This is a genomic window from Butyricimonas sp., assembly GCF_019423355.1.
GTDB classification, from domain to species: Bacteria; Bacteroidota; Bacteroidia; order Bacteroidales; family Marinifilaceae; genus Butyricimonas; species Butyricimonas faecihominis.
This window is the reverse complement of the sequence record NZ_JAHZBP010000001.1, coordinates 1-115,343: the sequence shown is the minus strand read 5'-3', so window position 1 is coordinate 115,343 and position 115,343 is coordinate 1. Positions and strand designations below refer to the sequence as shown.

General features: G+C 42.9%; 97 protein-coding genes, 1 tRNA gene and 1 pseudogene (1 of these 99 running past the window's edge). 43 read left to right on the top strand and 56 right to left on the bottom strand.

The genetic code is table 11. The annotated features are described in order from the left end of the window. The 11 genes from QVC79_RS00495 to QVC79_RS00445 form a co-directional block, all read right to left on the bottom strand. Positions 1–102, bottom strand: the start of a protein-coding gene (locus QVC79_RS00495; RefSeq protein WP_270595636.1) for a DNA/RNA non-specific endonuclease. Its footprint begins 801 nt before the window's first position; 102 of the gene's 903 nt are visible here — the first part of the coding sequence; it begins with the start codon at positions 100–102; its stop codon lies off the left edge, out of view. 3 nt (positions 103–105) lie between these two features. Further along, a complete protein-coding gene (locus QVC79_RS00490) occupies positions 106–1,704 on the bottom strand; it encodes a S41 family peptidase (RefSeq protein ID WP_270595637.1) in 1,599 nt (532 codons plus the stop codon). Between the two features lie 11 nt (positions 1,705–1,715). Continuing rightward, positions 1,716–2,162 carry a dCMP deaminase family protein gene (locus tag QVC79_RS00485; protein ID WP_087419151.1) on the bottom strand — a complete coding sequence of 149 codons (447 nt, stop codon included), beginning with the start codon at positions 2,160–2,162 and terminating at the stop codon, positions 1,716–1,718. 13 nt (positions 2,163–2,175) lie between these two features. Further along, positions 2,176–3,150, bottom strand: coding sequence for a polyprenyl synthetase family protein (locus QVC79_RS00480; RefSeq protein WP_270595638.1), 975 nt, complete (start codon positions 3,148–3,150; stop codon positions 2,176–2,178). Positions 3,151–3,690: 540 nt separating this feature from the next. Continuing rightward, positions 3,691–4,797, bottom strand: coding sequence for a thioredoxin family protein (locus tag QVC79_RS00475; protein WP_124316780.1), 1,107 nt, complete (start codon positions 4,795–4,797; stop codon positions 3,691–3,693). A 30-nt stretch (positions 4,798–4,827) separates the two neighbouring features. Beyond that, complete coding sequence (locus QVC79_RS00470; RefSeq protein ID WP_270595639.1) at positions 4,828–6,351, bottom strand: PKD-like family lipoprotein; 1,524 nt, start codon at positions 6,349–6,351, stop codon at positions 4,828–4,830. Positions 6,352–6,369: 18 nt separating this feature from the next. After that, positions 6,370–7,182 (bottom strand): DUF4843 domain-containing protein, encoded by an 813-nt coding sequence (locus QVC79_RS00465; protein WP_164719630.1) that lies wholly within the window; start codon positions 7,180–7,182, stop codon positions 6,370–6,372. A gap of 6 nt (positions 7,183–7,188) precedes the next feature. Then, a complete protein-coding gene (locus QVC79_RS00460; protein ID WP_270595641.1) occupies positions 7,189–8,685 on the bottom strand; it encodes a RagB/SusD family nutrient uptake outer membrane protein in 1,497 nt (498 codons plus the stop codon). A 22-nt stretch (positions 8,686–8,707) separates the two neighbouring features. After that, a complete protein-coding gene (locus tag QVC79_RS00455) occupies positions 8,708–12,070 on the bottom strand; it encodes a SusC/RagA family TonB-linked outer membrane protein (protein ID WP_270595642.1) in 3,363 nt (1,120 codons plus the stop codon). Between the two features lie 102 nt (positions 12,071–12,172). Then, complete coding sequence (locus QVC79_RS00450) at positions 12,173–13,300, bottom strand: FecR family protein (protein WP_164719526.1); 1,128 nt, start codon at positions 13,298–13,300, stop codon at positions 12,173–12,175. Positions 13,301–13,347: 47 nt separating this feature from the next. Further along, positions 13,348–13,881 carry an RNA polymerase sigma factor gene (locus QVC79_RS00445; RefSeq protein WP_124315533.1) on the bottom strand — a complete coding sequence of 178 codons (534 nt, stop codon included), beginning with the start codon at positions 13,879–13,881 and terminating at the stop codon, positions 13,348–13,350. A 143-nt stretch (positions 13,882–14,024) separates the two neighbouring features. On the opposite strand from QVC79_RS00445, the gene QVC79_RS00440 reads away from it, so the two are divergent. The 3 genes from QVC79_RS00440 (at position 14,025) to QVC79_RS00430 (ending at position 16,132) form a co-directional block, all read left to right on the top strand. Further along, positions 14,025–14,609, top strand: a complete 585-nt coding sequence (locus tag QVC79_RS00440) for an ORF6N domain-containing protein (RefSeq protein WP_270595643.1) — start codon at positions 14,025–14,027, stop codon at positions 14,607–14,609. Between the two features lie 181 nt (positions 14,610–14,790). Then, the gene (locus tag QVC79_RS00435) at positions 14,791–15,375 is read left to right on the top strand and encodes an ORF6N domain-containing protein (RefSeq protein WP_270595644.1); all 585 of its coding nucleotides are present in this window, start codon (positions 14,791–14,793) and stop codon (positions 15,373–15,375) included. A 184-nt stretch (positions 15,376–15,559) separates the two neighbouring features. Further along, a complete protein-coding gene (locus tag QVC79_RS00430; protein WP_270595648.1) occupies positions 15,560–16,132 on the top strand; it encodes an ORF6N domain-containing protein in 573 nt (190 codons plus the stop codon). Positions 16,133–16,181: 49 nt separating this feature from the next. Here QVC79_RS00430 and QVC79_RS00425 read toward each other — a convergent pair. The 8 genes from QVC79_RS00425 to QVC79_RS00390 form a co-directional block, all read right to left on the bottom strand. Next, positions 16,182–16,253 (bottom strand) — tRNA-Arg (locus QVC79_RS00425). A 98-nt stretch (positions 16,254–16,351) separates the two neighbouring features. Beyond that, positions 16,352–17,632, bottom strand: coding sequence for a thioredoxin family protein (locus tag QVC79_RS00420; protein ID WP_270595645.1), 1,281 nt, complete (start codon positions 17,630–17,632; stop codon positions 16,352–16,354). Positions 17,633–17,650: 18 nt separating this feature from the next. Continuing rightward, the gene (locus tag QVC79_RS00415; protein WP_270595646.1) at positions 17,651–18,082 is read right to left on the bottom strand and encodes a hypothetical protein; all 432 of its coding nucleotides are present in this window, start codon (positions 18,080–18,082) and stop codon (positions 17,651–17,653) included. Positions 18,083–18,098: 16 nt separating this feature from the next. Beyond that, entirely contained in the window at positions 18,099–18,731 is a 633-nt protein-coding gene (locus QVC79_RS00410; RefSeq protein ID WP_124315537.1) for a hypothetical protein, read from the bottom strand. A gap of 5 nt (positions 18,732–18,736) precedes the next feature. Continuing rightward, positions 18,737–20,323 carry a RagB/SusD family nutrient uptake outer membrane protein gene (locus QVC79_RS00405; protein WP_124315538.1) on the bottom strand — a complete coding sequence of 529 codons (1,587 nt, stop codon included), beginning with the start codon at positions 20,321–20,323 and terminating at the stop codon, positions 18,737–18,739. A gap of 3 nt (positions 20,324–20,326) precedes the next feature. Continuing rightward, positions 20,327–23,749 carry a SusC/RagA family TonB-linked outer membrane protein gene (locus QVC79_RS00400; RefSeq protein WP_229782937.1) on the bottom strand — a complete coding sequence of 1,141 codons (3,423 nt, stop codon included), beginning with the start codon at positions 23,747–23,749 and terminating at the stop codon, positions 20,327–20,329. A gap of 176 nt (positions 23,750–23,925) precedes the next feature. Next, complete coding sequence (locus QVC79_RS00395; protein WP_124315539.1) at positions 23,926–25,095, bottom strand: FecR family protein; 1,170 nt, start codon at positions 25,093–25,095, stop codon at positions 23,926–23,928. Positions 25,096–25,469: 374 nt separating this feature from the next. Beyond that, positions 25,470–26,054: an RNA polymerase sigma-70 factor gene (locus tag QVC79_RS00390; RefSeq protein ID WP_164719527.1), complete on the bottom strand. Its 585-nt coding sequence runs from the start codon at positions 26,052–26,054 to the stop codon at positions 25,470–25,472. Between the two features lie 300 nt (positions 26,055–26,354). Here QVC79_RS00390 and QVC79_RS00385 point away from each other — a divergent pair, with 300 nt between their 5' ends. The 7 genes from QVC79_RS00385 to QVC79_RS00355 all read left to right on the top strand — a co-directional run bounded on the left by QVC79_RS00385 (position 26,355) and on the right by QVC79_RS00355 (position 31,466). Beyond that, positions 26,355–27,578: an aminotransferase-like domain-containing protein gene (locus QVC79_RS00385; protein WP_124315541.1), complete on the top strand. Its 1,224-nt coding sequence runs from the start codon at positions 26,355–26,357 to the stop codon at positions 27,576–27,578. A gap of 91 nt (positions 27,579–27,669) precedes the next feature. Next, the gene (gene dtd / locus QVC79_RS00380; protein ID WP_124315542.1) at positions 27,670–28,122 is read left to right on the top strand and encodes a D-aminoacyl-tRNA deacylase; all 453 of its coding nucleotides are present in this window, start codon (positions 27,670–27,672) and stop codon (positions 28,120–28,122) included. A 239-nt stretch (positions 28,123–28,361) separates the two neighbouring features. Then, the gene (locus tag QVC79_RS00375; protein ID WP_124315543.1) at positions 28,362–29,183 is read left to right on the top strand and encodes an agmatine deiminase family protein; all 822 of its coding nucleotides are present in this window, start codon (positions 28,362–28,364) and stop codon (positions 29,181–29,183) included. 14 nt (positions 29,184–29,197) lie between these two features. Further along, positions 29,198–29,749, top strand: coding sequence for a hypothetical protein (locus QVC79_RS00370; protein WP_124315544.1), 552 nt, complete (start codon positions 29,198–29,200; stop codon positions 29,747–29,749). Positions 29,750–29,806: 57 nt separating this feature from the next. Then, positions 29,807–30,460: a hypothetical protein gene (locus QVC79_RS00365; protein ID WP_124315545.1), complete on the top strand. Its 654-nt coding sequence runs from the start codon at positions 29,807–29,809 to the stop codon at positions 30,458–30,460. Next, complete coding sequence (locus QVC79_RS00360) at positions 30,448–30,618, top strand: hypothetical protein (protein ID WP_164719528.1); 171 nt, start codon at positions 30,448–30,450, stop codon at positions 30,616–30,618. The genes QVC79_RS00365 and QVC79_RS00360 overlap by 13 nt, the downstream gene beginning before the upstream one ends. A 263-nt stretch (positions 30,619–30,881) precedes the next feature. Then, positions 30,882–31,466 carry a hypothetical protein gene (locus tag QVC79_RS00355; RefSeq protein WP_124315546.1) on the top strand — a complete coding sequence of 195 codons (585 nt, stop codon included), beginning with the start codon at positions 30,882–30,884 and terminating at the stop codon, positions 31,464–31,466. On the opposite strand, the gene QVC79_RS00350 is transcribed toward QVC79_RS00355, so the two are convergent. Both QVC79_RS00350 and QVC79_RS00345 read right to left on the bottom strand, forming a co-directional pair. Beyond that, positions 31,446–32,348: an AraC family transcriptional regulator gene (locus QVC79_RS00350; protein WP_124315547.1), complete on the bottom strand. Its 903-nt coding sequence runs from the start codon at positions 32,346–32,348 to the stop codon at positions 31,446–31,448. The genes QVC79_RS00355 and QVC79_RS00350 overlap by 21 nt on opposite strands. 87 nt (positions 32,349–32,435) lie before the next feature. Continuing rightward, the gene (locus tag QVC79_RS00345) at positions 32,436–33,284 is read right to left on the bottom strand and encodes a hypothetical protein (RefSeq protein WP_124315548.1); all 849 of its coding nucleotides are present in this window, start codon (positions 33,282–33,284) and stop codon (positions 32,436–32,438) included. Between the two features lie 272 nt (positions 33,285–33,556). Between QVC79_RS00345 and QVC79_RS00340 the strand changes: the two genes are divergently transcribed. The 5 genes from QVC79_RS00340 to QVC79_RS00320 all read left to right on the top strand — a co-directional run bounded on the left by QVC79_RS00340 (position 33,557) and on the right by QVC79_RS00320 (position 39,300). Then, positions 33,557–33,886, top strand: a complete 330-nt coding sequence (locus QVC79_RS00340) for a nucleotide pyrophosphohydrolase (protein ID WP_087419165.1) — start codon at positions 33,557–33,559, stop codon at positions 33,884–33,886. Between the two features lie 48 nt (positions 33,887–33,934). After that, positions 33,935–36,289 (top strand): efflux RND transporter permease subunit, encoded by a 2,355-nt coding sequence (locus tag QVC79_RS00335; protein WP_124315549.1) that lies wholly within the window; start codon positions 33,935–33,937, stop codon positions 36,287–36,289. A gap of 232 nt (positions 36,290–36,521) precedes the next feature. Beyond that, on the top strand, positions 36,522–38,270 hold the full coding sequence (locus tag QVC79_RS00330) for a hypothetical protein (RefSeq protein WP_270595647.1): 1,749 nt from the start codon (positions 36,522–36,524) through the stop codon (positions 38,268–38,270). 19 nt (positions 38,271–38,289) lie between these two features. Further along, positions 38,290–38,781 (top strand): hypothetical protein, encoded by a 492-nt coding sequence (locus tag QVC79_RS00325; protein WP_287642416.1) that lies wholly within the window; start codon positions 38,290–38,292, stop codon positions 38,779–38,781. A gap of 27 nt (positions 38,782–38,808) precedes the next feature. Continuing rightward, complete coding sequence (locus QVC79_RS00320; protein ID WP_270594744.1) at positions 38,809–39,300, top strand: hypothetical protein; 492 nt, start codon at positions 38,809–38,811, stop codon at positions 39,298–39,300. A 56-nt stretch (positions 39,301–39,356) separates the two neighbouring features. Here QVC79_RS00320 and QVC79_RS00315 read toward each other — a convergent pair whose 3' ends face one another. The 6 genes from QVC79_RS00315 to QVC79_RS00290 are packed head-to-tail and all read right to left on the bottom strand — an operon-like array spanning position 39,357 to position 45,360. Continuing rightward, positions 39,357–40,688, bottom strand: a complete 1,332-nt coding sequence (locus tag QVC79_RS00315; RefSeq protein ID WP_270594742.1) for a DUF58 domain-containing protein — start codon at positions 40,686–40,688, stop codon at positions 39,357–39,359. Beyond that, complete coding sequence (locus QVC79_RS00310; RefSeq protein ID WP_270594741.1) at positions 40,688–41,665, bottom strand: AAA family ATPase; 978 nt, start codon at positions 41,663–41,665, stop codon at positions 40,688–40,690. The genes QVC79_RS00315 and QVC79_RS00310 overlap by 1 nt, the downstream gene beginning before the upstream one ends. A gap of 7 nt (positions 41,666–41,672) precedes the next feature. Beyond that, the gene (locus QVC79_RS00305) at positions 41,673–42,833 is read right to left on the bottom strand and encodes a DUF4350 domain-containing protein (RefSeq protein ID WP_270594739.1); all 1,161 of its coding nucleotides are present in this window, start codon (positions 42,831–42,833) and stop codon (positions 41,673–41,675) included. Beyond that, positions 42,830–43,555 (bottom strand): DUF4129 domain-containing protein, encoded by a 726-nt coding sequence (locus QVC79_RS00300; protein ID WP_270594738.1) that lies wholly within the window; start codon positions 43,553–43,555, stop codon positions 42,830–42,832. The genes QVC79_RS00305 and QVC79_RS00300 overlap by 4 nt, the downstream gene beginning before the upstream one ends. After that, positions 43,539–44,417 carry a hypothetical protein gene (locus QVC79_RS00295; RefSeq protein ID WP_270594736.1) on the bottom strand — a complete coding sequence of 293 codons (879 nt, stop codon included), beginning with the start codon at positions 44,415–44,417 and terminating at the stop codon, positions 43,539–43,541. The genes QVC79_RS00300 and QVC79_RS00295 overlap by 17 nt, the downstream gene beginning before the upstream one ends. Continuing rightward, positions 44,404–45,360, bottom strand: a complete 957-nt coding sequence (locus QVC79_RS00290) for a stage II sporulation protein M (protein ID WP_270594735.1) — start codon at positions 45,358–45,360, stop codon at positions 44,404–44,406. The genes QVC79_RS00295 and QVC79_RS00290 overlap by 14 nt, the downstream gene beginning before the upstream one ends. 64 nt (positions 45,361–45,424) lie before the next feature. Between QVC79_RS00290 and QVC79_RS00285 the strand changes: the two genes are divergently transcribed. Continuing rightward, a complete protein-coding gene (locus tag QVC79_RS00285) occupies positions 45,425–46,153 on the top strand; it encodes an RDD family protein (protein WP_229782936.1) in 729 nt (242 codons plus the stop codon). 16 nt (positions 46,154–46,169) lie between these two features. Here the strand turns inward: QVC79_RS00285 and deoC are convergent, their stop codons facing one another. After that, positions 46,170–47,045 (bottom strand): deoxyribose-phosphate aldolase, encoded by an 876-nt coding sequence (deoC, locus tag QVC79_RS00280; RefSeq protein ID WP_270594733.1) that lies wholly within the window; start codon positions 47,043–47,045, stop codon positions 46,170–46,172. A 232-nt stretch (positions 47,046–47,277) separates the two neighbouring features. Between deoC and mutS the strand changes: the two genes are divergently transcribed. Further along, positions 47,278–49,893, top strand: coding sequence for a DNA mismatch repair protein MutS (gene mutS, locus QVC79_RS00275; protein WP_270594731.1), 2,616 nt, complete (start codon positions 47,278–47,280; stop codon positions 49,891–49,893). Positions 49,894–50,196: 303 nt separating this feature from the next. On the opposite strand, the gene QVC79_RS00270 is transcribed toward mutS, so the two are convergent. After that, positions 50,197–50,994 (bottom strand): peptidylprolyl isomerase, encoded by a 798-nt coding sequence (locus QVC79_RS00270; protein ID WP_270594730.1) that lies wholly within the window; start codon positions 50,992–50,994, stop codon positions 50,197–50,199. 115 nt (positions 50,995–51,109) lie between these two features. On the opposite strand from QVC79_RS00270, the gene QVC79_RS00265 reads away from it, so the two are divergent. After that, entirely contained in the window at positions 51,110–51,535 is a 426-nt protein-coding gene (locus QVC79_RS00265) for an SPOR domain-containing protein (protein WP_124315559.1), read from the top strand. An 11-nt stretch (positions 51,536–51,546) separates the two neighbouring features. Further along, positions 51,547–52,047 carry an SPOR domain-containing protein gene (locus QVC79_RS00260; protein ID WP_270594729.1) on the top strand — a complete coding sequence of 167 codons (501 nt, stop codon included), beginning with the start codon at positions 51,547–51,549 and terminating at the stop codon, positions 52,045–52,047. Here the strand turns inward: QVC79_RS00260 and QVC79_RS00255 are convergent. The 4 genes from QVC79_RS00255 to hemW form a co-directional block, all read right to left on the bottom strand. Beyond that, positions 52,044–52,643, bottom strand: coding sequence for a PAP2 family protein (locus tag QVC79_RS00255; protein WP_124315561.1), 600 nt, complete (start codon positions 52,641–52,643; stop codon positions 52,044–52,046). The genes QVC79_RS00260 and QVC79_RS00255 overlap by 4 nt on opposite strands. An 18-nt stretch (positions 52,644–52,661) precedes the next feature. Beyond that, the gene (gene rpoN / locus QVC79_RS00250) at positions 52,662–54,152 is read right to left on the bottom strand and encodes an RNA polymerase factor sigma-54 (protein ID WP_124315562.1); all 1,491 of its coding nucleotides are present in this window, start codon (positions 54,150–54,152) and stop codon (positions 52,662–52,664) included. Positions 54,153–54,176: 24 nt separating this feature from the next. Continuing rightward, positions 54,177–55,622, bottom strand: coding sequence for an asparagine--tRNA ligase (gene asnS / locus QVC79_RS00245; RefSeq protein WP_270594728.1), 1,446 nt, complete (start codon positions 55,620–55,622; stop codon positions 54,177–54,179). A gap of 61 nt (positions 55,623–55,683) precedes the next feature. Continuing rightward, on the bottom strand, positions 55,684–56,805 hold the full coding sequence (hemW, locus tag QVC79_RS00240) for a radical SAM family heme chaperone HemW (RefSeq protein ID WP_270594727.1): 1,122 nt from the start codon (positions 56,803–56,805) through the stop codon (positions 55,684–55,686). A gap of 114 nt (positions 56,806–56,919) precedes the next feature. Here hemW and QVC79_RS00235 point away from each other — a divergent pair, with 114 nt between their 5' ends. The 9 genes from QVC79_RS00235 to QVC79_RS00195 all read left to right on the top strand — a co-directional run bounded on the left by QVC79_RS00235 (position 56,920) and on the right by QVC79_RS00195 (position 65,743). Further along, complete coding sequence (locus QVC79_RS00235; protein WP_270594726.1) at positions 56,920–59,157, top strand: TonB-dependent receptor; 2,238 nt, start codon at positions 56,920–56,922, stop codon at positions 59,155–59,157. 4 nt (positions 59,158–59,161) lie between these two features. Then, a complete protein-coding gene (locus tag QVC79_RS00230; protein ID WP_270594724.1) occupies positions 59,162–59,968 on the top strand; it encodes a DUF4249 family protein in 807 nt (268 codons plus the stop codon). A 607-nt stretch (positions 59,969–60,575) separates the two neighbouring features. Then, entirely contained in the window at positions 60,576–61,031 is a 456-nt protein-coding gene (gene rplM / locus QVC79_RS00225) for a 50S ribosomal protein L13 (RefSeq protein WP_027200744.1), read from the top strand. A 6-nt stretch (positions 61,032–61,037) separates the two neighbouring features. Then, entirely contained in the window at positions 61,038–61,424 is a 387-nt protein-coding gene (gene rpsI / locus QVC79_RS00220) for a 30S ribosomal protein S9 (RefSeq protein ID WP_027200745.1), read from the top strand. Between the two features lie 93 nt (positions 61,425–61,517). Beyond that, a complete protein-coding gene (gene rpsB / locus QVC79_RS00215; protein ID WP_270594722.1) occupies positions 61,518–62,300 on the top strand; it encodes a 30S ribosomal protein S2 in 783 nt (260 codons plus the stop codon). A gap of 103 nt (positions 62,301–62,403) precedes the next feature. Next, positions 62,404–63,222: a translation elongation factor Ts gene (gene tsf, locus QVC79_RS00210; protein ID WP_124315566.1), complete on the top strand. Its 819-nt coding sequence runs from the start codon at positions 62,404–62,406 to the stop codon at positions 63,220–63,222. Between the two features lie 76 nt (positions 63,223–63,298). Next, positions 63,299–63,976 (top strand): HAD family hydrolase, encoded by a 678-nt coding sequence (locus QVC79_RS00205; RefSeq protein WP_270594720.1) that lies wholly within the window; start codon positions 63,299–63,301, stop codon positions 63,974–63,976. A gap of 62 nt (positions 63,977–64,038) precedes the next feature. Then, a complete protein-coding gene (locus QVC79_RS00200; RefSeq protein ID WP_087419189.1) occupies positions 64,039–64,617 on the top strand; it encodes a hypothetical protein in 579 nt (192 codons plus the stop codon). Then, positions 64,607–65,743: a serine/threonine protein kinase gene (locus QVC79_RS00195; protein ID WP_270594719.1), complete on the top strand. Its 1,137-nt coding sequence runs from the start codon at positions 64,607–64,609 to the stop codon at positions 65,741–65,743. The genes QVC79_RS00200 and QVC79_RS00195 overlap by 11 nt, the downstream gene beginning before the upstream one ends. Before the next feature lie 5 nt (positions 65,744–65,748). Here the strand turns inward: QVC79_RS00195 and QVC79_RS00190 are convergent, their stop codons facing one another. From QVC79_RS00190 to QVC79_RS00155, 8 genes are all read right to left on the bottom strand, one after another. Next, positions 65,749–67,359 carry a leucine-rich repeat protein gene (locus QVC79_RS00190; protein ID WP_270594717.1) on the bottom strand — a complete coding sequence of 537 codons (1,611 nt, stop codon included), beginning with the start codon at positions 67,357–67,359 and terminating at the stop codon, positions 65,749–65,751. 4 nt (positions 67,360–67,363) lie between these two features. After that, on the bottom strand, positions 67,364–68,311 hold the full coding sequence (locus tag QVC79_RS00185; RefSeq protein ID WP_270594716.1) for a hypothetical protein: 948 nt from the start codon (positions 68,309–68,311) through the stop codon (positions 67,364–67,366). Beyond that, entirely contained in the window at positions 68,311–70,080 is a 1,770-nt protein-coding gene (locus tag QVC79_RS00180) for a WG repeat-containing protein (protein WP_270594715.1), read from the bottom strand. Before QVC79_RS00180 ends, QVC79_RS00185 begins: the two co-directional genes overlap by 1 nt. 12 nt (positions 70,081–70,092) lie before the next feature. Then, positions 70,093–71,493: an RNA-binding domain-containing protein gene (locus QVC79_RS00175; RefSeq protein WP_287642415.1), complete on the bottom strand. Its 1,401-nt coding sequence runs from the start codon at positions 71,491–71,493 to the stop codon at positions 70,093–70,095. Between the two features lie 47 nt (positions 71,494–71,540). Then, complete coding sequence (locus QVC79_RS00170; protein ID WP_270594713.1) at positions 71,541–72,428, bottom strand: fimbrillin family protein; 888 nt, start codon at positions 72,426–72,428, stop codon at positions 71,541–71,543. 24 nt (positions 72,429–72,452) lie between these two features. Beyond that, a complete protein-coding gene (locus QVC79_RS00165; RefSeq protein WP_270594712.1) occupies positions 72,453–75,905 on the bottom strand; it encodes a leucine-rich repeat protein in 3,453 nt (1,150 codons plus the stop codon). 15 nt (positions 75,906–75,920) lie between these two features. Next, on the bottom strand, positions 75,921–76,826 hold the full coding sequence (locus QVC79_RS00160) for a fimbrillin family protein (protein WP_270594711.1): 906 nt from the start codon (positions 76,824–76,826) through the stop codon (positions 75,921–75,923). A 272-nt stretch (positions 76,827–77,098) separates the two neighbouring features. Next, positions 77,099–78,736: an ArnT family glycosyltransferase gene (locus QVC79_RS00155; protein WP_270594709.1), complete on the bottom strand. Its 1,638-nt coding sequence runs from the start codon at positions 78,734–78,736 to the stop codon at positions 77,099–77,101. A gap of 178 nt (positions 78,737–78,914) precedes the next feature. On the opposite strand from QVC79_RS00155, the gene QVC79_RS00150 reads away from it, so the two are divergent. Beyond that, positions 78,915–80,462, top strand: a complete 1,548-nt coding sequence (locus QVC79_RS00150) for an ArnT family glycosyltransferase (protein WP_270594708.1) — start codon at positions 78,915–78,917, stop codon at positions 80,460–80,462. Here the strand turns inward: QVC79_RS00150 and QVC79_RS00145 are convergent. Then, complete coding sequence (locus tag QVC79_RS00145) at positions 80,459–81,070, bottom strand: lipid-A-disaccharide synthase N-terminal domain-containing protein (protein ID WP_124315886.1); 612 nt, start codon at positions 81,068–81,070, stop codon at positions 80,459–80,461. The genes QVC79_RS00150 and QVC79_RS00145 overlap by 4 nt on opposite strands. A gap of 50 nt (positions 81,071–81,120) precedes the next feature. Then, positions 81,121–81,855, bottom strand: a complete 735-nt coding sequence (locus QVC79_RS00140) for a glycosyltransferase (RefSeq protein ID WP_270594706.1) — start codon at positions 81,853–81,855, stop codon at positions 81,121–81,123. A gap of 133 nt (positions 81,856–81,988) precedes the next feature. Here QVC79_RS00140 and pyrH point away from each other — a divergent pair, with 133 nt between their 5' ends. The 9 genes from pyrH (at position 81,989) to zupT (ending at position 90,889) form a co-directional block, all read left to right on the top strand. Beyond that, the gene (gene pyrH, locus QVC79_RS00135) at positions 81,989–82,693 is read left to right on the top strand and encodes a UMP kinase (protein WP_087419207.1); all 705 of its coding nucleotides are present in this window, start codon (positions 81,989–81,991) and stop codon (positions 82,691–82,693) included. Between the two features lie 54 nt (positions 82,694–82,747). After that, on the top strand, positions 82,748–84,634 hold the full coding sequence (gene dxs / locus QVC79_RS00130) for a 1-deoxy-D-xylulose-5-phosphate synthase (protein WP_270594705.1): 1,887 nt from the start codon (positions 82,748–82,750) through the stop codon (positions 84,632–84,634). An 18-nt stretch (positions 84,635–84,652) separates the two neighbouring features. Then, positions 84,653–85,351: a Crp/Fnr family transcriptional regulator gene (locus tag QVC79_RS00125; RefSeq protein WP_270594764.1), complete on the top strand. Its 699-nt coding sequence runs from the start codon at positions 84,653–84,655 to the stop codon at positions 85,349–85,351. Positions 85,352–85,409: 58 nt separating this feature from the next. Beyond that, complete coding sequence (locus QVC79_RS00120; protein ID WP_270594704.1) at positions 85,410–86,606, top strand: pyridoxal phosphate-dependent aminotransferase; 1,197 nt, start codon at positions 85,410–85,412, stop codon at positions 86,604–86,606. A gap of 202 nt (positions 86,607–86,808) precedes the next feature. Continuing rightward, positions 86,809–87,963, top strand: coding sequence for a 1-acyl-sn-glycerol-3-phosphate acyltransferase (locus QVC79_RS00115; protein WP_087419211.1), 1,155 nt, complete (start codon positions 86,809–86,811; stop codon positions 87,961–87,963). Beyond that, positions 87,954–88,133, top strand: a complete 180-nt coding sequence (locus tag QVC79_RS00110; RefSeq protein WP_027200763.1) for a hypothetical protein — start codon at positions 87,954–87,956, stop codon at positions 88,131–88,133. The genes QVC79_RS00115 and QVC79_RS00110 overlap by 10 nt, the downstream gene beginning before the upstream one ends. After that, positions 88,133–88,453, top strand: a complete 321-nt coding sequence (locus tag QVC79_RS00105) for a hypothetical protein (protein ID WP_087419212.1) — start codon at positions 88,133–88,135, stop codon at positions 88,451–88,453. Before QVC79_RS00110 ends, QVC79_RS00105 begins: the two co-directional genes overlap by 1 nt. Before the next feature lie 19 nt (positions 88,454–88,472). Then, the gene (gene gltX, locus QVC79_RS00100) at positions 88,473–89,996 is read left to right on the top strand and encodes a glutamate--tRNA ligase (protein WP_270594703.1); all 1,524 of its coding nucleotides are present in this window, start codon (positions 88,473–88,475) and stop codon (positions 89,994–89,996) included. A gap of 77 nt (positions 89,997–90,073) precedes the next feature. After that, the gene (gene zupT, locus QVC79_RS00095) at positions 90,074–90,889 is read left to right on the top strand and encodes a zinc transporter ZupT (RefSeq protein WP_270594702.1); all 816 of its coding nucleotides are present in this window, start codon (positions 90,074–90,076) and stop codon (positions 90,887–90,889) included. Positions 90,890–91,082: 193 nt separating this feature from the next. On the opposite strand, the gene QVC79_RS00090 is transcribed toward zupT, so the two are convergent. After that, positions 91,083–91,694, bottom strand: a complete 612-nt coding sequence (locus tag QVC79_RS00090; RefSeq protein WP_124315878.1) for a nitroreductase family protein — start codon at positions 91,692–91,694, stop codon at positions 91,083–91,085. A 240-nt stretch (positions 91,695–91,934) separates the two neighbouring features. Between QVC79_RS00090 and glpK the strand changes: the two genes are divergently transcribed. Continuing rightward, positions 91,935–93,443: a glycerol kinase GlpK gene (glpK, locus tag QVC79_RS00085; RefSeq protein WP_270594700.1), complete on the top strand. Its 1,509-nt coding sequence runs from the start codon at positions 91,935–91,937 to the stop codon at positions 93,441–93,443. A gap of 36 nt (positions 93,444–93,479) precedes the next feature. Beyond that, entirely contained in the window at positions 93,480–94,214 is a 735-nt protein-coding gene (locus QVC79_RS00080) for an MIP/aquaporin family protein (protein WP_087419217.1), read from the top strand. 227 nt (positions 94,215–94,441) lie between these two features. Here the strand turns inward: QVC79_RS00080 and dusB are convergent, their stop codons facing one another. Beyond that, entirely contained in the window at positions 94,442–95,458 is a 1,017-nt protein-coding gene (dusB, locus tag QVC79_RS00075) for a tRNA dihydrouridine synthase DusB (protein WP_270594762.1), read from the bottom strand. 71 nt (positions 95,459–95,529) lie between these two features. Between dusB and QVC79_RS00070 the strand changes: the two genes are divergently transcribed. Both QVC79_RS00070 and QVC79_RS00065 read left to right on the top strand, forming a co-directional pair. Further along, positions 95,530–96,054 (top strand): hypothetical protein, encoded by a 525-nt coding sequence (locus QVC79_RS00070; protein ID WP_124315876.1) that lies wholly within the window; start codon positions 95,530–95,532, stop codon positions 96,052–96,054. A gap of 20 nt (positions 96,055–96,074) precedes the next feature. After that, the gene (locus tag QVC79_RS00065; protein ID WP_124315875.1) at positions 96,075–96,890 is read left to right on the top strand and encodes an outer membrane beta-barrel protein; all 816 of its coding nucleotides are present in this window, start codon (positions 96,075–96,077) and stop codon (positions 96,888–96,890) included. Between the two features lie 352 nt (positions 96,891–97,242). Here the strand turns inward: QVC79_RS00065 and QVC79_RS00060 are convergent, their stop codons facing one another. The 7 genes from QVC79_RS00060 to QVC79_RS00030 form a co-directional block, all read right to left on the bottom strand. Then, the gene (locus tag QVC79_RS00060) at positions 97,243–98,334 is read right to left on the bottom strand and encodes a TlpA disulfide reductase family protein (RefSeq protein ID WP_124315874.1); all 1,092 of its coding nucleotides are present in this window, start codon (positions 98,332–98,334) and stop codon (positions 97,243–97,245) included. A gap of 157 nt (positions 98,335–98,491) precedes the next feature. Then, complete coding sequence (locus QVC79_RS00055; RefSeq protein WP_151412105.1) at positions 98,492–100,018, bottom strand: DUF4998 domain-containing protein; 1,527 nt, start codon at positions 100,016–100,018, stop codon at positions 98,492–98,494. A 2-nt stretch (positions 100,019–100,020) separates the two neighbouring features. Then, positions 100,021–101,295, bottom strand: coding sequence for a DUF4959 domain-containing protein (locus tag QVC79_RS00050; RefSeq protein WP_183312867.1), 1,275 nt, complete (start codon positions 101,293–101,295; stop codon positions 100,021–100,023). A 112-nt stretch (positions 101,296–101,407) separates the two neighbouring features. Continuing rightward, positions 101,408–103,339, bottom strand: coding sequence for a RagB/SusD family nutrient uptake outer membrane protein (locus tag QVC79_RS00045; protein WP_124317018.1), 1,932 nt, complete (start codon positions 103,337–103,339; stop codon positions 101,408–101,410). A gap of 18 nt (positions 103,340–103,357) precedes the next feature. After that, complete coding sequence (locus tag QVC79_RS00040) at positions 103,358–106,828, bottom strand: TonB-dependent receptor (RefSeq protein ID WP_287642414.1); 3,471 nt, start codon at positions 106,826–106,828, stop codon at positions 103,358–103,360. Positions 106,829–106,901: 73 nt separating this feature from the next. Further along, positions 106,902–108,074 carry a FecR family protein gene (locus QVC79_RS00035; RefSeq protein WP_124317014.1) on the bottom strand — a complete coding sequence of 391 codons (1,173 nt, stop codon included), beginning with the start codon at positions 108,072–108,074 and terminating at the stop codon, positions 106,902–106,904. Positions 108,075–108,150: 76 nt separating this feature from the next. Beyond that, on the bottom strand, positions 108,151–108,663 hold the full coding sequence (locus tag QVC79_RS00030; protein ID WP_229782934.1) for a sigma-70 family RNA polymerase sigma factor: 513 nt from the start codon (positions 108,661–108,663) through the stop codon (positions 108,151–108,153). Between the two features lie 171 nt (positions 108,664–108,834). Here QVC79_RS00030 and QVC79_RS00025 point away from each other — a divergent pair, with 171 nt between their 5' ends. Continuing rightward, entirely contained in the window at positions 108,835–110,466 is a 1,632-nt protein-coding gene (locus tag QVC79_RS00025; RefSeq protein ID WP_124317013.1) for a DUF8614 domain-containing protein, read from the top strand. A 61-nt stretch (positions 110,467–110,527) separates the two neighbouring features. Here QVC79_RS00025 and QVC79_RS00020 read toward each other — a convergent pair whose 3' ends face one another. From QVC79_RS00020 to QVC79_RS00005, 4 genes and pseudogenes are all read right to left on the bottom strand, one after another. Continuing rightward, positions 110,528–111,499, bottom strand: coding sequence for an alpha/beta hydrolase (locus tag QVC79_RS00020; protein ID WP_270594760.1), 972 nt, complete (start codon positions 111,497–111,499; stop codon positions 110,528–110,530). Between the two features lie 242 nt (positions 111,500–111,741). Then, positions 111,742–113,367 carry a hypothetical protein gene (locus QVC79_RS00015; protein ID WP_124318261.1) on the bottom strand — a complete coding sequence of 542 codons (1,626 nt, stop codon included), beginning with the start codon at positions 113,365–113,367 and terminating at the stop codon, positions 111,742–111,744. After that, the gene (locus tag QVC79_RS00010; protein WP_270544958.1) at positions 113,364–114,164 is read right to left on the bottom strand and encodes an ABC transporter ATP-binding protein; all 801 of its coding nucleotides are present in this window, start codon (positions 114,162–114,164) and stop codon (positions 113,364–113,366) included. Before QVC79_RS00010 ends, QVC79_RS00015 begins: the two co-directional genes overlap by 4 nt. A 247-nt stretch (positions 114,165–114,411) precedes the next feature. Beyond that, a pseudogene (locus QVC79_RS00005) lies at positions 114,412–115,218 on the bottom strand (KilA-N domain-containing protein). Between the last annotated feature and the right edge of the window lie 125 nt (positions 115,219–115,343).

Here is a 115,343-nt window from a genome sequence, read left to right as displayed (position 1 = left end):
GTCATCATAAACCGGAATATAGCGCCCGTCGGCAAAACTACCTAAGGCAAGAAACAGAAACAGGAGGCCAAAAATCAGCCTCCCGTGTAATATACTCTTCATCAATTATTGTTTAATCGCTTCTTGCAACGTGTTATCAATCTGACCAAGAATCGGGTAGAATCCCTCGTCATCTATCGTGTGACGGGCAATATACGCCTCGATCCGGGTACGCAAAACTTGGTAGGACTCCTTGATTCCTTTCTCGTCCCGTTTCAAACCGCGACGGGCAGCATAATTCGCCATCTCGTTCACCAGATCAAATGATTTCAAGTAATTCTGAATCTGTTTGTAATCCTTCAGATTCACCATTTCCGGACGATGCCGGTCCATGAAATCAAACGTGTACTCGTACAAGAACTGGGTTCTCGTCACGTCGCTCAAATAACGGGAAACCCCGGTCGTGTCCGCCGGCACGAAAACATCCGGCATGATACCGCCACCACCATACACGGTACGCCCGCCCACGGTCTGGTATTTCAAATTCTCGTCAAAAACAATACTGTCTTTCTGTGAGAACTCCCCGTGAACCAAACGATTGTAAAGGTCATTATAATACTTCTCTTTCCCCTCGTTATACGGTTTCTGGATGGAGCGTCCCGAAGGCGTGTAATAACGGGCCACCGTCAAACGCAAGGCCGAACCGTCAGGCAACATCCGCTGTTCCTGAACCAATCCCTTACCAAACGAACGACGCCCGATAATCAACCCACGGTCATTATCCTGTATCGCCCCGGCAAAAATCTCGCTGGCTGACGCGCTAAACTCGCTGATCAGCACATCCACGCGCAAATCCTTAAATTGCCCTTTGCCGTTAGACTTATAATCTGCACGAGGTTGCGCCTGTCCCTGCGTGTAAAGAATCAAACGGTCGGCATCCAAGAACTCGTTAATCATCTGTATCGCTATCGGCAACACGCCACCTTCATTCTCCCGCAAATCGATAATAATTTTCCTCATCCCCTCTGCCTTCAACTTCACCAACGCTTGCATGAACTCGGCATACGTGTGCATACCGAAAGTATTCGTTTTCAAATAACCCGTCGTGTCATTCAGCATATACGCCACGTCCACGCTCTTCACCGGAATACTTCCGCGAACCACCTCTTTCGTGATTAACTTCGGCTCCCCTCTTCTAGCGATCGTCAACTCCACTTTCGTTCCCAGTTCCCCCCTCATCAACTCCTGAATCTTATCCTGCCCCATCTTTACCCCAGCAACCAAAGAATCGTTCACCCGTACAATCCGGTCCCCGTCCTTTATCCCGGCTTTCTCCGAAGGTCCACCCGGGACCACCTTCACGACGGTCACCGTATCTAGGTACTTGTAAAACTGGATTCCAACACCCCCGAAGTTTCCCACGATCCCCTCATTTGCCCGTTGCATATCCTTCGCGGGAATATATACCGTGTGTGGGTCCAGATCCTTCAATAAGACCGGAATTGTATTCTCCACGATCTGCCTCGTGTCCACGGTATCCACGTACGAATTTTGTATCATACTGATAATCAAATCCAGCTTACTTCCCGTCACGGGCAAAAACATTTCCGAGGACGCTGACACCTGTGTACGGTCCGGCAAGAACCGGTTCAACATCATCCCGAACACGATGGCCAAAGCCAGCACGATCGGAGTCAACAAAGCCCTCAAATTACTCTTATTCATTCTCTTCCAATTTAATCTTTATTTTCCTGATTCTCGTTCAACTCGATAAATGCCACGTCAATTCCAGCTTTCTGCAACAACTCGATCCCGTCGACACTCCGGTAATTCTCGGAATATACCACCCGCCGGATTCCGGCCTGAATGATTAACTTGGCACACTCGATGCAAGGGGAGGCTGTCACGTACAACGTTGCCCCCAAACTGCTGTTATTTGACTTCGCGACCTTCGTGATCGCGTTCGCCTCGGCATGCAGCACGTAAGGTTTCGTCTTATTATTCTCGTCCTCACAGATATTTTCGAACCCGGAAGGCGTCCCGTTATACCCGTCGGATATAATGGCATCCCCCCGCACAATCAACGCACCAACCTGCCGACGTTCGCAATACGAATTCTCCGCCCATATCCGAGCCATTCTCAAATAACGTTCATCCAGTAACTGTTGCTTCGATTTACTCATCTATCCTTTTATTTTATTTTTTACGATTCCCGATAGCATCTAGCGTTTCGTAGAAATCAATTTTTCTTTCTCTCGGGACATCAATCTTATCCAAAATATCCCGGCTCATCTTCAAATATTTATCAATCGCCGCGAAAGCAAGTTCTTTAATCCCCAAACGATCGTAGATTCGAGTCACCGCCTTGATCTTCTCTTCGTGGTCAAACTCTTTTCGTTCGATCCATCCCCACAACTCTTCTTTCGTTTCCGGATCAGCCAATTCCAACGCCTTGATCAACATATAAGTCTTTTTATTGGCAACAATATCACCTCCGATATTCTTCCCGAATTCCGCCACGTCACCATACACGTCCAAGTAATCATCCTGCAACTGGAATGCCAGCCCTAAGTATCCCCCGAATTCATACAAAGCGTTATACTCATGCTCCGGGGCATCAGCCAGCAAGGCTCCATGCCGCAAACTTCCGGCAAGTAACACCGAAGTCTTCAGATAAATCATCTTAATATATTCTTCCTCCGAAACATCATTCCGGGTCTCGAACAACATATCGTACTGCTGTCCCCGACACACGTCCATCGCCACTTGGTTAAAAAAATCTATCGCCCGACGCAAGTACTTGTCCTCGCAATGCTCGATGCACTGGTAGGCCGTGATCGCTGCCGCATCGCCACTCAGGATGGCCACGTTACTATTCCACTTCTTATGAACGGTCAACCGACCTCTCCGCAACTCCGCATCATCCATCACGTCATCATGTAAAAGCGTGTAATTGTGGAAGATCTCAATCCCGATAGCGGATTTCAGCACCCTCTCAATATCCTCCCGGTAAAGATTATATGCCATCAACGTTAAAAGAGGCCGCAAGCGTTTCCCCCCGTCTTCCAGAATATACAGAATCGGTTCGAACAAGGAATACGGCTCCTGTATATACTCTTTCTTATCTAACTCTTCTTTTATAATCGCTCTAAGTTCATCTATAGTATACATATCCGTCACATTTTCAAATTAGTTCGGCTAAAGTATAAAAAAAGCGCCAACAACCCATCATCTATGCAAAGAAATATCTTTTTCCCAAACAGCCCCCTTTTTTCTCCCACCGCAAAAAATAAAACGATTTTCGAACCTCCGGCCAAGCACGGGGAAACATTCCTAATTTCAAACTATTGATTCTTAATGCCGTAACCGTCTGGATGAGTTCCTGCATAACACTCTTAATTGATAAACAATAGCTGAATAGTTCCGGATGACTTTCGTGTAAAGCGCTATTAAAACGCTATTAAATACCTATTAAAACGCTATATATAATAGCGTTCTATTAATATTTTAATTGCTTATTAAAATAACTTTATCCGTGAGTGATCATGACTTGATCACAAAATAAAGATAAAATATCGGATAACAAAGAGACGACAACGAGCTTTCCTCTTACAGACCTCCCTTAGTCATAAAAATATCCCGGCCTCTATTTCAGAGAACCGGGATACTCAACGATTCGATTTCGAAAGCCTCTTTTAATATTCTCGGCCATTAATGACCTTTACCTTCCAATTGCATCAATTGTTGGGCTACAAACACAATCATCGTCGCATCCATATTCAGAAATGAATGACGTATAAATTTTGCCGCACGTTTTTTCACCGCCTCGTCTGCATTCACGAACAAATTAGCAAAATTATACATGAGAAAAGACTGAAAATCCTCATTCAACTTATCATACTCCTTCTCGCATAGCGTCATAAAAGCGTCTAAATCACCTTTACTATAAGACTCAATAAAACGAAATGCTGTCGTATAACGACCGTCTTTATTCAATCCCAAATCCGTGATTCCCTTCTTCATGATATCGTATTGCTCTTGATCAAAAGGAACTTGCGCGGATAGATAATTCAAAACGTCCATCCTGTACAATTCTCTTATTCGATCAGAAATATCACTCTTAATTGCAGGAACAAATCTATCTCGGTTCGCAATCATATATTGTGCAATAGCATCCGTGGTATTCCCCGTGTAAGTCGTGTAGATAAACAGGTTTTCTTCTGCCAGACGCTCCTTATCTTGTAAACCGTTAAAATAATCTTGCACTATCTTGAAAGCCTCATCCTTTTTGGCCATGTCCGGTTGACGATTTTTATAAACTTCTTCCATTTTCATCCCGGCATAGGCGGAAATCAAGGCGGCAGTACGCTCCCCGCTTTCATAGCGTTGGCGCATACGTTCTGGTGTTTTGTTAGGATCGATCAAACGGTCGATACTACCGATAAAAGCATTTCCGTCCATCGTCCCGCCCACCTTGGTCATTAAAATCTTTTCATCGGGAGTTATCGCGATAAAAGTCGGATAAGCTTTTACCTGATAGCGTTTTGCCAGTTCTGGCCCTTCGCCCTTCTCAGCATCAATTTTTATACAAACGAATTTGGCATTCAAGTAATCTCCCACGTTTTTCATCGGGAAAACGTTGTTCATCATCATCTTGCAGGGACCACACCAAGAGGTGTAGAAATCAATGAATACTAGCTTTTTCTCGGTTTTAGCGGCAGCAAGCGCTTCCTTGTAAGCGAGATTCCGAAAATTCGTCTGGGCCATTAACGAAAAAGTAAACAAGGAAACGGACAAGAATAGAATAATTTTTTTCATCGTATTAAATTTTTAGTAAAGTATCATTTATCAATAAGGGAAACATGGACCATATCCATACATCGGTCCAAGCATGGCGGTCTGATCCACGACTAGCTGGCAAACATAACGGACGCTTTTCAATTTTCCTTCCCCGGAGAATTTATCAACGGGATCTCCATATGGCTGTCCTCCGCGGATGTTATACAAGTACACGGTATAGGTGTTTTCTTTCTGCGTCCCAATCACGATATTGTCAAAGTTCAAGGAGGTGTCCCCAAATGGACCCATATTCCAATACAGATTAAAAATATAGGAAATCGTTTCTCCTGCCGGAAGGCCCGTGACAGGGATCTCGATTTCCGTTTCCGCATCAAAATTATAGGCATACAGTTTATTGTTGTGTACGCTGTAAATAAATGTCCCGGTCATCCCATTCCCGGCTATAATGTCTCCTTGCGCCAAATGCAAAGCCGAACTCAACGGCCGGATTTCCACGATCTTACCACCGGAAAGCAAGTACAGGTAACGGGTACCGGAAACTTTATCCTGACACAGGAAATAGATGGTTTCGACACCACCCACGTAGTTAAGGCCGCTCGATAGGCATTCTAGGTTATCTTGATTGATCTCCGTGTTGTACTCGACTTCAGATGCCGCAATACAACTGTAATCCACGGTCATAACGCGATGTTTCGTGTTATTCCAATACACATGCCCCCCGAATCCCCCGTTTACAAGCTGAACGTGTTTACTTCCCCCGTTATCCAGCGGGAATCCCATTTTTCCACTATTTTCACTGGTTGAAGAAGAGCGGATTCCCTTGTTCGAGAAATAGAATATACTGGCAAGACTACGAACCAGACAATAGGGTTCCTCGTCCGCCTCCATTTCCTCGAAAAGTAGATTCGAATTATCAAACGCTTTCAGCATGTCCACGGTGCGAAGGCAAATAAGTTTATTCTGTTCCGTGGTGATACAGACGGTATTGGCGTTCACCATTTTGTTCTCCTCGGTGTCGATAAAGGCTTGGCTGTAACCCACGGAGAGATTACGAGGAGAACCGGATAAGGCTTCCCCTTGGGTCGAGGCTAAAAGATCGGAGACTAGCCCGTTCTGCGTGTACACGTCCAGTTCCGTGTTCCCGTCTGCCGTCTCTTTCAAGATATAGAATCCCTGCGAAAACGTGGTGGAAACGGCAAGTTTCATCTCTGCCGTCGCAGCGTAGCCATTCGCGGTTGCCGTGGCTTCAAAAATAATCGTGTAACTTCCTGCCGGCAAATTTACCTCGTACGACAGGTTCTTGACCGAATCGATTTTATTCGTCCGGAATCCTTTGTCTTGATCTTCCTTGTAAATGTACCACGCATAGGTTAATTGATCGTCCGGGTAAGTCGTCTCGATTTCCGGCTCACGAATTAATTTATTCCCACTATAAGAAATAATCGACGCATCTTCCAAGGTTCCGATCGTTATGTCCCCGATGTTCTTGGTTCCCAAGCTACTATCATCATCATAACAGGATACCAATCCGAACAACGTGAATAACACGGATAATATGATATATTTTTTCATATCTTCTTACTTTTAAAATTAACTCCAACTTTTAGGCTCAAAACTAACTGGCGTTCCATCTTCTTCCTTGTAGGGTTCCTCTCCGGCCTCTTCCCGTTTCGCGTTCTCTTCTTCCAACTTCCGGGCAAACCAACCGGCCAAGTAGTTAACATAGGCCGAATCCCCGTCCATCAATTCCTTGATATACTCGTCATCCCACTTTTCTCCAGTCCACTCGATCATCAAGCGATGTTTTTCCGGCCCGTAAAGACCAAACGTATAGTCACAATAGGATTCCTCCCATACCGATGGTTTTGTTAACTTCGAAGAAATAGATAACGTGCGGGTTGTCAACCCGTCATATCCCGGTTTGAAATAACCGTTATCCTTGAAAGTAAACTGCAGAATCACGTCTCCACTGTTCAATGAAGGATCTTTCTTCACAACAATGGGAATTTTAGTTCCCGTTTTACGGGCGGGAATCATGTAATATTTCGCCTTCAGTTCTTCATTGGTAAAAGCGACATAATGCACATCGGCCTTCGCGTCATTTTTCCCGGTCTGAATTTGTTCCAGTTCTAACGGCCGGTCCTCATCCGACACGAATCCCATAGTTGAAATTTCAAACCAAACCGTGTCGATCTCCACTTCGTCCCCGGCATACACGAACGAATAGGAAGCATATCGTATCTCGTCGGTAACTTTTTCCGTCTCCAGTATGGAACCGTCATAATTGTAGTACACGAAATTCAACCAACAATCCGGGGTTTCGTACACTGGCAAATCTTTCTCGCAAGAACTCATTCCGAAAAGGAACAGGCACCCGATCAGTATATTTATTAACTGTTTCATAACCATTTACTTTATTTGAGAGTTAGGATTATATTCGGTTTCCGGGAGAGGAACGATGTACACGTTCTCGTCAGCATTCCCGTTCCCCCAAAGTATTGTCGTCGCCCCGGTTCTTTTATACGTGTAGAACATTTGTCCCTCACCGTAAAACTCTCGACGGTACTCGTTAACTATCTCCCCGGGGACCTCTCTCAAGGCGGAGAATCCCGCTTCGTTCAACACAACGGAGTGAGCCAGCATATAATCGTGGTACCATTCGTTTATTTCGTCCAGATCGGAAGAGGTTTCCATCGCGATCAAATAAATCTCGGACATCCGTAACAACGGGATAATCTGGTAATATAACATCTGGTTTTCAGCGTCATCTGCAAAATAATATTTTGTAAGGGCTCCATACAGGTTAGCCGACGCATCTTTCACGTTCCGGTTCCAACAATTCAGATACCTGTTGTGCGAACCCGTGTTTTGTCCCGCGTAGAGGTCACTCAGCATGGAGCTGGAAATCACGAGGTGCCCGGCTCCAGCTTGTTGGTCTACCTTGTTGCCGATCAGGAAAACGGACGAGTATGTTTTCACGTCATATTTACTGAGATAGAGCAAACATTCCGACGGGCAAGCTTTATATCCCTTGGCAATATCAGTTTCGCCGCTCATAGTCATTACCAGTTCCCCGTCAGCACCTTTGGCTTCTATAATTTCTTTGGCCAGCATGTACGCCTTGTCTTTCTTTCCCAAGTAAAGGTACATACGGGCTTGGATGGCTTTCACCGCCCAATAATTCATCCGGGACTGACGATAGTACATGTAGCTATCGCTTAATTCATTCCTGTTCGCTGAATTCAACTCGGAAAAAGTATATTGGAACAAGGGATCATTGTCTTTCAACAAAGATTCCGCTTTCGACAAGTCGCTTTCCAATTTCACGACGTAATCATCAAAACTATAATAAGCGGGCATCTCGTCAATCGAGGTCGTTTCGGAATAAGGTAATTCCACTTGCCGGGAGGCACCTTGCGGCATTTGCCCGAACAAACGCAGCACGTCCAACTGGCAAAAAGCACGAATAGCGTATGCCTCTCCCGTGATAACGGCACGAGCCGCGGGATCCTCGATAACCTCCCCGTTCTTCTCGGCATATTTAATAATCATGTTCGCTTGGGCGATCACGTTGAACAATCCCGCGTAAATGGTCTTCACGGCTGTCTTGGAGTAGTCGCCCGTGTAGTCATGGTTCATGAGGTCGTTGTCCTCGTAACGTGTCGAATTACGGAACTGGTACCAGAGATTGGCTAAAGATTCAATATTCGACATCGTTAATCTTTCACCGTAAATGTCCTGACTGGCTAAACTCATGTAACAACCGGTGAGGGCATCTTGGAATCCTTTGTACGTGGTAAACAAATCTTTGTCTTTCTGTTCCGTGTCCGGCCGGACATCCAGCCAGTCATTACAGGAAACGGACAACAAAGCCACGAGTACCGTTATGATATATAATCTTTTCATAAATACAGTTTTTAGTTACGTGTTAGAATAAGAACTTGATATATCCCTGTATGTTACGAGCATACGGGTAGCTGGTTCCCCGTTCCATTTTAATGGATGATAAATGCAGGATGTCAGACATATTCACACCGAACGTGATCGACGTGGCACGAGTATATTTCTGAATCCAAGGGGAATCCCATCGATATTGCACGCCGATAGACGAGATCTCGAACACGTTGTCATCCATCACGAAACGAGAGGTTGCACGGGTCTGGGTGTTACTCAATTGCTTGAAAAACGTCACGTCACCCGCTTGAAACCAACGGGATTTCAGCACACGGGCATCCACGTTTTGGCTGGATAAGGTATTCTTTGTTACCTCTACCTTGTTCAACAAGGTTTCGTTGTACACCTTACCTCCCCAGTAATAGGAACAGGCCACGTTGACCGTCAGTCCTTTCCACATGAACATAATGCTGCCATTTCCCCTGTATTTTTGATCTTTTGGTCCTAAATATACTTTATCAGATGGTTTCCAAGTATCGGTGATTTTCCCGTTTTTATCCAGAAAAATCTCGTTTCCCGTACTCGGGTCAATACCTAAAGAGCGTACGGCATAAATGGCATTCTGCGGACGTCCCTCGTAGAACAGATTGCTCACATCTACATCCTCCTGCAAGTACAATTCATTCTGGGCCTTGATCGCATCGGAAAGTTTGGTGATTTTATTCTTGTTGTAAACCAATTGCCCGCTAAACATCAAGTTCATCCTACGTTCCGAGTTCCGAATGGCATAACCGCTAAAAGAGGCTTCCCAACCTTTATTCTCGACTTCCCCTACGTTCGCAATATAGGAAGAAAATCCCATTGACAGGGGTAGGTCCATGTTGGAAAGAAGGTTTGCCGTCTTTTTCGTGTACACGTTGATTTCTCCTTTTACACGTCCTGTCCACAAACCGAACTCCATCCCGACATTAAACTCGTCTGTTTTCTGCCAAGTCAACTTGGGGTTTCCCCATCCTTGCAGGATCGTCCCGTTCCAGTTCATGTATTTGTTATCCGTGGAATACTTGTAGGTAGTCGATGCCCCGGTAGAGGAACCCTGTTGTGAACCGGTTTCCCCGTAAGAGGCTTTCAACCGTAAGGTCGTAAGCACGGGATGGCCTTGCAGGAATTGCTCGTTATGCAAGTTCCAACCGATACCGGTACTCCAGAAAGGGGCGTATTTTTTGTCACTCCCAAACGTGGAGCTACCATCAACACGGTAAGCCAAGTCCACGTAGTAACGCCCGTCATAGATGTAGTTCACGTTCCCGGTTAAACCAAAGCGACGGGTGCTTGTCTTCGTCCCGGTGGGAATCCCATCCTTCATGTACTGACGGGCATTTCCTAAAAAATTCATATCCTCGCTCGAAAATCCTTCCAACTCGAAACTATATGAACGGGATTTTGTTTCGGCCAATGACCAGTCAACACCCACGGATAAAAGATGTTTCTCGGCAAAAGTTTTATTATAGGTCACCGTAACATTCCCGCTGTAACTATATTCTTTCCCGGTTCCGTAACGATACAAGCCACGACGGAAGAATCCCTCGTCCGTGGCATATTCCGCTTTTTTATCCCCGGAGGTAAAATAAGAATGTTCTGCCGGCAAGAAATAATCACTGCTGTTGTCCGTGCTGGAGATTCCCAGCTGTCCTCTTAATTTCAATCCTTCGATAATATCCCATTCAATCGAAAAGTTGTTGGTCAACGATTGGTATCCCGATTTATCGAAAGAGTTTAGTGAAGCATCATATAACGGATTCTGCTTATCAGGATTGTTATACTGGAAACCGTCGAAATAACGCACGAGATTACCCTTCTCGTCATACGGGGCATCATAAGGTTGTTGCTGCGCATACGTGCTAAATTCCCCATACCGACTTTCACGTCCCCGGTTCATCCCGTAAGAGGTGTAATTCTTGAATGTCAACTTATCCATCATGTACATCAAAACGATGGAACCGTTAAAATTGCGCCGGGAAGAACCTTTCATGGCTCCAACCACGTTTTTATAAGCCAAAGCACCACTCCAACGAAATTGCTCACTTCCTCCTTCTAAACGCAAATTATAATGGGTACCGACACCCGTGTGCAAAGGTTTACTCAACCAATCCGTGTCCACCCCGGAGAGTACGGCTTTCAAACGTTTATTATATCTTTCGGAATATTTCACGTCATTCCCCGGCAGATCGGAATCATATAGCCCGGCCATCTTTTCCAATTGCAGTTTTTCTGCCGCATTCAGCAAATCATAGGAACTCAAGTCCGGAGCCTCAATATCCATTCCTATTTCGGCATTAACCCTCAACTTGCCCGCTTCCGGTTGTCTCGTGACGACCACGATCACACCATTGGACCCGCGAGAACCGTAAATGGCCGTGGCTGCCGCATCTTTCAATATATTGATGGACTCGATCTCGTCGTCATTGTAGTCCATTAACTTTTCCAACGTGATTTCGAAACCATCCATGATGATCAAAGGAGAGTTCACATCATTTTTGATACTTTCGTTATATTCCTGCACGCTCATGGGTAAAGAAGAATTACCTCGAATGTTTATTTGAGGTACATTATTCGGGTTACTACCCATGGCATTGTTTACCATGAAATTCAAGGACGCATCAATGTTTTTCAAGGTTTGCAGAACATTCTGTCCCTTGTACATTTTTAATTGTTCGGAAGAGATGCTGGAAACAGCCCCCGTGTAACTTTCCTTGGCCTTTTTGAAAATACCGGTAACCACCACGTCTTCCAACACGGTATTATCTTCTTCCATCACAACACGGACTTCGGTTTTGTCTTTGATGGATACCAGTTGTGTCTTCATCCCGACAAAACCGACTTCAAGTGTCATCACGTCTTCCGGAACACGCAAAGTGAAATTACCGTCAACGTCCGTGACCGTCCCGATCGTGGCATTCACCACCCGAACAGTGGCCCCGATAACCGTTTCCCCTTTACTATCCACGACTTTTCCCTTGATCTCTTTCGTGGTATCGGATTTTTTCTTGGGTTGATATACAACCGAGATATACTTCCCGCTAGCCACATCCGAGAAAACAAAAGGCTTCCCATCAAGCACTTTTTGCAAGGCCTCGGTGATCGTCGCATCCTTCAAAGAGGCCGTGACTTTGTAGGACTGCACGTCGTCATAAGTAAAGAGAATCTTGTAGGTAGAAAGTTTTTCCAGTTGTTTTAACACGTTGGATAAGGGTGTATCCTTGAATTCCGCCGTGATTTTCTTCTCTTGCGCCTGTGTCAAACCCGCCGATAACAGGCAACACATCAAGAACACAACCCGGAGTAACCCGGCCAGTCGAAAACTGCCCGAATTGAATTGGAGTTTCTGGTGTTTCATAAATTTGTTCATTTAATTTATTTTTACATGACTCAAATACGTATTCTTTATTCTGATTTCGTTTTGAGATGTAAATCGGGTACCAGAAACGATAAAAATTTTTTATTTTACCGAAATTTTATTGTTTTCGTAAGTCGCTTGTACTTTACCAAGCATGTTCAATAATTGTAGTACTTCTTCTATTTTCTGATCGCGTTCGGCAAGGAAATGCAAGCGGTAATTCATCGCTCGCAGGTTCTCGAATTCGACCCGTATATTATACCACCGCCCTAATTCACGCATGATCTCAACCACGGATTCATTATCAAAATAGAAATATCCTTCCGTCCATAAATAGTAATTGTCCGTGTCAACTTCCCGCACGTCAAAAGTCCCGTCTCCTTGTAAATGAGCGTCTTCCCCGGGTTGTATTACCACTTCCGAGGATGAATCCGTGTTCTTCACTTTCACGCTTCCTTTTAACAAGGTCACGTGTGAATCATCGGGGACGTAAGTCCTGACATTAAACTCGGTTCCCAAAACTTCCGTCGTGATATTGCCGGATTTCACGATAAAAGGTCTCTGGGAATCGGGCGTTACCTTGAAATAACCTTCTCCCTCTAGCTCGACTACCCGCTGTTCCCCGGTAAAACGACTGGGATATTTCAGGCGGCTCTCGGCATTTAACCATACTTGAGTACCATCTGCCAAGCGAAGTTGATAGGCTCCGCATCTAGGGGTTGTCAAGGTATGTATCTCTGTTTCCCGGATCGTTTGCTGGTAATCCAACTCCTCTTCTCCCCGGGTGATTCCCGTCTCTCGCAATAGGCTGTCGGCCTGAGGTGCGGACAGTGATACCATACGCCCGTCACCCGTGGACAATAGGACTTCTTGAGATTGCGAGCTGGCGGTAAAAGCCACGATCGGTTGGTTAACCGGGACAGGGGCTGTCCGATCGAACATCTGCCAACTGAAAAATAAAAGCACAGAGGCTGCCACACCTATCGAGATACCGATCCACAATTGTTTTCCTTTATTTTTACCGGAGATTCTACTCTGCCGGAAGTTATTCCATTCTTTATTCACATCAGGTTTCAAGGACGCATGACAACGTACAAACGCCTGCCTATAATCCCCTAGCAAGCGAGCATCTTCCAGTTCTTTCGGATCATCCAGAATTGCATCAAGCTCCTCCTGACTCAACGAGCCGGGATCATCCAAAGCATCCAGCAAATCCTTTTTATTTTTCATATCCTGATCATCCATGTTTATTAACGACCTAATTTATATTAATACGTTTAGACCTCATTTTCGGGCACCCCCTCCGAGCCATTATTTATATGAAATTCTTCCCGCAATAAACGCAAGGCTTTCATAACGTGCTTTTTTACCGCACTAGGACTGATGTTTAGCATCTCCGCAACCTCTGCATATTTTTTCCGGTTAAAATAACATTCTTCCATGATATGCCTTGTCTGCGGGGTTAAACTATCTAATACTTTATATATCCGTTCAATCTTCTCGTTTTCCTCATCCAGCCCCGCATCCTCTTCCGAAAGCATACGGGAATACAATGCCACGTAATTCTCTTCCACCTTATTGTGACGGAACGTGTCTATACTTTTATTCCGCACGCTCTGGAAAAGAATCGCCACCACATTCATCTTCCGAAAGTTCTCGTAGTTTTTCCACACGTACTCGAACGCATCATTCACCACATCCCGACTGACCTCCGCATCATTCAAAAACTGATAAGCGTAGTAGTACAGACGGGAATAGTTTCCCGTATACAGTTCTTCGAACTCTTTTCCATACCTCAAGCTTTTCAGCATATTCAATCCTGTTTATCCGCCTGCTAAGTTAATAGAAATTCATGGAACACGTACTCTTGATTTGCATATTCTTTAATTTTGTGGCTATATAGTGATGATTCATATCTATTTTTACTACATTTGTCCTACTAAATAATATAACCGTGATGGACCTGCAAATCATTCAAGATAAAATTTATGAAATCCGAGGGCAAAGGGTCATGCTTGACCGGGATCTTGCAGAAATGTATGGGGTCCTCACGAAAGCATTAAACCAAGCTGTCAAACGAAATATTGATCGTTTCCCTTCAGATTTCATGTTTCAGTTGACAAATGAAGAAACACAAAATTGGAAGTCACAAATTGTGACCTCCAATTCTATAAAAATGGGAATGAGGCGTAATCCATACGCTTTCACCGAGTTAGGTGTAGCTATGCTTAGTAGCGTACTTAACTCAAAGACAGCTATACAAATAAACATGGGTATTATGCGAGCTTTCGTGTCTGTCCGGCAAATGCTATCTAATCCGATAGAACGTCGATTCGAGACAATCGAAACACAAGTAAAGGAACTAAAGCAATACATGGAAGAAGTCTTGGTTGATCAAAATGACATAAACGAGGACACGATGGTTCAGCTCGAACTGATAAATCAAACCTTAGCAGAACTACAAGTAAAAGATCAGGGATTTAAGGGAAGAAAAAGAATCGGGTATGAGTTACCGGGATGTGAAGATGAAAAATTATAAAGCTCAAACTCTTTTCCATACCTCAAGCTTTTCAGCACATTTAATCCTATTTATCCATCCGCTAAGTTAATAAAATTTCATGGAATGCGTACTTTTGATTTGCATATTCTTTTATTTTATAGCTATATAGCAAGGTTTTATATTTACTTTTACTACATTTGTCCTACTAAATAATATAACCGTGACGGACCTGCAAATCATTCAAGATAAAATTTACGAAATCCGAGGGCAAAAGGTGATGCTTGACTTCGATCTAGCTGAAATGTATCAAGTTGAAACCCGGGTATTGAACCAAGCAGTAAAACGTAACGCAGAACGTTTCCCCGAAGATTTCATGTTTCAACTCTCAATTACAGAATGGGAAAACATGTCATCACAATTTGTGATGACATCTCGAAATAAACGCCCAAAGTCAGCTCTACCACTTGCGTTCACCGAGCATGGTGTGGTAATGCTATCCAGTGTACTACGAAGTGGCATCGCTATACAAACAAGTGTTCTAATAACACGTGCTTTCGTGGCGATGCGACAACTATTGCTAAATCATCCTATGGATAGAGTTTCACTCCTCCAGCAGGAAATGAAAGAACTCAAAGAGTACCTTGAAGAAGTTTTTACCGACTATAATGATATTAACGATGATACCCGGATGCAACTCGAATTAATAAACCAAACCCTAGCAGAGTTACAAGCAAAAGACCGGGGCTTTAAGGAAAGAAGAAGAATCGGGTATGAGTTACCGGGATGTGAAAATGAAAAATTATAAAGCTCAAACTCTTTTCTATACCTCAAGCTTTTCAGCATATTTAATCCTGTTTATCCGCCTGCGAAGTTAATAGAATTTCATGGAACACGTACTCCTGATTTGCATATTCTTTAACTTTGTGGCTATATAGTGATGATTTATATCTATTTTTACTACATTTATCCTACTAAATAATATAACCGTGATGGACCTGCAAATCATTCAAGATAAAATTTATGAAATCCGAGGACAAAGGGTCATGCTTGATTTTGATCTGGCTGAATTATATGGAACAGAAACAAAATATTTGAAACGTTCCGTGAAGAATAATTTAAAACGATTCCCGTCGGATTTCATGTTCGAGTTGACAAAAGAAGAGTACGATAGTTTGAGGTGCAGAAATTGCACCTCAAACCAAAGAGGTGGTAATAGATATATGCCTTTTGCTTTCACGGAATTAGGTGTCGCCATGCTAAGTAGCGTCCTTAATTCAGAAATCGCTATCGAGGTAAACATGGGCATCATGCGAGCTTTTGTTGCCGTTCGACAGTTAATAGCCAACTCTCCAACAGATAAAATAGGGGAAATTAAAAACGAATTGAAAGAACTGAAAGAGTATATCAAGGAAATGTTTGCCGACCAAAACGATATAAACGAGGACACCCGAATGCAACTCGAACTAATCAACCAAACACTTGCCGAATTACAAGTAAAAAATCGAGGGACTAACGAACGAAAACGAATCGGCTATCAATTACTGGGATGCAATAATAAATAAAAGCTAAAAGTAAGTTCTCCCTGCTTAACTTTTAGCTTTTAACTTTCTGTACCCTCGGGCAGAATCGAACTGCCATTTAAAGTTTAGGAAACTTCCGTTCTATCCGTTGAACTACAAGGGCCCTTATTTGGACTGCAAAACTAATCGAAAAAAACGTTTATTCCAAATCAATCTTATCAACTAATCATGAATATCACGCAAATATCTATCCACAATCGATTATTCCTCATCAGAAAGGGCCGCAACCTTCTGTTGGAAATACGCCTGCAACTGCGGGTCTTGTGATTGCAAAGACATCATAAATGCCTGATTGAAACACTCTTTAGCTTTCTGTTTATTCTCCAAAGTCAGATAACAATCCCCCATGGATGCGACAAATACGGCCTTTTCACTTACCTCCATGGGAAAAGAAATCAGTTTATCCAACCAAAGTAAAGCTTGGGTGGCCGACTCACGTGTTAATTTATTTTGCATTTTCACCAATAAGTTCATCGCTGCATTTTGGTAATCCTCTTTCCCGGCCAAGTCCCCCATTTTCTCCAAATAATCACGTTGAAGTTGGATGTATTTCTCCTGATCTTTTTCACGAAACAAGGTGTACAAGGCATCCGCCTTGGCGGTCATCAGATATTCCACCGGTAAACTTTTTGTCTGCACGACATCGAAAATCGGTTTCAAATCCCCCTGCAAACGAGCCAATACTTGTTTGTATTCCAAGTCTCCAGCCATAGCTAAATTATTGACCAAAGTGTTCACGTATGAAGCCAAATAAGAAATCAACATCTGAGCCGGAATAATTTTCGCATACTCTTCGTAGTGCTTGATCACGAATTCCACTGGGTCGTTTTTCTCCTCCCACTTTTGACAGTAAAGCACGATGATGCCAAAGTCTTTCTCGTTGATCATCTCCTCTCGAGGTTTCGCGTTCCAATAGGTTTGAAATAACTTTTCCACGCGATCTTGCCACTTTTCCGCATCCGCTCGAGAGGTTAATCCCAAGGAATAAATCGGCATCTCCCGCAATATTTGCCCCATGAGCGCAAGATTGTCTTTATCCTGTCGATATTGCTCCCACAGCATATCAACGGAAGGTTTCTCACCTGTCAGGACTTGCGCCCAATAGATAATGTGCTCGGGGGTTACGCCACCTAACAACCGCTTGATCTCTTTTCCCCGGGAATCAAGGAAAAGCAAGGTTGGTAATCCTTGGATTTGGTATTGTCGAGCAACCTGCTGATCTTTGGAAATATCCACTAACACACTAACAAAACGAGATTCGAAATATTGGGCCAATTCCTGAGATTCACCGATTTGCCGTGCAAATTGAACGCTTGGCGCAAGTCCTTCTGCCACGAAATTGACGAAAACAAGTTTATTTTCGGATTTCGCTTTCTCAACTGCCTTTTTTAGGTTCGTTTCCCACGAGACAGAGGTCTGTCCCCGGGAAACAAAATAGAAACTACACAAAATGATCGCAATCACGCATTTTATTCTGTTCATAAAAACCTCCGTTTCTTTCTATTCCAAAATGAACGTGAACGCTTCTTCCACGACTTGGCTGTATCCAGGATTAGTCAATCTCACGGAAACCACGTACCTGCCCGGTCCCGCTTTATGTTCCAATGGATACTCCAAAGCTCCTCCACCTCCACGAATCTGCAATTCGTCTTTAAATTTTTGCGCTTCAACCTCCCCTGCAGTTGAGGTCACGGATTCCACGCTAAACATGATTTGCTCCGTACCTTGATATCCTTGCATGGCGTATGACACCCACGGGGACTGGTTTTTGATGCGAATGGCATCCTTCACGGGATCCAATTCCCGGGGTACGACTAATGTGTCCGGTTCGTAACTGGCATTCTCCGAAATCAAATATCCAACTGTTTTTTCATGACAAGCATTCAGGCAACAAACAAATATTACTGCCCCGATAAATATAATTTTCCTCATAAACCTTTCCTTTAATTTATAAATCTCTATTCAACGTAAAATTATACCCCAAGGAGTGTACCACACAATGATTGGGTTCGATGTTACTGGAAGCAATATCAATATCCACATTCGTCCCCTTCACCACGCAATAGATCCGAACGGCTCCGGCTTCCTGCACGGTACCGTAACTTCCACGCATCGTGAAGAGGTAGATCCCTTTTCCTCCTAATGACAGGCATTCCATACCCCCCTCGATAATACCTCCGGCTTTCTTGCCCCTCGGAATGTCATCCCGATAAAGTTTTCTGTCCAACACGTGACGCAGCAACACTTCCTCGCACCAAAGCGGATCCATGTCTGCCACCCGTTCTATGTTATTCTCCAACATGTAACGACGAATCGAATGATTGGTCGGTCCTAAAAAGGTGATCTCCGGGTGATCCGGGTCCTGCCCCTCAAACAAACGTACCATTTTTTCACCCGCATGACGTACCATTAATGCCGTTGAATCCCAGTCATAAGAATGTCCCGGCGCTTCCATGTATTCTAACAGGCTCCCGTCGAAACGCCCGTTACTTAAACCGCTCTTGATAAATTGGTCTTTCGTACACCCACCTGCCACAAAAACAAATAGGGCTAACAATCCAAATAAATATCTTGTTTTCATACTCTTTATTTTTGTAAGAATTTATTCCAATACACATTATGACGCATTAAATCGTTATTTGTCATCGCTTTAAGGGCTATATCCATATATAGAGCTCCATCCTTAATATCTTGATCTGTCAGTTTCCCGAAAGCTTCCGGTAGCTCTCTCCGCACGTAGTCAATGCCGTTACGCCGAATATCATAAAAACGGTGATCTTCAAATAACAACTCTTTTTCCCTTTCTCTGAAGATAGCCAATTGTAAATCGCCTTCCGCAGCCGTATACTTGTGTTCATCGTTCCCATACGCCCTTTTCCGAATCTCGTTCAAATCGATTACCGCATCCGGGTTATTCTGACGAGCGCGACACTCTGCCCGAAGCAACATGATATCTGCCAATCGCCAAATGACTTTATTCATATCCATCCCGAGATAACGCTGTGTTCCCCAATACGGATCGGTCTCGATGATACCATAACGGAATTTATTTATGTACGTTTCTTTACGTTCTTTTATTCTAAATTTCCCTACCACGTGATCATTCGTACCATACGATAACACGCATTTCAATATCTTATCGGCAGTCTGTACCGTGAATAAAGAATCCGCTTCAACTCCCCAAAAATAAGCCTCTCGACGTCGGTCTTCCGGATCGAACATTTCCCGTACATGACTTTTGAAAAGCATCAAGTTGTAGTATTGATTGATATTGGTATAATAGGTAGGAATGCCCACGTAAACTTCCGAGGCATACGCGGAAGAATAAGAGTCAATCGCATCATCCTCCAATGTTCTGTGAACTTCCCAGATCGATTCGCGACTGCCACGTTTCATGACTTCTGTGCAAACGGCTTCCGGTGAAGCTGCCAAGGCATAATTCCCCGCTTGATTCTCAATGATCATCGTGCAGTATCTTTCGGCTTCAACCAAATATTCCGGTTGTTCCTCGATCGTGGCCCGCCATGCGTAAAGATGAGCCAACAAGGCCGCAGCCGCTCCTTTACTTCCATATTGTTTGGTTGTCCGGCTCTTCCCCTCATCATCTACCAACTCCTCATAAACAGGCAATTCCAAGGCTTTTAACGCCCATTTAGTCGCTTCTTCTAATACATCATGCACGGAACTTCTCGCAAGTTTACCAAAATAGGTCGTACCTTTCGTGATAGGAACCTCACCCCAACGTTGTGCTAAAAGGAAGTAAGCCACACCTTTAGCAAAACAAGCCTGTAATTCCCAAGGTTTCAACTCCTCTTCGGTCAAGGGGAAACGATGCAGGTTGTCCAAAATCAAATCAGCCGAATTGATCACCCTGTAAAATTTCTCCCATGATTTATTCACGTAATACGTGTAATCCAATGTACGAGGCCCGCTAATGTACCTACTCACGGCTGAATCGATCATCTCTCCTGCAAATAAATGCGGGTTTTGTTCTCCTGTCTCGCACATCATGCTTCGTATATCCAACTGCAGGGAAGTCAACAAAGCCTCCGCATCTTTCGTTGTCTTAAAATAATTGGTAAAGGTTGTATCGTTCTCCGGTTCCACGTTGATCACATCCGCACACCCGAATAACAAAACCATGCTTAATATACAAATATATATGCTCCTCATCACTTAGAAATTTAAAGTTAAACCAACCGTCATCTTACGAGGTAACGGGTACTCGATACCAAAGTCCACTCCCTTGTACACGTCAATCACTTCCGGATTCGCCCCCGAATAATTACTCAAATAGAACAAGTTTTCTACCGTAAAGAACATACGAGCTCCTTTCAGACTGATTTTTTTAGCCCATTTGGCAGGCAAATCACATCCCAAAGTAATCTGCTTCAAACTGATCGCATGCACGTTCTCGATATTACTATCCATCATCACGTCTGTTGCCGTACCCATACGAGCCAATTTTGCATGATCACCCGGCTTTTCCCAATAAGACAAATTGGCAATATCCACGAACTTAGGACCGGTAGATATGGTATACTCCCGGGCATTGATCATCTTACGCCCCAACTCGTAGTTGAACAACATACTCAAATCGAAGTTTTTCCAACGGATCTCGTTAACCCATCCCCCATGCGCTTTCGGTTGCGGTGTTCCGGCATAGTACATATCACTACCATTAATCATGTTGTCACCATTCAAATCTTTAATCTTGTAGGTTCCAACCTTACCACTCATCGGTGAAGCACAAGAGACGCCTCCAAAATATTTCTTATTCCCCCAAATATCATAATAGACCGGCACTTCATCTTCTGAGTTGTAGAATCCTTCAGCATCGTACACGTATATCCCGAATAAAGGACGCCCGATGACCATACCGCCTTCATCTCTTTTGCTGTATGATTTTTCAAAGCGATTCCAGTTTCGTGAAGCATTGAATTTCATTCGCCAGCTTATAGGGCCTTCTCGCAAAATATCTGCTTCTAATTCTAACTCTATTCCCTCGTTCGATACTTCCATTGCATTTTCCGTACGCTTGTTCACCAACAAAATAGTTTCCGGAAGTGGAACGCTGTAAATCAAGGACGAGGTCAATTTATAGTAATAGTCCAACTTGACTTTCAAACGATAATTCAACATATCCAAATCCAACCCGATATTGTATTGCTCCGATTTTTCCCAAGTTAAATCCGGACTAATGGCCGAACCTGCCGTAATTCCACTTTCGCCTTGGAAAGGTCCCTTAACAACACGCATCAAACCATGAGCCATGTAAGGATCGTTAAACACTTGTCCTGAAGTCCCGTAACTGGCACGTAGTTTTCCCCAATCCAAGAAGTTAGCCCATTTCATAAAGCTTTCTTGCGAGAATGCCCAACCTAATCCAAGCGAAGGGAAGTTCGCCCACTTGTTAGCCTCCCCGAAAGTAGACGACCCGTCACGACGGAAGGTGAATTCCATCAAATAGCGTTGTTTCCAGTTGTAACTGAAACGACCGAAATAGCTGACCATCGCCTTTTCCGTGAAAGAAGAACTATACGAACGAGTGGCTCGCCAGTCCTCTACCAACATACCATAATCTCTCACATCCACACTCAAATCCGGATTGTAGTAATACACGTAGTCACTGGCTCCTCCTTTACCCCAACCACCAATCGTGTAAGTTTGGTTTCTTTCCACGTTGAATCCCAACAACAACTCGAAATTGTGTTGTTCATTTAAAGTCAATTTGTAGCGTAACAACTCTTCATTTGACATAGCGATAGAACGCATGATATTGCCTTCTGATTTATTCTCGTGGTTAATCTTATCCAAATCGCTTGGAGTAAACGTGTTCCTATTTCCCTGTGAATAATCGACACTTCCTTTAGCCGAAAAGGTCAATCCTTTGAATAATTTGTATTCCAAGTAAATGCTTCCCATCCCACGCAAGTCATCACTCTTGTCAACAGTCTTGTTCATATCATCCAACCAAGCATCTACTCCCTCTCGCGAGGCTGGATAAAGTGTACTCTGTTTGGTTGGCTGCACGGTCATGTGTTCGAAACGATTGTGATTTAGCGCATGACGGGTATTCCTACTACGATCCACGTACGCACCATACAACTGCATATCCATACGTAGCTTTTCACTCGGTGTCGCAGACAAGTTAGCCATCACGTTGATACGTTGATATGAACTTGAGTTCATAATCCCCGTTTCCGCAAACCAACCGGCACCCATCATGTAGGTAAAACGTTTTGAACCACCACTTGCCTGAAGATTAGCATTGGTAATCTCTCCTTTTCGAAAAGCGTAATCCCACCAATTCGTTTGGTTATTAAAGAAGGGGTTCAAGCTATCCTGCAAATAATCAATCACGTTGACTTTTCCATGTCCGTTACCCCAGAATTTATCATACTCCCCGAATTTTTTATACGCCTCGGAATGTGACATGGGATAAACTAAGCCGGGAATCGTATTATCATTGCCCGGAGCCGAATAGTGACGCATATTTTGAATTTCCCACCACCTCTCTAAGCGCCCTCCTGTTTGCAGGGGAGAAGCCATTAATCGAGAAGCAGTATAAGAGACGTTCGCCGAGAATTTAGTTTCTCCCACACGTCCCTTTTTCGTGGTAATTAAGATTACCCCGTTACCCGCACGGGAACCGTAAATGGATGCGGCAGAGGCATCTTTCAGCACTTCAACCGATTCGATCATCGACGGGTCTATGTCAGCCATCGTGTTCGTTCCCGTCACCGGGGATACAAAAGAATGCATGGGCACACCATCAACCACGTACAAAGGGGAACCGTCACTCGCCCCATCCGTTAACAAGGAGTTGAATCCCCGAATCGCTACAACCGAAGCACTTCCCGGCGCTCCCGACTGGTTAATGATATTTAATCCCGCAACACGCCCTTGCAACATGTTCATCAAGTTAGCTGTTGGAAGTTCCTTCATGTCCTCGGCCTTGATTGAAGATATGGCACTCACGACTTCTTTCCGATTTTGAGTACCATAGGCCCGTACAACGACTTCATCGACACCCACGACTTCCTCTTGCAGGGTAACCCGAATCGTGTCCTTTGCCGTTTTCTCCGTGAATTCAACAATTTGTTTTTTGTAACCCACGAAAGAAAATTCTAATTTTCCTTTCAACATAGGAATTTTCACGGCAAATTTACCATGCGCATCCGTAGCCGTTCCGACAGCCGTTCCTGCCAATTGGATTGTCACACCCGGCATGGGTTGATTTTTCTCATCCTGCACGAACCCTCGCAACGTGATAGATTTTACTTGTACCGAATCTCTCGCAAATACCGGTTTAATGATCACCATACCCTCAAGAAGCTCGAATTGATATTCCCGACCAAGAAGTCGCGACAACACTTCCATTAAATCCGTTTTTTGAACTTGTATGGTCACCTTGCTGTTCATATCCAATTCTCGATTGCTAAAAAAGAAATCCAAATCAGTTTGCCTTTTTAACTCGTCAAAAACATGCCTTAACGTCATATCTTTCACGTCCAAGTTTACAACTTTTACTTGGCCTATTGCAGAAGCATGTACTTCCAACAATCCTATGACTAAAAAGAAAAATGTTAATTTCATAACTAAAAATAATTTTGACCGGGGAGCTAAAAATAGCCCACGATACATCTCTCGATTTTTTTTCATACTTTTGTAATTAGAGATTAAACTTTATTCTAACAAGCTACTGTAATAGCTGGTTAGAAAATTTGATTTTAACTATTCCGGTATTTGCTGTAACAAATACCGGTTTTTCTTTATTTATGATTTACTGTTACACATTTACCTCGAACATTGAACTTCACCCGTGTTGTTTTTTCTATGATTTCGAATATCTGTCCTGCCGTAAAATCACGCCGAATCACTCCCGTGAAGGGGTAAGATTTCAACTCCTCATCGACAAAAAATACTTCTATATCATACCACCGCTGTAACTGTGACATGATATTTTCCAACGTCATATCATTAAAATAAAATTTACCATCAATCCATGACACGAATCTCGTAATATCCACCTCTTGCACGCTACTAATTTTCCCATGCCGAAAATCGACCTGTTGATTCGGGCTCATCACAACTAGACTTTTCCCCGACATATCTTGAATATCGACTTTCCCAGATACCAATGTTGTCAGAATATTACCTCGATCTTTATAGGCATTAATATTAAAAGAAGTTCCTAGCACCTTGACTATCATATCATCCACGACCACTCGAAAAGGTTTTTCCGGATTCTTACTTACCTCAAAATAACCTTCACCTTTCAACCAAACGTCACGCTGACTTCCAGCAAATTTTACAGGATAACGTAGTTCCGAATCCGAGTTTAACCACACAAGCGTCCCATCAGCTAACTCCAACTTATATTCTCCCCCTCTAGGAACAACAATGGTGTTATACACAATTTCTTGCTTTAGTATGCTACCCGAATCACCCGGAATATAAGAAATTTTTCCTGAAGAACCTACTCGAACCTGCATACCTTTCTCCATAATCATCGTGTCATGTTCTGTTGTAGTTAAGTCCATACGCTGTCCACTAGAAAACAAGATATAAGCTTTCGGAGTTCCCGGTGAAAGCATGGAAGTTTCCGATAATTCGACAGAAATAATCTCTTCAGGATTCTCCTTCACCATCCACCATGTCCCCCCGGCTAAAACGAACGCAACAATAATAGCTGCATATTTTAAATATCGTTTCACTCGATAACGAGAATTCTTATTCATCCGAGATTGCACCTGTTTCCACATTTTTGCTTTATCAGCCTCAAGGACTGTCAATCGTCGTACACGCTCGAATTCTTCCCGCAAATCTTCATTATCAGGGGAACGCATCATTTCACAAAAAGCCTCGTAATCGAAATCTTCCTCCCGATCAACAAATGCTTTCAGCCATTGTTCCTGATTATTTTGCTTCTCTTTTTCCATTATTTATCCCTATTACATCTTAAAAGCAGGATGAAATGAAAAAAGGGTGAAACAGAAATTAAAAAAATCACCTTTTTAACATTAAAACCTACTTCATTCAAATTCCACGAGCTTATTGTTGCTACCACTTCATTATTACCTCGTCATAGGCCGCGTATACCTATACAGTCAAACACGTATACCTTTCCAGTTAGCCAATATACAACACGACATACCCGAACTGCAAGTATATGCCTATCAAAAATCAATTTAATCGAAGGTGAATGCAGGATGTATGCATGTTGAATGCTCCGTGGTCTAAATGAACTATCAGGAAACAATCAAGGGAATCACAAGTGAACATAGCCTAACACCAAGAGAAGCCCGGCCTTTTTCTAAAGTAACAACAAGATGATAAATATCGATAATTCTTCCCCGGAAATATTTATATCCTCCCGCAATTTCTTGTATGCCAATTTTATTTGTGTTTTCACCGTATTCTCGGAAATATCCATTCGTGACGCGATCTCCCGGTATTTCAAACCATCAACGCAACTCATCATGAAAATCTGTCGGCATTTTTCCGGCAAACGGTCAATCGCGTCCAATAGTTTCTGTCGCATTTCCTTGACGGATTCCACCTCTTGCCAATCGAATGCCTCTTCTTCGGTATGGAGGATCTCCTGTTCATAACGATGCTCGACCTTCTCATGCTCCCGGTAGTTAATACAAGCATTCCGGACAGACGTTTGCAAATAAGCATACACGGATCCCGTGTACCGAATCCGCTCCCGATTATTCCAAAAATAGACAAATGTATCTTGAATAATATCTTCCGCAGGTTCCCGTTCTTTCACGAAACCCAAGGCATAAGCATACAACAAGTCGGTATACTCCTTGAAAAAATATTCAAAGGAACGTATGTCTCCTTGTTGCAACCGCTTAAAATACTCCTCTTCTTTTTGTCTATCTAAACTCACCACAAATAAGTTTTACCACAAACTTACGCAAAAACTCCGAAATATGAACAGAATGAATTAAAATTTCATTCCTATCCGGTTCATAAAGCGACTTTTAACATTCATCAGACGGTCACACGCTACCCGTGCCGGGCCTCAAACATCAAATTATTACTAAAAAAGCTCGAAAACATACAAAATGAAAGTACCGCAATCGATTTTAATAAAAAACTGATATGAAAAATTTTATTTCAAAAACTTATTATTAACTTCGCAACACAAATACTTAACAGCGTATATTCACTTTAAATAAGAATAAACATGGTTAGCGACTACAAAGAAATTCTATCAGACAGCGCCAAAGGGATGAAGCGCTCTGCTATCAGAGAGTTGTTGAAATTAACTCAAAAGCCGGAAATTATTTCTTTCGCCGGGGGTCTTCCTGCTAAAGAATCTTTCCCGTTAGAACAATTACAAGAAATTTGCGCGGAAGTAATCGCCACGGATGGAGCTGCTGCTTGCCAGTACGGTTCAACCGAGGGAGTTCCTGAATTATTGGAAATCCTTGCTCAACGCTACCGGGATCAAGGCTTGAGCTATGTTACAAAAGAAAATATCACGATCATCACTTCTTCTCAACAAGGTTTGGACACTGTGGGTAAGATTTTCTTGAACCGTGGAGACAAATATATTTGCGAGTTACCTTCTTATCTTGGAGCCCTCGGTGCGTTCAACTCTTACGGTGGTGTAGGTGTTGGTATTCCACAGGACGAACAAGGTATGAGTGCCGTGGAATTGGAAAAGACTTTGGCTGAAATGAAGGCTAAAGGGGAAAAACCGAAATTCATCTATTTAATTCCGGACTTCCAAAACCCCGCAGGTATGACCATGCCGGAAGCCAGAAGAATCGAAATTCTGAATATTGCCAAGAAATACGAGATCATGGTTGTTGAGGATAGCCCTTACCGTGAACTACGTTTCTCCGGAAAGCCGCAACGTATGTTGTACGACTTGGATAATGGAGAAGGTAACGTGATCACGTTAGGAACTTTCTCTAAAATCTTCATGCCGGGATTCCGCATGGGCTGGGTTCTTGCTCATCCGATGGTGATCGACAACTTCGTGAAAGCAAAACAAAGTACAGACCTTTGTACCTCTGCGTTCTTACAGAAAATCACGGTTAAATTCTTCCAGAAAAACTATTTCGATGCCAACGTGAAGAAAATCGTTGATATGTATCGTAGTAAACTGGAAGCCATGTTAGGCGCTTTCGAGAAATACATGCCGGAAGGTGTTACTTGGACTCGCCCGGAAGGTGGTTTGTTCTTGTTCTTGACACTACCGGAAGGATATGATGCAGAGGAATTATTCCAAATCGCTATCGAAAAGAACGTGGCATTCGTACTCGGAACCGTGTTCTTCGTTAACGGTGGAGGTAAAAACACCATGCGTATCAATTTCTCTTACATGAGCGAGGAAATGAACATCGAAGGCGTTAAGAGATTGGCCGACGCAATCAAAGAACTATACGCTAGAAAAAAATAATCTAGAATGTAGATTTAAAATTTAGAGTTTGGAGTGGAGTATATGAATAAAATTCATATATTTCACTCTAAATTTTAAGACTAAGTTCAAAATGAAAGTAGTTATTCAACGAGTTACACGTGCCAGTGTTACCATCGAGCAACAATTGTTTTCTTCAATAAGTAAAGGGATGCTCGTATTAGTAGGAATCCAAGCCGATGACACGGATGAAGACATCAACTGGCTAGCCTCCAAAATTGTTAATCTCCGTATATTCGATGACGAGAATGGAGTTATGAACAAATCAATCTTGGAATCAGGTGGTGAAATTCTCGCTGTCAGTCAATTTACCCTCATGGCTCGAACCAAAAAAGGCAACCGTCCCTCATATATTGATGCCGCCCCTCCCGCCATCTCTATCCCGCTATATGAAAAATTTGTCGCAACCCTAAGCCAAGAACTTCACAAAGAAGTTCAAACCGGACAATTCGGGGCAAATATGCAAGTGGAGTTGCTGAATGATGGGCCAGTTACCATTATAATTGACTCGAAGAATAAATTGTGATGGTTGTAGATAAAAGTTGGTAATCATAGCATTATTTCGTATTTCCAAACCTGACAAACAACAAGTTACAAAACGAATATCCATGATGATTAAAACTATATTATCGATATTTTTGCATTATTGACGAGCTTAGAAATAGTTGTAAAAGCTTTTTATTTTAAGAATTTGCACTTTTGAGTACCCTGAAATTGGGATTAGGAACCTACTTTTGTCACATCAAACGTTAGAGGAAAAACGATATGGTGACAGATCAAGAAACAAACAAGGTGTATTTCTCCACCTGGCTGACCAAATTGAAATGTTGGCAAGATATCCGGATGACATTGGAACAAGCAAGAGTTCCCTATGGATTGTTGGAGGGGACACAAGACTATTGGGTGAGGGATTTTATGCCGATACAAGTAACACGCAACTCTTATGTACAGTACGTTTACAATCCCGACTATCTGCACACTTCTCCTGACTATCGGACAGACGGAGTTGCTTGTCTTGAGAGATTGTGCTTTCCGGACAGCAAAGTCGTCAAGACGGATATTGTCTTGGACGGAGGCAATGTCATCAAATGTGACGATTCAGTTATCATGACGAACAAGGTGTTCCTTGAAAACCGGCAATGGAGCAAAGCAAAGGTAATGGATGAATTGGAGCGGGTTTTCGGAGCAGAAGTAATCATCATTCCATGGGACCACCACGAGCGTTACGGACATGTGGACGGAATGGTGCGTTATCTTGGTGACGGGCGGGTCCTATTGACAAATTATGGTGATTTTGCTCCTGAATTTGCAAAAGAGTTGGTGAAAACATTATCGCACAAATATGATGTGACAGAATTGAGTTATCCTTTGCAAAAGCCTTCCTCGTACAACTGGGCATATATCAATTATTTGCAGGTAGGCAAAGTCGTTCTGATGCCCAAATTGGACGATCCAGAAAATGACATGGCGTATGAGCAGTTACACAACCTTTTCCCAGATGCTTCCATTTGCCGGGTGGGAGGAATAAAACCATTACTCCGCCGGGGAGGAGGCTTGAATTGTGTGTCTTGGAATGTGTGTAACTGATTAAAAATAAAGCTATGGTTATTGATCCTCAAAGAGTAAAACGAGCGGTGTATAACCGCATTGATTTTGAGCTTCCGGAAGAGACCTGGAAAGAAATCAATGATGCTTTCTGTACTTGCTGGAACGAGGTCATCGGTTTTGGTAATGAGGTTGATTCGATTGAGGTGAAAAATTATATTGCCGATTGGTTGCGGAAACGGCAGATTTTACTCTTAGAAAATCGCCTTGTCCACATCTTGGATATTATGTTTGACTATATCAAAATGGTAGGAGGTTTTTTGAATGAATCGAGACCTTTCTTGCCTAAACGAATGACGCACCAAAAAGGAGAAAATAAAAGAGAAAATCAATACTTAAACACGCAAAAAACTATACTCACAGAAAAACAATTAGAGGTGATAAGGAAGATTGAATCACAACCTTGCCAAACATTGTCGCAAAAGAAATTGTCATTGAAAGAAATGAGAAAACAGTTTCAAGAAAACAATCCTAAAGGATTCAGAGGGTTTAATCAGGCTGAACCTGAGAATATAAAAGGACAGGAAACCAAACAGTCCAAGCCCTAATCCTCTTGGAAGGCATGAAATTTTTCTCTTACTTTATTGTATTAAAAATTAAAAGATATGGAAAAAATAAAAGAATTACAAGAATTGCTCCAAATGGAGAATGTGAAAGATGCAAAAGAACGTTTTAAAGAAATTGCAAAAATGCTGTTTCAAGATTTCCATATTGAAAAGGGTGGGGTGTGTTATGATTTTCTGGAGATAGAATTCTATTTTTTCAGTGACAATCATCCGGATACTACAACTTATCCACGAAATACAGAAGCCGGAGAGTGGTTTTTCCACCTAAGCGGGCTTGATATTGCATTTAAGAGCAAGAAGAAACACGAAAAGGGTAAGGATGTCAATGTTTTCGGTGGTGGGATTTTAATTCGCAGCATTTTAAAGCGAGAAGAAGGGAAGGAAGCAGAAGTTATAGCCGGACCGTTGAGATGCTTGTGTGAATTGTGTAAAGGAATAATGAATATAATAGGGCAACCTATTTCCCTACAATTAGTAGCAAATGAAAATCAAGAAAAGGATGTTGATATTAAGGATATTAAATGGACAATAAGACAGGGAATAGCCGTAGATAAAAACGGAGAAATTAAAGAAGAAGCGTGTTATTGTGCTTATGTTAGAAATCGTTACAATTGCGATTCAGAGTGGAAAAATGGGGGGAAAACCTATAGTGCGAAACCATGGGAGAGAGTGTCGAAGGAATGCAAGAAGTAGAGGATATGTTACAACATCCTTTATCGGAAGAAGAATTAAAAAAGGCAATAGAGAAACATCTAGGTTTTGAAATGCCTGATAAAAATTGGGATGAAATCAAGGGTGCTTTTTATAATTGTTCGTTGGAGAGGGTAGTACATAAATATTTTGTTGATTAAGAAAAAATCGTAGATTCTATTATAGCCTCTTTGAAAGATCAAGGCATTATGTTAGATTCTAAAAAGATTTACAGCCTTGCAAATATATCGAGAGGACTATAGATTATCTGAATAGCTTCCGGACACAAGCTCATTGCTAGACCGACTATTTGATGACAGGCACCATTTCTGTTGTATCCCAGATCCCCAAACAGCACACAAGAGCTTTTTAAAATCATTACTTGAGCTAGACGATATAAAACGGATGGAAGGTCTGGTAAATTATGGAGCACTTAGATGTCTCTTTTGAAAATCTCGCAAAAATGCTGTTTCAAGATTTTCATATTGAAAAGGATGGGGTACGTTATGATTTTCTTGAAGTAAAATTTTATTTCTTTAAAATAGATGATATAGAAGAAGCTGGTAAATGTTTTTTCCACATGAATGGGCTTTATATTTCTTTTGGAAGCAAATTTGTATACTGGGGGAAAGGTAAATTCATAGCTTATAGTGGTAGAATCTGGATACGTAGTATATTGAAGAAAGAAAAGGAAAAAGAAGCAAAAGTAATAACCGGATCTCATAAATGTGCAGATGAATTATTAGGAGGTTTTTATGCAGTTAGTGAAGAATACCAACATAACTTTCCCATGTTACATGTTCATGATCATGAGAATATCAAAATTGAATCATGTGTTCATCGCTTGCCTTTTTGTAACAAAAAGTCCGATGCAATAAAGGAGAAACGGGAAATACAAAATCCAGTGGACCTATATGAATATAAGAACAAGATATGGGAAGAATGCATATTACGTAGATATCACTATTACAGACCTAACTATGTAAAACTACCGGGTAACAATCGGTAGCCACACCTCCGTTAACAATTCCTCTTCAGGAGCAACCGCCGGACTATTCAGATAACGTTCAAGAATAAAACCTTCCCCTAATAAATATTCTTGGGGAAGGTTTTTAAGTATGGCATCATAGAATGTGTCCAACAGGGTATAGCTCCCTTTATGACAGAATACAGCATAAAGCTGTCGGGGAAGAATCATGCTCTTTATGCGGCTTTTCAACCGGGATTCAACAGGCGTATTGACAGTCATACAAGCATAAAAACGACATTTATCAGGCTGGGTGATACCGGTGTCATCATAACAAATTCCCCAATACTCTTCCTCTTCCGGCAACAGATTATGGCAATTGGCATATTCATACAAAGCATCCCATGTTGTAGTCTCAAAAGCGGAGGTGTTGGTAAATTTGTAATCTCCGATATGAGAAAGAAATAAAAGCGGTTTTTCATGAATTTCCCTAATAGAATAGGCAAGATTGAACGCATGCATCAAGACAGCAGGTGTTGCACCAAAAGCCAATGTTCCCCTCTTGGCTCGGGCAGGAGTCACTCCGAAATACTTCTTGAAAGCATTATAGAACGCCGTCACGTTAGCAAAACCGATATATCCCGCTATCCGCTCATTAGTATAATAACCGGATTGGAGCATCCCGACCGCACGCTCCAAACGGAGACGATTAATATATTGATGCAAGTGTTCCCCGGTATATGCCTTGAAAACAATATGGAGATTACGCACAGACATGGCAGAGAGCCTGGCAAGTTCATTTACACTGACTTGTCGGTTAAACACATCAGGCGACTCAAAACTCCAGTCTTGTTCCACTATCAAATTAATACGATGCAGGACGGCATCAATTTGCGGACGGTATGGTTCATTCTTGGCAGCCATATTAATGTTTATTTGCCTTTCTTGCAAATTTTGTTAGAGTTTTCTGCTCTACAAAAAGGTTGTACCGTTATAACCTTTTTCAAACTATTACATTTTAATATCATACTGAAACTCTTGCAGCATTTGCAATAATGCGTCATATTCTTTTTTATATCTTTCCACTCTTTTCAAGTCTTTCTCTGTAGGATAGGGAAGACGAGAAATATCCATATTATTGCGTAAATCGTTGAGTTTTACATTAATTGCCAATTGATGTCCTCTAAAACGCTCAATATAGACTTCTCGGCTAGCAGCTGTATGAGAGTTTATCAGATTCAATGCTTCTTCTATTTCATCCCATTCTGCTTTAGTCAACTTGTGATGCTTATCATTAGGAAAAGAGATTATAATATCTGTGAAATCATAAATCCAGTCATCATTATAATCGTTCTTCCAATTGACCATAACTTTTTTAAGCATGCGGATTATTTCCTTGACAGAGTAATCCGTGTCTTCGGCTGCATCATGAAGGAACCCCACCGTTTTTTCTTTCCATGAAAATCCGTGACCTCCTACATAGGAAAGATGTCCTTCAAAATAGTCTTTCCCAGCCTTATCTACTTGACCTTTGTGTAATTCTTTGGCTAAACGAGCAGCGGCATAAGCAATATGTACTTTGTAGTCCAACGAGTCCTCATAATCATCTTTTCTTCTTTGGGCGGCGATAGGGTCAAATGTTTCAAGGTATTTTATAAATTTAAGATAGATGCACTCTCCCTTACCGGATAATCCAAGCATCGTGTCGAACAACCTATCAGCGATGTAATCCAAAGTCTCGATGTCTTGGATATTATTTTTTATGGCATCATCCAATTCCTTTGCGGTCTGCTTGTAAATTCCCTGTTCTAAAGCAGTACAATTGCTGCATAATGTGATTAACTCAGAATTTGTTTTCATTTTGCTATAAAGTGGCTATTAAATTCATGAGGATGGGTTTATAAAGCGATTACAATTACAAAAGTATCACAATTACACGAAAGTACAATATTTTCTAGAATTGTTTTCTCTCTTTGATACACGGCTTTTTCATTCAAAAACTCTGAAAAATATAAGAAAACGCTTGTTTTATAGCGAAAATCCATAATTTTGCGCACAGCGACACCGAAGCATCACCTATGGTGTTTCTTTTTCATAGTTATAGTATTCTTTTAACTTTTAACTTGGTAACAATGGATATCGCAGAATTACAAACCGCAGTAGATGCATGGATCAAGACCCATGGGGTAAGATATTTTAACGAATTGACGAACATGACCATCCTCGTGGAAGAGGTCGGAGAACTAGCCCGGGTGATGGCTCGAAAATATGGCGAACAGTCGTACAAGGAAGGAGAGAAGGATAATTTGGCAGAAGAGTTGAGTGATGTTCTTTGGGTATTAGTATGCTTGGCAAACCAAACAGGAGTTGATTTGAACGAGGCAGTAAACAATAATTTTGCCAAAAAAACGGCAAGAGATGCTAATCGCCATAAAAAAAATCCGAAACTCTTAAAAGATTAAGCACTTTTATCCTACTTTTGCCAACAAATGCGCAAATAAAAAAATATCATGTGGATTAAGATTGCAGGGATTCTTCTTCGTAACCGGGTGGCCTTTATTATTGGGGTCTTGCTTATTACCGTTTTCATGGGATTTCAAATCCCTAAAGTGGAAATGTCATACGAATATTCGAACCTGTTACCAGCCACGGATAGCGCATACCTTGACTACCTCGATTTTCACGAGAAATTCGGGCAGGAAGGAAACGTGATGGTCTTTGCCATACAGGACAAAGACTTTTACCAGCTCGACAAAATGAATGACTGGATCAGCATGTGCGATAGCCTGAAAGCTCTTCATGGCATCGTGGCTCTCGTGGATATTACCCATTCATTCAATCTTCACAAGGACACGCTGAATAAAAAATTTGACATCCAACCCATCTTTCCCAATCATATCAAGGATCAACGGGAACTGGATAGCTTGGTGAACATCATTGAGAATCTTCCATTCTACGACGGAACGCTGTTCAACAAAAAGAAAGACATCTATGGAATGATGGTTTCCGTCTCAGCTGATGTGATGAACTCTCCTGCACGGGTAGGATTAGTAAAAGATATTTTAGAGATTACCGAACATTTCTCGGAAAAACATAACCTCCAGATGCACTATTCGGGACTTCCCTACATCCGGGTGGTCAACGCGGAAAACATCAAGGGAGAGATGTACATGTTCATCATCCTGTCATTATTGATCACGACATTCATCCTCTACCTGTTTTTCCGTTCCTTCCGCATCATCGGTTTTTGTTTGTTGATCGTGCTGATTTGTGTCAGTTGGACAGTCGGTGTTATGGCCATGCTAGGCATTAAAATCACGCTACTCACCGCCATGCTACCACCCCTGTTGATCGTGATATGTATTCCGAACTTGGTATTCATGATCAACAAATTTCACGCGGAATACGATCGTCACGGGAATAAAATCAAGGCCTTGCAACGCATGATTCAAAAGATCGGAAACGCCTCATTCCTAAGCAACTTGACCACGGCTGCCGGTTTTGCAACTTTCATCGTGACCTCTAGTCAAATCCTCGTGGAATTTGGAATAACCGCTTCCATCGGTATCACATTCGTGTACCTTGTGTGTTTGGTCATGATTCCTTGCGGATTCAGTTTCATGCCGGAGCCGGATAGCAAACAAATTAAACACTTGCACAATAAAACGGTGACCGGAACGCTGGAGCGTGTCATTCAACTTATCTTAAATCGTCGGAATGTCGTGTACGGAGTTGCCATTTCCGTCGTCATCCTTGGAATTATCGGACTTACCCTCATGAAATCCACAGGTTACATGGTAGATGACTTGAAAGAAACAGACCCGATTCGACAAGACCTGAGTTTCTTTGAAGAGAACTTTGATGGGTTAATGCCCCTAGAGGTAACCGTTGACTTCGGAAAACCCAAGCAAGTGCTGAACTTACCCAACCTCCAAAAACTGGATAAACTTTCTGAAGAATTATCAAAAGACGAAGATATTTCCAAACCTATTTCCCTTATCGAAGTCATTAAATTTGCCAATCAGGCGTTCTATAACGGGAAACCCTCTTATTACAAGCTCCCGACAAACATGACGAAAAATTTCATCTTGAAATATGCCTCCCAATCCACGGGAGAGATTGGCGGACAAGCAAACTCTTTCGTTGACTCCACCCTCCAACGGGTGCGCCTCAGTTTCCGAGTAAAAGACATCGGGACCAAGAAAATGCAGGAAAAGGAAGACAAGTTATACAATATCGTTGAACAATACTTTCCGAATGACCGCTACACGGTGAAAGTTACCGGTTCAAGTATTATTTTCTTTAAAGGGACTCAATATCTTGTATTTAATCTCTTTACCTCACTCGCATTAGCTATTGTTCTCATCGCTTTCTTTATGGCTTGGATGTTCAAGAGTAAGCGCATGGTACTAGTTGCCTTAATTCCCAATATCATACCACAGATCATCACGGCTGCCATCATGGGATACTTCGGTATCCCGATCAAAGCATCCACGATTCTGGTATTCAGCATCGCCTTCGGTATTTCCGTTGATGGAACGATCCATTATCTCGCTAAATACCGTCAAGAGTTACAGGGAACAAACTGGAGCATACGATCTTCTGCCGTACTGGCCCTACAAGAAACAGGACAAAGTATGATCTACAATGCTATCATCCTGTTCTTCGGATTCGGTATCTTTGCCCTTTCCGATTTCGGTGGTACGGTTGCATTGGGTATTTTGGTCTCCATCACGTTATTGGCAGCCATGCTATCTAACCTGATACTTCTACCGTCATTGTTACTAACGCTGGACAAGCACACGACAAACAAGACGTTCCAGAATCCCAAAATCCTTAGTGAAGAAGAAAATAAAAAAGACTGATATTATTTTTCAGCATACTATATAATTTTTTACCTGCTTTATTCAAACAAATAAAAATAGATCCTTACCGTAAAATTTCAATACAAATCTTGATTATTGAATGATCAACACGTATCTATTAAAAACATTTCTAAGTAAATTAAAATAAAATTTATTATTTATATTAACAATTTGAAAATACAAAAATACTTCTTATCTTTAGGAAGGTGTATTATTTCTTAAAATAGATACCATGAAAGCCATAAAGATTTTAAGAGTATTCGTGATTTTCCTAATACTTCATTCTTGTATTGAAAATAATGATGACATATCAGTAGACTCGGATAAAAACAATCTTACCCCAACAGGCAAAGCATTCATTGAATTTATCCACTCAAATCCAGAATGGGAAAAAACATGGAATGCAGCGCAAAAAACAGGAACTCCAGCACCAAACGAATCCATGGGTGTCTTTTCTCCAAAGTATGGAAATTTCATCGTTCTCCCCATCATCAATCAGAACGAAATCACACATGTAGCATTTTTTCCTGTAGACACCGCCGAATCACGTGCCGGGAATGCGTCCATGATTATCACAAAAGACCAAGAGCAACGTCCTGAATTCGTAAGGTCATTTTTTGCCACTCGCTGTCATTCCTTTTGGGAAAATAAGAAAATGGTAGTAAATCAAGAATTAAAAGCGTTTCGTAATAATCATATCGATTACTCGAAGGCAAATTCACGGGCATCATCCTCTTGTGGACCCACCGTTTTTCCTGCAGATGCATGGGTGACTTACCAATATATGCTCAATGGATCCATACTTGAATCTGCACAATATCGAAGATCAGAACTCTTAACAACTCTACATAAGGGACTTTGGCAAGCCACTATAAATCATCCAGATGTTACTTATAACTACCCGGGTAATAATGCTTCAATTGACGCTTTCGTCAAAAATAATGCAGATGCTATAGCCCGGGAAATTACTGCTATCCGATTTTATGATGATGTTATGGACGAGTTTTCTAAATTAGATTTTGTATATGAAGTAGAGGTTTTATACCTGTGGGAACCCCAAGCAGAGGGACTTTCTCCCGAGGAGTATCGAGGAGCACATGGACATTGGCCAACAGAGGAAAAAAAAGAAGAAAATTACTGCCCAAAATGCAACAAACCATTATCCCAATGTATATGCCCGGAGGTAGAACTACAAGTAACTATCGACAAACAAGAATACGAATTACTCGAACCGTACACGATTACCGTGCATATATCAGGAGAAAAACGTAATGAAGTAGACGCGATCGTTATTCAAATGACAAAAGTAAACGATGCTGATAATTGGAGATATTTTCAAGAAGGCATGGTTACCAGTGGACATTGCATTATTACAAGGACATCATTCAATCCCGGAGAGTGGTTAATTCGGGCAATTTGCCAACTACCCGGTCAAGTATATTATTACTCCACACCCATCTCTGTAACCGAATTATGGCCTAGTATTGATAATTTTAAAAACGAACCGGTTGTATTGAATAAATTGAAAGAATTGTGGGACAAAGGAGTAAGCTTTGCAAAAGAAAATCAAGCCACTCACGCTGTTAGGGAATATGGTGCATTCATATTATTAAATCCGGACGGGACGTACAGTTGCAAAGAAGTGGCTCCGGGAGCGGAAGTTTACCTAATCGAAGCAGGTGTGGCCGGCAGCATGACCATATATGAACGTGATTACGTGGACCTTTCCGACTGGAATAACCCCAATCGCTCCATTCCTCTCGCAGTAGGGCTGATGCACACGCATTATCCATTAACATGGGCTAAAGCGGGATTTCGTACAGACGTTGGCCCTTCTTCCACGGACAAATCTCCCAATCAGGAACTCCCCGGACTAGTATATGATTATACCAACAATATAAAATCCGGTGACCCAGAGAATGATCCGAACAATCCCTTGAAGGTGTGGGAATACGGTCCTCAAAGACGAACGACAAAATAACCCATTTAAATATACCACTATGAAGACAATATTACATGTCATTTTAATACTGATGATTTCCGACATCGCATCTTACGCACAAAAGGTAAGAAATTTAGATGAAATGAATGAAAAAAAGCGAAACGAGTACTTGATCAAAAAAACAAAAAAAGTTGTCATGCGGTTTGGACCGGGGTATTACCGAGACAAAAAAACACCCGTCATCAAAAGAGTGATTGTAGGTCAAAACGATTCCATTTCAGCGGCATGGATGTTACGGGAACACAAAGGAAGAGTATTTTATGCCGTTTATTTGCGCCATGACCCCGAATTTGAATACATGCATAGAGGATATGCCGCATGCGTTTTCTTTTGGGCAGACACGGGTGTCGCTTTCTCTGTTTCGTTCGGAAACGGTTTTGGTTTTGTAAATATTGACAAACCGAGAATGTATAACGATAAAACAAGGGTCATGCCATATAAATGGCAACCACCTAGTGATCAATTACCATATTTCCCAATAGTCGAATAAAACAAGCCCGAAACACAAGCCCCTATTATGAAGACGCCATTATATGTCATTTTAATACTGATGATTTCCAACATCGCATCTTACGCACAAAAGGTAAGAAATTTAGATGAAATGAATGAAAAAAAGCGAAACGAGTACTTGATCAAAAAAACAAAAAAAGTTGTCATGCGGTTTGGACCGGGGTATTACCGAGACAAAAAAACACCCGTCATCAAAAGAGTGATTGTAGGTCAAAACGATTCCATTTCAGCGGCATGGATGTTACGGGAACACAAAGGAAGAGTATTTTATGCCGTTTATTTGCGCCATGACCCCGAATTTGAATACATGCATAGAGGATATGCCGCATGCGTTTTCTTTTGGGCAGACACGGGTGTCGCTTTCTCTGTTTCGTTCGGAAACGGTTTTGGTTTTGTAAATATTGACAAACCGAGAATGTATAACGATAAAACAAGGGTCATGCCATATAAATGGCAACCACCTAGTGATCAATTACCATATTTCCCAATAGTCGAATAAAACAAGCCCGAAACACAAGCATAACGAAAAGAAGTTACTCAAAAGAGCGAATGTTTTTAAATCAACTTTCGCTCTTTCAAGTTTAAATAACTATTGATACTATTCACCGTCAGAGATTCCGGCTTGGAAAGAATCACCCGGATTCCCAATTGACTTAATTCCCGAACCATCTGTCGTTTCTCCGTGGCAAATCCCGCCGCAATGGTTTCGAAATATGCATCCTTTAGATTGTGTACGGGACGCTCCAAAGCCTTGTTTAATTCGGAGTTCTCGAATAAAATGACCAACACGAGATGCCGTGCCGCCAAGCGCTGTAATGCAGGCAAATGACGTCGTAATCCAGATACAGTATCAAAATTGGTAAACAAAATCAGTAAACTCCGGGTCGGGATTTGTCGATTCACCGACACGTATAATTTCTCGAAATCAGTCTCTTGATAATGTGTTTCCAAACGATACAAAGCCTCACTTATCCGATTTAACTGGCCCACCCGGCTATCGGCCTTCACGCAATTCCGAGAATTATTCGAGAACGTGATCAACCCGGCCCGATCCCCTTTTTTCAATATAATATTCGACAAAGTTAAGACCGTATTTATCGCATGATCCAGCATCGTCATATTATTAAAAGGCGATTGCATCGTGCGTCCCTTATCCACCAGACAATAAATCTGTTGAGACCGCTCTTCTGTGTAGGTATTCACCATCAAATGATTATATTTCGCCGTGGCCTTCCAGTTTACAGTGCGGGGATCATCGCCCGTCACGTAAGGCTTAATCTGTTCGAAGGCCATGTTTCCCCCGAGAGCCCGAGTACGGATGCCTCCATTCTCCGGATGGTAATTCCCGTAAGCCATCAACTCGTAACGGTGCATCATCATAAACGAGGGATAAACAGCCACATCCTGATCCGCACGAAAAGAATAACGCCTTTCGACCAACCCAAAACGCACGGACACGAATACCAGAATCTTCCCGAAATTATAAGAACCTCGTTTTGTAGGACGTAACGTGTAATGGATCTCCCGCTGTTCTCCGGCATTCACCTTCAACCGGAACAAGACATTCCGGTTCTGGAATTCCACCGGGATCTCGTCAATCACGCGAAGACAAGTACTCACCGGATAACGATTTCTTAGTACTAGGCAAACCGGATTTTCTTCCCCGTTAGACAATTTATCCGCCACCACCCGTAAGGCATCAATCCCATCCACTCGCTTGTACAATTCGAATAACTCCACGAATAACAGCAACAGTACAGTCAGCAAAGTCCCCGCAACCCAGATAAAAAGTAACGGGAAAACGTAAGCCATCACGAAAGCGAATATTCCCAACATCAATATCAGGAAAAAACGGCGGGATAAATATGTATCTTTAAGTATTCGCACTATCTTGGAACTTCTATTTTAGACACTATCTGTTGCACTACCTGATCAACAGTCACGCCTTCCAACTCCTTCTCGGAAGAAAGCTGCACCCGGTGTCGCAATACCGGATTTACCAAATACAAAACATCGTCCGGAACGACAAAATCCCGTCCTTGAATAGCCGCGAAAGCCTTAGCCCCGTTCATTAAAGCGATCGACGCACGGGGAGACGCACCCAAGTAAAGCCAACCGCTTTTACGAGTAGCATCCACGATATTCACGATAAAAGATTTTATTTTCGGGTCCACACGTACTTGAGCAACCTGCGCCCTCAACTTCTTCAACGCCTCCACGCTCAACACGGGTTCCAGCTCCTGCCAGCGAGCGATAGCCCCGTGATCATGCAACTCAAGCACCTCGATCTCTTCCGCCACGGAAGGATAAGTCACGTTAATCTTAAATAGGAAACGGTCCAGCTGAGCCTCGGGCAAACGATAAGTACCTTCATGTTCTATCGGGTTCTGCGTCCCCACCACCACGAAAGGATAATCCATCCGGTATTCCACCCCGTCATTCGTGATTTGCCTTTCCTCCATCACTTCAAACAAAGCCGCCTGTGTCTTTGCCGGAGCCCGGTTGATCTCGTCCACCAACACGATATTCGAGAAAATAGGTCCTTTCCGATATTCAAAACGTCCAGCTGCCGGAAGAAAAACAGAGGTCCCCAAAATATCACTCGGCATCAAGTCCGGCGTAAACTGAATCCGGTTAAAAGTAACATCCAGCATCCGGGCCATAACCTTTGCCATCAACGTCTTGGCAATCCCCGGAACACCCTCGATCAAGATATGTCCATCAGCCAGCATCGCCGTCAGCAACAAATCGGCCACTTCCTTTTGACCGATAATCACCTTACCCATCCGTTCCCGTATCCGGGTGATCTTCTCGTTTAAATCCGTGAAATCTATTCTGGACTCAAAATTTATCTGATCTTCCATAATCTATTTAGCTTTTAGTTTTAAACAGTTCTATATATCTCACCAGCTCACGTAACTGGTCTTCATCCACATGCTCGGTCTTCCGAATCCGGATAATCAGAAAAATCAAGCCTTCCACGCTAGCCCGTGCAACTCCCGATCGCTCCGACAACAAATCTATAAAAGAACTATCCAGTTCCTCCGTGCGCAATTTATAATTATAACGTACCTCTTCCAGAAAACTATTGATCCGTTTATTCGCGATAGCAACATGATCCCGCTGTTTGTAATACAGAGAACTCACAACCGACACGAATTCCAATGTCCGGTTTTCCAAAGGACGAATTTCTGGAATCGGACGCTGTTCCCGTTTTGTCCGGAACAAAACGTATAGTATCGCCCCCAATATCAACAAAATATACGCCCACTTCAATGCGGGATACCTGAATATCACCCGGAAAAGAGTTTGTTGCCCCTCTGCCCCGGATTTTAGGTATTCATCCCACACCACGTTCGCATCCGGGGGAAGAAACGAGAGAGCCTTCTGGTAATAATCCCCATTCACCGAATCCAACAAGAAGAAATTCGTGAATGCCATCGGGTTCGAATGCAGATAGATAACCCCCTCCCCGTAATTCATCCGGATAAAATTGGGATTCTTGATCGTGTCAACATATCCTAAAACCTCCCCGTCAAAAGATTCCTTCAATTCAAAATAACGGTGAGTTGCCCTGAAAGGATAACCTTTATCTTCAAAGCCTCGCAAATAATCCTTCCCGTTCTGAATCCTTTTCATTCCTGAAACACCCACGTAAGAATACAATGTATCGGGAATAAATTCTGCCGACACGAAAAGCGCACCTCCGCCTTCCACCTCTTCCAACACGGCCTCCAGATCTCCCGGAACAATTTTGAAAAAGGGACTCACGAAAAAATAGGTCTTCAAGAAAGGCGTTCTACCCACACGCAATTGTTCCCGTACAGACATCCGGGCAAAAGACACCTCCCCTTCCGGAAATAGATAAGGCAAAGCATCTTTAATAATATACGTCCCGTAAGGACTCTTTTTGCTGATAGAAAAATTAGGACTCCAATCTATCGGTTGCGGTTTATTGGCCTCATATCCCGTGTAAACAGCCATAATGGCGATCACGAAAAGAATAATCAATACATTTTGGCGCCGTTTCATCCTTCCACCTCCTTCCTGAACTCCGTGAAATATCGTTTGATATTCCGATAAACGGTTTCATCCACGGGAAACTCGCCATAACAAACACAATCAAATATACGGCTTATCTCCTCAAAATGACGACTCCACATTTCATTCTTTATCTCGTAAATATAATGCTGATTCGTTTTAGAAACATCCCAACGAATCACCTCTTTTTTATCCAACATTTGCAACAAGGCAGAATAACTCACCCGTATTGCCAGCACGTAATCATTCTCCTGCTCCGCTTTCGCCAGTAACCGCACGAAAGAATCCGCTTCCTGTTCCCCGGTGTACTCCACGGAATCCTCCGGGAAAAAATCGGTCTCCCGCCTGCGGAAAAGAAATTTATCCCTATTCCTCACGAGCAGGTAAACGATACCCAAGGCAAAAAGACCTAATACAATTTTTAAAATAATATCCATCGTCTGCATTGACCCCTCCGAAACCTTGATCCGAAACAAACGCTCCAGAATCCAACGTTTTATCCAGTCCCAAATACTAGGCGAATCTTCAATATTCGTCGTATAATCAAAAGCCGCATCTTTCCTGTATTTCTCCAAGAAATCAGCTTTCGGACCCCGCAAAACATAAGAAGAATCCGGAAAGAGCGAAGACTCCCGCTCCCCTTCTTCCGCCCATGTCACGTTCCCGACACAAACAAACACGAATAGAATAATATATTTAATTAGCCTCTTCATCCGCCTTTTTCTCGGGTTGAACCCCCAACTGGTCAATCTGGCTTAATAAAGTCGTGTGTTCCATCTCTTCCGAACGGGAAAAGAAAAGCATCCCGACCCCGACAAACAAAACCGTGTATAACGTGTATTGTCCCAAGTAAGAGAGTAGCAGCGAGAAAGTAATCTCGTAAATATTGGGAATCGCCCCCGTGAAAGCCGACGACATCATCACGAACATATAAGGAATACCAAACAGATAAGCTACAACACCTACCAATAGGTACATCACGAGAATAAACCCGAAAGTCTTCCACCAATTTCCCTTCACCATAGCCATTGATTCCGAGATAATTTTTCCGAGTCCGTTATCCCTTAATATCAGCAAATATGATCCGAAAGTAAACGAAATTCCGATATATATTCCGGGAACAAACAAGAACAAGAAACCGATAAAAACAACCAAACCACAGAAAACAGACCACACAAGATACACCCCGAATTTCCTCAACATAACTCTAAAAACCTCGATAATCGTGATCCGTTCCTCAATCCCCGCTTGATAATGATCCCAGTAAACCCGCAAATAAGAAATAGCAAACAATTGCACCCACAGCATCATCAGCACCCCAAACAGTGACGTGAACAAGGTTCGCAACATCGTATCTCCAAAATTATTCACGTCGTAATAAGCCTCCGGGTGCAGCGACATATCAAAAACCCCCATCAACAGATCCTTCATGAAAAAAAGCATCAGCAAAATCATGGGAAACCCGATCACGGCAAAAGCCCGGATAAAAGGAACAAACTCCTGTTTCATGAAATTAATCGTCACGGTAATCAAATCCGAAAAAGAACGCTGCACGCTCAAATTAATCTTTTCCATTAGTCTCTGTTTTATGTAAATAATAAGGATAAACAACAAAATACCCGATAACGCCTCCCAGCGAAAGGATGATTGCCACGGCCCCTACCACCGGGTAAGTATCGGCATAACGCGTGATGAAACTTTCAATCCACCCCGCGATAATAAAAAACGGAATCAGCCCGGTAACAATCTTTATGCCCCGCAAGGCCCCATTCCGAAACGAGTACGAGCGCTTGTACGTCCCCGGAAACAAGAAACTATTTCCCATCACCAGCCCCGCTCCCCCAGCTATAATAATAGACGTTATCTCGAAAGTCCCATGCGCCCACACGGACATCACCGAATGCAACAAAAGCCCGTGCTGGAAAAAGAAGTATTGGAAAGCCCCCAGCATAACCCCGTTCGAGAAAAGAATCCATAACGTTCCCGCAGAAAAAAAGATACCGAAAACAAACGCCACGAAAGCCACTTTAATATTGTTCGCGGTAATCATAAAAAACATATCCACCTCGTTCGAGGACGAATAAATCCCCATAGGTGTCCCGTTTTCAATGTTTTCCAAGGTCTTGTCCACGTAAGCATCACCCAGAATCAAGCGCACGAAAGTATCGTCTTTCGCCGTGGAGAAGACCCCGATCAATGCCGCAAACAGAAGAAAAAGAAAAGCAAACAACAACGTCCGCCTCTCTCGATAGAGCAACAGCGGAAACTCCCGCACCCAAAAGGAAAGAATCCCCTTTCTCTCCGATCTCTCCTGCCCGTAAATATTGATCTGGTAAACAGAAATCAACTGATTCAAATACTTCACCACATCACTGCCCGGGTAAAACGTTTTAGCATAGGAGAGATCATCGGAAAGAATCACGTAATTAGAGGCAAGAGTATCTGTATCCAGATGGCTTACATTTTCCATTTTTCCCCATTTCTCCTTGTTCTGACTTACAAATCTAGCCTCTTTCATTCTAAATACCACACTTTTTTCCTGTGATAAAAATAATGCATTTATTCAAAAAAAATGTATGTTTGTGGAAATATTTATACTTATCATGAACATTTCTATCAGTACAGCTCACAACGTTGACATTGATTATATTCCTGCGGGCGTTCTAGACCGCATCTTGGCAACCTTGATTGATGGCGCCTTTCAGTTCGGACTACTCATGTTGGGTCTCATGTTTATCGGCCTTTTCAGCATGGTAGCCTCCCCGACTTGGTTTTTCGTCATTCTTGCGGTGATCATCGCTTCCTATCATCTATTCTGCGAGGCCGTCTTTAATGGCCGTAGCCTTGGCAAATACACCATGCGTATCCAAGTCGTGAAACTAAACGGCAAAAAACTCACCTTCTGGGATTGTATGCTCCGCTGGGTCTTCCGTTTGATAGATATTTCCATCTCAAGCGGTGCCGTCGCCGTCATCTCGATCATCGCCTCCAAACGAATGCAAAGACTCGGCGACATGGCGGCAGGAACCACGGTAATAAAACTCGAAAAAGCAGTCACGTTAAAACAAATCAGTGAATTCGAGGCCCCGGAAGAATATCAAGTCGTCTTTCAGCAAGCCGCTCTTTTGTCCGACAAAGACATCAAGATCATCAAGGATGTGCTACGGGAAGTACACAAAAACAACAATTACGCCCTACTGGCCCCTCTCACGAAAAAGATTAAAGAAGTAACAGGAATTGAGACATCCATGATTCCGTTGGAATTCGTGGAAACCATCTTAAAAGATCACTCACACTTGGCAAATAATTAGCTGAAAGCTTTCACTTTCAGCCATTAATTTTTACCGTTTTCATCTCTTTCAGAACATCTTCCAGTAATTGGGAAGTTCCTATTCTGAAATAAGCAGGCGTAAGCCATTGCTCGCCTAAAATATGTTTCACGATTGTCAAGTAACGAATCGCATTCTGAATCTTGGTAATACCACCGGCCACCTTAATCCCGACCATCTTCCCGGTCTGTGCATGGAACTGACGCAAGGCCTCACAAATCACGTAAACCGTCTCCGGTGTAGCATTTACCGGAACCTTCCCGGTAGATGTCTTAATAAAATCAGCTCCCGCGTAAGCCCCGATCAATGAAGCATTGAACACGCTCTCGATCGTCTTCAGCTCGCCCGTTTCCAAGATCACCTTCAAAATAACCCCAGCACAAGCCTCGCGAATAGCAACCAACTCTTTATACACCTTCTCGTAATTACGCTCCAAGACATCACCCACGGAAATCACGACATCCACCTCATCCGCACCCGCTACGATAGCAGCCTTGCATTCAGCCAACTTCACGTCCAAAAACGTCTGTGCAGCCGGGAAACAAGCTCCCACGACCGTCGTTTTAATCGGTGTCCCAACCAGATTCTCCTTCACAAGAGAAGTAAACCGGGGAAACACACATACTGATGCCACATCCGGCAACGTGTTTTTTTTCAATTTCTTCAATAATTCAGAAACGAAAGTCACGATTGATTTCTCCGTATCCGTCACCTTCAACGAAGTATAATCCATACATGAAACACACAATTCAAAATTCTCATTGCAATAAGCCGGAGCAATTTCCTTCTCAATCACCCCATCCAGCTCAAATTCGATCCGATCCTCTAAATTTGAATACCCGTAAATTGCCAATGCATCCAATATATTTTCCATATACATTATTTTATTAATCGGCTATCCCCATACCCGTCTCCATATTCAATACGGAAAAAATACACGACAGGTTATTCTTCTACACTCATTAAATTTCGTCATTCCCCCTTTTAGCCTAGGCAAAATTACACAATGTTTGCGAAGTTTTAAAACAAATCTCGATCAAAATATTTACTTTTGGGAGGCGAAAACACGTAATTAAAATTTAATAACAGATAATAAATACAACATAATGGCAACAAAGTCAGAAGAACAGACTCCGCTTATGCAACAATATTATTCGGCAAAAGCTAAATACCCCGATGCAATTTTATTATATCGAATGGGAGACTTTTACGAAACCTTCGGCGAAGATGCCATCTTAACTTCCAAAATATTAGGGATCACGCTTACCAAGCGCTCCCATGGCTCTCCCGGGGACGTGGAACTTGCCGGCTTCCCCCATCATGCCATCGACACGTATCTGCCCAAACTGGTGCGAGCCGGACAACGAGTTGCCATCTGTGAACAACTGGAAGACCCGAAGAAGACTAAGAAACTGGTAAAAAGAGGGGTTATCGAACTTGTTACCCCCGGTGTTTCCTATAACGAAAACACCATCGACAACAAAAACAATGTCTTTCTGGCTGCCGTGTATTTCACGAAAACCAAAGCCGGATTATCCCTGTTGGACCTATCCACGGGAGAATTCCTGACGACAGAAGGAAGTCCCGCCACCATGGATAAGATATTAAATAGTTTTCAACCCAAGGAAGTTCTATACCCTAAAGGTTCAGAGGCCCGGTTTAACGAACTCTTCGGGACAAAATACTACACTTACCCGATCGAAGAATGGTTCTTTGAAACAGAGTCCGCGGCAGATCGCCTTAAAAAGCATTTCGAAGTATCGTCATTAAAAGGATTCGGAATTGAAAAAATGGACTGCGGCATTTCCGCCGCGGGAGCCGTTTTGTACTACCTCGACATGACAAAACACGAGCTTGTAGGACACATCACCTCGATCTCCCGTATCGATGAATCAACCTGTGTCCTACTGGATCGCTTCACTCTACGTAACCTTGAAATCTTGGATACCCTTCACGAAGGAGGACGTTCCTTGGCAGACATCATCGATCGCACCATCACCCCGATGGGCGCACGCGCTTTGCGTCGTTGGCTATGTATGCCCCTGAAGAAACCGGCAGACATAAACGAACGCTTGGACATCGTGGAATGTTTCGTGCATCACGAAACGGAACGTTTGGAACTGGAACAAATTCTCCGCACCATTGGAGACCTAGAACGCCTTGCCTCCAAGATCGCCGTCGGCCGCATCTCCCCGAGAGAAATGATTCAACTAAAAATTGCGTTACAAGCCATCAAACCGTTGAAAGAACAATGCTTATCTACCGGTAACGAAGTCCTTACCAAATGGACGCAACAACTGGATGATTGCGAAACATTAAGCCAAAGAATAGACCACGAGATCAGGGAAGATGCCCCCTCGATGCTTAACAAAGGGAATGTCATCGCCCCCGGAGTTAACACAGAACTGGATGAATTACGGGAAATCTCTTCTCACGGGAAAGAACTTCTACTAAAGATGCAACAACGTGAAATAGAGAATACAGGAATACCTACATTGAAGATCAGCTTTAATAATGTTTTCGGCTATTACATCGAAGTGACCAAAACTCACGTGAGCAAGGTTCCCGACACTTGGATTCGCAAACAAACCCTTGTCAACGCGGAACGTTACATCACCCCAGAACTAAAAGAATACGAGGAAAAGATTCTCGGTGCCGAAGACCGGATTCAAGAATTGGAAAGCGATATATACAATACCTTGCTGGCAGCAGCAGCCTCCTATATCAAACCGATACAGCTGGATGCCCGCGTCATCTCCTACATCGACACGTTAATCTCGTTTGCCAACATAGCAATCACGAATAATTACCATCGACCGGAGATCAACGAATCCTTCGTGATCGACATAAAAGGGGGACGTCACCCGGTTATTGAACGCCAATTACCTCCGGGAGAAAACTACATCGACAATGACCTCTACCTCGATAACGACAAGCAACAAATCATCATTATCACGGGACCCAACATGGCAGGTAAATCAGCACTTTTACGCCAAACCGCACTCATCGTGATCATGGCACAGGCCGGATGTTTTGTTCCCGCCATATCGGCAAAGATTGGGTATGTTGACAAGGTCTTCACCCGTGTCGGGGCATCCGACAACATCTCTTTGGGGGAATCCACCTTCATGGTCGAGATGAACGAGGCTGCCAACATCCTGAACAACATCTCCGATCGCAGCCTTGTACTATTCGACGAACTTGGACGAGGCACCTCCACATATGACGGTATTTCCATCGCTTGGGCCATCGTCGAGTTTTTACACGAAAATCCGAAAAGCAGGGCAAAAACCCTTTTCGCTACCCACTACCACGAACTGAACGAAATGGAACGCTCTTACACGAAAATCAAGAACTTCAACGTATCGGTAAAAGAGGTGAACAACAAGGTCGTGTTCCTCCGGAAACTGGTAAAAGGAGGTTCCAACCACTCGTTTGGTATACAGGTCGGTAAAATGGCAGGCTTGCCACAATCCGTCATCAAACGTTCGTCCGAGATACTGAAACAACTCGAAAACGACCGTAATTCAAGCGGTGCGATACAAAAGAACGTCGCTAAAATAGGAAACGAAAGAGAAGGCATTCAACTCAGTTTCTTCCAACTGGAAGACCCCGTGTTATTACAGATCCGAGACGAGATTGCCGGGCTGGACATCAACAGCCTTACCCCCCTTGAAGCCTTGAACAAACTGAATGAGATAAAAAAGATAACGGGAATATAACCTATAAAAAAATTCCTTTTATTTAACTACCTCCCCTAACCCCTCCTTACACAGGAGGGGAAACCACTTGGTAATCAACTGGGGTTGCTCCAAAAGTCATTTTTCGAACTCCCTCCCGGCTTCGCCGTACTCCCTCTATAAACAGAGGGAGAGTTGAAATACTCCCTTTCTTCGGGAAGAATCACCAGCTCCTCCTCTGTTTATAGAGGAGGTGGCACGAAGTGACGGAGGAGTTTTTGGAAATAAAATGACTTTTGGGACAGTCCCTTGGAGGGGGTATCCTAAGCAAATTCAAATAATTATTTATCTTCTAATTTTTTCAATCACAACATCTTTCACCGGCCTATCGAAAGAATTTGTTTTAACCGCAGCAATCTTATCCAGCACGTCCAACCCTTCAATCACCTCCCCGAACACCGTGTACTGCCCGTCCAAATGGGGCGTCCCGCCAACCGTGGTATAAGCCTGTTTTTGCGCCTCCGTCAGCACGAACTCTTCATTCACGAACAAACTATCACACTCCCGGGTCAATTTCTCCGACAACTCATCCAAAGCCTCCGGATCATTCGCCTCCTGCAAACGAGTAAATTCATCCTTGTACTGATTCTTCAATCGCCCATATAACGCCATCTTACGCCTTTCATTGATGCTCTTCACGGTAGCCTCCAACTGTTCCGGAGAATACACCTTCCCCTGAACGATATAGAACTGCGCCCCGCTAGACTTACGCTCCGGATTAGTATCATCCCCCTCCCGCGCGGCGGCAATCACTCCTTTCTTGTGGAAATACTCCGGCACGAACTCCGCATCTATCCGGTAATCCACGTCTCCCTCACCCAACATCACGTCCGGCCCTGCGTTCTTCGACGTCGGGTCACCACCCTGTATCATAAAATGATTAATCACCCGGTGAAACAACAAACCGTCATAAAACTTTTCATCCACCAACTTCAAAAAATTATCCCGATGCTTGGGTGTTTTGTCATACAAACGAATCTTTATATCCCCGAACTCCGTGGTAATTTTCACGATAGATTCCGTTTCATTCTTACACGAAGCGGCAAGAACCAAAATCAACAATACTCCGATAAATTTATTCATAATAACTCTTTTACTGGTTACAATTCGACACTTTCACCACAAAAATAGAAGAAAATACTTTACTAACAATAAATTTGTTTGTATCTTGGCATGATTAACCAAAACGTTGTCAAACATGAAAACGATTCTACTATTTACACTTGTCATCCTAGCGGTTGCAATCTCCGGATGTCAGGACAAAAAGAAGGTAAGAAACACGAATACGCAAAAAGAAGCGGTTAAAGTAGAGACCAAGGCTGTTCTTATAAAAGACACCATCCAAGTAACGGAAACAAAAACGGTAACCGAGACCACCGTGGTAAAAGAAGCCCCGGAATATCTCCTTGTCGGCGGTTGTTTCCGCATCAAAGACAATGCCGACCGCATGTACGAGAAGTTGCACAAAGAAGGCTATGCAAACGCCATGATCATGCCTTATAGCAGAGATCTTTACCTCGTGGCTTACGAAGGGTACAAGACCGAGAAAGAGGCTATCGCTGCCGTGAGAAAAATTCACAAAATCCCCGGTAAAGAAGAGACTTGGATCTATCAAATAAAATAAACACAAGCAACATGAAACTCGTATTGTTCCTGTCATTCGTCCTGATGTTGCCGTTCGCTGGCTGTCAACGGGATAAAATGAATTCCAAGAACCTGACCACTGTCAACGTGAAAAGAAGCCTTCCGGCCTCTCTTTCGGGAAACACCGTCTCCCTTGACACCATCAGGCAAAACCCCTCGCAAGATAACAATAACACAACGATTGCATCAAACGTGAAGATTTCCCCATCCCGGCAGGAAACAGGAAAGCAACAAGGAACGGAACAAAACATCAAGAAAACAAATACAAGAAGTTATCATATCATCGTGGCCAGCCATCCCCGGGAAAATCTAGCAGAAAAAGACGTGACACAACTAAAAGCCAAAGGTTTCCAAAACGCACAGATCATTACCAAAGACCAGCGTTATCGTGTCAGTATTGCGAATTACACGGATAAACAGGAAGCCACGAAACAGAGGGATCTACTCGCCACCCAACTGGGACAAAGCGATATATGGATCATGCTTTATTAATACATGATAGCCACCACGGCCGCGGCGCCATAAATATACCCGACATACACTTGGGCAGGGGTATGCTGTTTTAAATACAAGCGGGCAGAGGCCACAAGGCCAGAAACCAGAATCAGCAAAGGCAACAAGTTAATCACGTCACCCAAGTACTTCATTCCCAAAATAAAAACAAAGCCACACAAAGCCCCAATAGCCGTCATATGCATACTGATTTTCCAGCGAATCGTCACGATCATAAAGCCGGAGAGCATGATTACCATAATCAGGTAAAACTGTCTCACGATATTTGAATAAGGCAAATTACGGGAAAAATAAAACACGATAAAAGCCCCCACGATCGTCACCAGCACCGGGAACACCCGATCTTGCTTCTGCACCAGACGATACCCCTCAATCAACCCCAACCACTTCAACAACGGCAAGCAAAGCAATGGTATTAACGTCACCCCTAGCAGGGTCAACAAATAAGACATATTCTGCGTGTATGCCGGAATATAAGTAAAAACGGTTCCCGTATTAAATGTGATAAACAACACGTACAAAGGCAACAACAAAGGATGAAACAGCATGGATACTGCAAAAGCAAGTACTTTCATATTTTAAAATTATGGCTTTTAAACTTCCCTACGAAGTCGGGCCACCGGAATATCCAGCAACTGACGATACTTTGCAATCGTCCGGCGGGCAATCTGGTAACCTTTTTTATTCATTAATTCCACCAACTCATCATCCGTGTAAGGTTTGCGTTTATCCTCGCCGTCCACGATCTCCTTCAACACATTCTTCAACTCACCCGTGCTAACTTCCTCTCCACTACTTGTCGGCATACTTCCCGAAAAGAATTGTTTTAAAGAGTAAATACCGAACCAAGTCTGTATATACTTAGAATTAGAAACCCTCGAAATAGTAGAAACATCCAATCCCGTAATATCAGCAATATCCCGGAGAATCATCGGTTTCAACTTGCTCTCGTCCCCCGTCTGGAAAAATGGTTTCTGGAACTGCACGATAGCCGTCATCGTCAGCATCAGCGTGTTATTCCGCTGTTGCACGGCATCAATAAACGAACGGGCAGAACTCAACTTATATTTTACGAAAGACACCACATCCTTCTTCTCACGGGAATTCGAATTCTTCTGGTAATCCTCCAACATATTGACGTACGATTTGTTCAACCTCAACTCGGGAATATCCCCCGTGTTCAAGCTCAACTGCAACTCCCCATCTACAATATCCAAGTTAAAGTCAGGAATAATCTTCTCGGCTCCCGGAACCGAAGAATCGGAAATTTGTCCGCCCGGCTTGGGATTCAATTTCAGAATTTCGTCCACCGCCTCTTTCAACTCCTCCTCTGAAATCCTCATCCGCTTGGAAATCTTCTCGTAATGTTTCTTCGAGAACTCCTCGAAATAACACTCCAATATGATCCGGGCATTTATCAAAGCCGGCGTGGAAGTCTCCGCCAAGCGTCGTTTCACCTGCAGCAACAGGCATTCCCTCAAATCTCTCGCTCCCACTCCTGCCGGATCGAAACGCTGCACGACACGCAACAAGGATTCAATCTTCTCATCGTCCACCTCGATCCCCGCCCCAAAAGCGAGATCATCCACGATATTCTCCACGTCCCGACGCAGATAACCATCATCATCTATATTACCAATGATATACTCGCAGATCTTACGATCCATCTCTCCCAAGTGCTGCGTCCCCAACTGTTCCACCAGATTCTCCCGGAAAGAAATCCCCCCGGAAAGCACGAACTCCCGTGCATCATCATCCTTCGAGGCATTCGATGCTGTCAACTTATAGTCCGGAATATCATCCTCATCACTGATATAATCATCTAAAGAAAACTCATCCTCCGAAGACTCGTAATTATCTTCCTCCTGTGAATTTTCATCATAATCCACCTCATCCCCGTCCTCCTTGATATCAACTTCCGGCTCCGGCCTCTCCTCTCCCTCTTCCAAAAGCGGGTTTGACTCCAGTTCCTCCTTAATCCTCTGTTCAAGTTGATAGGTAGGAAGCTCAAGCAGCTTGATCAGCTGTATCTGCAACGGATTGATTTTTAACCCTAATTTCTGTTGTAAATTTTGCTTGAGCATCCTTCTATTTATTTCAAATTATTCTTAAAACTCCGCATTTTTCGGTGTCCGCGGGAACGGGATCACGTCACGGATATTCCCCATTCCGGTCACGAACAACAACAAACGTTCAAACCCAAGTCCGAATCCGCTATGCTCCGCGGAACCGAACCTTCTCGTGTCCAGATACCAAGACATCGAGGAAACCGGAATCCCAACTTCTTGCATACGAGTCACCAGCTTGTTGTAGTCTTCCTCGCGCTGTGATCCCCCGATAATCTCTCCGATTTGCGGGAAAAGCACGTCCATCGCGGCAACCGTCTTTCCGTCCGGGTTCTGTTTCATGTAGAAAGCCTTGATTTCCTTCGGGTAACCCGTCAAAATCACCGGTTTCTTGAAATGTTTCTCTACCAAGTAACGCTCGTGTTCACTCTGTAAATCCACACCCCAACCTGTCACCGGATACTGGAACTTACCGTTCTTATTTTGCTTGCTGTTTTTCAATATATCAATAGCCTCCGTGTAAGTAACCCGTTCGAATTCATGGTTCAACACGAATTGTAACTTCTCGATCAACTCCATGGAACGTTCCTCGGCTTTCTTATCCTTCTCCTCTTCCTGCAAGCGCTTGCTCAAGAACAACAAATCGTCCATGCAATGCTCCAAAGCATAACGGATCAGGTATTTCAAAAAGTCCTCCGCCAAATCCATGTTATCTTCCAAATCATTGAAAGCAACTTCCGGCTCGATCATCCAAAACTCCGACAAATGGCGCGTGGTATTTGAATTCTCCGCCCGGAAAGTAGGCCCGAACGTGTAAATCTTACCCAGCGACATGGCACCCAGCTCACCTTCCAACTGACCACTCACCGTCAAGTTGGTTGATTTTCCGAAAAAGTCCTGTCTGAAATCAACACTTCCGTCCTCCAACAAGGGTGGATTCTTCGGATCAAGCGTCGTCACCCGGAACATCTCTCCTGCCCCCTCGCAATCCGAGGCCGTGATCAACGGGGTATGCAAATAATAGAAACCATGATCGTTAAAATATTGATGAATGGCAAAAGCCATCGCGTGACGAATACGGAAAACAGCCCCGAAAATATTCGTGCGGAATCTCAAATGAGCCACCTCACGCAAAAATTCCAAGCTATGCTTCTTCGGTTGAATCGGGAACTTTTCCGGATCAGCCTCTCCCATCACGATCACCTCGTTCGCTTGAATCTCGTGAGCCTGTCCGCTCCCGGCACTCTCCACGAGCAAACCTTTCACGTGAATAGCCGCCCCGGTCGTTACTTTCTTCATCACCTCCTCGGCCACCTTCTCCATATCAACCACCACCTGTATATTATTAATCGTAGAGCCGTCATTCAACGCGATAAAATTCACCTGTTTATTACCGCGTTTGGTTCTTACCCAACCTTTAACCTCAACCTCTTTACCGCAATCTCCTGATTGCAACAGTTCTTTGACTGACATTCTACTCGTTTTCATCTGAAAAACATTTAAATATTAAACTTACAACCGCAAAAATAGTATTTTTTCATGTAAAAAACTAGACCACGAATAAATCACTCAAAATCGCGTCTGAAATTACCCACCCGGTCTCACTGATTTTCCACCTTCCACCTTCCTCCACCAAATCCCCGGAACGCTCGTATTTCCGGACTTGTTCCTGCACCTGTTCCCAAAACATGGCGTAATCTCCCTCCAATTTTTGTTTCTCCATGCCCCACATTGTCCGCAAGCTCGTCATCACGTATTCATTATACAAATCAACAGGTTTTAATTCCTCTTTCTCAAATGAAAGCGCTCCTTCATTTAAATGATCTATATAAGTTTTCAAATTCGCCGTGTTCCATTGTCTGGAATGCAGGTCATAAGAATGAGCCGAAGGGCCGAAACCGATATATGGCTTTTGTTGCCAGTAAGATGTATTGTGTCGGGAGTACTTCCCGTTCCGGGCAAAATTGGAAATTTCATAATGTTCAAAGTCCAACTCTTTCAACCGTTCACACACCCTCTGATAACGCCCGGCCATCACCTCTTCATCCTCCAACCGGAACTCACCTCGTTTCACCATGTGTTCAAATACCGTATTTGAATCAATACTTAACATATACACGGATAAATGAACTATTGGTAAATAACTTGCCTTCTCCACATCTTCCAACAACTCCTCCTCCGTCTGCCCCGGCAAACCAATAATCAGATCCATGCTTATATTATCAAATCCCATGCCAGCAGCAAGTGCGATTCCATCCATCGCCTGACGGGCCGAATGCGTCCGATTGATTCGTTTCAATTGTTCATCCGAAAAAGATTGCACCCCGATACTTAACCGGTTAAACCCCAAATCCTTTATTCCCTGCAATTTTTCCGGCACCAGATCTTCGGGATTCAACTCGATGGTTCGCTCCATCCCGGTAGCAAACAAATAATTTTCCTCCAACTTCCGAATAATTCGTTCCAGACCCCCGTGTTCCAAGTAAGAAGGCGTGCCTCCCCCGAAATACAAGGTCTTCATTTCCTGCCGCGGCAAATACCCCCTCCTTAAAACGATTTCCCGTTCGACAGCCTCCAGATATGCCTCCTTCAAGGTCAACGAAGCTACCGAATAAAACCCGCAATAAAAACATTTGCTCCGGCAAAAAGGTACATGCACGTATATTCCCATGATCAAATTTTAATAGATACCCTGCAAAATAACAACAATTATTCACATGAACCATAAGGCATAAAGGGATTTGTTTACTACATTTGTAAAATTTCGAACTCACAACGCGTGTATATGGGTAAATTGGTTGCAATCTTATTTATGTTCATCTCCATATCACTTGACGCCCAAACGGTCATCGTGGGGAAAGTTATTGCCCATTCCGGCGAACCAGTCAGCGGGGTACACATCTACTGCATCGAGAGCGAAAAAGGCACTACTACCGACTCTCTAGGTCTTTTCCGGTTAGAATGCACCATTCCCTGCACGCTGGAATTTTCACACGTCAACTATAAAAAAGAAAATTACAAACTCAACAAAAGCGACGCACCCTTCGTCATTACCTTGCGCAACAAACAGAACAACCTGAAAGAAGTCGTCGTCACCGCCCTCCCGGCTAGCGGGCGAATCCTCTCCTCCATCAAGGGAATCGAACGGATTCCGGCCATTCTCGGCGAACAGGACGTGCTGAAATACCTCGCCACCATGCCCGGCATCGTGACCACGAACGCGCTCAATTCCGGCATCTACGTCCGAGGCGGGAACAGCAACGAAAACGGATTTCTCATCAACAATATGCCCATCGCCTACCCGGACCACCTCACGGGAATCCTCTCCACGTTCGACCCCTACATACTGAACAACTCCACCCTTTTCAAAAGCGGTTTCCCCGCCCGGTACAACAGTTTTTTATCCTCCTACATCAATATGCGCCCCGAACCGGGAAACAAGCACGAACACGAGGGAGAGCTGACTCTCGGACTTGTCTCTTCCGCCCTAAAAGCCAAAGGCCCGATCATCAAAAATCACACGTCCTTTGCCGCCTCCGCCCGGACCTCTTATTTACAACATATCTCCCGGTTATACAACCGATCCATGGACGACAAGACGAATCCTAACTACATGCCGGAGTACTCCTTCAGTGATATTACCGCGACCATTGATTCACGTCTTTCCGACAAATGGAGAATGACCGCCTTCGGACTGTTCTCCCTCGACCACATGAAAATGAAGATCAGCGAACACGTACAATACATTTTCGACTGGCACACCTTTTCCGGCAACGTGAATGTCTCCTACACGCCCAATGCCAACGAGCAATGGGATTTCCAATTCGGTGGGAAAAACACGTACAGCGAGGGTGACGCCTTCGGCAGTGTTCCCATGGGAGGCGGGAATCGTAACTACGCCCTTCTCGGACAAGCGACCTATTCCCGTAGACTTTCGGATAAGTTGAACCTGAACAGCGGGGCAAAATTTGAATACTCCCGGTTCGAAACAGCCAACAAAAGCGACGACAGCCAAAATCTTCTGATCAAAAGCTCGGACAAAGACTTCAATCTATATGAATTATACCTAGATATAAACTACCAATTGAATCAAAACTTCTCCTTAAACGTGGGAGGAAATTATCAATTTTATGCGGGAGAAACCCGGGAACATACCTTCTCGCCCCGGGCAAAAATCAGTTACTCGGTCAACAAATTCACCATCTGGGCCGATTACGCCAAGACAGTTCAATATTTAAGTCTCTACCCCTATTTCACGGTTAAAACCCCGATCGACATTTGGTATCCCTTGGCAAAAGGAACCCAACCTGCCACCTGTCACCAGTATTCCATCGGGATTAATCAAGAGATCGGACAATTATTATCCTTTTACGCGGGCATTTTTTACAAGGATATGCGTAACGTGAAAGATTTCGCCTCGGACATTCAAACCGAATATTCCGCCCTAAGCAATCGCCAAATTCAAGGAAAAGGCCATGCCAAAGGTCTCGAATTTGACCTCACGCTCAACCATCACGCCCTCTACATGCGGGCCAACTACACGCTCTCCGAATCCAAACGCAAATTCGCGGAAATCAATAACGGGAAAGCCTTTAATCCCCCGTATGACGTGAAACACAATGTTGTGATCAACTTTTCCTACCAGATTTCGCCCCGGCTCCTGTTGAACACCCTTTGGACCTTTTCGTCCGGGGTTTACACGACCTTCCCCAAGGGGATGGTTATCGCCCAGAACATCACGGAATTCAACGATGACAGACCCATTCTTATCCCCGTGTACACGGATCGCTATAACTACAAATTACCCAACAACCACCGGCTGGATGCCAGCCTCGACTATAAATTCGGCGACAAGAACCTCTTGTTCAAACTCAGCGTCGGAGCCTACAACGTATATAACCAATCGAACCCTTCGTTCGTTTATTTTCAAGCAGAAAGCGCGGACAACCTGACCAAGATTATCCCGAAATCCAAGGTCATGCTCCCCTTTATCCCGTATGTTTCACTTCGAATAAACTGGTAATCACATGAAAAATGGAATTTTAACCCTCCTGTTTCTCTCGCTCCTCTCCTGCATGCCAGAAGAGGAACTTCCCATGAAAGACATGGGTGAGATCTCCGGTTACTTCATCGAATGTTACTGCAAACCGGGTGAATTTTACACGTTGAACGCGGCCAAAGTCTCCCCAATCCACGAGATCATCGACCTGAGCGACCCTATCAATCTGGATGTTTCCATAAAGGCTGACTCCATCATCAAACTTATCCCCACGTTCAGCCCCTCATTCCTCGGAAATTTCAGGCACGACACCAAGTTCAATCAATTCGGTCTAGACTCGCTTTACCTGAGCATCTACACGCCTGAAAAAGAACACATCACGGCCAAAACCGCCATACCGGACCCCATCGCCATCTCTTCCTATTCCGTTTCCAAGGTGACAAACTCGGTCACGATCAGCTTCCCAACCTCCCTCAATCCCATGCAAAATTACTATATATATAGCGTGCAGGCAAGAAAAGAAGGAGCCGGGGATGACAACCTACTGAAAAAAGAAACCAGTTATCTTGACTTATCCCATCATACCGGGGGTGTCACGATTGAACGCACCATCAAATGCCAAGAAATCGAAGAGGCAGAAGCCGTGGTCATTCTTCTTTTACGTATCACCGAAGAGTGTTACAACTATCAAGTTTCTCTCTACGAGGCTAACAGCGCCAACCAAGGCAGCATCACCTCTCCCGTCCCGCTTATCGGGAACATACAGGGTGCGCTAGGGATATTCACCTGTTACACGGAAGATTACAAATTCGTATCCCGCGAAAATTTTCAATAACATATCCCACCTTACAAGACTCTTTAAACCCGATAAGTCCGGATGTGAAGCCGATTTAAGTAATCATTTGATTATCAAACCATGATCACTTCAAGAGAAAATGCGGAAAAATTATTTAAAATGTATTTTAAAAATCCTTATAAAACGCTATTCTTAGTATAGCGCTTTAATAGAGCTTTAATAGCGTTCTAATAGCGCTTTATACGAAAGTGATCCGGAACAAATCAGCTAGAATTAATTGATTATCCGACTATTACCTTAGCACGTCGGCATAAATAGGGTACGTCCCCCCATACGAACAAAAAATACCCCCCGACCATTTACCCCCAAATAAATAATTCCGAAGTCAATCAAAACGCTCTGGAACAAATCTTTTCGCGGAATGTTTTGGAATTCACGTATTAATGTGTAATTTTGCCCCTCATTTTGGAGTGGAGTACTCGCTAAATTGTAAGGGATACCTTAGCCATGCTCTTTACAATGCACCTGTCTCCGTTGAAAATTATATCAGTTTGCCCGATAAACCTCGTTATTTTCAACCGGATAGAATGCCCAGAGTCCCCACGAAGAAATACAAACAGAAGTTTAATTTTTAATTAAAAAAAAAGTGGATCAGATTAGTTACAAAACAACTTATGTCAACAAAGCCACTGCACAGAAAGAATGGGTTTTGATTGACGCAGAGAATCAAGTTGTGGGACGTCTTGCCGCTAAAGTTGCGAAACTATTGAGAGGCAAGTACAAACCCAGTTACACTCCCCACGTGGATTGTGGAGACAATGTAATCATTATCAACGTAGAAAAAGTTATCTTCACAGGTAACAAATTAACAGACAAACAGTATCGTAGACACACCCAGTACCCCGGTGGTCAACGGATTTCTACCCCGGCAGAAGAAATGAAAAGATTCCCGGAAAGAATTCTGGAACATGCTGTTAGAGGTATGCTTCCTAAAAATCGCCTTGGAAGAGCTGTATTCAAGAACATGCACCTGTTCGTAGGACCGGAGCATAACCACGAATCACAACAGCCTAAAGTAATTGATATAAACGCACTTAAATAACAAGGTATGGAAGTAGTAAATGCAGTAGGTAGAAGAAAAACAGCGGTAGCCCGCGTTTATCTTAACGAAGGAAAAGGCAATATTACGATCAACAAGAAAAGCCTAGAAGAATATTTCACATTGCCTACCCTCCAATATATTGTAAAACAACCGCTTGAACTATTAGGTGTGTTGGGACAATATGACATCAAGGTAAACCTTGTAGGTGGAGGTTTCAACGGACAAGCTGAAGCTTTACGTTTGGGAATTGCCAGAGCATTGGTGAAAGTAAACGCAGAGGATAAATCAAAACTAAGAGCAGCAGGATTCATGACCAGAGATCCGCGTGAAGTGGAACGTAAGAAACCGGGACGTCCTGGCGCTCGTAAGAGATTCCAATTCTCTAAACGTTAATAGGAGTTTAGTATCTAAATTGGCGGGACTTCTGTGGAGAACTACCCGACAATTGATTAAATTTAAGAAAGTAAACTTTAAAGGAGACACAAAATGTCAAATACAAATTTCGACGAATTATTAAATGCAGGTTGTCACTTTGGACACCTTACCCGTAAATGGAATCCTAAAATGGCTCCGTATATTTTCATGGAGCGTAATGATATCCACATTATTGACCTGAACAAAACAGCCATCATGTTGGACAAGGCAAGTGCAGCTTTGAAACAGATCGCTAAATCAGGTAGAAGAATTCTGTTTGTTGCAACAAAGAAACAGGCTAAGGACATTGTTGCTGAAAAAATTTCTAATATCAACATGCCGTTCGTGACTGAAAGATGGCCGGGTGGTATGTTGACCAACTTCCCGACAATTCGTAAAGCCGTGAAGAAAATGACCACCATCGACAAGATGGAAAAGGACGGGACTTTCTCTCACCTTTCAAAACGGGAAAAACTTCAGATCTCTCGTCAAAGAGCAAAATTGGAAAAGAACTTGGGTAGCATCGCTGACCTGACTCGTCTTCCGGCAGCTCTTTTCGTGGTTGACGTGATGAAGGAGTACATCGCTGTAAAAGAAGCTAACACGTTGGGAATTCCAGTATTCGCTATCGTGGACACGAACTCAAACCCGGAAGGAATTGACTTCGTAATCCCGGCTAACGACGACGCATCAACTTCTATTTCTTTAATTATCGACAAGGTAGCCGGAGCCATCAAAGAGGGGCTGACGGAAAGAAAAGCCGAAAGAGAGAAAGAAGGAGACAAGAAAGGTGCCGAGAAAGCTGAGGCTCAGGATGAAGTAGCTGAAGTAAGCGAAACCGCTTCTGAAGAATAGATTAATTTTAGATTTTAAATTTTAGATTTTAAATTTTAAATTGAATTCCAATTTAGATTTTATAATCTGAAATCTTCAACGAACAATTTGAAATTTAAAGAATATGGAAATAAAAGCAGCAGACGTGATGAAGTTGCGTAAAGCAACAAACGCCGGAATGATGGACTGCAAACATGCATTACAAGAAGCTGAGGGAGATTTCGACAAAGCCGTTGATATCATCCGCAAGAAAGGTCTTGTTGTTGCAAGCAAACGTGCAGACAGAGAAGCAAAAGAAGGATGCGTTCTGGCCAAAACCGATGGAAAGAATGCAGTTATGGTTTCCCTAAACTGCGAAACTGACTTCGTGGCTAAAAACGAGGGATTCATTGCTTTCACGACCAAAATTCTTGACGCCGCTTTAGCTAATATGCCTGCAACTACCGAAGATTTGTTGGCTATCCAACTGGACGGTAGAAGTATCGCTGACCAGATTTCAGAACAAACCGGTGTTATCGGTGAGAAACTGGAATTAAGCTATTACGGCTCTGTAAAAGCAGAAGATTGCGTGATCTACATTCACCCGGGAAACATGTTGGCAACCGTTGTTGGTTTCAACAAAGCAGCTGACCCCCAAGTGAAGAAAAATATCGCCATGCAAGTGGCAGCCATGGCTCCTGTTGCCGTGGATAAAGACGGTATTCCTCAAAACGTTATCGATCACGAATTCGAGATCGGTCGCGAAAAAGCTCGTGAAGAAGGTAAACCGGAAAATATGCTGGATAAAATTGCTCAAGGTCGCTTGAACAAATTCTTCCAAGAGTCTACCTTGTTAAACCAAGTTTTCGAGCAAGACGGTAAAATGTCTGTAAAAGAGTACTTGAAAAGCGTAGATAAAGATTTAACTGTTACCGCTTTCTTACGTTTCACGTTGAACGCCTAATACAGGAAACAAATCTTTGAAATATAGAAACAGGCTTAGTAATAGGCCTGTTTTTTTATCCACTCACACCCACTATATGCAGCAAGAATACACCTACATTCTTTTAGACCTCGACGGTACGGTCACCGATTCCATGGAAGGAATCACCAAATCAATCCGGTACGCCTTGAAACACTTTGGAATAGAAGTGAATGATTTGAACGAACTACGTAAATTCGTGGGTCCCCCGTTGAAAGAATCCTTGATGGAATTCTGCCATTTCAGCGCGGATCAGGCCGAGGAAGGTATCCGGAAGTACCGGGAAAGATTCGCCGACACGGGCATATACGAAAACGCCGTTTATCCCGGCATGGAACGTCTTCTGCAAGAATTAAACGAGGCCGGAAAGCAAGTGATGCTCGCTACCGGAAAACCGGCTTATTACGCCGAAAAGATACTTGATCATTTCCACTTGAGCGATTACTTCAAATTCGTCGGGGGAAGCGGGCTTGACGGCTCGTTGTCTCACAAAGACGAGGTGATCCGTCACGTGCTGGAAAATAATGACATCCGGGACTTGAGCAAGGTGGTCATGGTGGGGGACCGGAAGCACGACATCATCGGGGCCCGGAAGACCGGAATTGACTGTATCGGGGTTTTATACGGTTACGGGGATCGGGAAGAATTAACCCAAGCCGGAGCCAAACGGATCGTCGCGTCGGTAGAGGAATTAAAACAGGCGTTATTACCCAAAAACCACCTACATAATCAATAAACAGTCTTGTACAGATCGAGTTATTGTGCTATATTTGTTTACTCGATTAATAATTTTTATTGATGAATACATTTAAGCCGGAAATACAAGAATTATTAAAAGCCGTTGAAAAGAAGTACTCTCAAAATTTAAGGACAACCACTGATTTTGATGTATTTTCTCTTCACTTAAAGCTTCAACTCGATGTATCCATATCCACTTCGACCCTAAAGCGGTTGTGGGGTTATGTCAAAGACAAGCACAAACCGAGGAATCAGACACTTGATTCTCTCGCACAATACATCGGCTTTTTCAACTTCAACGAGTTCTGCGCTTACCTGAAAGACAACAGTTTGTGCAATTCATCCTTCTTTGTCACGAAACAGATTCAAACCAGAAATCTCTCGGCAGGAGAAGAAATTGAAATCGGATGGTCGCCCAATCGCTACCTTCACCTGCAATACCAAGGGGATTCGTGGTTTGAAGTGGTAGAGGCCCAACACTCCAAGCTCGTACAAGGAGATCGTTTCGAGGCAGTCAGCTTTTTGATGGGACAACCGTTATCCCTCGGCTATGTTTTAAGAGACAACCAAAAAACGCCGCCATTTATCGCAGGGCGTAACGGGGGATTGACTTTAATTAACCGCATCCATGCTAAATAACGATTTGTTATCATCGGGATTCGTGGGAGAAGATATTCCCAGTCAGGAGAGTATGTTCAGTAATATTTCCGAGTTCTATCGTTCGGAATCGGGTTACAGTTGCCTGCATCTGTGCCGACGGTACGGGAAATTACATATCCTCAAAAGCCTGCAACCACCGTTCAGACAGGAAGAGTTTTACAAACAATTATTACACAAGGAATTCAACATCGGCTACCAGTTGGATCACCCGAATATCCGCCACACGATCGACTGGGAACAACAAGAGGACTTGGGGTTATGTATCGTGATGGAATACGTTGACGGAATTTCCCTGAAAGAGTTTATGATACAGGGAAAATTAACGCAACCTCTCGCGTATAAGTTTATCCGGGAACTTTGCGAAGCATTGCACTATATCCATAGCAAGCAACTTGTTCATAAAGACTTAAAGCCGGAGAATATCATCATTACCCACAACGGGAATAACGTCAAATTAATCGACTTCGGTCTCTCGGATCGGGATGATTATGACACGCTGAAAATTCCTGCCGGGACAAAAAAATATCTCGCCCCGGAGCAATTACTTCCTCACGCATCGCCTGATTGCCGCACGGATATTTACTCGCTGGGAGTTATCATCCAAGACATCACAAGTGTGATAAAGGATCGAAGATTGGTTCGAATCGCGCAGAAATGTACGCAGAAAAATCCTGACAAGAGATTTCATTCCGCCCAAGAGGTGCTGGAAGCGCTCAATGTTAGAAGACATAGCAAGAGCATTCTTTATATTTCTGCGGTCGCGGTACTCTCGTTCCTGACGACGTTTTACCTGAAGAACTTGTCGTCCCAACCGGATAAAAGTAGCATAAACCGGGTGTACAGCAATTCGGTGATCGCACCGACCTGCCAAAAATTCCTCTTACAGGAAAAGAATAATTTGAATAGACACGTGATTGCTTACAAGAAGAACGAACGATCCCTTGTGCAAGATAGCACAAACACGCAAAAGGCGCTCAAGCAAATCATAAAAACAGAATTCGCGGACGCCACACAGCAAGAGTCCCGCTTGTTCAAACGCCAGATGAACGAACTAGAATCTGAAATCGGACAAATCTTTAACGACATCCGGAAAGAGATGCAATAAGGCTGTCATTGTTCATGAATACGCGGGAAGTTATTCCAGCCTGTCGCCTGCCGGTAAATCGGTTTACGCCCGGAAGGCACGTAAAGAGCGCACTCATTGAAAATATCCCCGGCTCCCGTAAACGTGTACGGATAACAAACAGGCGGATAAGTTGCCATCAGGTAAAGTTCCTGCAAATTACAACCATCAAGACAATAGTCAAACAATGCCGAAATCTCTTTTCCCAACACCAATACCTGCAATTCGGTACACTCTTTGAAGGCCGCCTCTGGAATAGTATTGACCCCATTGGAAATAACGATCTTTTTTAATTTCGCTCCCCGGAACACCTGTTCGCCCAATTCCTCCACCGAGGCGGGGATAATGATGGAATCCAACAAACAATTCTGGAAAGCCGCCACCCCGATCTTTCGAACGGAAGAGGGGAACGTGAATTTCTCGGCCGTTTTTCCTTCCGGGTAATGGATCAAGATACTCGCATCTTTATTATATAACACGCCATCAATACTTGAAAAAGTAGTATTCAAAGGAGAAACGGACAATTCCTGCAAAGCACTGCAACCACTTGAAGTTTTGTAAACGACTAGACTATCGGGTATTGTCATGGAGATCAAACTGGAACATCCTTTGAATGCATCTTTCTCGATTACTTTCAAACTGTGCGGCAAGACGATTCGCTGCAATTGACTGCATCGAAGAAACATCCCGTAGTCCAGCGTGTCCCGACGAGTATATCGGGACCCGTAATAGCTACTTCCACCCTCCACGATCTTTGTCTCGGAGAGATCCATCTCCACTAATTGGCCCGGAGTTTCATGCCCCTCAATGTCCCATCCCAGCATTTCACGCAACAAACGAATATCCGTGCCGTTCAAGAAACCGGAAAGCGTTAACCGGGTTAGATTGTACTTTTGATTCCCCATGATTTCCGGCAACATACCGGGAACGGAATTGTAAACGGCCTCGCTAGTCGTAAATTCCACGGGCGTAGAGTAAGTTTCCCCGATCGAATTCACGGCGTATGCACTCACGATATAAGTGGTTCCCATCTCCAACCCTTGCAGTTTTCCCGTGAAAACACCTTCATCACCCAATGGTACCTCGACCAATTTCCCGGTTTCCGTACCCTTCTCCCGGTACGTAAACGCCAGAGACGTCAAGGCTTCCCCGCCATCATCCACCAAGGTACATTGGAATGCCGCACTAAAAGGTCCCTTGTATATCATGACTAGATCGCCCAGAACGGGTAGGGTGTTCGGCAAGGTCTGAAAATGTCCAATATCACTTCGCACGACGCTATGACCATTTGATATTTCCAAGCAATAATAATACGATGTCCCGGCTTGTAAACCCGTGAGGCAAGTCTCCACGTTTCCCTCTACCCCTTCAGCCTCCTGTTGAAGCGCTTCCGCCATATCCTCGGATGTCCCGTACAGGAATTTACACGAGGTAACCGTTCCCTCTCCCCGTAATTCAATCTCCGCGGAGATTCTCGCCGTGTTACGAGTAATCTCAGTCACCTCATTCAAAGAGATACGGGGAGCCAGCACAGAAGGTTCCTCTTCCTTTTTACAAGCAAGTAATAGTAAACAGCACGCGATGATCCATTTGTACATATCCCTAAAAATTTATTCCGACTCCAACCGTGGGTTCCCAGTATTCCCCCTTTATCGTGATCACTCCAAGCGAGAGGGCCATTTTGCGAACCTTGACAAGCAAGCCAAGTTCCGCGGCAATTCCCTTGTAGGAATAATCTTTATTTCTCAGTTTCAACCCCTCGATGGTTTCCCACACCACTTGCCGTTTCCCGTAACCCAACCCCTCGTATAGATAGCATAACGACGCGATCGAATGAATTCCCCCGGCCAGAAACGCGTACCGGGAATACTTCTCGGAACCCGTGTAATAAGGCGTGTCCCCGGTAGAAGGTATACTCCCGTTCTTCCGACATTCCCCATCCACGGACAAAGACTTGAGATCAGCCTGCCCATGCACGTATAACCCATGTTTTTTCATGCACGCCAGCATGACCCCGAAAGCGGGACGTTCGTGATCCCATCCAATCGTGAACAAACTTGTAAAAGCAGGTCTTTGGGATTTCAATTTGCCCGTCGGCATAGCCCGTAAGCTCTCATCCAGCGGGGTATTGGGTAACGGACGGTGAACTTTCCGTACTCTCGGGTATTCTTCCTCGACCTTCAAAAGCGGTTCTTCTATCACCAACTCGTAGGTTAATCTCGATTCAAGGATAACGGGAAATTTATAGTCCCGCAAAACACCCCATCGAGGATGCTTTATCGTTATTTTCCGGGTTCCATTCGGCACGTACAACCAGATTTCACCCACTTCATTCTTACGCTGCACGATTCCCAAAGGAGTAGAAAAGGCGAAATCACGATTCCCGACCACTTTGATTAACGCACACGCCTCGTCATTCAAGTCTCTCACGGGATTCACCCAAGCTGTTATATCGTTGGGTAACAACCGAAACGAAGCAACCTTAAACTCTTGAGCCCATCCCGGCACAAGTAGCCATAAGAGTATGATCGTGCATAAGATTTTTTTCATCATTCAAAATTAAAACTTCCCAAGTGAATAATATCCCGTTCCGGCAACAACGTCTGATCATCTATTCTCCGGGGCTGCCACGTACGCACGTGAATTTTAGGTGCCGTCTCGTCAGAAAAATCCCATAACAGGAATAAATACCCCTCATCCGAGTACAAGTCCGAGGAGTAAGCCTGACGAACGGAGACGCCATAAATTCCCGGTCGGGTGGGATGTCTCCGGATCAGAAAATCAGAATAACGAACCTCTATTTTCTTATTTGCCTTGAATATCCGGCGCAAACGATCCAGATATTGTTGTTTTGTTTTTATATTGTACCGGATCTGATCGGCTGGAAGATAGTGGCCTTCCTGTGGCAGTTGTTTCACCACGGTACCAACAATGATTAACGCTTTCTCGCTAAAAAGTTGCTCTAGGAAGTCAATATCTTTCGTCTCGTACGACATCCGGAAATGTTCCATATAGTTTAGGATTACTCTCCGATTTTCCGAATCTGTCTCCGAGAATCCGTTTTTCAGGACCTTTTGTGCCTCTTGATAAAACGGGCTGGTAGTATCTATCGCCTGAATCCTTTCTTTCCGGGGTAAAGAGGGTTTCTTTACTGACAGTATCGTGTTTTCCGATTCCGGCACTTCAACCGTCTCCGGGAGCGGGTAACGGTAAAAGACCTGTACAATGGGAGAAGTTGTTTCCAAAGATTGCCAGTCCAGTTCAAAAGGATATACCATGCTGACGGTCTTTCCAGTCTCGTCAATCAAGAGGTCCATGCTGTCTTGATGAACAAAAACACGGTTCGCATGACTCCACGGATATATTTTATCATAGATAAAGGGAGTCACACGGTTCCCTTTAAAATCAAACAGGGCCCATTTCCCTTTACTCTTTAATGCCAGTCGTTCCGAATTTATAAATTCTCCATCATCGTAATCGGCAGGAACGATCATTTTCCCGGCCTTATCAACCACCCCGACTCCATTTCGAGTTAAACAGAAAGCCACGTCGTGACGGAATTCTGTCATTTCCTGTATCTCGGCGGGAAGATACAACACGGTTTTCCCTTTTTTATCCAAACAGGCACAATAGTGTTGCCGCAAATCTTTGTACACGAGTAAACCGCAAGAAAATACCCCCTGTAAGCGACAATTCGTTAACATCACGGGAAAAACGTTCTGTCCCTCCCTGTCGATAACCTCGTAAGCGATTCGCCCCTCCCTGTCTGCCATCCCGACCAAAGCCATGCCCTCGGAAAAATCACAGGCAAAATCATACTCAGGGACAATAACCCATTCACCACGGGTATTCACGTAGCCATATTTTTGATTTCCAGTATAAGCCAGAGCAAGTCCATCTCTAAAATTATGCATCACCCGAACGGGTACTCCTTGGTAGGAATCTATTACCGCGATATTCTCACTCGATTTATTGATTAAAATGAAAGGCCCTTCCTTTTCTTCTTGGGCAATGGTTACGTCCTCTATAAAATTTCCCACTTGGATAAAACGCCGGGAACTTGTTGCCATCGGAACTTTTGAAATATCACACAACCGGAACATTCCATTCCCACAGGGAAGAACGCACACTTGATTTACAACAATGGAAGGTTTACCAGAAAATAAAGAATCTATCAGCACGTTCCCATCGGGCGTAATGATCCCAAAAGAAGAGTCTCCATGAAGAATTTTTACGGGATAACCATTTATTTCCACCCGCTTTTTCTCACAGGAGACACACACGTATATTAGTGCAAATAGAAAAATAATATTTCTCATAAACACACGTTCCTATTTTTTGAAATATCCTCCCGTTTTACGCGAACCTCTATATTCAATTAATCTTTTCTCTTTCAATAATTTCAAATAACGTTCCATCGTGGAAGTCCCTTTTTGAAGGAATTGGGTAATTTCGCCGCCTTTAGCACCTGGCTTTTTCTCTAAAAAAGCAAGAATCAAAGCTTCAACCTCATTTATTCCCTCATTTATTCCCTCATTTATTCCCTCATTTATTCCCTCATCAACGTTTATATGATCATCATAAACACGATTTATAACAGAAGTAAATTGCATCCTTTCGGGATCATTCATAAATTCCAAATCCGGTTCTTCTTTTAACGCTCGAATAATCCCCGAACCAAGTCCGCGATAAGGCATGATTTTAGCACAGAAACTAGCAATGAATGGATTACGCACGACTGCGGTTCCCAATTTAATACTTTCTACCGTCAATCCATCCGGAAGACAACCCGGACTGATTATTTCAACACGATTATCAAATATGAGTAACCGCACCGGAGCGTTTCTGGTATAATCACGATGAACAAGAGCATTCTGAAGTAATTCCTCTAATGCGATCTCCGAGATCTCAAGTTGCCCGATTGAATTAAATCCTTGTCCGGCTTGAACACTATGAAGATTTGCTTTCAAGAAAGACATCCCTTTTTCAAATAGTTCAGGCAAGGTTCCGGTTATATCCTTACTATCTCTATAATTAACCCCCGCGATATTGTTACCAAAGAAAGAAACCGCTTTTATCATAAAAGTCGGACGAAATTGTTGAGGATTTTTACCAAAAAACAATAATCCGGCTAAAGTTATCTTATCTCCTCTCAGAATATTTAGATTCTGCAAAAGCTCCGTATAAGGAACACCAAAAGACTCTTTCTCACGTCCATATTCTTTACGGATAAACTCATCCAATATACTCCCGTTTACATCTTTTTCGGAAGTGAAAGGAATCGGTTGCTCGTCAGCATAAAGCATCCCGGAACATTGAAACAATCGAATGATTTCACTATTCTCCATGACCTTACGCTTATCAGCCCCCTGTTTTGTCCAAATTACCCCATGCAAATCCTTGTAAGGTTTATTATCTCCCTCTGCAATACGAACAACAAGAACGGAATGCCCGTCAATAATGACCGTTTCCGTTTGTATGTAAATAACCGGACGCAACAGATTAGTAGCAATATTTGCCAACATCGAATTAATTTGCTGAATTTCCGGGTAAGGCAAACCCGTGATTTCTCCCGTCTTGTCTTTTATTCCAAATAAAATCATTCCCCCACAAGCATTAGACATGGCCACCATTTCAGCAGCAATACTGTCTTGATTAGAAAAATGTTCCTTAAATTGGACCGTACTCGTTTCCCCACATGCTACTATCTGTTGTAATTCCTTGCTATCCATCTCTTTTGCCAGTTAATTATCTTACAAAAGTAAGAAAAATAGCCAATCTAATCCTCCCAATCCTCGATTTCTCCACCAATTTCGATTTTCACCTGTTCTGGATTCTTCGAGATCGTGACGGATAACGTATGCTGGATGCCGGGTTTAAAGACAAACTTGCTTTCCACCATGTAGGACACTCCTTTCATCACCACTTCAACCAAAGGAACTTGATTGGTTAATCGTTGAGGCACCACGATAGCCGTATATTGTGTCTTGTTGACTTTTTTCGCCTTAATCGTCTGTGCAGTTCCGTGAGTGTTTCGGGTAACAATTCCCACGCTCAAGTCGATCGTGGCAGAAGGTACCGTGTTATGGATGTACACCTCGGCATCTTCCGGAATATCACCATCATAATCTTTACCTTTCATCAGACGCACAACCATTTTACTCATCCGGTGCTTGAATGACAAGGAGACCGGAGAATCGCTTGCCGTGACGTTCTGATCCGTGGCCCAAAGAAAATCACTCGCCTCGTAGCCATCCAAGCCGGAATCAGTTGAAGTAGCCGACTGGTCCAATGCCACGGAAAAGGGCAGATCGTCGACTCCCGAAGGAGAAGGGATGTACGGGTAATAAGCGAAAACATCAAAAGAACCCTCATCCCAATATAACTTTCTAGCGGGATTCCACTTTGTCCCGTCAAAGGTCAGTCGTTCATTATTCAGAAAATTTCCGGCAACCTCTAAAGGAATCCCGTGTCCGGTCATGTATACTCCAATCTGATCCTGTTTTTCAAAAGCACTTGTCGTTGCCCTCGCCAACGCCGGATGTTGCATATCAAACGTGATCAACATTTCATCCGATTCTTGCACTTGGTCGGTCTCACTACACCCGCACGGAATCAGTAGAATGTATAAAAGAATTACACAGCAAGTTATTTTTATGTATTTCATATCTTCTCTAATTTAGTCAAACCATCATTTCAAAATTGAAGGACGTCCCTTGTGAATCACGGGTGGATATTGATTTCCACGAGCTTTCGTACCAAAGTCCATGTCCCGGGTGGAACGTGATAAATTATCCGAACCCCGCTTATCATTCTTCACAAACTCATCGAAAGAATACGTTTCTCCGGCGTAAAGCATGATACGTTTCACGATGGCCTCCCGGCTAATGGCACTATGATACGGGATGTCGTTATTCATACAACTGTTCTGTTCCGACCGGAAAACTCCCCGAGCATGTTTGAAACCACCCTCGTAAATGTCCACCACATCACTATACCGATCATCAAATATAAAATGAGTCCAAGGCACTTCGTGCATCTTCCCGGTAAGAGAAAGATTTTCGTACCACCCCAAAGATTTTGCCCAGTTAAATGCCTCCACGTGATCGCAACAAGTACAAGGACAAAAATCAATGAACTCGTTGTGATAAATATACTCGTCACCCAGTTTCCCGAATCCGTGTCCTCCCGCCTCATGCTGGATGACACCGCGAGAATCCAAGGGATAGCCGTAAGTACTCAACGGGCAGAACGCAATAGCCGAACCATCAGCCCACATCTGGCATATTCCGCCATAATCCGTGGAATTCGGAGTTATAATCACGAGCGACTGGTTCAAATTACCTTCATTCACCGTGGGCATTCTTAATGCATAGGCAAAGGCCGCATCGTAATCACACCGCAAGCCGACACCCCCCGTGTACGTGGTCTCAAATTTGGTGTAACGAATCGTGTTGATTGTTCCGACCCCACTTTCCGGGGAAACGGCAATAGCCGTGTATATATCAAAATAATCCCGGTACGTGCGATAAGGTTCTATATCAAAGAAACGTTCTACCTGTTCTTTCATCACTTTCAAATAATCCCCCTTGGAAATTTCTTTCGCATCAAATCCATCACCCAAAAAGACGAGATTTACACCATTTCCTTTCGTGTGGGATTGTAAGGTTATAATTTCATCTTCATCGTACTCGTAATTATATTGTGTCACGGAACAACGAGTCGTGTAATCCTTATCCTTCAGTTTAAACACGATCTCCCCTTCCCTCGGTTCAGATCCTTGGGGCATTTCGCTAATAGTAAGCGTTAATTCCGTTTTCTGCGAGCCGGACATCTGCGACAAAGAACACCAATCCGGTTTACTTTCCACTTCCCAATCTCCTTCCGCATTCAAGACCAAACGACGGGTACACTTCGTATTGATTGCCGTGGCAAGCGACGGACGACAAACCAGTTCCCGATGGGCAGAAATTCGCTTGAATTCATTCCAACCAACGGCCGTTTGGTATTGCTCTACAACGGTCTCCGGCACCTCAAGAGTGAAGTTGTCTTTCGGGACCCCGTTGAATGCTCCAACTTGAACGTATGGCGGAATCGTTCCCTTACAAACAATACTTCCTATGCCGTAACAATTAGCAAAAGCCCCACCGTTATCACCCCATGTCGCTTCATAACGAATCGTTTCCAAACTCTCCGGGAAAACAAGTCCCTCGATACTCCGACAATTGGCAAAAGCGCCAGCCCCGATACTTAACAATCCTTCCGGGAACTCCAATGTTCCCATTAAACGCCAGTTGCCAGCGAAAGCATTATCCCCGATAGAAGCTAGCCCCATAGGCAAAACCAATGTCCCAGAGAAATCACAACCATCAAATGCACTCTCTCCTAAAGCGATCAAATTCTTGGGTAGGTGCAATTCTCCTTTTAAAGAAGTTCCTTTAAATGCATTTTCACCAATAGATACAATTCCATCATGTAATTCCAGTATTCCATTTAATCCTACACAATCCTTAAAAGCTGCATTCCCAATATCTGTTACACCTTGTGGAATGGATAAAGAACCTGTCAAATTTTTACATTCACCAAATGTTTCTAGATCCAAAAATTCCAAACTAGAAGGCAAATGTAACTCTCCATAAAAACCAGTACACCCATAAAAAGATTGAATTCCGATATATTTCAATTTTTCGGGAAGTATCAATTCACACACGAACTTACAACCTCGAAAAGCTCCAGCCTCTCCCCCCGTATAATTCCGTCCCAACATTTCCAATGTAGAAGGTAATGATAATGTTCCGGTAAAACTTTTACAACCATAAAATGCTGCAGCCTCTATTTCCGTAACTCCTTCGGGAATAATCAATGAACCTGTTAGATTTTTACAATCACAAAAAGCTCCTCCTCTAATAGCTTTCAGCTTATCGGGCAATACCAATTTTATCAATGAATATTTACTTACCATTGCTCTTGCAGGAATCTCATCCTCTGAACCTTCAACACCCCTCTTAATCTTTACTTCCTTCAAATTCAACGCTTGCAACCGATCCATTGAATCCCTCATGAAGTAAAAATCCAAAGCATTAATCTCGCCCGTTATTTTCAAGTTCTGCAAATTCCTAAAATCTTTTTTGGCAGCCGTGATGCACTCTTTCAGTTTACCAGCCTCGGACTCAATCACGATATACTCTCTAGCTGTCGCATCATGTGATGCCAGATCATCTTCCCAAGCCGTAATAGATTCACTGACCAATACAAACTCATATTTCCCCTCAATAGCTTTTTTATCTACCCGGATCGTGAAATTATGCATTTTAGAAGGCACGTAAGTAAACGTTTCATTCTTTGAGAACGAATACGCGACCCCATCAACAGTTATACTAAATAATTTCACCCCGGCAGCCACCTCCTGCGGCACGACGATCGCCCGAAACTCCTCCCCATGCTTATAAGGAATCGTCCCTGTTGTCGCCACTTCACCTGTAACGGTTACAATACCCGTGGCCAAATCGACCCGCGCCCCACGCTTCGTGTTCGTGACCAACACTTGTTTTTCCAACTTGGTCCATTCTCCTTCACTAAAACCCGCTCCCTCCTGCAATGTCACCCGGGCATTACTCATTTTATGACGGAACGAGAGCCGCACGACGGGTGTCAACGGAGCCACGTTCTCCGCCTTCCCCCAAAGAAAATCACTCGCCTCGTATCCTCCCATCTCCCCGTTCTCGGATAACTTGGACTGGTCCTTTCGAACTTCAAAGGCATAGGCATTCACGCTTTCCGGAGTCCCTACCGGATAATACCCGTACACGTCGATAGGAGTCTTACTATCCTTCCAGAACACATCGTATGCCGAATTCCATTTATAATTGGCTTCATCAAACGTGAATTGAAGATTTGTTGCCCGGTTCCCTTCATCCAACAAAGTCCCGGGAGAACCTCCCTCGTAGTCCACGATATAAACTCCCATCACATCATTATGACAAAAGCCGCCGTCATTTACCCGGGATAAAGTCACTTGATCAATCTCCCCGGAAAGTGAAATTAAGCAGGCCTGACCGGCATCAGGACCCGCTATTTCGTTATCGTAACATGCCCAGCACACACACGATAACGCTATTGCAACCAGAAGAATTATTTTTCTCATAAATATTGTTTTAGATTATTCTGCCACCCCGCCATAATCCACCCCGTCATCGTCCCATTGGCCGATATTGACGTTAATACCACTACTCGTTTTATTCACCTTCACGGTAAAAGTGTATCTTTTATTTCTCTCAAAATGATGTCCTTTTTTCAACGTGTAATCTTTTCCATTCACGTTAACCACCAATAAGTCAGTTTCACTAATACTTTGTGGCACAACAAGCGCCCTGTACAACCCGTCATTCTTTCCCAAAATAATGCTTTGCTCTTCATTTACAGCCTCAACTTCTCCCGTGACCAAATCGATGGATGCCGCAAGCCGGATATGGTTAAACTTTACCTGTATTGTTGCCTCATCCAATGCCGCTTGCGTGAAACCATTTCCCGGCTCCACCTTTACCTGCGCACAACTAAAAACATGATTTAACGTGATATTAACGGCCTGTTCCGTTGGGCTTACCCCCGAAGTCTTTCCCCAAAGGAAATCGCTCGCCTTGTAATTATCCACGGATGCCTGATCCGCTTTCACGTTAAAAATATAGCCAGACACGTTTGCCGATGCAGAATAAGGGTAATAGGCGTAAAAATCCGCTTTCGTTTCATCATCTTTCCAATATATGGTCTGATCCGGTGTCCAAGAAGAATTGTAAACAAAACGCATGTTGTTCACGTGATTCCCTGTATTTTGCAAATCACCCGCTTGTTGCCCGTCATAATTCACAACATACAATCCAATCTTGTCGCCAGCCTCGAAAGTGACATCTGTTGCCCTTGCAATATCCTGTACGCCAAAAAGCATTTTAATTTCTTTCCGTACCGGTGTCGGTTCTGGCGTTGGCTCCGGATCCCCACTACCGGCTCCTCCAGAACATGCATATAGCAAAGCTATTAGTATAACCCCGATCTTCTTTCTACCTGACATGATGTTCATTTTAATAAAACTTGTAATTTTTATACAAAGATAGAGGCATACCATTCAAAAATCAAGTTCATAATGGTTCATTTGCAGAAAAAAACAACTTTCCCTTAACATTCCCATACAAAAGCAGGGGTTGTCCTAAAAAGTCCTGCCTGTATTTACCAACTACCCCCTCCAGCTCCCCCTTACACAGGGGGAGAGCTGATTATCAAGCGGTTTCTCCCCCTGTGCAAGGGGAAGTTAGTGGGGGTAGTTATTTAAAATGCTCTTTTACTTTATTTCTTTTCCAAGATCGTCACGTAACGAACAAATTTAGGAGAATAGCGTTTTTTATCTGATTTCGGACGATTATTATTGTCGTAGACATCTATCAAACGAAGATTTACTTTCTCCTGTATCCCCACAGGCAGAACTTCCGTTGCCGGCTTACCGGAAACCAACACGACAGGCAAAGAATTCAAAAGTGTTGTATCGCTTTTTATATCCCAAGGCAATATGCGGCGACCAGCCTCATATACCAGCTCGATTCTCAATTCCTCATCCGCCGGGTAATAGAAAGGTACATGTTGTAACTCTTCAATCTGACGGACAGCCTTGATACTCTTGATCTCCGTGTTATTGAACATATTGGCAACACGAGACATCAACAAGGTTTCCACAAGGATCAATAATAGCACGACCCCCGTGAATACTTTCATGGATTTTATCCTCACTCCACCCGCAAAAATAGAATAGGCGGCAACAAGGAACAGGATCGAAACAACGATTAAAAGGGTCAACCCGACTTCTCCTTCCCGGTAGAATAAAAGATAGACAGCAACCGGCATCCCTAAAGCAATCAATGCCGGGATAAAAGCATTCACACGGAACACAACACGATCACTCGTCGTGAGCGTTCTCTCTTTCGCCGCCGTGAATATATAAACGATATAATGCGCCACAACCATCGCAGCCGGAATCAATAACGGCAACAGGTAACGAGTCTTCTTCTCCGGGAAAAGAGAAAGTAACACCAAGGTAACCACGGTCCATAAAACGGCAAACGTGTATTCCTTACGCATTTTGATTTTCTTCTTTAACCACGGCCAACATAACCCGGTCAAGAGGAACAAAGCCCAAATTCCCGACTCGGCAAAGAACAGCCAGTAGTAGTACCAAGGACGTACATTTCTCTCGATCCAAGCCGTCGATTCTTTCGCCAGCACGAACAAGGCTGTATCCCGGTGGAACACATACAGGTAAAGCGGCCACCAAAAACTAATCACTATAAATAACAGCAACATGACCACGATAGGCCAGCCTTTTCCCTTAAGAGAAGGACGATAGATCCATATATAAGAGATCAAGAAAGGAAATAATAACGCGTAGAATGCCACAGGCCCTTTACCCAAGAAAGACAAGCCCAAGAATATCCCGGCCCAGATAAAATTAGCCCAACCCGTTCGCACGCTCTTTATTCCTTTATAGAAGAAAAATATTGCTCCCAGCATAAAACTATGGCAATAAATATCCCACGTCGCAACCCGTCCTGCCATAATGACATTAAAACTAGTTGCCAGTACCAACGCGGAAAGTAAACCCAATAACCTGTTGCCACTTAAAGCCGAAGCAAAGAAATAGAGGAAAAAAGCCATCAGCGTAGCCATAATCCCGGCGGCAGCACGCTGTAAAGATATATTATCCGGTTGCAAATACTCGATTCCCGCGGCTACCCACGTCGGAAGAGGCGGTTTCTCCAAACGCAGTTCCCCGTTCATGGTAGGCACCAACCAATTGTCATATTCAATCATTTCGTGTGCCGTCACTAAATTACGAGACTCCATAATATCCTCATAAACAGAACCATTATTCACGAAAAAAGAGAACCAACAAACGATAAGAATAAAAAGATAATGAATATAGTTTTTCTGCATAATCTCATGTACACGTTTAGATTAGAGTGCAAATTTATAATAATAAAACTATTTTCAAGGGCATATCCTTCAAATAATGCAGGAAGAATTTTTTACCCGGGTGTAACAAAAAGGAAATGTTTTTGGTATACTTTTTGGTGGTGTTTTTGCGCGAAAAGGATTTGGCATATTCACAATCATGAAAATAGAACGGTATCTTATATTGCTCATTTTAGTGATTCCCGTGTTGATCCTACGGGATTTCACTCCAAACAACGAACTGAAATACCTCAGTATCGTTGATGAGGCCCTGCGAGACGGGCATTTCTTTACTTTCTTCCATCAAGGAGAACTTTACGCAGATAAACCGCCCCTTTATTTCTGGTTACTCATGTTGAGCAAATGGATTTGGGGTGAATATAATATGTTTGGCCTTTCACTTTTTTCTATCATTCCCGCTCTGATTTCCATTTATATCATGAATAAATGGGTTGAAGAAGAAACCACCACATCCTTGAGATGGAACGGTTCGCTGATGCTCTTCACAAGCGCTTTCTTTATCGGTTCGGGCCTTGTCCTGCGCATGGATATGCTGATGTGTATGTTTATTCTTCTTGCCCTGTACACGTTTTATAAACGCTATTCAGGCAAGGGACAACCGAGAGACCGTTTCTTGCTGCCTTTCTATATTTTCATGGCCATCTTCTCGAAAGGACCTATCGGGTTTATCGTTCCCTTGATAACCATGCTCGTCTTTCTACTGGTGAAAAGAGACATCCGTTCTTTCTGCCGGTATTTCGGCTGGCGGGAATGGGGTATTTTATCAGGATTCTGTGCCGTATGGTTTCTCGGTATTTATCTCGAAGGAGGATCAACTTACCTGAACAATCTTCTTTTCCATCAAACCATAAACCGGGCGATTGATTCGTTCGACCACAAAAAAGCATTCTGGTATTATGGGGTGACGTTCTGGTACTCCGTGGCTCCATGGTCTATCCTGTACATCACGACAATCGTTATCGCTATAAAAAACAAACTACTCACGACAGATAAAGAAAAACTTTTCCTCTCGGTTATCGTCTCGACTTTCGTCATTCTTTCCATGTTCAGCGGGAAACTGGACATTTACATGTTACCCCTGTTCCCGTTCTTCACGTACTTGACAATCCTGTTGCTCCCAAAAATCAAGGAGAAATGGATCGCATTTTCCGTGTATATTCCCGTGATAGCCCTTACTATCGCTCCCATCGTGGCATTTTTCATCCGCAACAAATTTAATGTTCCCGCCTCACCATTTATTTATGTCGCCATCATAACATTGTTTATCTTCAGTTTAACAGCCTGTTATTTACTATATCGCAAGCAAATATACCGGGCTATCAATTGTGCCGCACTGGGTATTCTTGCCACGTTGTTCACGGGAGCTTTCGCTTTACCCCGGATTAATCCATACATCGGTTTTACCGCTATGGCGACAGAAGCATATCATATATGCGAGAAAGAGAATATCGATCATTATTACTATTACAAATTCCGCAGCGGGGAAAACATGGACGTTTATTTAAAAGAAGAGGCCATAAAGGTCACGAATGAGGATTCTTTATTTAATATCTACCAGAAAGGCGACTGCATGATTTTCGTCAAAGAAAAGAACGTTACGCGTTCCCCGGCACTCGCCAACTGGATTCAACAAACCCATCACGAGAAGATCGGAAACTTTTATCTTATCCACTCGGACACCAATTAGTTTCCGGCTCTTCTAGACAAATAAATATTCCGACTATAAGCAATTAACCCGGTTGACTGCCCTAAAATTAACACGGGATCACGCCGATAGATAGCATATGAAACGATGATCAAAGAACCAAAGAGGCTGATCACCCAAAAGCCTATCGGCAAAAGTGATTCATCTTTTCGCTTGGAGTAGATCCACTGGTAAACAAAACGCAGGGTGAAAATAATCTGTCCCATAGACCCGTAGATCAAAAGCCACAAAGGTATCTTTTCGTTCCGAAAGAACTGATCGACAAAAGCGCTTGCGTCTTTAAGCATGTATAAAATTGCCGCCACCGGGGTCAAAAGCAATAACGTCCGGATGATAAACGGTAATTTCTTCCATTGATGCTTTTTGTCCAAATTCCAGATATAGATATAGTAAGATATGATTTGTCCCAGAATAATCGCAAAGTCATCCCTCAACCACCCATATACAAATAACAGGTAGGAACCCACGATACTCAACTGCCAGAAAATAGCCGGAGAGATCACTTTTTTAGCCCGTTCCGACAAAATCCATTGTAAAAGAATCCGGGCAGAAAAAAACACCTGAGCAAGAAATCCTATAACATAAATCATTTTGTAAACTAAAAGTTTAAAGATAAAAACTAAAAGCTCGGAACTATATCTCAAGAATTCAAATTATTCTCGGCGACTTGATAGTTGATATACCTTTTTCTCATCCAGCGGTAAGCAAAACAATCCTTAAAAGGCCCAATCAAGCGATTGGCCAAGTTATACTTCGACTTCCCGGCAATACGGGGAAAATGACGAACCGGAACCTGTTTCACTTGTCCTTCCTGCAATTGAATCAAAGCCGGTAGGAAACGGTGCATCCCCGTAAAGAAAGGAATTCTTTTGGCGTAATCCGTCCTTAAAACCTTCAGTGGACAACCTGTATCTTCAACCCCATCATGCGTCATCATCCGGCGGAATCCATTCGCAATACGAGAAGACATATTCTTGACAAAACTATCTTTCCGTCCGGTACGGATGCCCATGACCATCTCGTATTGGTCTACGAACTCCAACAATTTATTAAAATCCTGTGGAGTAGTCTGGAGGTCTGCATCAATGTAGCCTACCCATTTTGAAAAACTATTATCAATTCCGGCTTTCATGGCAGCACTCAGTCCCCCGTTTCGAGCCAGATTTAAAAAGAAAAATGCCTCATTACGCTCACAAACTTCCCGAATCAAACGTTCGCTATCATCTTTCGAACCGTCATTCACGAATAACACGCAAGAAGACACCTTCGCATCCTTTAAAAACTCTCCCAATTCTTTCTCTAACCTTAAGATATTCCCTTCCTCGTTATACACTGGAACAATGATAGTTAATTGATAGTTCGCGGTCTTATTCATCTGCCGAAAAATTTATATTATGAATTTAAATTATAGTTATAACAAAAATCACTAGCTTTGTTGTTACGTTTTTACGTGCAGGAACAACGTTTTTTTTTCTGGTTTTTGTTATAAAATTTAAACGAACAAAGATATGCAATATAACCGAATTTTGTTAAAACTCAGTGGAGAATCTTTAATGGGCGAGCAAAAATATGGTATTGACACTCGGTGTCTGGAAAGCTATGCCCGTCAAATTCATGAAATCGCAGAGATGGGAATCCAGATCGGAATCGTCATCGGAGGTGGAAATATTTTTAGAGGACTGAGTGGCACAAATAAAGGTTTTGACCGGGTAAAAGGGGACAGCATGGGTATGTTGGCAACCGTGATCAATAGTTTGGCTTTAAGCTCCGCCTTAGACAACGAAGGCTGTAAGAACAAAGTACTAACTGCCATTCGCATGGAACCTATCGGGGAATTTTACTCGAAAGCCAAAGCCATGGAATATTTAAAATCCGGACACGTAACGATTATCAGCGGGGGTACCGGAAATCCTTACTTCACGACAGACACTGCCAGTAGCTTACGGGCAATCGAAATCGAGGCAGACGCCATGTTTAAAGGTACCCGCGTGGACGGAATCTACACGGCAGACCCGGAAAAGGACCCGACGGCAACGAAATTTGATAAAATCACGTATGATGAAATATACAACCGGGGACTTAAAGTCATGGACTTGACGGCAACAACCATGTGTAAAGAAAATCATTTACCGATTATCGTGTTCAACATGGATCAGCCGGGTAACCTTAAAAAGGTCATTCTGGGAGAAAACATCGGAACAATCGTGTACTAATTGAAAATGGAGAATTAAGAAAACAAATTCCCCAATTGTTTTCAATAACTAATCATGAGTGAGGAAAAAAGAAATATACTAAACACTATAAATTCTCCCGATGATTTGAAAAAGGTCCCGGAAGACGACCTGATTCAATTATGCAAGGAGCTGCGTGAGAAAATCATTGACGAGTGTTCGGAACACCCGGGGCATTTTGGTGCCGGACTGGGAGTTGTCGAATTGACGGTGGCATTACACTACGTGTTTGATGCTCCTTACGATAATATTGTATGGGACGTCGGACACCAAGCCTACCCTCATAAGATTCTGACCGGGAGACGGGATAATTTCTCTACCAACCGGCAATATAAAGGTCTCAGTGGTTTCCCGAAAAGAAGTGAAAGTAAATACGACGCTTTCGGAACGGGACATTCCTCGACCTCTATTTCTGCCGCTTTAGGTATGGCTGTTGCAGCCAAAATGAACGGAGAGGAAGACCGCCAGTCGGTTGCCATCATCGGAGACGGTGCCATGACCGGGGGATTGGCTTTTGAAGGCTTGAATAATGCCGGAATAAACAACTCCAACTTGCTGGTTATTCTAAATGACAACAACATGGCTATCGACCCGAATGTAGGCGGGATGAACGAGTATTTGCTGGACATCACGACTTCAAAGACCTACAACAAGCTCAAGGATGACATCTGGCACATTCTCGGCCGGATTAACAAGATCAGTCCGGGCGCCCGGAACTTTATCCAGAAAATAGATAATAGCATCAAATCACTCGTATTACGTCAAAGTAACCTGTTCGAAGCTCTCGGTTTCCGGTACTTCGGTCCCGTGGACGGCCACGACGTGAACCACCTTATCAAGGTGCTGAGAGATTTGAAAGATATAAAAGGTCCTAAACTTTTGCATTGTATCACGGTAAAAGGAAAAGGATTCAAACAAGCGGAAATAGACCAGACAACTTGGCACGCCCCCGGAAAGTTCAACAAGGAAACCGGAGAACTGATCAAAGAGAATAAACCTAACACGCCTCCTAAATTTCAGGACGTGTTCGGAAATACCATTTTGGAACTGGCACACACCAATTCCAAGATCGTGGGAATCACCCCCGCCATGCCCAGTGGATGCTCCTTGAATATCATGATGAAAGAGATGCCTGACCGCTGTTTTGACGTGGGTATCGCAGAACAACACGCCGTGACGTTCTCCGCCGGACTTGCGGCACAGGGGTACGTCCCGTTCTGTAACATCTACTCTTCATTCATGCAGCGAGCCTATGATCAAGTGATTCATGACGTGGCCCTTCAGAAACTGAACGTGGTTTTCTGCCTTGACCGGGGCGGACTGGTAGGAGCCGACGGATCAACACATCACGGGGCTTTCGACCTAGCAAGTTTCCGTTGCATCCCGAACATGACAATCGCCTCTCCTTTAAACGAAGAGGAATTACGTGACATGATGTACACGGCTCAATTGCCGGATCAAGGACCATTCTCTATTCGCTACCCGCGGGGTAACGGGACCATGGTTGACTGGCACACCCCGTTCAAAGAATTAACCATCGGTAAAGGCCGTTGCCTGATTGAGGGAAACGATATTGCCATTCTTTCCATCGGAGCCATCGGGAATGAGGCGTTGAAAGCCATACAAAAAACGACAGATCGTTCCGTAGCCTTCTACGATATGAGATTCCTCAAGCCACTGGATGAAGAATTACTTCACGGGGTATTCCATAAATTCAAAAAAATCATTACCTTGGAAGACGGAACAATTGTTGGTGGGTTAGGAAGTGCGGTACTTGAATTTATGGCTGACCACGGCTATTCAGCAAAGATCGTGCGATTGGGTATTCCCGATCATTTCGTGGAACACGGAACACAACAACAACTTTACCATGAATGTGGATATGATTGTGAATCCATTTATCAAACAATCTGTTCCATATAAACAACAGCAGACTTGACTATGAAAGAAGAGGCTTTATTACCAGACGTAAGCGAATGTATCAGTAAATTCAAGCTGACATTTAAAAACGTGACGGACTCGGAAATCGAGGCCCTGTTTATGGATAATGCCATCAAATTCTATAAAAAAGGAGAATATATTTACAACGAAGGAACCCGTATTAAAGGATGTTACTTCCTTTTCTCTGGTATCGTGAAAATCTTCCAGACCGGAGTCGCCGGGAAGGATCAGATCATTCGTTTCGGAAAAGAAGGTGATATTTTCGGGTTCCGCTCGGTCATTCGCAACGAGGCCGCCTGTACTTCCGTGGAAACGATGTCCGATTGTATCCTGTGTTACATCCCCAATACATCTTTGATGCACATGATCACCCACAGTCCCAGCTTTGCCTACGAGATGATGCAGATTGCCTGTAAAGAACTGGGTGACGCGAATCGATATATCCGGGAAATCGCTCAAAAATCGGTGAAAGCCCGATTGGCAGAAATCCTGTTATTGATCGCATCCGATTTCGGGGTAGAAGAAGACGGGACTCTAAAACTTAACGTTACCCGGGAAGATTTAAGTAACTTCGTGGGAACCGCAACAGAGACGCTAATTCGCCTACTTTCTGATTTAAAGAACGAAGGACTGGTTGAAGTGAAGGGGAGGAAAATTAAATTATTAAATCGAGACAAATTAAAAAAAATGGCAGATTGAATTAAAATCACTCAATATGTCTATATTTGTACAGGATAAATTTAAACTCAAATAACTTATGCCACAAATCTCAGAAAAAGGAATGGCGATGCCTTCTTCGCCCATCCGTAAACTCGTTCCGTTCGCGGACAAAGCTAAAGAAAGAGGTATCAAAGTATACCACTTGAACATCGGACAACCGGACATTCAGACTCCCGATGTTGCATTGCAGGCATTAAAAACCTGTAACGAAAAAGTGATTGAATACACTCACTCTGCAGGAAATATCTCTTACAGAAAAAAACTAGCCAAATATTACCAGAACATCGGTATCAATATCGATGAAAATAACATCATGATCACGACCGGAGGCTCTGAGGCCATCACGATCGCTTTCATGTCTACATTAAACCCGGGTGACGAAATTATTATCCCCGAACCATTCTACGCGAACTACACGGCTTTCGCCCTGATGTGCGGTGTAAAGGTAAAAACTGTTACTTCTTCTATCGAGAATAACTTTGCCCTGCCCCCGATCAGCGAAATCGAGAAAGTGATCACTCCCCGCACAAAAGGGATCGTGATCGTGAACCCGAATAACCCGACAGGCTATTTGTATTCCAAGGAAGAACTGGAGCAACTGGCTGTAATCGTGAAGAAACACGATTTGTACCTGTATGCAGACGAGGTATACCGTGAATTCTGTTATGACGGTTACAAACATTTCTCTACCATGCAATTGGCAGGTATCGAGCAAAACGTGATTTTGTTGGATTCCGTGTCAAAGAGATATAGCGAATGTGGATTGCGCGTCGGTGCTTTGGTTACCCGCAACAAAGAGGTTATGGCGGCTGCCTTGAAATTCGGAATGGCCCGTCTGTGCGCCCCAGCAATCGGACAGATTGTTGCCGAAGCATCACTGGACACCCCGGCCGAATATTTCGAAAGCGTGTACAACGAGTATATCGAAAGACGTGATTTCATGGTAGAGGCCCTGAACAAAATGCCGGGAGTTGTTTGCCCGAAACCCAGAGGAGCTTTCTACGCCGTAGTAAAACTTCCCGTGGATGATGCCGATACTTTCGCAAAATGGTTACTGGAAGAGTTTGAATACAACAAACAAACCGTGATGGTCGCTCCGGCCAGCGGATTCTATTCAACCCCGGGACTTGGGAAAGATGAAGTTCGTATCGCTTACGTACTCAAAATCGAGGAATTGAAAGGTGCCATGGAAACATTAGCCAAAGCACTCGAAATATATCCCGGAAGAGTATAACACAGCTGCAAGCTAAAAAATCCTGTGATTTAGTCATTGACCTTGATATCAAGAATGACTAAATCACAATTTTTTTATCCATATCCCAATGGATAATCCATATAAACTAGGGCTTTCTCCCCTCATTTTCAATTGTCAATTTTCAATTGTCAAATTTCTTATCTATCTTTGCTTCGTGATTTCTAATAACTAAAATTACGACATGACTTCGGATTCCCAATTTAACGCAATCAGACCCTATATCGGAGAAGAAATTCCGGCCGCCGTAGAGCGCCTGAGCCAAGCAGAAGAATTTCTGACACTTTTCTCCCAAATGACAAGGGTTGATAAAAGCAAAATACAAGAACAATTACAAGGCATCACAAGCAGAGAGCAATTTCAAGCTCAATTCTTTGGCCCGACGATTCAACGGTTGATCGCCGGAACGACCAAAGGAGTTACTGCCACCGGATTGGAATACATCGAGAAAGACAAGAGTTACCTTTTCGTATCCAACCACCGGGACATCATTTTGGACTCGGCCATCCTTAACGTGCTACTGTGTGAACGAGGATGCCACTACTGTGAAGCAGCTATCGGGAGTAATTTATTAATCAATAAATGGGTTACCGACCTAGTTAAATTGGATGCCTGTTTCATCATTGAACGTGGATTACCGGTAAGAGACATGATTACTAGTGCCAACCTACGTTCTCATTACTTACGGGATGTCATTTATGAAAATAAAGATTCTGTCTGGATCGCGCAAAAAGAAGGACGTACCAAAAATGGGGACGACCGGACACAACATAGCCTGTTGAAAATGTTCCGTATGAGCGGTCCCAAAGACTTCGTGGAAAACTTTAAAGAACTCCGGGTTGTTCCGGTTTCAATTTCCTACGAATGGGAACCTTGTGACGATCTGAAAACTGACGAATTGTACCAAAAGACCGTGGGTGAGTACGTGAAAACCCCGGCAGCCGATATGCGAAGTATGCAACAAGGCTTATCCGGATTCAAAGGACGGGTACATTTTGCCATCACCCCTCCCATCGATCATGAACTAATCGAGATCGACGAGCAAGCCAACAACGGAGACCGGATTGCAGAATTAGCCGCATTCATGGATGCCCGTATTCAAGGAAACTTCAAATTGTGGCCGAATAATTATATCGCCTACGATTTACTTCATAGCACGAATAAATTCGCTTCTAAATACAACGAGGAAGAGAAAGAAAACTTTATCCGTGTCATGGCTGAAAAGTTGGAAAAATTAGAAGGTAATCGTTCTATCTTGAACAATATCTTCCTTGAAATTTATGCCAACCCGGTTAAAAACTCAATTGAACACAATTATTCATCACCAGTATGCGAATAGCCAGATACTTATTAATTTTAGCCGCGTTCCTGATCATGATTTCCAGCGTACTCAGCATGTATCATGGTGGAGACCGCACGGCGGTATATGTAAACGTGGGAGCCATGGCTTCTCTAGCCGTAGCCGTTGGTATTCTGAATTTCAAAAACCCGCCTAAAAACAGAAGGTAATGTATAAGTTCAAGCGCAACATATACTTGGAAGATCGCACGATTGAAATGTGGTTTGGACTAACTAGTAAAAGTCGGGATCGGCATAGTAATTTTACCCTGTACCTTCTTACCGAAGGGCCGGACAGCCCGTTCAGTTACGCGGAACAAATCAAGAGTGGCATAAACTCCAAAAGTGAGGCGGAACGTTATGCCATTAAATATGCCAAAGACCTGTTGCATCAATTACTGGAACAGGAAAAAGCACCGAAAGACACGGAACCTTCTTCAGACGAGGATTCCGATTTCGACGAAAACCAGGAAACAAACGAACAGGCATAATATTCAAAATCAATAAACAATGGATAGAAAAGTACGAGTAAGATTTGCTCCCAGTCCTACCGGAGCCCTCCATCTAGGAGGTGTGAGAACAGCTCTTTTCAATTATTTATTTGCCCGTCATCACGGGGGTGATTTTTTATTACGAATTGAAGACACGGATCAAACCCGCTATGTTCCGGGTGCCGAAGAATATATTATCGAATCATTAAAATGGTGCGGCCTCACCGTCGATGAAGGTGTCGGCGTGGGAGGTGAATACGGCCCCTATCGTCAAAGCGAGCGGAAACCGCTTTACAAACAATACGCCCTACAACTCGTGGAATCAGGGAATGCTTACTATTCTTTTGACACCGCGGAAGAACTTAACGCACAACGGGCTGCCTGCGAGTCAAAAGGCGAAACATTCATGTACAACGCCATCAGCCGGAAGAGCATGAAGAACTCGCTAACCATGAGTGCCGAAGAAGTGAAGACATTGTTGGATAGCGGGGCAAACTACGTGATTCGTTTCAAAATGCCTGAAAACGAGGATCTCTATTTACAAGACATTATCCGGGGTGAAGTACATTTCAACACCTCGTTACTTGATGATAAAGTTTTATTCAAGGCCGACGGGATGCCTACCTATCATCTGGCAAACATCGTTGACGACCACTTGATGAAAATATCCCACGTGATCCGCGGAGAAGAATGGTTACCCTCTCTCCCGCTACACGTGTTATTATACCGCGCTTTCGGTTGGGAAGATTCCATGCCGGAGTTCGCTCACTTGCCGCTAATTCTGAAACCCGTGGGTAACGGAAAGTTAAGCAAACGTGACGGAAATAAAATGGGATTCCCGGTATTCCCGATGGAATTTACCGATCCCGAAACAGGAGAAAAATGGCACGGGTATAAAGAAGACGGTTACCTGCCGGAAGCCTTTATCAACATGCTGGCTCTACTGGGATGGAATCCCGGAACAGAGCAAGAAATCTTCACGTTACAGGAATTGTGCGATCAATTCTCGCTGGAACGCGTGAATAAATCCGGGGCTCGCTTTAATCCGGACAAGGCTAAATGGTTTAATCACAAATATCTCGTACAAAAAAGTGACGCGGAACTGGCCGTTCAGTTAAACGAATTCCTAGTAAAGGACGGGATTTCCTATGACATGGCGAAATTGGAAAAGATTTGCCGTCTTTTGAAAGAAAGAGCCAATTTTGTCGCGGACATCTACAACTCATCCCAGTACTTCTACCATGCCCCTCAGGCTTACGATGAGAAAGGCGTGAAGAAAAGCTGGAAAGAAGAAACTCCGGTACTTATGCAGGAGTTGATTGAGGTACTGGAAAAAGTGGCCGATTTCACCTCTCCAAACACGGAAGAGGCCGTGAAAGAGTGGGTTTCCGGAAAAGAAATCGGATTCGGAAAAATCATGAATCCTTTCCGGTTGGCTATTATCGGTTCTGCCGACGGCCCGCATATGTTTGATATTATCGAAATCTTAGGAAAAGAAGAAACTTTAACACGTCTTCACCGTATTATATCAACACTGAAATAACTCTGAAGACAATAACACAGAAAGTCAGAAAAGATCCACAGACCCTTTCTGGCTTTTTTGTCTACACGAAATAAACGATGGAACTATCTTGGGATAACGTATTACTTGCTTTTGCCCTCACCTTATTCGCCGGATTATCAACCGGTATCGGGAGTGCTATTGCCTTCCTCACCAAAAAAACTAACAAGAAATTCCTGTCCCTCTCCCTCGGATTCAGCGCAGGAGTGATGATTTATGTCTCATTCGTGGAAATATTCCCCACGGCCCAAGAGGCTTTGCGAGAAAACTACTCCGAGAAAATAGCCGATGTTATCGTGGCCATTTCATTCTTTGCAGGGATGGGTCTGATTGCTATCATTGATAAACTCATTCCCTCGTATGAGAATCCGCATGAGGTGAAATCCGTGGAATGCATGGAAGCCAAGCAACCGCATGACAAGAAGTTGATGCGCATGGGAATATTCTCGGCTCTCGCCATCGGGATTCACAATTTCCCGGAAGGATTAGCGACATTCATTGCCGGGCTATCGAATCCCGAAATTGCCTACCCGATTGCCTTTGCCATCGCCATACACAACATCCCGGAAGGAATTGCCGTATCTGTTCCTATTTTCTTTGCTACCGGAAGTCGTAAGAAAGCATTCAAGTTATCCTTCCTCTCCGGCTTATCGGAACCCTTAGGAGCAATTATCGGGTTCTTCCTCATCTACACTTTTATCGGAATCAACTCTGTTATCCTAGGCGTCCTATTCGCTCTCGTGGCTGGTATCATGGTTTTTATCTCACTGGATGAACTTTTACCCACCGCCAAAGAATACGGGGCGCATCATCTATCCATTTACGGACTAGTCGCAGGCATGGCGCTGATGGCTTTCAGCTTGTTACTTTTCTAAAATATTAGCTAGCCCTTGTCTACCGATAGACCGGGACAAGAAGACAACAACTTCATAGCATGAACATAGCAAGTACAATCTCCAGTGTTCTTGCTATGTTCATGCCATGTAAATGCTTGGTACTTGTCTTAGCCCATCCCTAGCTTACCCCCGGGGCAGACATAGACAAGCGGGTGGATATAACCTCTCCCAATTAGTATTTATTCCGATGCACCCGTTGCAGGTCAAACTTATCTTTCGCTTTCTGTGGGCCATCCGGGTAACCTATCGGAATCACGCAAAGAGGCACGATATTTTCCGGTAATCCCGTATTCTGGCGTACAACATCAATCCGATCCTCGTAAGGATAAGCTGCCGTCCACACGGCACCAAGTCCCAATGCCTCCGCGGCCAACAATACATTCTGTGTTGCCGCAGAGCAATCCAGATACCAGTAAGAAGAACGTGTCGTATCCCCACAGACAACAATAGCCAACGGGGCATTTGTCAACATTTTAGCATAAGGCAATTTCGCTGCCATCGAATCAAGAGCCTCCCGATCCGTCACGACCACAAACTCCCACGGACGTCTGTCCATGCCGGAAGGAGCCGCCATACCGGCTTTCACCATGGCATCGATCTTATCTTCCTCCACACTCTTATTCAAATACTTCCGAACACTTTTCCGTTCAGCTATATTTTCCAAAACAGCCTTTGACTTCAAAGTCGTTTCATCTTGTTTCTGATCTCCCATACACGATGTTTTTAAAATTACAATTGCTAATACTACGACAAGCAACAGGTAAAAGGTATTCCATTTCTTCATTTTCTTTCAATATTAATATAAAATTCATTCCCCCGAAGATACGAAAAAATGCTCTCCCCCTTATTTTTGAATTTATATAAAAAACATTTTTATTTGTAAACCGTATACTGGATTAAGGTTTGAATGAATTATTTTGGCTAACTTTTTGTTGACAAAAAGAGTGAAGAGAGGGCTAGAAACAAACCATTTGACGCGTGACAATATAAACGAACACAAGTTATACACTATAATAACTATCAAATGAAAGCAGAAAAATATGTACTCGCACTAGACCAAGGAACAACCTCTTCCCGGGCCGTGCTATTCAATCATGATGGCAATATTATTGCCATGGCTCAAAAACCGATCGAACAACATTATCCTCATCCCGCTTGGGTGGAACATGATCCGAATGAGATCTGGTACTCGCAATCATCCGTTGCGGCTGAGGCTGTTGCCAAAGCAAACCTTACAGGACTTGACATTGCTTGTATCGGGATCACGAATCAACGTGAAACCACCATCGTGTGGGATCGGGAGACGTCCCTTCCCGTTTATCGTGCCATCGTGTGGCAAGACCGACGTACAGCCGATATTTGCCGGGAATTACAAGAAAACGGATATACCGATATGATCCGGGAGAAAACGGGTTTGATCATTGACGCCTATTTCTCCGCCACCAAAATCAAATGGATTCTCGACAATATCGAAGGAGTACGGGAAAGAGCCGAAAAAGGAAAACTATGTTTCGGAACCGTTGATAGCTGGCTAGTCTGGAAATTCACTCACGGACGAGTACACGTTACCGATGTCAGCAACGCATCGCGTACCATGCTTTTCAACATACATACCCAGAAATGGGATAAAGAACTTCTTGATCTGTTCAACATCCCGGAATCCATGTTACCGGAAGTAAAGAGTAGTAGTGAAATTTACTCAGAAACCGCAACAACCTTATTCTCAACGAAGATTCCAATTTCAGGAATCGCGGGAGACCAACAAGCGGCTCTATTCGGTCAACTCTGTATTGAACCGGGTATGACAAAAACTACCTATGGGACAGGATGTTTCATGGTGATGAACACCGGAAACGAGGTGGTCACTTCCGAGAACAACTTGCTGAGTACGATTGCTTGGAAGATCGGGAACTCCGTTACTTATGCCCTCGAAGGAAGCGTTTTCGTGGGAGGTGCCGCCATACAATGGCTACGTGATGGAATCAATTTGATCCAAAGTGCAAGCCAAAGTGAAACGCTGGCGACGTCTGTACCGGATAACGGCGGAGTCTACTTCGTCCCTGCCCTCACGGGTATGGGAGCCCCTTACTGGGACCAATACGCCCGTGGAGCCATGCTGGGCCTCACGAGAGGAACAACTCCCGCGCACATTACCCGGGCCACCCTTGAAGGCATTGCTTTCCAAGTCTACGACATTCTGAAAGCTATGGAACATGACACGAAACGAACCTCTCCGGAGATGCGAGTAGATGGTGGAGCAGTGGCCAATAACTTCCTAATGCAATTCCAAAGTGACATTTGCCGAGAAACCGTGATCCGTCCGAAGATTCTTGAAACAACAGCTCTGGGAGCCGCATATCTGGCCGGACTGGCCACCGACTACTGGCGGGACACGGACGAATTACGCCAACAATGGAGTATCGATCGGGAATTTACCCCTATTGATACAGAGGAACACGTGAACGCCATGCTCCACAAGTGGCATAAGGCCGTCGAACGTGCAAGAGCATGGGAAGAACTGGGTGAAGAATAATACTTTTAGTTTTTAACTTTAAACTTTTAGCTCATCATGTCACCTTTTATCGCAGAGCTACTTGGAACAATGGTCATGATCCTTTTGGGAGATGGCGTAGTAGCCAACGTCGTGCTTAAGAAAACCAAAGGATTCCAAGCCGGATGGATCACCATCACCACGGCTTGGGCGCTCGCCGTATTTACAGGAGTTGTGATCGCCGGCCCTTACAGCGGCGCACATCTGAATCCTGCCATCACGATAGGTTTTGCCATCGCCGAGAAATTCCCGTGGGCCAGCGTGGGGCCTTACATCATCGCCCAAATGCTAGGTGCTGCACTGGGGGCTTTTCTGGTATGGATCATCTATTACGATCATTTTAAAGCCACGGAAGATACCGGAGCCAAACTGGGAGTATTCTGCACCGCTCCTGAAATTCGCCATAATATCGTGAATTTCGGATGCGAGCTGATTGCCACCTTCGTGCTTATGTTCTCAGTCTTCTACATTACCGGGGCTGAACTCATGTCAGACGTGGACTCAACCACCCCGATCGGGCTCGGTTCTATCGGGGCCATTCCCGTATCGTTCATTGTTTGGGTCATCGGTCTTTCCCTAGGGGGAGTCACCGGCTACGCCATCAATCCCGCCCGGGACCTCGGACCGAGAATCATGCATGCCATCCTACCCATTCCGGGCAAAGGCAATAGTGGCTGGGATTACGCGTGGATTCCCATCGTCGGACCATTAGCGGGATCGCTTGTTGCAGCACTTCTGTATATCAGTTTATAAAGTTACAAGGTTCATAAAGTTTATAACGTACAAAATACTAAAACTTTATGGACCTTATTCTATTGGGGGACTGTCTGACAAGTCTATTTGAAACAACTACCCCCTCCGGCTCCCCTTTACACAGGGGGAGAGACAGACGCAAGGGAACGCTGCAATGTTTCAATGTAGCGCATCCTCCCCTGTGCAAGGGGGAGTTAGAGGGGGTAGTTAGAAAGATAAAAGACTCTCTAACTATTCAGATCCTCCTCCACTAGATCTTCGGGATCCATCGAACCATAGCGTTCTGCAATCTGATCAAACACCCCCCACAACTCTTCAATAGTAGGAGCTTGTAACATTTGAATCCGCAAGTCCCGGAAATGAGGCAAGCCTTTAAACATACAGGCCATGTGTCGCCGCATGTGAAACAAACCTCTCACCTCATCCAACCATTCCATGGACAACAGAATCTGTTCCTTGATGATCTCTATCTGGGCCGGAACCGACAATTCCGGTAACATCTCTCCCGTGGTCAAATAATGCTTGATTTGCTCGAAAATCCAAGGTTTCCCGATCGTGGCACGCCCGATCATCACCCCGTCAACACCATAACGTTCAAAAGCCTCTTTCACCTTCTGTGGTGAATCTATATCCCCGTTCCCGATAATCGGGATTTTAATACGAGGATTTTGTTTTACCCGGGCAATCGGTTCCCAATCCGCTTCTCCTTTATACATTTGCGAACGGGTCCGCCCGTGAATAGCCAACGCACTGATCCCGACATCCTGCAAGCGTTCCGCCACGTCATCAATGATAATATTCTCGCAATCCCATCCCAAACGGGTCTTTGCCGTCACCGGAATCTTCACCGCCTGCACGATCTGTTTAGCCATCTCCACCATTAAAGGAACATCCCGGAGCATTCCTGCCCCTGCCCCTTTCGCGGCCACCCGTTTCACCGGACAACCAAAATTTATATCTATAAAATCGGGCTGAACCTCTTCAACTATTTTTGCCGCCTCGACCATGGAATCAATAAACCGCCCGTAAATTTGTATCGTCACCGGACGTTCATTCTCTTCTATCGTCAACTTCTTAACCGTCTTGTTAATAGAACGCACCAACGCATCCGCCGACACAAACTCCGAATAGAGCCAGTCGGCCCCGTAGCGTTTACAGAATTTCCGGAAAGGGGGATTGGTAACCTCTTCCATCGGGGCCAGAATCAACGGCCGATCTCCTACATCTTTTCCTCCGACAATCATCTTCAATTAAATAAGTTTTGCCACAAAAATAATAATTTCTATCTTTAACTCACGAAATAAAGAGAATGGATATGTCGATACTTAAAATTATACTTATCGGGATCCTCTGTCTGGCTCCGGAAAAAGACGGTTGGGTGAGAATAAACGGGGATAACTACATCTCGTTCTCGTTCCCCAGTCGCGGAGAACGCTTTAAGAAAGAGGTAAATAACATGCGATCATGGATATTCCAGACCAAAAATATTACCTGCGTGTTCGGAGCCGTTTGTACCCAGCTCACCAAAGAGAAAGGCGTGCTGGACGAGTACACGATCAACCAGCTATACATATCCATGAAAAAAGAATCTGTCTCCATGCCCACGGCAAAACTCACCGGGGAGAAAAGGATTCCCGACGTGGACATGGACATCCGGGAAATATCATACACCATCATGAAAGACGAGGAAGAAATGACGTATTTCAAACGATTTATCTTCCGGGACAATTGCATGTACCAACTCACGATAGGCGGGAAAACTGAAGACTTGGAAGAACTCGAAAGCCAGAGAGACAAGTTTTTCAACTCGGTCAAATTTGATCAAAACACGCGTAAATAAACAGCTTACAATATAATATCATGAAAAGTATTATTATCACCTTGACCTTATTATGCAGCTTTTCCTTTTTTTCTCAGGCAGAAAAAACGAATCAAGCCGATACCATAAAGAACGTACATCTTCAGGAAAAACGAGAAAAAGGAGAAGTTTGGAAAACGCAAGTGTTAAGTAACCCTCTCCATAGTAGGGTATATCAACGCAGCCAAAATCCGCGTTTCCGGGGACACTGGAGCGGTTTCAACCTAGGCTTTGCCGATTTCTCTGTCAGTAACGAACAACTGGATGGAGCCGGAGACTATTTAGATTTGGAACGTAAAAATTCGCTCGTCATGCAATTTAACATGTTCCAGTATAGCATGCGCCTCAACAAGCTAAACAACATCGGTTTAGTTACCGGTTTGGGATTAGAGTATCAACGTTTCCGCTTTGCTAACAAAAATAGTATTAAACGTGGTGACGGCGGGCAAATCTACCCGATGGAAGTAGAAAATGTCAAAAAGAGTTCTTTCAAGAACCTTTACCTGACCGTACCTCTTATCTTCGAATGGCAATTCCCAGCCAAGAAATACCAACGTGCCTACGTGGCAGCCGGAGTGATGGGCGGTTTAAGATTACATACCAAAACAAAAGTCGTTTACAAGAATGAAAACGGTGATACCCGTCGCATGAAAAATTCCGGTAATTATAGCATGAACCCGGTAAAAGCGGATGCCGTGGTTCGTGTCGGGTATTACAAACTGGCATTATGGGGAAGTTACACCATCACAAACATGATGGAAAAGAACAAAGCCCCCGAAATCCACCCGTACACGATCGGGTTTGGGGTTAATTTCTAAAACATACATAACAGGAGACCTGATTTAATGACACCATCCATAAAATTGTGTAAATAATAACTCGAATATGATATACCCGAGTTATCATTTACACAAAATTTTGGATACTACCCTGTAGTTCTTCGAGTGCTTACTCCGAAATTCACTTTTCTACGGTGTTTGGAGGAATTTTTATTTCCTTTAGCTAAGATACAAAAACATTATCACACTATTAATCAATTGATTGCAATATATAAAGCCATTTCGCAACTATCCCTATTTAATAGATATCCCTTTCTAACCTAAAAACTTATTCAGGAAATCCTCATCTTTATGAACGGAAACTTGAACCTAAGACCTATTGGACAACTTTCTACTTACTTTTCTTCAAGAATTCACCTATTTTTCTCTGTAAATCTTTACCGAATAGATTTTTTGCTATAATTTGATTTTCTGCATCTAACAAAATTATAGTCGGTAATTTTTTCACATGATAAAGATCTGCCACCCGATGATTTTCATCAAATCCATGTATCCAAATCATTCCGTCTTCAATCAATGTCTTCATCCATTTTTGTTTATCATTTCCGACAAAAACACCAATCACTTCCAAACCTTTCAAATGATACCTTTGGTAAAGGTCAAGAAGTTCTACATTTTCTTGACTACAAGCAATATCTTCACAAGACCAAAAATGTATTAATTTCAATTTACCTTTTAATGGATACAAAGAAAGTGAATCTCCAGTTGATGAAAAAAGTGTAAAATCAGGAGCGACATTCCCTTCTGTAAGACATTCCCATTCCTCAATATAAGTTTTAATAATGCGCCCAGGAACAGTCTCCTGTGCCGCTTTCGTCAAAAGCATATATTTATCAATCAAGAATTTCTCCTCCAACTGTTTCATTTCATGGAAAATCACATAAGCAGCTGCATAAGAACTTGAATATTTCTGTAATAACATTTTTTCTTGCTGAAGAGCATTCTCCAAAACATTCTCTAATTGTTTCTGTAAAATTTGCATCTTTTTTTTATCACCTTTCTGCTGGGCCTGCTTAAACTCCTCTTGTATTCTATTCTGCCCTTCCAACAAATCAATATTTATTTTACTAAATTGATTCAAAATATCCTGTTGTTCTCCCCCCTTTATCAACACACCTGTTTTTCCTATATTCAACATAAAATTGACATTCTCAAGAATTAACGGAATATAATTTTTACTATTAGGAACCATAATATAAGCAGATAATGGTCTCTCTACTTTTCCCGTAAAAACAAAAGCACCATTCATAATAGAAGTTGTATCCAATACTTCTAATTTACCTTTTTCATCACTCATTAAAAAGAGAGTCCCTTCTAATATTCCATCTATTTTACCACTTATTTGAAACCCCCGCTCTTGGGCTTTACCAATAAAAATATTACATCCTAAAATAATAAATATTACTATTGCTATTTTTTTCATAATTCTTCAATTAACTCTATTGTGTTTTTATCAATAACAAAACTTTTTGGAAGTTACAACATTATTAACCGGTTCATAGAATAATAGACAATCGAATAAGGCAGATAGAGGAACTATGAGTTCCCTATCTGCAATGTCACTAACTCATACCCATTCCCTATTTATAAGGAATAAGACCTGACAATGTCATGTTAAAATTAAGAGAACTATTATGCATTCTATCGCTCAGCGTTGCTTTTATATATTTAACTGCATGAGGTTCAGCCATAGGAATCAACGTACTCTCTCCCGAACCTATTCCTAACATATTTTCTCTCATGTAACACATTGGCGTCCAACTTACATTATCAGAAGATACTTCAATTGTAATTTTGTCAGAAACATAATATTTCTGAGAAGATGATGTTGGGCGGTATAATCTTTGAACTACTTTTATACCTTTTATAACTTGTACCTCCTTTAAGGTTATTAATATTTCATGTGTTCTAGGAGAAGTTGCAACACTAGGTTCCCACCACGTATCCGGATTATTGTCCAATAAATTAACCAATTCTTGTGCATCCTCAGAATCTCCCTTTACACTTAAATCTTTAATAGAAACGATATCGTCTCCCTGGATATAATTCAAATTTGGTAAAGTCGGATTCCCTTTTTTATTGATATAAGGCCGAGAAATATTAAAATAATGCTCATTATATTGATCAACTTGCAAACCTCGCACTTTATTTAACAAATCCAAACACTCCAAACTTCTTGTTTCATTATCTAGTGTACTAATATCTACAGAATTAGGATTCAAACCACTAAGATAACGATTTTTCCCACATACAATCTTTTTAAGATTCGAGCAATAGAATAAATCTTCAAATGAAACAAGATCATAATCAAACTCTAATACGGTAACAGTATCAACAAAACGATCAAAAAGCAGTTTCTGTTCTTCATTTTCATTTTTTAGTCCATAACGTTGTTGCAATACAACTTTAAAATCCGAAGAGTATATCCTTTCATTTGTTAATGAATAATCAGCAAATGTGATAAGATCCGTACATCCCTCCAATTTCCCTTTACGAGTGACAATTATCGGTTCTTTTGTATTTACACCTTCCAAATGAATCAGCCCCTGTTGAGCCTCCTCTTTCACCAACAAATGTTCTTTCTTTTTATTATAGATATCTGTATAACAAAGTTTTGCCTCAACGATACTATCATTCCAGTTATCTATAAAGAATACTAAATTATTATCTATAAAATAATGTTTTGAAATTATTCTCGAAAAAGAACGTACCGCCTCATGCTCATACGAATAAGGTCTAGCATAATCCGTAATAGGCAAAGATTCATTTCCATTCTTATCTATTGCACAAACATCTATACGATAAGTATTATCAGCAAGATTTCTAATATCACATGAAGTCATATCACTAGTTAATAACGTATCATGTTTCATTCCATCTGCTTCCCATGAAACTTTAATTTTATCAACCATAATATCCATGCTATTTACCCAATCTACCTTCAAACGGCGCCAACCGGGCTTTACCAACATTTCGGAACATTTACCTACATAACGAATTTTCCCATCTCCAGCATAATCACTATACGTATCTTCTAAAGTTTCATTGCAACCCGCCAATAAAGCAAGTAAAATTCCCAAATACATTATATACTTTACTCTTTTCATTGCTAATCTCTTTTTACATAAATTTCCAATTCCTGAATTGCTACATAATTTTCTGTATTTATAACAGTTATGACCGGAGTAGAACCACTAAAAAACACATATTTAAACAACTCTTTGATTTCCAATTTCATATAACGATATTTCACCATGTTATCATCACAAGGTAATTGAATTTCCAAATAAGCAGGGGTTGCACCGACCAACTCTTCTTCAGTTAAATAACCGACAAAATTCTGATTTTTTTGACTAGTACAACGTTCAGACCATCGATTTTTAGTAAGTGTTTCCGAATCTTGAGAAAAAGATCCCAATTCAACCCAATTATCCCCATTTTTATCATTACTACCATATAAAATTACATTACAAGGTAATTTATCATCATACACTCCCCGAAATATTTCATATACTGAAGATGTATATTGAGTACTAAACAATGGCCAACCAAGACTCTTTAAAGTTCCATAAATCCTTATAAAAGCTGGAGTCCGTTCTTGTTCCAAATCAAATATTAAACTTTTATTTTGAATCATAGGACCTCCTAAGAACGAGTAAAGTTCAGGAATCTTTCCAGCTTTCAATCGTTGTTCTCCCTTTGTATCACCATCAAACAAATATTTAGCTCCAATCTTTTCTTTCTCATTCTCTACTGAACAACCATCTTTATCGATAAAATTCATTTCAGTAAGTTGTAACTCTTCTACAGAATAAATATCAACATCCTTCCAAATCTTCTGTTTGACACGATAGCCACGATAATCTTCCGTGCGGAGAACTACTGTAGCCTTATCCAATTTCTGTTGCAATACAAACTCTAACGTATCTCCACTTAAGGTGATTGGAAAACTTTTCAATAAGATTGTATCACTTTTTTGTGTAATAGGATTAGTGCCCAAGTACATAACATGAACCATTCCCGATGTCTGACGAGAAGCTCCATATTTTACTTGAAAACCATTCCAATAAGGTAAAACTTCTGCACCATTAAAGAAAGAACAAGCAGCAGATTCTTCGGTATCAAACACCACATCTATAGCTTTCGATTCATTATTATTTCTATCAACAAGAGAAACACGAGCAGGCACATTCTTTTCTGACTCATTAAACCCATCAATAACTAATGAATCCCCTACATAACTACCCACTTTCAACACTTCCTCTCCCCTAGCGTCACGATAACGAAGTTGAATTCCAAAAACATCCTCCCCAACAGGTAAAGTATAAAACATCACCGCACCTCCAGGTATTGGTTCAAAACGAATATTTTCTTTCTTCATCATGACATCAAAAAATTTATTATCATCATGACATCCCCCTAAAAACAATAGTATAATAAAATATAGAGTATATTTCATAATTAAAGATTTAATATGATTTTTATTAACAAACATACTACCACCCAGGATTTTGGACAAGACTAGACATTAATACTTCTTCAGCCTTTATCGGAAATAAATAATCACGTGGCGCTGTAAATTTACATTTACTCCACACAATCACGGGACCATTATAATCATTATAAAACGCTTGTGCATTTTCTCCCAAGACATTCCAACCATATTGTTTCTCGTTCAATTCTATATGAGCAGTTTTCCAACGACGCAAATTCCAAAAACGGTGTCCTTCAAGAGCAAATTCAAGATTAATCTCACGCTGAATAATATCGCGCATCCCATCTCTATTATCCACTTTCTCCGGATTATTCGAATACGACTTCCACGCTGTAACAACATCAGGAATTCCAGCTCTTTCCCGAACTTTGTTAAGCGGAGAGTAAACTCTAGCATCTGGTTTTTCTAAATACTCGTTCCAAGCTTCTGCCTGCATCAAGTAAAGTTCTGCTAACCGAATAATAGGCAATGTTCTATTAGCACTAACCACATATTCTTTTGTTGTTAATTCTGACTCTAAGAATTTTTTCCACCAATATCCGTTTATATTTTGAGCAACAGTACTAGAAACGATGTCATACTGAGAACCAAAACTCTCTCCCTTATAAGCCTCAACCGTTAAATTGTAATTAATTTCTTGGCCTTTAGGCCCTCTTTGCCATTTCGTGCGATCTGCCGCAATACAAGCATAAAAACGAGGTTCACGCCGCAAATGCAATTGCAAAACATCAGCATTCGTCAATACAATATCAGTATAATCGGGATCACTTTCCATTCCCATATAATACCGAGAAGAATAATTCCATGTTTTATCCATATCTATCGGTAACCCTTTATCTGTATAATACATTTCAACCATTTTCAATGAGGGAGATAAACTCCCAAGAACGGCTGAGTTAAAATGTTCTGTATCTTCAGGCCTTAGACGAGGAAGTAGTAATTCCGAGAAACCCGCAACACTTTTCCATTCTAAAATAAATTCTTGATTATCAAAATCTGAAATAACACTTTTTTCGATATCCTCCATATGATTCAGAACCTCAGAATGATTACTAATAGTACCGGAACACAATGCATGTCCTGCTTCCACTGCCACTCTTACAGCCTCATCAGCAGCCAATGCCGCCAAATGCCACTTCTCATGATCATAGCTCGTGCTAAAAAGCGGCTTACCTTCTTTATCCAAAAAATCAGAATAAAATTCATTTCCATTAAAAAGCGGAGATGCCGCATAAAGTAAAGCTCTCGCTTTTAATGCCAATGTCGCCTCTTTACTAAAAAACGGTTTACGGTCAAACGGTTTTTGATTTCCTAATAATAAATCTTTAGCAGCTTCATCACACAAACGCACGAGCGCATTAAAGCAAGTATCAACATGAACACGTTGCTGGCGTAATTCAGACATATCAATATCTACGGAAAGATTCTTGGGAACAAGTACAATGGGGCCATAATGACGCACTAAATCAAAATACACATAAGCTTTTAAAGCTTTTGCTTCTGCCTTCCATTGCCGTTTTTCCACATCTGTCATATTATATACCGCATCTATATTTTCAATAAATATATTAATATTACGCAGAATCTGGTAATACAACAATCCAGAGGAACTACCCACGTTATCCCAAACATTTCCATATGGTTCTTGAGACATCTGTAATCCTTCACTTATCTTAAATCCCCCATATCCTCTATTCCGAATATACTCACCCGTAGTAACCTCATCCGTTCCAAAATAAGCAACATTTTTTGCTACATTAGTAGCTAAATCTTTAGTTGCAGTATATGTACCAAGCAACCACTTCTCAGCATCCTTTCGCTGTTCAAAAACTGTTTCAACAGTTTTTATATCATCTTCTGGCACCATATCCAAATAATCACAACCCGTGATAAGAAAAGACACTGATAAAAAAAATAAATATATACGTTTCATCATTCTGTCATTATAAAATTAAAAACTTAGATTTAACCCCAAAGAAAACGTCCGTTGAATTGGATAATTAAACCCACTATTACCTAATTCAACATCCCATATTTTAAAATTTGAAATTATAAATGGATTATTAACGCGAGCGTAAAATTTCAAATTCTGCATCTTAATTTTTTGCATCAATCGTTGAGGCATATTGTATGCCAATTCAATTGATGTACAACGCAAGAAACTACATTCACGCATAAAATAGGTACTTTTTCGAACTTCCTTTGATGCCGCCCAATTTTCCTGAGGATTATGAACATTTATGGACTGAGTAGAAAGACGAGGCCAGAAAGGGTGTTCTTTCATGTTATCTTCACTCCAGTGGTCATTATAAATCTCTTTCAACATTGCCCTATCTCCCACAAAAGGATTGATTTGCATCGGATCCATAAAAAATCCTCGTTTACCCGATCCTTGAAAAGCAAAATTAAATTCGAAATTTTTATAATTAATAAAACCACTAAATCCATAAATCACTCGTGGTGTTTCAGGAAACCCTATATACGTTGCATCTCGAACGTCTATCACACCATCCTCATTTAAATCTCTATAACGAATATCTCCTGGCATTATATCTCCACCTTGAACCGGTGAATTATCAATTTCCGCTTGATCTTGAAATAATCCCTCCGCAATATAACCTATTGATTGTGATATTTCCTTTCCCTTTTTACGTTGCCAAGATGGTTTATCTATAGCTTCTTCTATTTCCAGATAAACTGCTTTACTATACGTAAAAGTTCCGTTTAATATTATCCAAAAATCATTACTAAAAGCGTGTTGAATTTTACCTGATAAATCTATTCCCCTCGAACGAGCTTTCCCTACATTTGCTAATTGATATTTTTCCAATCCAACTGTCGCTGGCATTGTTATTCTATAGTCAATAATATTATGACGTATTTCCTGGTAAATATCAGCATTTACCTCAAACAACCCATTAAATAATTTTGTTTCAATACCTAAATTCACTTGTTCTGCAATTTCCCACTTGATCTTACTATTAGGATAAGACACTAACCTATCTCTATCAAAATTACCCCTATTGGGACGGGGATCTGTTACAGTTTCAAGAGAAAGCGTTGGTAAATGTGTAAAACGAGGAGAAGAGATAATTCCATCGTTCCCCACTTCCCCCCAAGAAAGTCTAAACTTCAAAAAGGATAACCATTTAGAAGCCCCTGCTAAAAAATTTTCTTTTGATGCAATCCATGCCATTCCTACAGCTGGAAAAAATCCCCATTGATGCCCTTTGTCAAAACGTTCTGATCCATTATATCCAAAACTAGCTTCTAAAAAATAACGATCACGAAAACCATAAGTCCCTCGCATAGCCAATCCCATATTTCGGTGAGGAATTGCCTCTAAAACACCTGCCACAGGAGAACCCGTTGATTCTTGCATATTAAAAACACCTGTCAAACTTGTCTGATGCTCTCCCCATGCCGCTGTATGTAATCCTCGAATCTCGTATGTAGTTTGCGTTGCTTGAGTATCATCTCCTCTCACGGCACTTAATGTTCTCTTTGCAGTCTCTGCATTTAATGGATAAAGTTTATGCTTCCCTGTTTCAAAATCATACGAATCTAAACGATAAAGAAAAGGTTCCGTTTGGAAAGGTGTTGTATAATATCCCGTCCTATTTAAAGAAACACTAGCACGAACTTCTAAACCTTTAAGCAACTGTGACAAATTTTGAATATATTCTGCACGAACTGTAGCTGAATACCGACTACGATCCATATATCCTTTATGAAGATTCATGTAAGGATTATTTCCTCCCGCTGCTGACATACCAAAACGAATATGCGGCCAATTATAAGTTTCATCAGCAGGATAAATTACGGCAAAATTAACAGGACTTGCCGTAAAAGCTTGATAATAAATATCCTGAACATTTTGCAATGGACCATGATATTTATCAAGAGAAGCAGAAGAAGAAAGCAATAACCTAATTCCCGCACTTAAATCAATATTTAAGTTTGCCCTGAATGTCATTGTATTATTCTTCACATTACAATCAAATTGATTTAATTTTTCTGTTTTCAACATCCCTTCGTCACGAATATAATTAAGGGAAGCATAATACTGAATAACCCTCGAACCACCACGAATATTCAAACCCATATGATGATTTATAGAATAATCTTTAAAAAGAATCTTATACCAATCATTGGCAGGATAAACAAATGATGGATAGTTAGGATTATTCGTTCTCTCTATACGCTCTACACTATATTCTGGAGTTGCATTAGGATTACGAGCCATAATTGCCTGATTATACATTTTCATATAAGTAACAGGATCTACCACCTCTATTTCACGTGTTGGCATAGATGCAATAGCCTCATAACGTAATGAAGTATACACTGATCCCTCTTCACCTTTTTTCGTTGTAACCAAAATCACACCATTAGCTCCACGAGCCCCATACATCGCTGTAGCAGAAGCATCTTTCATGACACTAAAAGATTCTATATCTTCAGGTGCGATACGAGCTAAATCCAATTTAGAAGATTCTACTCCATCAATCAAAATTAGAGGATCTATATTTGCCCCTGACTGAAAAGATGTTATACCACGAATGTAAAACTTCGTATTCATTTCTTCTTCTGTCAAAGCTCCTGGAAGACCACCTGTCTGCCATGCAATCATACCGGGAATTTTACCAGCAAATTGAGTTGTAAGATCGCTACTCGATGATCTCAACGCCTCTGGGTTCACTGTTGTAATAGCTGCAACCACACTCTCTTTTTTCTGTTCCCCAAAGGCAACGACTGTCACTTCCTCAATATTTTCAGCAGTCGGATTTAACCGTATATTTATCTTTGTTTTCCCTTTAATTTCAACCACTTCCGTCTTATAACCAATAAAAGAAACCCTCAATGCATCATCAGGACGAACATTAATCGTATATGCACCCTCAACATCTGTTGCCACTCCTTGTGTTGTTCCTTGAATTAAAACGGTTGCTCCAGGAATCGGATTCCCTTTTTCATCAACAACACGACCAGTTATCGTTATTAACTTCACTTGAGGTTTTTCCGTCGCTTTTCTTTCTTTCAGTGTTACTACCCCTTTGTTATACTCAAACGTAAGAGGAGTTCCTGTTAACACTTCTGTCAAAACATCCTTCACCTTCTTGTTTTTCACATCAACGCTTACCTTAGGAACTTCTTTCATCTGTTCCGCATTATAAAGAAAACGTAACCCCGTCTGTTTTCGAATTGCATCAAACAATTCGTACAGATTCACATCCGTCAATTTTAACGTAACGGTTTGATCTTGTGCCATGGTTGGTAAAGAGGTCAAACCTACGAGAAAAATGATCAAAACCATTCGTAATTTCATCATTTGCCAAACTTTTTCTCGTGCTTTCCCAAAGAAATAGCACGATCCTTTCTTTTTTTTCATAACTTTGTTTACAAATTTTGTGTTAAACATGGTAACGACCTTTTGCAAGAAGGCGGTTACTGGTTATTACAATCTCCGGAGAGTCGCCACAACTCTCCGTTTTTTATTTATTGCTAACAATAATCGTTCGATCTTTCACGCTGAAATGCACATCCGATGTCTTCTCCAAGAAGAACAACAAATCCCGAATATCAGCATAGCGCTGCACGTTCCCGTAGAACCTGACATCTTTCAATGAATCATTCTGGAAAAAGACGCTCACATCATACCAGCGTTCAATTTTTTCCATGATGGATTCCAGCCTTTCGTTCACGAACACCACATCCTGATTCTTCCAAGCAATATAGGAATATACATCCACATCTTTAATTTCAACCTCCCCCGTGATCTCGTTGGCCTCTCCCAGTTGATTCGGTTTCAGCCTCCGCTCCGGGGTCGAAGCATTTGCCCGGAAGCCAACAGCCCCGTTTACCAGCACCACTTGAATCCGTTCTTTATGGTAGGTATTCATATTGAACTCGGTACCATAGACCCGTAAACGATAGGCCCCGGAAGTGACAAAGAAAGGTTTTGTAGTATCCTTCTTTACACTAAAATAAGCCTCTCCTTTTAATTTCACATGACGCTCTCCCGAAGTGAACTTTACCGGATATTCCAATTCTGACTCCGCGTTCAACCACACCCCTGTCCCGTCAGAAAGCGTCAGGAAGAACTCCCCCCCACGAGGAACGATAACCTTGTTATATATCGGTTTCTCGGTTTCCACGTTTCCCGATTGATTATACACGAGTGCCTTATTCGTGTCGATCGCCACCACGGAACCATCCTTTTCCACGATATTATCTGTATTTTTCGTCAGATCAATAACTTCTCCGGTAGAAAGGACCAATCGAGCCTGTGGATAATTCGCTCGTATGATCGGTGTATTTTCCGCCAGCATATTCTCTTTAGCCGGAGTTGACATAAACAGATACACGCCACCCAATGCCACCAGAACAGCCACGGAGGCCGCCACCCGAAACCCGATTTTCCGAATCTTTGCCCGGCGAATCTGTCGAAATAGCATTGCTTCTCTATCCTCCACGTGAACTTTCTGTTCCCGATTCGCCCAACGAATAAATAAGGCATCTTTTTCCAGTTGATGATAGACCTTCTTATTTTCCGGACTATCGTTCAACCATTGCTCCACGGCAAAACGCCCTTCCTCATCCAACTCCCCGTTGAAATAAGCCAGCAAGCGCTCTTCCGTTTCTTGATCTAATAAACCATTTCGCATAAATCATACTATTTTTCATCAATAGTACCGGAAACATTAAAAAAGGTCTAATAGATTTTTGAAAAATTTTTAAATTTTATTTTCGAGTACAGAAAAATAACAGGAATCCTGCGAATAACTCCTCATTCAATCGCTCTCTCAATTTCTTAACCGAGAGACCCAGCAATGTTTTTACCGTGGAAACTGAGATCCCGTAACGCTCGGCCACTTCCCGGTATTTCAATCCCTCGACAAACACCCCGTTCACGACATCCCGACTTCTTTCGGGTAATAACGCAATCTCGTCCAACACCTTCGACACGATGGCGTCATGATTCTCATTATACTCTTCGAAAGCTAAATCCACGTGGTCCAAGTCCACAGCATGATGAAAAACATCTTGCTTATCCATCCGGTTCAGACAACGGTTACGCACAGACACGTAAAGCAAAGAGGCCAAAGTAGAAGGGAAGAAATTCAAGTAAACTTTATTATTCCAAATGGAAAAGAAAAAATCCTGCACGACATCTTCTGCCATGTTCACGTCCCGTAAAAACGTATCAGCCCACACGACCAAGGGTTTATAATAGGCATCAAATAACAACTCCATCCCCTTTTGATTTCCGGAACGAAGTAAATTACATATTTCTTGATTCCTATTTTTCTCAGAATCGTTCACCTTATACATCCTAAAAATTAATGATCACGACTACCAATCACAAAGGTAACGGAATTTTTTATAAATTCGTCCCTCAAATACTCAAACACAAATTTTATAAAAATGAGAAAACTATTCCTACTTCTATCTTTAGGTGTTTTCTTGTTCTCTTGTAAAGAGGCCAAGAAAGAAACGAAGCCAAGCCCCTACCAAGCGCTTGCAGATCAGTATGCTGAATTCCCGTTAACAACGGATTTGAGCCAATTGACCGACAACGAGAAGAAAATGATTCCCATACTTATCGAAGTCGCCGATATAATGGAAAACATTTTCTGGCAAAACGCTTATGGAGATAAGAGTGCATTGATGGCACAATTCGCTCAGGATTCTGCCGCTCTGAAATATCTTTCCATAAACTATGGTCCTTGGGATAGATTAAACGACAACAAACCTTTCATCGACGGCGTGGGAGCAAAACCTCTTGGAGCAAACTTCTACCCGGCTGACATGACGAAAGAAGAATTCGACGCGCTGGATGATCCTCGCAAAACGGACTGGTATAGCGTTATCCGTCGGGATGCAGTCGGAAAGCTTATCGTGCTTTCATTCCACGAAGCTTACCCGGAAGAAGTGGCAAAAGCATCCAAATTACTGGAAGAAGCTGCCGCACTAGCTGAAGACCCGGGATTGAAAAACTACTTGGCATTAAGAGCAAAAGCCCTTCTGGATGATGATTACCTAGCCAGTGATTTAGCATGGATGGACATGCAGAACAACACGTTGGATTTCGTGGTTGGTCCCATCGAGACTTACGAAGATCAACTCTACGGGTATAAAGCTTCTCACTCCGGACAAATCCTCGTGAAAGATAAAGAGTGGAGTAAACGCTTGTCTGAATACGCTCAATACTTGCCCAAATTACAGGAAAATTTACCGGTTCCTGCCAAATACAAAAAGGAAAAAGCAAATGCTAACCCAGACATGAACGCTTACGACGTGATTTATTACGCCGGAGATTGCAATGCCGGAAGTAAAAATATCGCTATCAACCTGCCGAACGACCCGAGAGTACACGCGGCGAAAGGAAGTCGTAAACTACAATTGAAAAACTCCATGCAGGCCAAATTCGAGAAAATGGTTGTGCCGATTTCCAAATTGTTAATTACGCCCGATCAACAAAAACATATTAGTTTTGATGCTTTCTTCGAAAACGTGATGTTCCACGAAGTCGCTCACGGGCTAGGAATTAAATACACGCTGAATGGCAAACAAGACGTTCGTTCCGCCCTGCAAAACTACTACACCTCTATCGAGGAAGGTAAAGCGGACATCCTTGGGTTATTCTGCGTGACCAAACTTGCAGAATGGGGTGTATTGGAAAACAAAGACCTCATGGATAATTACGTGACTTTTATCGCCGGAATCTTCCGTTCCGTTCGTTTCGGTGCTGCCAGCGCCCACGGAAAAGCTAACATGATGCAATTCGCCCATTTCATGGAAAGCGGAGCTATCAGCAAAGATGAAACCACGGGATACTACACCGTAGATTTCGAAAAGATGAAAAAAGACATCGAAGTGATTGCCGGAGAATATATCACGATCGAAGGAGACGGAGACATCCAAAAAGCGACTAAATTGGTTGCAGAAAAGGGTATCGTTCCCCCGACCTTACAGAAAGACTTAGATCGTATCGCGGGAGCTAACATCCCGAAGGATATTTTCTTCAAACAAGGAACCAAAGTTCTAGGGTTATAATCCGGAATGATATTATACAAAATACCCAAGTTCAAAATCAACATGAACTTGGGTATTTTTATTATTTCAAATATTCACGAAAGAAAGATTCTATCCTGTCAAAAGGAATAACATTTGCCTGATTATCGTACAAATCCACGTGGCTTGCACCGGGAATAATCAAAAGTTCCTTGTTGTCACCTTTCAATTTTTTGAATGCATCTTCACTAAAATAGCGAGAATGAGCCTTTTCACCATGAATCATAAGCACGGCATTCCGTATTTCATCGCTGTAAGCCAACAAGGGCATATTAATAAATGAAAGTGACGATGTCTTATTCCAGCCATTATTGGAATTAAGTGAACGTTTGTGGTAACCACGCGGCGTTTTGTAGTAAGCGTAATAATCCTTCACGAACTGCGGGGCATCATCCGGTAATGGATCGACCACTCCCCCGGCTAGTTCATACGTGCCATTCTTGGCATCAAGTGTACGCTGGGCATTGAGTTGCCGACGAAGCTCATACCGTTGGTCGGCATCCATCGCGTCAAAATACCCGTTGGCATTCACGCGACTCATGTCATACATCGTGGAAGTAACCGTAGCTTTAATACGCGTATCCATCGCGGCAGCGTTAAGAGCCATACCACCCCACCCGCAAATACCTAAAATTCCAATACGTTCAGGATCAACATCATCGCGAGTCGAAAGAAAATCAACGGCAGCACTGAAGTCTTCCGTGTTAATGTCCGGCGAGGCCACGTACCGGGGTTGGCCTCCACTTTCACCCGTGTAAGAAGGATCGAAAGCGATCGTCAGAAAACCACGTTCCGCCAGCGTTTGCGCGTAAAGCCCGGACGATTGTTCCTTGACAGCCCCGAAAGGACCGCTCACCGCAATGGCTGCCAATTTCCCCTCCACATTTTGGGGGATATACATATCCGCGGCAAGCGTGATACCGTACCGATTACGGAATGTCACTTTCTCGTGAACTACCTTGCTGCTCTGTGGAAATACCTTATCCCATTCTTTCACTAATTCTAACTTTTCCATATTCTTCTCTTTTACTTGATTTGTACTTGTTTGGCCGCTTACGATTGTTCCGGCAAGGAGCAACATTCCTGTTACTACAATTGTCTTTATACTCATACTATTTCAATTTTAAATGTCATACCCATTACTTCTAATTTTATGATGTAAAGGTATGAGATTCAAGCCGTACAAGTTGTATACAAATTACCGTAAAGATTACCACTTTTACGGTTTCTATTCAGGAACGATTACCCTCAAACATATTAATAGTTAGAAATCACCTTCCGCCAAGAAACGCGGCATATCACGAATTCCATCAAGAAAACGAGAAACGACATCACCACGATAGCTCCCCAGATTCCAAACCACGACAACCGCATAGCCAGCGTATGCGCTCCCCCGACAAGAACCAGCATAAACATCAGTACAATAACCCGCAACATATTCCGCCCGGAATCCATGGAACTTTTCTCTTTCGAGAATGGAAAAAGCATCCCAGAAAACCATAGATAAATGTAACTCACCAACGTACTCACGACCAGAATAAACAACAAGTCCGGAAGAATCACCCAGTCCAGCATCGTAACAAAAATCCCGCAGAGCAACACGTAAACCGGAAGATAATATTTCACGAACAAAGCCTTGAAACACCCGAGGATCAAGGCCCCCGGACGCTCCAACGGCTTGGAACGATAAAGCCAAAGTAAATCCCCCTTATCCGTAATTGACATATTCATCTGGATTCCGATACTAATCATCGCCATCATGTAAAGAGGCATATAATAAGCAATGCCGCCAGCTTCCTCCTGTCGTCCCTGATATAAAAAGAAAACGGCCAAGAACATCGTGTAAATCATCATGGGCAAAACGCCTTGTCTGAACTTCAAATTATCACGGGTCATACGCCATCCCAAGACAAACCCGGTCACCTGCATCGGGTTCCGACCAAACACCCGTGCTAAACCGTAAAGCCATCCCTCCTTTCCCCCCTTACGTTTCTTGCTCACGGGTGAGTACGAATTCAACACCCCCGCTTTTGCCGCAAAATAAGGAGCAAGATAAGCCACCGTGATATAACCAAGCACGACAACAAGCCCTACCCCGATCAACGCCAGCAACAAGGCGGGTCCCGTCGGTTGCTTTACCATCACCGTCAAGGACATAAAATAACAAGGTGGCGTAAAATACATCCAAGTCCCCGGCCGAAACATATCCAATTGAATATTATGAATTAACTGCCCGACCAACTGGTAGCTCAAAGCCACCCCGGCAATCAATACTACCTGAACATAACTCATCACCCGCTGAAACCTCTCCACGGAAATAAAGCGCATCACCCCAAGATAAATAACATTAGCAAAAAGCAACGTGAAAATCGTGTTCAGAAACACGGAAATAATGAAAAAAGCCCCGGACATCACCCCTTTCCAAAAACAGACAATCACCAGTGGGATCACCGACATACAACCGGAAAGAAAAAACATGTACACCAGCATCGACACGAGACGAGCAACCAGTATCGTTTTAGAATTCACGGGCAAACGCTGCAATATATGATTATCGTTCCCGTCAAAAAGAATTCGGGAATATTCCATCATAAAACTCATCATCAACATCAGAAACAGGTACGACTGGAATAACAAAAGCGACACCCCGAAAGCTCCCGACGCTATTCCCGTCAAGAAAAAGATCGGCCCACAGATTCCGAGTAAAATCCCCTGCCTCATCAACGCATTCGATGCGTTTTTCTTGTTCCGTCCACTCCGGTCAATCCGGTTATCCACCGTCAGTTTCACCGTCACGATGGCCAGCATCCGGTCGAAATCAACGCCCATACGGGTAAACACCCCTTGAAAGAGCCGCAGAATTTGTGCCACCACCTTAATCATGACTCCCTGTTTTCAAAAGCGTTTACAATCTGTTCCGCTTTCTCCGACTGCCCCGTGGCTCCTATTAACTTCGTGAACAATCCCTCCAAAGAACTCGTTCCGGCCTCCTCCATCAACTCCCGAACCGAACCGTTAGCGATAATCGTACCTTCGTTAATCAAAATCACCCGACTGGCTATTTTCTCCACCACATCCATCAGATGTGAGCAATAAAAGATCGTTTTCCCCTCTTTCGCCAAGCGAGCAATGACCTCCTTCACGATAATCACCGCATTAGCATCCAACCCGTTCAAAGGTTCATCCATGAAAATCACTTCCGGGTTATGCAGCAATCCCGAAATAATATGCACCTTCTGTTTCATCCCCTTTGAGAAATTCACCATTCTCTCGTCCCGGTTCTCCCTCATCTCGAACAACGAGAGCAACTCGTCAGCCTTCCGGTTCACCTCCTTCCGGTCCAGCCCGTACATGGCTCCGATAAACTCCAAGTACTCCATCGGGGTCAAATGCTCGTACATCACGGCATTCTCCGGGATATACCCGATCCGTTTCTTCACCTCTATATCATTTTCCCGAACATCATACCCCAACACGTCCACCTTCCCTTCAAAATCCTCCAGTAACCCGCACATAATCTTCACGGTCGTGGACTTCCCCGCCCCGTTACTCCCAAGGTAACCGATCACCTCTCCCGGCCGGATTTCCATATCGATACCCTTCAACACGTGTAAAACCTCTTTCCCCTTGGGAAAACTCTTTTTCAAACCGGTCACCCGGATCACGCAATCATCTGCCATATACTGACATTATTAATTATTCTCTGAACACATCATGACAAAGATAAAGGATAATTTAAGAAATGAGCATAAAAATTCCCCAAAAGCAAACACCTTTGGGGAACTCTCTTGGACATCACTCGCCGGATAAGCCTGCGCTAGCAATGACGGTTCCACCATTGGGTTCGTTCTTCATCCAACGAAATCAATACCCCATGCTTACCCGTTTCATCCACGGCAATAACTAATCCTTGCACTCCATAATTCTTTATTTAAGTAACTTACGGCTGCTATTGTCACCACTTTCCAATATACTCATTTGATGAATGGTTATTTGGTTTAGCTTAACAAGACGCTCTCTTTGTGTCATACACTGTTCGATAAACACTGCATTCAGGTTCTCCATATTCGACAAGCAAATCAGTTTGTTGATAGTAGCATAATCACGGATATTTCCTTTCAGTTCGGGATTGGCTTCCCGCCATTGTTTTGCCGTCATACCGAACATCGCCACGTTCAGGACGTCGGCTTCATTGGCATAAATAATGCTCACTTATGCCGCTGTGACTTCTGCCGGAATAAGGTTTTTCTTTATAGCATCAGTGTGTATACGGTAATTGATTTTCGACAATTCACGCTTCGCCGACCAACCGAGTAGCCTTTGCTCTTCAGTCTTTAATCGTTGGTATTCCTTAACAAGAAGTAATTGGAATTTAGGAGAAATCCACATACCGAAATGGTATGCAATATCCCGATGTGCGTACGTGCCGCCGTAGCGCCCAGCTTTAGAACGGATACCAATTGCATTCGTCCGTTCTATCCACGTTTTCACCGAAAGTACGAAATTGTTGCTTCCCGCCGCATTTTTAATTGTACCGAATTCGGTACAATTAAAATCAGGGTTATACAGCATTTCCCATTCTCCAAGGTATTCGATCGTGCTTTTAAGACTAAGCCAACGGAAGATAATATGCTCTTGCAGTTGACTTCTTGCCATATCCGTAAGGCTGATGTAGTCTTCTTCATCGTACTTGACTACACTAATGTCTGTATTTTGAACGGTAATTTTTGCCATTGTAATTGATGCATTAAGTTTCAATCACCAAAGTCGCTATAATTTATAAGATTATATCCTTTTTAATTGATTAAAATAAACACATAGCGAAAAAGTAAATTTGGGCAAAGCGTAGCGAATTAGCT

Coding starts and splice junctions, on each gene's coding strand:
- QVC79_RS00410 (WP_124315537.1), bottom strand. CDS start 18,731: ATGAAAACAAGATATTTATTTGGATTGTTAGCCCTATTTGTTTTTGTG.
- QVC79_RS00030 (WP_229782934.1), bottom strand. CDS start 108,663: ATGGAGTTGTTATTTGATGCCTATTATAAACCCTTGGTCGTGTGGGCT.
- QVC79_RS00345 (WP_124315548.1), bottom strand. CDS start 33,284: ATGAAAACAAATTCTGAGTTAATCACATTATGCAGCAATTGTACTGCT.
- asnS (WP_270594728.1), bottom strand. CDS start 55,622: ATGAAAACGAGTAGAATGTCAGTCAAAGAACTGTTGCAATCAGGAGAT.
- QVC79_RS00305 (WP_270594739.1), bottom strand. CDS start 42,833: ATGAAACGGCGCCAAAATGTATTGATTATTCTTTTCGTGATCGCCATT.
- QVC79_RS00150 (WP_270594708.1), top strand. CDS start 78,915: ATGAAAATAGAACGGTATCTTATATTGCTCATTTTAGTGATTCCCGTG.
- QVC79_RS00035 (WP_124317014.1), bottom strand. CDS start 108,074: ATGCGAAATGGTTTATTAGATCAAGAAACGGAAGAGCGCTTGCTGGCT.
- rpsI (WP_027200745.1), top strand. CDS start 61,038: ATGGAAGTAGTAAATGCAGTAGGTAGAAGAAAAACAGCGGTAGCCCGC.
- QVC79_RS00020 (WP_270594760.1), bottom strand. CDS start 111,499: ATGGAAAAGTTAGAATTAGTGAAAGAATGGGATAAGGTATTTCCACAG.
- QVC79_RS00400 (WP_229782937.1), bottom strand. CDS start 23,749: ATGAAATTAACATTTTTCTTTTTAGTCATAGGATTGTTGGAAGTACAT.
- dxs (WP_270594705.1), top strand. CDS start 82,748: ATGAGTGAGGAAAAAAGAAATATACTAAACACTATAAATTCTCCCGAT.
- QVC79_RS00455 (WP_270595642.1), bottom strand. CDS start 12,070: ATGAAACACCAGAAACTCCAATTCAATTCGGGCAGTTTTCGACTGGCC.
- QVC79_RS00265 (WP_124315559.1), top strand. CDS start 51,110: ATGAAAACGATTCTACTATTTACACTTGTCATCCTAGCGGTTGCAATC.
- QVC79_RS00180 (WP_270594715.1), bottom strand. CDS start 70,080: ATGAGAAATATTATTTTTCTATTTGCACTAATATACGTGTGTGTCTCC.
- QVC79_RS00290 (WP_270594735.1), bottom strand. CDS start 45,360: ATGAAAGAGGCTAGATTTGTAAGTCAGAACAAGGAGAAATGGGGAAAA.
- QVC79_RS00260 (WP_270594729.1), top strand. CDS start 51,547: ATGAAACTCGTATTGTTCCTGTCATTCGTCCTGATGTTGCCGTTCGCT.
- QVC79_RS00120 (WP_270594704.1), top strand. CDS start 85,410: ATGCCACAAATCTCAGAAAAAGGAATGGCGATGCCTTCTTCGCCCATC.
- QVC79_RS00465 (WP_164719630.1), bottom strand. CDS start 7,182: ATGAAACAGTTAATAAATATACTGATCGGGTGCCTGTTCCTTTTCGGA.
- QVC79_RS00365 (WP_124315545.1), top strand. CDS start 29,807: ATGGAAAAAATAAAAGAATTACAAGAATTGCTCCAAATGGAGAATGTG.
- QVC79_RS00050 (WP_183312867.1), bottom strand. CDS start 101,295: ATGATGAAGAAAGAAAATATTCGTTTTGAACCAATACCTGGAGGTGCG.
- QVC79_RS00015 (WP_124318261.1), bottom strand. CDS start 113,367: ATGATTAAGGTGGTGGCACAAATTCTGCGGCTCTTTCAAGGGGTGTTT.
- QVC79_RS00065 (WP_124315875.1), top strand. CDS start 96,075: ATGAAAAGTATTATTATCACCTTGACCTTATTATGCAGCTTTTCCTTT.
- QVC79_RS00340 (WP_087419165.1), top strand. CDS start 33,557: ATGGATATCGCAGAATTACAAACCGCAGTAGATGCATGGATCAAGACC.
- QVC79_RS00070 (WP_124315876.1), top strand. CDS start 95,530: ATGTCGATACTTAAAATTATACTTATCGGGATCCTCTGTCTGGCTCCG.
- QVC79_RS00475 (WP_124316780.1), bottom strand. CDS start 4,797: ATGAAAAAAATTATTCTATTCTTGTCCGTTTCCTTGTTTACTTTTTCG.
- dusB (WP_270594762.1), bottom strand. CDS start 95,458: ATGATTGTCGGAGGAAAAGATGTAGGAGATCGGCCGTTGATTCTGGCC.
- QVC79_RS00415 (WP_270595646.1), bottom strand. CDS start 18,082: ATGAGGAAAATTATATTTATCGGGGCAGTAATATTTGTTTGTTGCCTG.
- QVC79_RS00350 (WP_124315547.1), bottom strand. CDS start 32,348: ATGGCTGCCAAGAATGAACCATACCGTCCGCAAATTGATGCCGTCCTG.
- QVC79_RS00325 (WP_287642416.1), top strand. CDS start 38,290: ATGAAGACAATATTACATGTCATTTTAATACTGATGATTTCCGACATC.
- QVC79_RS00485 (WP_087419151.1), bottom strand. CDS start 2,162: ATGAGTAAATCGAAGCAACAGTTACTGGATGAACGTTATTTGAGAATG.
- QVC79_RS00385 (WP_124315541.1), top strand. CDS start 26,355: ATGGTTAGCGACTACAAAGAAATTCTATCAGACAGCGCCAAAGGGATG.
- QVC79_RS00300 (WP_270594738.1), bottom strand. CDS start 43,555: ATGAAGAGGCTAATTAAATATATTATTCTATTCGTGTTTGTTTGTGTC.
- QVC79_RS00330 (WP_270595647.1), top strand. CDS start 36,522: ATGAAAGCCATAAAGATTTTAAGAGTATTCGTGATTTTCCTAATACTT.
- pyrH (WP_087419207.1), top strand. CDS start 81,989: ATGCAATATAACCGAATTTTGTTAAAACTCAGTGGAGAATCTTTAATG.
- QVC79_RS00040 (WP_287642414.1), bottom strand. CDS start 106,828: ATGTTTAACACAAAATTTGTAAACAAAGTTATGAAAAAAAAGAAAGGA.
- QVC79_RS00295 (WP_270594736.1), bottom strand. CDS start 44,417: ATGGAAAAGATTAATTTGAGCGTGCAGCGTTCTTTTTCGGATTTGATT.
- glpK (WP_270594700.1), top strand. CDS start 91,935: ATGAAAGCAGAAAAATATGTACTCGCACTAGACCAAGGAACAACCTCT.
- gltX (WP_270594703.1), top strand. CDS start 88,473: ATGGATAGAAAAGTACGAGTAAGATTTGCTCCCAGTCCTACCGGAGCC.
- QVC79_RS00010 (WP_270544958.1), bottom strand. CDS start 114,164: ATGGCAGATGATTGCGTGATCCGGGTGACCGGTTTGAAAAAGAGTTTT.
- QVC79_RS00270 (WP_270594730.1), bottom strand. CDS start 50,994: ATGAATAAATTTATCGGAGTATTGTTGATTTTGGTTCTTGCCGCTTCG.
- deoC (WP_270594733.1), bottom strand. CDS start 47,045: ATGGAAAATATATTGGATGCATTGGCAATTTACGGGTATTCAAATTTA.
- QVC79_RS00480 (WP_270595638.1), bottom strand. CDS start 3,150: ATGTATACTATAGATGAACTTAGAGCGATTATAAAAGAAGAGTTAGAT.
- QVC79_RS00405 (WP_124315538.1), bottom strand. CDS start 20,323: ATGAGGAGCATATATATTTGTATATTAAGCATGGTTTTGTTATTCGGG.
- zupT (WP_270594702.1), top strand. CDS start 90,074: ATGGAACTATCTTGGGATAACGTATTACTTGCTTTTGCCCTCACCTTA.
- QVC79_RS00080 (WP_087419217.1), top strand. CDS start 93,480: ATGTCACCTTTTATCGCAGAGCTACTTGGAACAATGGTCATGATCCTT.
- QVC79_RS00470 (WP_270595639.1), bottom strand. CDS start 6,351: ATGAAAAAATATATCATATTATCCGTGTTATTCACGTTGTTCGGATTG.
- QVC79_RS00320 (WP_270594744.1), top strand. CDS start 38,809: ATGAAGACGCCATTATATGTCATTTTAATACTGATGATTTCCAACATC.
- QVC79_RS00490 (WP_270595637.1), bottom strand. CDS start 1,704: ATGAATAAGAGTAATTTGAGGGCTTTGTTGACTCCGATCGTGCTGGCT.
- QVC79_RS00025 (WP_124317013.1), top strand. CDS start 108,835: ATGAGAAAACTATTCCTACTTCTATCTTTAGGTGTTTTCTTGTTCTCT.
- QVC79_RS00450 (WP_164719526.1), bottom strand. CDS start 13,300: ATGAAAAATAAAAAGGATTTGCTGGATGCTTTGGATGATCCCGGCTCG.
- tsf (WP_124315566.1), top strand. CDS start 62,404: ATGGAAATAAAAGCAGCAGACGTGATGAAGTTGCGTAAAGCAACAAAC.
- QVC79_RS00125 (WP_270594764.1), top strand. CDS start 84,653: ATGAAAGAAGAGGCTTTATTACCAGACGTAAGCGAATGTATCAGTAAA.
- QVC79_RS00310 (WP_270594741.1), bottom strand. CDS start 41,665: ATGGAAGATCAGATAAATTTTGAGTCCAGAATAGATTTCACGGATTTA.
- hemW (WP_270594727.1), bottom strand. CDS start 56,805: ATGGGAATATACGTGCATGTACCTTTTTGCCGGAGCAAATGTTTTTAT.
- QVC79_RS00160 (WP_270594711.1), bottom strand. CDS start 76,826: ATGTCAGGTAGAAAGAAGATCGGGGTTATACTAATAGCTTTGCTATAT.
- QVC79_RS00430 (WP_270595648.1), top strand. CDS start 15,560: ATGGACCTGCAAATCATTCAAGATAAAATTTATGAAATCCGAGGACAA.
- QVC79_RS00060 (WP_124315874.1), bottom strand. CDS start 98,334: ATGAAAAAAATAGCAATAGTAATATTTATTATTTTAGGATGTAATATT.
- QVC79_RS00195 (WP_270594719.1), top strand. CDS start 64,607: ATGCTAAATAACGATTTGTTATCATCGGGATTCGTGGGAGAAGATATT.
- QVC79_RS00445 (WP_124315533.1), bottom strand. CDS start 13,881: ATGCTGAAAAGCTTGAGGTATGGAAAAGAGTTCGAAGAACTGTATACG.
- QVC79_RS00355 (WP_124315546.1), top strand. CDS start 30,882: ATGGAGCACTTAGATGTCTCTTTTGAAAATCTCGCAAAAATGCTGTTT.
- QVC79_RS00230 (WP_270594724.1), top strand. CDS start 59,162: ATGAAAAATGGAATTTTAACCCTCCTGTTTCTCTCGCTCCTCTCCTGC.
- QVC79_RS00090 (WP_124315878.1), bottom strand. CDS start 91,694: ATGAAGAAATGGAATACCTTTTACCTGTTGCTTGTCGTAGTATTAGCA.
- mutS (WP_270594731.1), top strand. CDS start 47,278: ATGGCAACAAAGTCAGAAGAACAGACTCCGCTTATGCAACAATATTAT.
- QVC79_RS00165 (WP_270594712.1), bottom strand. CDS start 75,905: ATGAGAAAAATAATTCTTCTGGTTGCAATAGCGTTATCGTGTGTGTGC.
- QVC79_RS00170 (WP_270594713.1), bottom strand. CDS start 72,428: ATGAAATACATAAAAATAACTTGCTGTGTAATTCTTTTATACATTCTA.
- QVC79_RS00140 (WP_270594706.1), bottom strand. CDS start 81,855: ATGAATAAGACCGCGAACTATCAATTAACTATCATTGTTCCAGTGTAT.
- QVC79_RS00155 (WP_270594709.1), bottom strand. CDS start 78,736: ATGCAGAAAAACTATATTCATTATCTTTTTATTCTTATCGTTTGTTGG.
- QVC79_RS00255 (WP_124315561.1), bottom strand. CDS start 52,643: ATGAAAGTACTTGCTTTTGCAGTATCCATGCTGTTTCATCCTTTGTTG.
- QVC79_RS00370 (WP_124315544.1), top strand. CDS start 29,198: ATGGTTATTGATCCTCAAAGAGTAAAACGAGCGGTGTATAACCGCATT.
- QVC79_RS00175 (WP_287642415.1), bottom strand. CDS start 71,493: ATGGATAGCAAGGAATTACAACAGATAGTAGCATGTGGGGAAACGAGT.
- QVC79_RS00360 (WP_164719528.1), top strand. CDS start 30,448: ATGCAAGAAGTAGAGGATATGTTACAACATCCTTTATCGGAAGAAGAA.
- QVC79_RS00335 (WP_124315549.1), top strand. CDS start 33,935: ATGTGGATTAAGATTGCAGGGATTCTTCTTCGTAACCGGGTGGCCTTT.
- QVC79_RS00395 (WP_124315539.1), bottom strand. CDS start 25,095: ATGGAAAAAGAGAAGCAAAATAATCAGGAACAATGGCTGAAAGCATTT.
- QVC79_RS00375 (WP_124315543.1), top strand. CDS start 28,362: ATGGTGACAGATCAAGAAACAAACAAGGTGTATTTCTCCACCTGGCTG.
- QVC79_RS00420 (WP_270595645.1), bottom strand. CDS start 17,632: ATGAACAGAATAAAATGCGTGATTGCGATCATTTTGTGTAGTTTCTAT.
- QVC79_RS00115 (WP_087419211.1), top strand. CDS start 86,809: ATGACTTCGGATTCCCAATTTAACGCAATCAGACCCTATATCGGAGAA.
- QVC79_RS00105 (WP_087419212.1), top strand. CDS start 88,133: ATGTATAAGTTCAAGCGCAACATATACTTGGAAGATCGCACGATTGAA.
- QVC79_RS00235 (WP_270594726.1), top strand. CDS start 56,920: ATGGGTAAATTGGTTGCAATCTTATTTATGTTCATCTCCATATCACTT.
- rpsB (WP_270594722.1), top strand. CDS start 61,518: ATGTCAAATACAAATTTCGACGAATTATTAAATGCAGGTTGTCACTTT.
- QVC79_RS00205 (WP_270594720.1), top strand. CDS start 63,299: ATGCAGCAAGAATACACCTACATTCTTTTAGACCTCGACGGTACGGTC.
- QVC79_RS00045 (WP_124317018.1), bottom strand. CDS start 103,339: ATGAAACGTATATATTTATTTTTTTTATCAGTGTCTTTTCTTATCACG.
- QVC79_RS00200 (WP_087419189.1), top strand. CDS start 64,039: ATGAATACATTTAAGCCGGAAATACAAGAATTATTAAAAGCCGTTGAA.
- QVC79_RS00145 (WP_124315886.1), bottom strand. CDS start 81,070: ATGATTTATGTTATAGGATTTCTTGCTCAGGTGTTTTTTTCTGCCCGG.
- QVC79_RS00055 (WP_151412105.1), bottom strand. CDS start 100,018: ATGAAAAGAGTAAAGTATATAATGTATTTGGGAATTTTACTTGCTTTA.
- QVC79_RS00460 (WP_270595641.1), bottom strand. CDS start 8,685: ATGAAAAGATTATATATCATAACGGTACTCGTGGCTTTGTTGTCCGTT.
- rpoN (WP_124315562.1), bottom strand. CDS start 54,152: ATGCTCAAGCAAAATTTACAACAGAAATTAGGGTTAAAAATCAATCCG.
- QVC79_RS00185 (WP_270594716.1), bottom strand. CDS start 68,311: ATGAAAAAAATCTTATGCACGATCATACTCTTATGGCTACTTGTGCCG.
- QVC79_RS00110 (WP_027200763.1), top strand. CDS start 87,954: ATGCGAATAGCCAGATACTTATTAATTTTAGCCGCGTTCCTGATCATG.
- QVC79_RS00190 (WP_270594717.1), bottom strand. CDS start 67,359: ATGTACAAATGGATCATCGCGTGCTGTTTACTATTACTTGCTTGTAAA.
- dtd (WP_124315542.1), top strand. CDS start 27,670: ATGAAAGTAGTTATTCAACGAGTTACACGTGCCAGTGTTACCATCGAG.